General features: G+C 62.5%; 112 protein-coding genes, 1 tRNA gene, 1 other RNA gene, 2 pseudogenes and 1 riboswitch (2 of these 117 running past the window's edge). Of the genes and pseudogenes, 59 read left to right on the top strand and 57 right to left on the bottom strand.

Annotation, left to right across the window (positions count from 1 at the left end; translation table 11 throughout):
• The 3 genes from G0P99_RS16980 to G0P99_RS16970 all read right to left on the bottom strand — a co-directional run.
• Positions 1-300 carry the 5' portion of a microcin C ABC transporter permease YejB gene (locus G0P99_RS16980; protein WP_164131665.1) on the bottom strand. Its footprint begins 792 nt before the window's first position, so the window shows 300 of its 1,092 coding nt (coding positions 1-300); its start codon is at positions 298-300; its stop codon lies off the left edge, out of view.
• Between the two features lie 9 nt (positions 301-309).
• The gene (locus G0P99_RS16975; RefSeq protein WP_164131664.1) at positions 310-2,211 is read right to left on the bottom strand and encodes an extracellular solute-binding protein; all 1,902 of its coding nucleotides are present in this window, start codon (positions 2,209-2,211) and stop codon (positions 310-312) included.
• A gap of 181 nt (positions 2,212-2,392) precedes the next feature.
• Positions 2,393-2,899 carry a cytochrome c family protein gene (locus G0P99_RS16970; RefSeq protein WP_164131711.1) on the bottom strand — a complete coding sequence of 169 codons (507 nt, stop codon included), beginning with the start codon at positions 2,897-2,899 and terminating at the stop codon, positions 2,393-2,395.
• Positions 2,900-3,018: 119 nt separating this feature from the next.
• On the opposite strand from G0P99_RS16970, the gene G0P99_RS16965 reads away from it, so the two are divergent.
• Positions 3,019-3,852, top strand: a complete 834-nt coding sequence (locus tag G0P99_RS16965; protein ID WP_164131663.1) for a prephenate dehydratase — start codon at positions 3,019-3,021, stop codon at positions 3,850-3,852.
• A gap of 15 nt (positions 3,853-3,867) precedes the next feature.
• Here the strand turns inward: G0P99_RS16965 and G0P99_RS16960 are convergent, their stop codons facing one another.
• Both G0P99_RS16960 and nudC read right to left on the bottom strand, forming a co-directional pair.
• Entirely contained in the window at positions 3,868-4,329 is a 462-nt protein-coding gene (locus G0P99_RS16960; protein ID WP_164131662.1) for an SRPBCC family protein, read from the bottom strand.
• A gap of 39 nt (positions 4,330-4,368) precedes the next feature.
• On the bottom strand, positions 4,369-5,352 hold the full coding sequence (gene nudC, locus G0P99_RS16955; RefSeq protein WP_164131661.1) for an NAD(+) diphosphatase: 984 nt from the start codon (positions 5,350-5,352) through the stop codon (positions 4,369-4,371).
• Positions 5,353-5,562: 210 nt separating this feature from the next.
• On the opposite strand from nudC, the gene G0P99_RS16950 reads away from it, so the two are divergent.
• Positions 5,563-7,440 carry a 5'-nucleotidase C-terminal domain-containing protein gene (locus G0P99_RS16950; RefSeq protein WP_164131660.1) on the top strand — a complete coding sequence of 626 codons (1,878 nt, stop codon included), beginning with the start codon at positions 5,563-5,565 and terminating at the stop codon, positions 7,438-7,440.
• Positions 7,441-7,479: 39 nt separating this feature from the next.
• An RNA gene (gene ffs, locus G0P99_RS16945) (signal recognition particle sRNA small type) lies at positions 7,480-7,578 on the top strand.
• Positions 7,579-7,756: 178 nt separating this feature from the next.
• Here ffs and G0P99_RS16940 read toward each other — a convergent pair.
• Positions 7,757-8,662: a LysR family transcriptional regulator gene (locus G0P99_RS16940; RefSeq protein WP_164131659.1), complete on the bottom strand. Its 906-nt coding sequence runs from the start codon at positions 8,660-8,662 to the stop codon at positions 7,757-7,759.
• A 153-nt stretch (positions 8,663-8,815) separates the two neighbouring features.
• Entirely contained in the window at positions 8,816-9,724 is a 909-nt protein-coding gene (locus G0P99_RS16935; RefSeq protein WP_164131658.1) for an AEC family transporter, read from the bottom strand.
• 143 nt (positions 9,725-9,867) lie between these two features.
• On the opposite strand from G0P99_RS16935, the gene G0P99_RS16930 reads away from it, so the two are divergent.
• From G0P99_RS16930 to G0P99_RS16920, 3 genes are all read left to right on the top strand, one after another.
• Positions 9,868-10,308, top strand: coding sequence for a DUF4399 domain-containing protein (locus tag G0P99_RS16930; RefSeq protein ID WP_164131657.1), 441 nt, complete (start codon positions 9,868-9,870; stop codon positions 10,306-10,308).
• Positions 10,309-10,386: 78 nt separating this feature from the next.
• Positions 10,387-10,710, top strand: coding sequence for an NIPSNAP family protein (locus G0P99_RS16925; protein ID WP_164131656.1), 324 nt, complete (start codon positions 10,387-10,389; stop codon positions 10,708-10,710).
• Positions 10,707-11,051, top strand: a complete 345-nt coding sequence (locus tag G0P99_RS16920) for an antibiotic biosynthesis monooxygenase (protein ID WP_164131655.1) — start codon at positions 10,707-10,709, stop codon at positions 11,049-11,051. The genes G0P99_RS16925 and G0P99_RS16920 overlap by 4 nt, the downstream gene beginning before the upstream one ends.
• 59 nt (positions 11,052-11,110) lie before the next feature.
• Here the strand turns inward: G0P99_RS16920 and G0P99_RS16915 are convergent, their stop codons facing one another.
• Positions 11,111-11,740, bottom strand: a complete 630-nt coding sequence (locus tag G0P99_RS16915) for a hypothetical protein (protein WP_164131654.1) — start codon at positions 11,738-11,740, stop codon at positions 11,111-11,113.
• 144 nt (positions 11,741-11,884) lie between these two features.
• Entirely contained in the window at positions 11,885-13,912 is a 2,028-nt protein-coding gene (locus G0P99_RS16910) for an NADPH-dependent 2,4-dienoyl-CoA reductase (RefSeq protein ID WP_164131653.1), read from the bottom strand.
• Between the two features lie 135 nt (positions 13,913-14,047).
• On the opposite strand from G0P99_RS16910, the gene G0P99_RS16905 reads away from it, so the two are divergent.
• Entirely contained in the window at positions 14,048-14,533 is a 486-nt protein-coding gene (locus G0P99_RS16905; RefSeq protein WP_164131652.1) for an RNA pyrophosphohydrolase, read from the top strand.
• Here G0P99_RS16905 and G0P99_RS16900 read toward each other — a convergent pair.
• The gene (locus tag G0P99_RS16900) at positions 14,491-15,399 is read right to left on the bottom strand and encodes an EamA family transporter (protein WP_239059844.1); all 909 of its coding nucleotides are present in this window, start codon (positions 15,397-15,399) and stop codon (positions 14,491-14,493) included. The genes G0P99_RS16905 and G0P99_RS16900 overlap by 43 nt on opposite strands.
• Before the next feature lie 83 nt (positions 15,400-15,482).
• On the opposite strand from G0P99_RS16900, the gene G0P99_RS16895 reads away from it, so the two are divergent.
• A complete protein-coding gene (locus G0P99_RS16895) occupies positions 15,483-15,992 on the top strand; it encodes a MarR family winged helix-turn-helix transcriptional regulator (protein WP_164131650.1) in 510 nt (169 codons plus the stop codon).
• Between the two features lie 148 nt (positions 15,993-16,140).
• Here G0P99_RS16895 and G0P99_RS16890 read toward each other — a convergent pair whose 3' ends face one another.
• Genes G0P99_RS16890 through G0P99_RS16875 form a run of 4 tightly spaced genes read right to left on the bottom strand, consistent with a single transcriptional unit; the run spans position 16,141 to position 18,915 of the window.
• Entirely contained in the window at positions 16,141-17,127 is a 987-nt protein-coding gene (locus tag G0P99_RS16890; RefSeq protein ID WP_164131649.1) for an adenosine kinase, read from the bottom strand.
• Positions 17,124-17,768 (bottom strand): endonuclease III, encoded by a 645-nt coding sequence (gene nth / locus G0P99_RS16885; RefSeq protein ID WP_164131648.1) that lies wholly within the window; start codon positions 17,766-17,768, stop codon positions 17,124-17,126. The genes G0P99_RS16890 and nth overlap by 4 nt, the downstream gene beginning before the upstream one ends.
• A 51-nt stretch (positions 17,769-17,819) precedes the next feature.
• A complete protein-coding gene (locus tag G0P99_RS16880) occupies positions 17,820-18,464 on the bottom strand; it encodes a cysteine hydrolase (RefSeq protein WP_164131647.1) in 645 nt (214 codons plus the stop codon).
• 1 nt (position 18,465) lies between these two features.
• Entirely contained in the window at positions 18,466-18,915 is a 450-nt protein-coding gene (locus G0P99_RS16875; protein WP_164131646.1) for a MarR family winged helix-turn-helix transcriptional regulator, read from the bottom strand.
• A gap of 120 nt (positions 18,916-19,035) precedes the next feature.
• Here G0P99_RS16875 and G0P99_RS16870 point away from each other — a divergent pair, with 120 nt between their 5' ends.
• Complete coding sequence (locus tag G0P99_RS16870) at positions 19,036-19,887, top strand: bifunctional helix-turn-helix domain-containing protein/methylated-DNA--[protein]-cysteine S-methyltransferase (RefSeq protein ID WP_164131645.1); 852 nt, start codon at positions 19,036-19,038, stop codon at positions 19,885-19,887.
• Here the strand turns inward: G0P99_RS16870 and G0P99_RS16865 are convergent.
• Positions 19,884-20,048: a hypothetical protein gene (locus G0P99_RS16865; RefSeq protein ID WP_164131644.1), complete on the bottom strand. Its 165-nt coding sequence runs from the start codon at positions 20,046-20,048 to the stop codon at positions 19,884-19,886. The two genes, G0P99_RS16870 and G0P99_RS16865, sit on opposite strands and share 4 nt — an antisense overlap.
• Positions 20,049-20,156: 108 nt before the next feature.
• Here G0P99_RS16865 and G0P99_RS16860 point away from each other — a divergent pair, with 108 nt between their 5' ends.
• The 4 genes from G0P99_RS16860 (at position 20,157) to G0P99_RS16845 (ending at position 23,364) form a co-directional block, all read left to right on the top strand.
• Positions 20,157-20,849, top strand: coding sequence for a YafY family protein (locus G0P99_RS16860; RefSeq protein WP_164131643.1), 693 nt, complete (start codon positions 20,157-20,159; stop codon positions 20,847-20,849).
• 128 nt (positions 20,850-20,977) lie between these two features.
• Positions 20,978-21,646, top strand: a complete 669-nt coding sequence (locus G0P99_RS16855; protein WP_164131642.1) for an OmpA family protein — start codon at positions 20,978-20,980, stop codon at positions 21,644-21,646.
• A gap of 219 nt (positions 21,647-21,865) precedes the next feature.
• Positions 21,866-22,408, top strand: a complete 543-nt coding sequence (locus G0P99_RS16850; protein ID WP_164131641.1) for an NADPH-dependent FMN reductase — start codon at positions 21,866-21,868, stop codon at positions 22,406-22,408.
• 80 nt (positions 22,409-22,488) lie between these two features.
• Positions 22,489-23,364 (top strand): TauD/TfdA family dioxygenase, encoded by an 876-nt coding sequence (locus tag G0P99_RS16845; RefSeq protein ID WP_164131640.1) that lies wholly within the window; start codon positions 22,489-22,491, stop codon positions 23,362-23,364.
• On the opposite strand, the gene G0P99_RS16840 is transcribed toward G0P99_RS16845, so the two are convergent.
• The gene (locus tag G0P99_RS16840; RefSeq protein ID WP_164131639.1) at positions 23,338-24,561 is read right to left on the bottom strand and encodes a hypothetical protein; all 1,224 of its coding nucleotides are present in this window, start codon (positions 24,559-24,561) and stop codon (positions 23,338-23,340) included. The genes G0P99_RS16845 and G0P99_RS16840 overlap by 27 nt on opposite strands.
• A gap of 148 nt (positions 24,562-24,709) precedes the next feature.
• Between G0P99_RS16840 and G0P99_RS16835 the strand changes: the two genes are divergently transcribed.
• From G0P99_RS16835 to G0P99_RS16820, 4 genes are all read left to right on the top strand, one after another.
• Positions 24,710-25,054, top strand: a complete 345-nt coding sequence (locus G0P99_RS16835) for a YbaB/EbfC family nucleoid-associated protein (RefSeq protein WP_164131638.1) — start codon at positions 24,710-24,712, stop codon at positions 25,052-25,054.
• A 76-nt stretch (positions 25,055-25,130) separates the two neighbouring features.
• Positions 25,131-25,727 carry a recombination mediator RecR gene (gene recR / locus G0P99_RS16830; RefSeq protein WP_164131637.1) on the top strand — a complete coding sequence of 199 codons (597 nt, stop codon included), beginning with the start codon at positions 25,131-25,133 and terminating at the stop codon, positions 25,725-25,727.
• Positions 25,728-25,787: 60 nt separating this feature from the next.
• On the top strand, positions 25,788-26,483 hold the full coding sequence (locus G0P99_RS16825; protein WP_164131636.1) for a substrate-binding domain-containing protein: 696 nt from the start codon (positions 25,788-25,790) through the stop codon (positions 26,481-26,483).
• Positions 26,484-26,665: 182 nt separating this feature from the next.
• Positions 26,666-27,154: a hypothetical protein gene (locus G0P99_RS16820; RefSeq protein WP_164131635.1), complete on the top strand. Its 489-nt coding sequence runs from the start codon at positions 26,666-26,668 to the stop codon at positions 27,152-27,154.
• Between the two features lie 7 nt (positions 27,155-27,161).
• On the opposite strand, the gene G0P99_RS16815 is transcribed toward G0P99_RS16820, so the two are convergent.
• A complete protein-coding gene (locus G0P99_RS16815; protein ID WP_164131634.1) occupies positions 27,162-27,791 on the bottom strand; it encodes a ribonuclease T2 in 630 nt (209 codons plus the stop codon).
• Positions 27,792-27,919: 128 nt separating this feature from the next.
• On the opposite strand from G0P99_RS16815, the gene G0P99_RS16810 reads away from it, so the two are divergent.
• Both G0P99_RS16810 and G0P99_RS16805 read left to right on the top strand, forming a co-directional pair.
• Positions 27,920-28,696 carry a DUF1013 domain-containing protein gene (locus tag G0P99_RS16810; protein WP_164131633.1) on the top strand — a complete coding sequence of 259 codons (777 nt, stop codon included), beginning with the start codon at positions 27,920-27,922 and terminating at the stop codon, positions 28,694-28,696.
• 48 nt (positions 28,697-28,744) lie between these two features.
• Complete coding sequence (locus tag G0P99_RS16805; protein WP_164131632.1) at positions 28,745-29,137, top strand: hypothetical protein; 393 nt, start codon at positions 28,745-28,747, stop codon at positions 29,135-29,137.
• 6 nt (positions 29,138-29,143) lie between these two features.
• Here the strand turns inward: G0P99_RS16805 and G0P99_RS16800 are convergent, their stop codons facing one another.
• Positions 29,144-30,175: a permease gene (locus G0P99_RS16800; protein WP_164131631.1), complete on the bottom strand. Its 1,032-nt coding sequence runs from the start codon at positions 30,173-30,175 to the stop codon at positions 29,144-29,146.
• Positions 30,168-30,485 (bottom strand): helix-turn-helix transcriptional regulator, encoded by a 318-nt coding sequence (locus G0P99_RS16795; RefSeq protein ID WP_164131630.1) that lies wholly within the window; start codon positions 30,483-30,485, stop codon positions 30,168-30,170. Before G0P99_RS16795 ends, G0P99_RS16800 begins: the two co-directional genes overlap by 8 nt.
• Before the next feature lie 182 nt (positions 30,486-30,667).
• On the opposite strand from G0P99_RS16795, the gene G0P99_RS16790 reads away from it, so the two are divergent.
• From G0P99_RS16790 to G0P99_RS16765, 6 genes are all read left to right on the top strand, one after another.
• Positions 30,668-32,146 (top strand): PLP-dependent aminotransferase family protein, encoded by a 1,479-nt coding sequence (locus G0P99_RS16790; RefSeq protein ID WP_164131629.1) that lies wholly within the window; start codon positions 30,668-30,670, stop codon positions 32,144-32,146.
• Positions 32,147-32,260: 114 nt separating this feature from the next.
• On the top strand, positions 32,261-34,036 hold the full coding sequence (xsc, locus tag G0P99_RS16785) for a sulfoacetaldehyde acetyltransferase (RefSeq protein ID WP_164131628.1): 1,776 nt from the start codon (positions 32,261-32,263) through the stop codon (positions 34,034-34,036).
• A gap of 20 nt (positions 34,037-34,056) precedes the next feature.
• Positions 34,057-35,070: a phosphate acetyltransferase gene (gene pta / locus G0P99_RS16780; RefSeq protein WP_164131627.1), complete on the top strand. Its 1,014-nt coding sequence runs from the start codon at positions 34,057-34,059 to the stop codon at positions 35,068-35,070.
• Positions 35,071-35,198: 128 nt separating this feature from the next.
• Positions 35,199-38,024, top strand: coding sequence for a molybdopterin oxidoreductase family protein (locus G0P99_RS16775; RefSeq protein ID WP_164131626.1), 2,826 nt, complete (start codon positions 35,199-35,201; stop codon positions 38,022-38,024).
• On the top strand, positions 38,021-38,770 hold the full coding sequence (locus G0P99_RS16770; protein WP_164131625.1) for a 4Fe-4S dicluster domain-containing protein: 750 nt from the start codon (positions 38,021-38,023) through the stop codon (positions 38,768-38,770). Before G0P99_RS16775 ends, G0P99_RS16770 begins: the two co-directional genes overlap by 4 nt.
• Positions 38,770-39,657 (top strand): DmsC/YnfH family molybdoenzyme membrane anchor subunit, encoded by an 888-nt coding sequence (locus G0P99_RS16765; RefSeq protein ID WP_164131624.1) that lies wholly within the window; start codon positions 38,770-38,772, stop codon positions 39,655-39,657. Before G0P99_RS16770 ends, G0P99_RS16765 begins: the two co-directional genes overlap by 1 nt.
• Before the next feature lie 92 nt (positions 39,658-39,749).
• On the opposite strand, the gene dapA is transcribed toward G0P99_RS16765, so the two are convergent.
• Positions 39,750-40,622: a 4-hydroxy-tetrahydrodipicolinate synthase gene (dapA, locus tag G0P99_RS16760; protein ID WP_164131623.1), complete on the bottom strand. Its 873-nt coding sequence runs from the start codon at positions 40,620-40,622 to the stop codon at positions 39,750-39,752.
• A 138-nt stretch (positions 40,623-40,760) separates the two neighbouring features.
• Between dapA and G0P99_RS16755 the strand changes: the two genes are divergently transcribed.
• Complete coding sequence (locus tag G0P99_RS16755) at positions 40,761-42,734, top strand: lytic transglycosylase domain-containing protein (protein WP_164131622.1); 1,974 nt, start codon at positions 40,761-40,763, stop codon at positions 42,732-42,734.
• Here G0P99_RS16755 and G0P99_RS16750 read toward each other — a convergent pair.
• Positions 42,690-43,595 (bottom strand): DMT family transporter, encoded by a 906-nt coding sequence (locus G0P99_RS16750; RefSeq protein WP_164131621.1) that lies wholly within the window; start codon positions 43,593-43,595, stop codon positions 42,690-42,692. The two genes, G0P99_RS16755 and G0P99_RS16750, sit on opposite strands and share 45 nt — an antisense overlap.
• The gene (gene mnmD, locus G0P99_RS16745) at positions 43,592-44,257 is read right to left on the bottom strand and encodes a tRNA (5-methylaminomethyl-2-thiouridine)(34)-methyltransferase MnmD (RefSeq protein WP_164131620.1); all 666 of its coding nucleotides are present in this window, start codon (positions 44,255-44,257) and stop codon (positions 43,592-43,594) included. The genes G0P99_RS16750 and mnmD overlap by 4 nt, the downstream gene beginning before the upstream one ends.
• A gap of 49 nt (positions 44,258-44,306) precedes the next feature.
• Here mnmD and G0P99_RS16740 point away from each other — a divergent pair, with 49 nt between their 5' ends.
• A complete protein-coding gene (locus G0P99_RS16740) occupies positions 44,307-45,350 on the top strand; it encodes an FAD-binding oxidoreductase (protein WP_164131619.1) in 1,044 nt (347 codons plus the stop codon).
• A complete protein-coding gene (locus G0P99_RS16735; RefSeq protein ID WP_370462816.1) occupies positions 45,347-45,817 on the top strand; it encodes a GNAT family N-acetyltransferase in 471 nt (156 codons plus the stop codon). Before G0P99_RS16740 ends, G0P99_RS16735 begins: the two co-directional genes overlap by 4 nt.
• A 16-nt stretch (positions 45,818-45,833) precedes the next feature.
• On the opposite strand, the gene G0P99_RS16730 is transcribed toward G0P99_RS16735, so the two are convergent.
• A complete protein-coding gene (locus G0P99_RS16730; RefSeq protein ID WP_164131618.1) occupies positions 45,834-47,579 on the bottom strand; it encodes a DNA polymerase III subunit gamma/tau in 1,746 nt (581 codons plus the stop codon).
• A 204-nt stretch (positions 47,580-47,783) separates the two neighbouring features.
• Here G0P99_RS16730 and G0P99_RS16725 point away from each other — a divergent pair, with 204 nt between their 5' ends.
• Together G0P99_RS16725 and G0P99_RS16720 are read left to right on the top strand one after the other, a co-directional pair.
• Positions 47,784-48,770, top strand: coding sequence for a calcium-binding protein (locus tag G0P99_RS16725; RefSeq protein ID WP_164131617.1), 987 nt, complete (start codon positions 47,784-47,786; stop codon positions 48,768-48,770).
• Between the two features lie 131 nt (positions 48,771-48,901).
• Positions 48,902-49,396, top strand: a complete 495-nt coding sequence (locus tag G0P99_RS16720) for a protein-tyrosine phosphatase family protein (RefSeq protein WP_164131616.1) — start codon at positions 48,902-48,904, stop codon at positions 49,394-49,396.
• Here the strand turns inward: G0P99_RS16720 and G0P99_RS16715 are convergent.
• Positions 49,389-49,808, bottom strand: a complete 420-nt coding sequence (locus G0P99_RS16715; RefSeq protein WP_164131615.1) for a hypothetical protein — start codon at positions 49,806-49,808, stop codon at positions 49,389-49,391. The genes G0P99_RS16720 and G0P99_RS16715 overlap by 8 nt on opposite strands.
• 83 nt (positions 49,809-49,891) lie before the next feature.
• A riboswitch (cobalamin riboswitch) is annotated at positions 49,892-50,106 on the bottom strand.
• Positions 50,107-50,213: 107 nt separating this feature from the next.
• Between G0P99_RS16715 and G0P99_RS16710 the strand changes: the two genes are divergently transcribed.
• Positions 50,214-51,065 (top strand): neutral zinc metallopeptidase, encoded by an 852-nt coding sequence (locus tag G0P99_RS16710; protein WP_164131614.1) that lies wholly within the window; start codon positions 50,214-50,216, stop codon positions 51,063-51,065.
• Here G0P99_RS16710 and G0P99_RS16705 read toward each other — a convergent pair.
• On the bottom strand, positions 51,062-51,619 hold the full coding sequence (locus G0P99_RS16705; RefSeq protein ID WP_164131613.1) for a TetR/AcrR family transcriptional regulator: 558 nt from the start codon (positions 51,617-51,619) through the stop codon (positions 51,062-51,064). The two genes, G0P99_RS16710 and G0P99_RS16705, sit on opposite strands and share 4 nt — an antisense overlap.
• Positions 51,620-51,702: 83 nt before the next feature.
• Between G0P99_RS16705 and G0P99_RS16700 the strand changes: the two genes are divergently transcribed.
• On the top strand, positions 51,703-52,563 hold the full coding sequence (locus G0P99_RS16700) for a serine aminopeptidase domain-containing protein (protein ID WP_164131612.1): 861 nt from the start codon (positions 51,703-51,705) through the stop codon (positions 52,561-52,563).
• Position 52,564: 1 nt separating this feature from the next.
• On the opposite strand, the gene G0P99_RS16695 is transcribed toward G0P99_RS16700, so the two are convergent.
• From G0P99_RS16695 to G0P99_RS16675, 5 genes are all read right to left on the bottom strand, one after another.
• Positions 52,565-53,485: an OmpA family protein gene (locus G0P99_RS16695; protein ID WP_164131611.1), complete on the bottom strand. Its 921-nt coding sequence runs from the start codon at positions 53,483-53,485 to the stop codon at positions 52,565-52,567.
• Complete coding sequence (locus G0P99_RS16690; RefSeq protein ID WP_164131610.1) at positions 53,482-54,054, bottom strand: peroxidase-related enzyme; 573 nt, start codon at positions 54,052-54,054, stop codon at positions 53,482-53,484. Before G0P99_RS16690 ends, G0P99_RS16695 begins: the two co-directional genes overlap by 4 nt.
• Positions 54,051-54,776, bottom strand: coding sequence for a GNAT family N-acetyltransferase (locus tag G0P99_RS16685; protein WP_164131609.1), 726 nt, complete (start codon positions 54,774-54,776; stop codon positions 54,051-54,053). Before G0P99_RS16685 ends, G0P99_RS16690 begins: the two co-directional genes overlap by 4 nt.
• Positions 54,773-55,495 carry a molybdopterin-binding protein gene (locus tag G0P99_RS16680; RefSeq protein WP_164131608.1) on the bottom strand — a complete coding sequence of 241 codons (723 nt, stop codon included), beginning with the start codon at positions 55,493-55,495 and terminating at the stop codon, positions 54,773-54,775. Before G0P99_RS16680 ends, G0P99_RS16685 begins: the two co-directional genes overlap by 4 nt.
• 67 nt (positions 55,496-55,562) lie before the next feature.
• Positions 55,563-56,111, bottom strand: coding sequence for a TetR/AcrR family transcriptional regulator (locus tag G0P99_RS16675; protein ID WP_164131607.1), 549 nt, complete (start codon positions 56,109-56,111; stop codon positions 55,563-55,565).
• Between the two features lie 109 nt (positions 56,112-56,220).
• On the opposite strand from G0P99_RS16675, the gene G0P99_RS16670 reads away from it, so the two are divergent.
• The 5 genes from G0P99_RS16670 (at position 56,221) to G0P99_RS16650 (ending at position 60,703) form a co-directional block, all read left to right on the top strand.
• A complete protein-coding gene (locus G0P99_RS16670) occupies positions 56,221-56,976 on the top strand; it encodes an SDR family NAD(P)-dependent oxidoreductase (RefSeq protein ID WP_164131606.1) in 756 nt (251 codons plus the stop codon).
• 39 nt (positions 56,977-57,015) lie between these two features.
• Complete coding sequence (gene sfsA, locus G0P99_RS16665) at positions 57,016-57,708, top strand: DNA/RNA nuclease SfsA (protein WP_164131605.1); 693 nt, start codon at positions 57,016-57,018, stop codon at positions 57,706-57,708.
• 85 nt (positions 57,709-57,793) lie between these two features.
• Positions 57,794-58,606 (top strand): type I methionyl aminopeptidase, encoded by an 813-nt coding sequence (gene map, locus G0P99_RS16660; protein ID WP_164131604.1) that lies wholly within the window; start codon positions 57,794-57,796, stop codon positions 58,604-58,606.
• 146 nt (positions 58,607-58,752) lie between these two features.
• Positions 58,753-59,910, top strand: coding sequence for a Xaa-Pro peptidase family protein (locus tag G0P99_RS16655; protein ID WP_164131603.1), 1,158 nt, complete (start codon positions 58,753-58,755; stop codon positions 59,908-59,910).
• A 1-nt stretch (position 59,911) separates the two neighbouring features.
• Positions 59,912-60,703 (top strand): carbon-nitrogen hydrolase family protein, encoded by a 792-nt coding sequence (locus tag G0P99_RS16650; RefSeq protein ID WP_164131602.1) that lies wholly within the window; start codon positions 59,912-59,914, stop codon positions 60,701-60,703.
• A gap of 194 nt (positions 60,704-60,897) precedes the next feature.
• Here the strand turns inward: G0P99_RS16650 and G0P99_RS16645 are convergent, their stop codons facing one another.
• The 3 genes from G0P99_RS16645 to G0P99_RS16635 all read right to left on the bottom strand — a co-directional run bounded on the left by G0P99_RS16645 (position 60,898) and on the right by G0P99_RS16635 (position 63,402).
• On the bottom strand, positions 60,898-61,545 hold the full coding sequence (locus tag G0P99_RS16645) for an HAD family phosphatase (RefSeq protein ID WP_164131601.1): 648 nt from the start codon (positions 61,543-61,545) through the stop codon (positions 60,898-60,900).
• A gap of 88 nt (positions 61,546-61,633) precedes the next feature.
• Positions 61,634-62,194, bottom strand: coding sequence for a 16S rRNA (guanine(966)-N(2))-methyltransferase RsmD (gene rsmD / locus G0P99_RS16640; protein WP_164131600.1), 561 nt, complete (start codon positions 62,192-62,194; stop codon positions 61,634-61,636).
• Positions 62,191-63,402 carry an NAD(P)/FAD-dependent oxidoreductase gene (locus tag G0P99_RS16635; RefSeq protein WP_164131599.1) on the bottom strand — a complete coding sequence of 404 codons (1,212 nt, stop codon included), beginning with the start codon at positions 63,400-63,402 and terminating at the stop codon, positions 62,191-62,193. Before G0P99_RS16635 ends, rsmD begins: the two co-directional genes overlap by 4 nt.
• Before the next feature lie 98 nt (positions 63,403-63,500).
• On the opposite strand from G0P99_RS16635, the gene G0P99_RS16630 reads away from it, so the two are divergent.
• Positions 63,501-63,986, top strand: coding sequence for a peroxiredoxin (locus tag G0P99_RS16630; protein WP_164131598.1), 486 nt, complete (start codon positions 63,501-63,503; stop codon positions 63,984-63,986).
• A gap of 4 nt (positions 63,987-63,990) precedes the next feature.
• Here G0P99_RS16630 and G0P99_RS16625 read toward each other — a convergent pair whose 3' ends face one another.
• Complete coding sequence (locus tag G0P99_RS16625; RefSeq protein WP_164131597.1) at positions 63,991-65,211, bottom strand: MFS transporter; 1,221 nt, start codon at positions 65,209-65,211, stop codon at positions 63,991-63,993.
• A 67-nt stretch (positions 65,212-65,278) separates the two neighbouring features.
• Between G0P99_RS16625 and G0P99_RS16620 the strand changes: the two genes are divergently transcribed.
• Positions 65,279-65,701: a helix-turn-helix domain-containing protein gene (locus tag G0P99_RS16620; RefSeq protein WP_164131596.1), complete on the top strand. Its 423-nt coding sequence runs from the start codon at positions 65,279-65,281 to the stop codon at positions 65,699-65,701.
• On the opposite strand, the gene G0P99_RS16615 is transcribed toward G0P99_RS16620, so the two are convergent.
• The 6 genes from G0P99_RS16615 to G0P99_RS16590 all read right to left on the bottom strand — a co-directional run bounded on the left by G0P99_RS16615 (position 65,698) and on the right by G0P99_RS16590 (position 71,539).
• Positions 65,698-65,991 carry a 4a-hydroxytetrahydrobiopterin dehydratase gene (locus tag G0P99_RS16615; protein ID WP_164131595.1) on the bottom strand — a complete coding sequence of 98 codons (294 nt, stop codon included), beginning with the start codon at positions 65,989-65,991 and terminating at the stop codon, positions 65,698-65,700. The genes G0P99_RS16620 and G0P99_RS16615 overlap by 4 nt on opposite strands.
• Positions 65,988-67,175 (bottom strand): GNAT family N-acetyltransferase, encoded by a 1,188-nt coding sequence (locus G0P99_RS16610; RefSeq protein WP_164131594.1) that lies wholly within the window; start codon positions 67,173-67,175, stop codon positions 65,988-65,990. Before G0P99_RS16610 ends, G0P99_RS16615 begins: the two co-directional genes overlap by 4 nt.
• A 44-nt stretch (positions 67,176-67,219) precedes the next feature.
• The gene (locus tag G0P99_RS16605; protein WP_164131593.1) at positions 67,220-67,978 is read right to left on the bottom strand and encodes a glycerophosphodiester phosphodiesterase family protein; all 759 of its coding nucleotides are present in this window, start codon (positions 67,976-67,978) and stop codon (positions 67,220-67,222) included.
• Entirely contained in the window at positions 67,975-68,433 is a 459-nt protein-coding gene (locus tag G0P99_RS16600) for a RidA family protein (RefSeq protein ID WP_164131592.1), read from the bottom strand. The genes G0P99_RS16605 and G0P99_RS16600 overlap by 4 nt, the downstream gene beginning before the upstream one ends.
• A gap of 74 nt (positions 68,434-68,507) precedes the next feature.
• Positions 68,508-69,809 (bottom strand): HlyD family type I secretion periplasmic adaptor subunit, encoded by a 1,302-nt coding sequence (locus G0P99_RS16595; RefSeq protein WP_164131591.1) that lies wholly within the window; start codon positions 69,807-69,809, stop codon positions 68,508-68,510.
• Positions 69,806-71,539 (bottom strand): type I secretion system permease/ATPase, encoded by a 1,734-nt coding sequence (locus G0P99_RS16590; RefSeq protein WP_164131590.1) that lies wholly within the window; start codon positions 71,537-71,539, stop codon positions 69,806-69,808. Before G0P99_RS16590 ends, G0P99_RS16595 begins: the two co-directional genes overlap by 4 nt.
• Before the next feature lie 199 nt (positions 71,540-71,738).
• Here G0P99_RS16590 and G0P99_RS16585 point away from each other — a divergent pair, with 199 nt between their 5' ends.
• Both G0P99_RS16585 and G0P99_RS16580 read left to right on the top strand, forming a co-directional pair.
• Positions 71,739-72,554 (top strand): VacJ family lipoprotein, encoded by an 816-nt coding sequence (locus G0P99_RS16585; RefSeq protein WP_164131589.1) that lies wholly within the window; start codon positions 71,739-71,741, stop codon positions 72,552-72,554.
• On the top strand, positions 72,544-73,152 hold the full coding sequence (locus G0P99_RS16580) for a phospholipid-binding protein MlaC (RefSeq protein WP_164131588.1): 609 nt from the start codon (positions 72,544-72,546) through the stop codon (positions 73,150-73,152). Before G0P99_RS16585 ends, G0P99_RS16580 begins: the two co-directional genes overlap by 11 nt.
• A gap of 30 nt (positions 73,153-73,182) precedes the next feature.
• Here G0P99_RS16580 and G0P99_RS16575 read toward each other — a convergent pair whose 3' ends face one another.
• Complete coding sequence (locus G0P99_RS16575; RefSeq protein WP_164131587.1) at positions 73,183-75,327, bottom strand: transglycosylase domain-containing protein; 2,145 nt, start codon at positions 75,325-75,327, stop codon at positions 73,183-73,185.
• Between the two features lie 253 nt (positions 75,328-75,580).
• Here G0P99_RS16575 and G0P99_RS16570 point away from each other — a divergent pair, with 253 nt between their 5' ends.
• Positions 75,581-75,919 carry a P-II family nitrogen regulator gene (locus tag G0P99_RS16570; RefSeq protein WP_164131586.1) on the top strand — a complete coding sequence of 113 codons (339 nt, stop codon included), beginning with the start codon at positions 75,581-75,583 and terminating at the stop codon, positions 75,917-75,919.
• Between the two features lie 35 nt (positions 75,920-75,954).
• The gene (locus G0P99_RS16565; protein WP_164131585.1) at positions 75,955-77,277 is read left to right on the top strand and encodes an ammonium transporter; all 1,323 of its coding nucleotides are present in this window, start codon (positions 75,955-75,957) and stop codon (positions 77,275-77,277) included.
• Between the two features lie 69 nt (positions 77,278-77,346).
• On the opposite strand, the gene G0P99_RS16560 is transcribed toward G0P99_RS16565, so the two are convergent.
• From G0P99_RS16560 to G0P99_RS16515, 10 genes are all read right to left on the bottom strand, one after another.
• On the bottom strand, positions 77,347-78,477 hold the full coding sequence (locus G0P99_RS16560) for a M20/M25/M40 family metallo-hydrolase (RefSeq protein ID WP_164131584.1): 1,131 nt from the start codon (positions 78,475-78,477) through the stop codon (positions 77,347-77,349).
• 4 nt (positions 78,478-78,481) lie between these two features.
• Complete coding sequence (locus G0P99_RS16555) at positions 78,482-79,651, bottom strand: M20 aminoacylase family protein (RefSeq protein ID WP_164131583.1); 1,170 nt, start codon at positions 79,649-79,651, stop codon at positions 78,482-78,484.
• Positions 79,652-79,682: 31 nt separating this feature from the next.
• The gene (locus G0P99_RS16550; protein WP_164131582.1) at positions 79,683-81,305 is read right to left on the bottom strand and encodes an ABC transporter ATP-binding protein; all 1,623 of its coding nucleotides are present in this window, start codon (positions 81,303-81,305) and stop codon (positions 79,683-79,685) included.
• A gap of 14 nt (positions 81,306-81,319) precedes the next feature.
• A complete protein-coding gene (locus tag G0P99_RS16545) occupies positions 81,320-82,219 on the bottom strand; it encodes an ABC transporter permease (RefSeq protein WP_164131581.1) in 900 nt (299 codons plus the stop codon).
• Entirely contained in the window at positions 82,219-83,160 is a 942-nt protein-coding gene (locus tag G0P99_RS16540; protein ID WP_164131580.1) for an ABC transporter permease, read from the bottom strand. Before G0P99_RS16540 ends, G0P99_RS16545 begins: the two co-directional genes overlap by 1 nt.
• A 70-nt stretch (positions 83,161-83,230) precedes the next feature.
• Positions 83,231-84,826 carry an ABC transporter substrate-binding protein gene (locus G0P99_RS16535; RefSeq protein ID WP_164131579.1) on the bottom strand — a complete coding sequence of 532 codons (1,596 nt, stop codon included), beginning with the start codon at positions 84,824-84,826 and terminating at the stop codon, positions 83,231-83,233.
• A gap of 204 nt (positions 84,827-85,030) precedes the next feature.
• The gene (locus G0P99_RS16530) at positions 85,031-86,479 is read right to left on the bottom strand and encodes a M81 family metallopeptidase (RefSeq protein ID WP_164131578.1); all 1,449 of its coding nucleotides are present in this window, start codon (positions 86,477-86,479) and stop codon (positions 85,031-85,033) included.
• A gap of 328 nt (positions 86,480-86,807) precedes the next feature.
• Positions 86,808-88,139: a TRAP transporter large permease gene (locus tag G0P99_RS16525; protein ID WP_164131577.1), complete on the bottom strand. Its 1,332-nt coding sequence runs from the start codon at positions 88,137-88,139 to the stop codon at positions 86,808-86,810.
• Complete coding sequence (locus G0P99_RS16520) at positions 88,136-88,639, bottom strand: TRAP transporter small permease (protein ID WP_164131576.1); 504 nt, start codon at positions 88,637-88,639, stop codon at positions 88,136-88,138. Before G0P99_RS16520 ends, G0P99_RS16525 begins: the two co-directional genes overlap by 4 nt.
• 52 nt (positions 88,640-88,691) lie before the next feature.
• Positions 88,692-89,702: a TRAP transporter substrate-binding protein gene (locus G0P99_RS16515; protein ID WP_164131575.1), complete on the bottom strand. Its 1,011-nt coding sequence runs from the start codon at positions 89,700-89,702 to the stop codon at positions 88,692-88,694.
• Between G0P99_RS16515 and G0P99_RS16510 the strand changes: the two genes are divergently transcribed.
• From G0P99_RS16510 to G0P99_RS16465, 9 genes are all read left to right on the top strand, one after another.
• Positions 89,651-90,607, top strand: a complete 957-nt coding sequence (locus G0P99_RS16510; protein WP_370462815.1) for an IclR family transcriptional regulator — start codon at positions 89,651-89,653, stop codon at positions 90,605-90,607. The genes G0P99_RS16515 and G0P99_RS16510 overlap by 52 nt on opposite strands.
• The gene (locus G0P99_RS16505; protein WP_164131574.1) at positions 90,604-91,593 is read left to right on the top strand and encodes an NADPH:quinone oxidoreductase family protein; all 990 of its coding nucleotides are present in this window, start codon (positions 90,604-90,606) and stop codon (positions 91,591-91,593) included. Before G0P99_RS16510 ends, G0P99_RS16505 begins: the two co-directional genes overlap by 4 nt.
• Positions 91,590-92,783, top strand: coding sequence for a CaiB/BaiF CoA-transferase family protein (locus tag G0P99_RS16500; RefSeq protein ID WP_164131573.1), 1,194 nt, complete (start codon positions 91,590-91,592; stop codon positions 92,781-92,783). Before G0P99_RS16505 ends, G0P99_RS16500 begins: the two co-directional genes overlap by 4 nt.
• 14 nt (positions 92,784-92,797) lie before the next feature.
• Positions 92,798-94,462, top strand: a complete 1,665-nt coding sequence (gene hutU, locus G0P99_RS16495; protein ID WP_164131572.1) for a urocanate hydratase — start codon at positions 92,798-92,800, stop codon at positions 94,460-94,462.
• Between the two features lie 403 nt (positions 94,463-94,865).
• Positions 94,866-96,158 (top strand): integrase arm-type DNA-binding domain-containing protein, encoded by a 1,293-nt coding sequence (locus tag G0P99_RS16490; protein WP_164131571.1) that lies wholly within the window; start codon positions 94,866-94,868, stop codon positions 96,156-96,158.
• Positions 96,158-96,904, top strand: a complete 747-nt coding sequence (locus tag G0P99_RS16485) for a hypothetical protein (RefSeq protein WP_164131570.1) — start codon at positions 96,158-96,160, stop codon at positions 96,902-96,904. Before G0P99_RS16490 ends, G0P99_RS16485 begins: the two co-directional genes overlap by 1 nt.
• A 422-nt stretch (positions 96,905-97,326) precedes the next feature.
• Entirely contained in the window at positions 97,327-97,569 is a 243-nt protein-coding gene (locus G0P99_RS16475; RefSeq protein ID WP_164131568.1) for a hypothetical protein, read from the top strand.
• 91 nt (positions 97,570-97,660) lie between these two features.
• The gene (locus G0P99_RS16470; protein ID WP_164131567.1) at positions 97,661-100,132 is read left to right on the top strand and encodes a DUF3987 domain-containing protein; all 2,472 of its coding nucleotides are present in this window, start codon (positions 97,661-97,663) and stop codon (positions 100,130-100,132) included.
• Positions 100,133-100,360: 228 nt separating this feature from the next.
• Positions 100,361-100,900 (top strand): hypothetical protein, encoded by a 540-nt coding sequence (locus tag G0P99_RS16465; RefSeq protein ID WP_164131566.1) that lies wholly within the window; start codon positions 100,361-100,363, stop codon positions 100,898-100,900.
• Between the two features lie 279 nt (positions 100,901-101,179).
• Here G0P99_RS16465 and G0P99_RS16460 read toward each other — a convergent pair.
• Positions 101,180-101,464 (bottom strand): annotated as a pseudogene (locus G0P99_RS16460) (transposase); the annotation flags it as partial.
• 183 nt (positions 101,465-101,647) lie between these two features.
• On the opposite strand from G0P99_RS16460, the gene G0P99_RS16455 reads away from it, so the two are divergent.
• The 3 genes from G0P99_RS16455 (at position 101,648) to G0P99_RS16445 (ending at position 104,533) form a co-directional block, all read left to right on the top strand.
• On the top strand, positions 101,648-102,379 hold the full coding sequence (locus G0P99_RS16455; protein WP_164131565.1) for a hypothetical protein: 732 nt from the start codon (positions 101,648-101,650) through the stop codon (positions 102,377-102,379).
• 63 nt (positions 102,380-102,442) lie between these two features.
• Positions 102,443-103,492 carry a GSCFA domain-containing protein gene (locus G0P99_RS16450; protein WP_370462814.1) on the top strand — a complete coding sequence of 350 codons (1,050 nt, stop codon included), beginning with the start codon at positions 102,443-102,445 and terminating at the stop codon, positions 103,490-103,492.
• An 80-nt stretch (positions 103,493-103,572) separates the two neighbouring features.
• A protein-coding gene (locus G0P99_RS16445; RefSeq protein WP_164131563.1) for an IS630 family transposase occupies positions 103,573-104,533 on the top strand; the annotation gives its coding sequence in 2 pieces (ribosomal slippage) (positions 103,573-103,917 and positions 103,919-104,533; 960 coding nt in all).
• Between the two features lie 274 nt (positions 104,534-104,807).
• On the opposite strand, the pseudogene G0P99_RS16440 reads toward G0P99_RS16445, so the two are convergent.
• The 5 genes and pseudogenes from G0P99_RS16440 to G0P99_RS16420 all read right to left on the bottom strand — a co-directional run.
• A pseudogene (locus tag G0P99_RS16440) lies at positions 104,808-105,497 on the bottom strand (IS5 family transposase); the annotation flags it as partial.
• Between the two features lie 360 nt (positions 105,498-105,857).
• A tRNA-Arg gene (locus tag G0P99_RS16435) sits at positions 105,858-105,934 on the bottom strand.
• A gap of 63 nt (positions 105,935-105,997) precedes the next feature.
• Positions 105,998-107,383, bottom strand: a complete 1,386-nt coding sequence (locus G0P99_RS16430; protein ID WP_164131562.1) for a HAMP domain-containing sensor histidine kinase — start codon at positions 107,381-107,383, stop codon at positions 105,998-106,000.
• Positions 107,384-107,398: 15 nt separating this feature from the next.
• Positions 107,399-108,817 carry an FAD-dependent oxidoreductase gene (locus G0P99_RS16425; RefSeq protein ID WP_164131561.1) on the bottom strand — a complete coding sequence of 473 codons (1,419 nt, stop codon included), beginning with the start codon at positions 108,815-108,817 and terminating at the stop codon, positions 107,399-107,401.
• Between the two features lie 3 nt (positions 108,818-108,820).
• Positions 108,821-109,552, bottom strand: a complete 732-nt coding sequence (locus G0P99_RS16420) for a TVP38/TMEM64 family protein (RefSeq protein ID WP_164131560.1) — start codon at positions 109,550-109,552, stop codon at positions 108,821-108,823.
• Between the two features lie 309 nt (positions 109,553-109,861).
• Between G0P99_RS16420 and rpmH the strand changes: the two genes are divergently transcribed.
• The 4 genes from rpmH to G0P99_RS16400 all read left to right on the top strand — a co-directional run.
• Positions 109,862-109,996 (top strand): 50S ribosomal protein L34, encoded by a 135-nt coding sequence (gene rpmH / locus G0P99_RS16415; RefSeq protein WP_164131559.1) that lies wholly within the window; start codon positions 109,862-109,864, stop codon positions 109,994-109,996.
• A 25-nt stretch (positions 109,997-110,021) separates the two neighbouring features.
• Complete coding sequence (gene rnpA, locus G0P99_RS16410) at positions 110,022-110,447, top strand: ribonuclease P protein component (protein ID WP_164131558.1); 426 nt, start codon at positions 110,022-110,024, stop codon at positions 110,445-110,447.
• Between the two features lie 57 nt (positions 110,448-110,504).
• Positions 110,505-110,741: a membrane protein insertion efficiency factor YidD gene (gene yidD, locus G0P99_RS16405; RefSeq protein ID WP_164131557.1), complete on the top strand. Its 237-nt coding sequence runs from the start codon at positions 110,505-110,507 to the stop codon at positions 110,739-110,741.
• 70 nt (positions 110,742-110,811) lie between these two features.
• On the top strand, positions 110,812-111,551 hold the beginning of the coding sequence (locus G0P99_RS16400; RefSeq protein ID WP_164131556.1) for an acyl-CoA dehydrogenase family protein. 883 nt of this gene lie beyond the right edge of the window; the window shows 740 of its 1,623 coding nt (coding positions 1-740); the start codon lies at positions 110,812-110,814; the stop codon falls past the right edge of the window.

The following is a 111,551-nucleotide window of genomic DNA, read 5'->3' as shown; positions in this document are numbered from 1 at the left end:
GAACCGTTCATGCGCCGGCTTGTCGAGACCGTATAGCTCTTCCAATTCCTTGATGAACTCGGGCGGCAGGCCCCGCGCGCCGATATAGCGGTCGTTGACCGCGTTGGTCTGGGTGTTCAGCTGCGCATCGTTGCCCTGCCCGGCAAAGCTTTCGAACACGTCGCCGCCGCCCTGCAATTGCGCAATGGCCTGATCCACCGGACCACCCGGCACAAACTGCACCAGCACGAAATTCACCAGCATGATCCCAAGCAATGTCGGGATCACCAGCAGCAATCGTCTGAGGATATAGGCGCCCATAAAGCCTGCTTACCTCAACGCGCCCGAGGATTTCAGCGCTGCCGCACGGTCGGCGTCGACCCACCACAGGTCCTCGATGCCCAGCGCATAGGGCGGCAGGTTCTCGGGGTAGGAATACATGTCCCAATAGGCTACCCAGTATTTGCCCAGGTACCAGGTCGGCACCATGATCCGCTTGGCCCGCAGAACCCGGTCCAGCGCCCGCACGTTGGCCTGCAACTCTTCGGTGGTCTTGGCCGCGACAATCCCGTCGATCAGCGGCTCGATATCCGGCCCGTGCACGCCCGAGGGGTTGAACACGGAATAGGCCGCCGCCTCGGCGCCGAACTGCTGGTAAAGCCCGGTCGACGGTTGCAGCGACATCGGGTAGCCACCCATGATCATGTCGAAGTCCCTGTCGCGCCGGCGCAGCGTGAATTGCGCGTCATCCACCCGGTTATAGCGGGCGTCGATACCCATGACCTTGAGGTTGTCGACAAACGGCTGAATGATCCGGTCCAACGTCGGCTCGTCGGACAGGAACTCGATCTTCAGCGTTTCACCCGCCGCATTGCGCCGGATGCCATCACCGCCGACGGCCCACCCCGCCTCGTCCAGCAGCTTCATCGCACGGCGCAGGTTCTTGCGGTCGTTCTGGCGGTCGGGGCTGGAGCTGTGGGCGCTTACCGGCTCTTCGGTCAGCACCGCGGGATCCAGCGCATCGCCCAGCGCCTCCAGCACCTCGCGCTCGCGGCCCTCGGGCAGCCCGGTCGCCTCCAGCGGCGTGCCTTGCCAGAAGGAATGCCGCTGCTGGAACAGACCATATTGCAGGCTGTCGTTGGTCCATTCGAAGTTGAACGCCAGCTGCACCGCCGCGCGCACACGGATATCCTGGAACTGAGGCCGGTCCATGTTGATCACAAAGCCGCTGGCACTGGGAACGTCGCCATCAAACAGCTCTGCCTTGACCACATGGCCCTTTTCGATGGCCGGAAAGTCATAGGCGGTGGCCCAGCTTTTCGAGTTGTTTTCCTGCCGCAGGGTATAGTTGCCCGCCTTGAACCCCTCCATCGCGGCGATTGTGTCGGTGTAATACTCGACCCGGATACTGTCGTAATTGTTGCGCCCGACATTCACGTTCAGATGCGCGCCCCAGTAATCGGGATTGCGGCGATAGATGACGCGCCGGTTGATGTCGAAGCTCTCCAGCACATAGGGCGCCGAGCCGATCCCCTGCTCAAGCCGCGGCTCGTCCAGGCGGCGTTTCTCGGGATCGGCCATGAACCAGGCCTTGGAAAAGATCGGCGTTCCGCCGACCTGGGTGATCAGCGCCCGGCGCGGGATGTCGGGGGCGAAATAGAATTTCACCCGATACGTGTCCAACGCCTCGGCCTTGGGAATGCGTTTCCTGACTGCCTCGGCATAAGATTTCAGTCCCTGTTCCAGCAGGATCTCGTGGCTGAACACCACATCCTCGGCGGTGATCGGTGTGCCATCGGAGAACCGCGCCTCGGGCCGGATGTTGAAGATCACCCAATCCTGACTTTCGGGGTATTCCAGGCTTTCGGCCACCAGCCCATAATACGACGCCGGTTCATCATAAGACGGCGTCAGCAGGGATTCGTACTGATCCGCCGAGCGCGCCGCCGCGCGCCCCTTACGGGTGAAAGGGTTCAGGTTATCGAATGTCCCGATCGCGGCATAGCTCAGCTCGCCACCCTTGGGCGCATCGGGATTGACGTAATCGAAATGCGCAAATCCCTCGGGATACTTGAGATCGCCGAATTCTGAAAACCCATAGCTCTTGATGATCGTCTCTTCGGCGCGGACCAGACCGGCCAGCGCCAACAGAACGATCCCTGCAATCAGCATCATCACGCCTGGCCGGATATCCAATGCTCGGGCACGCGTCGCGGCGCGGGGGGATTTCATCGGGCTCTTCCTCCGGGTTGGGTTGGCACGGCTGCCAATCTTGTTTCCGATAGCTAATGGCCCCGCAAGGGGACTTGCAAGTTTAGATTAGGTGAACCGTTCGTGAAGTCAGCCCCGCCAAACGAAAAAGGCCGCTGCGCTCCGGCAGCGGCCCTTGATCTGTCAGGGTTATGCGTCCGGCTCAGCCGCCGGTGCTTTGCAGATAGGCGATCAGGTTGACCCGGTCGCCAATCTTGCCCAGGCCCGAGAAGCTCATCGAAGTGCCGGGAACGGCCGCCGACGGCTTGGTCAGGAATGCGTCCAGCGCTTCCGGGGTCCAGTCGCCGCCATGGCTCTGCATGGCGCCCGAGTAGCCGAAACCGGCAACCGAGGCGACCGCGCGGCCAACCACACCGTTCAGGTGCGGGCCAGTGGCATCCTCGCCGTTCACCTTGTGGCAGGCGGCACATTTCTTGAAGACCTTCTCGCCTTTTTCGGCATCAGCCGAGGCCAGCAGCTCTTCGAAGCTCACGGTTTCTGCCTCACCGGCCGACTCTTCGGCTTCGGCGGCTTCGATTGCATAGGCCGGCTCGTCGCCGTGGCCACCAACATGATAGACCGTTTCGGCCGCCCACTTGGCGAGAAGAAGCGCCAGGAAAGCGCCGAACAGGCCGGCAGCGGCCTTGGTAACTGTCATCGTGTCGAACATTGATCGCGAGTCCATTTCAGCTGTCTGGGCGGCTGTCTAAGGCTTCCCCTCGCAAGAGGCAAGGTATAGACACCGCGACCAAACGCCCAAAATGTAACTTGTTGCACGGAAACGACCCTATGACCCATCGCATCGCCTTCCAGGGAGAGCCCGGCGCCTACAGTCACGAGGCCTGCCGCAACGCCCGCCCCGAGATGGAGGCCCTGCCCTGCCGCACCTTCGAAGACGTGATCCAGGCGGTCCGTTCGGGCGAGGCCGAGCTTGCGATGCTGCCGGTCGAGAACACGACATACGGCCGGGTCGCAGATATCCACCGCCTGCTGCCGCACAGCGGCCTGCATATCATCGACGAGGCTTTTGTGCGGGTTCACATCAACCTCTTGGGGGTGCCGGGCGCGAAACTCCAAGATATCCGCGAGGCGCATTCGCATCTGGTGCTGCTGCCACAATGCGCGGGCTTTCTAAAAAAGCACGCAATCACCGGCCGGGTCAGCCCCGACAATGCCCGCGCCGCCCGCGAAGTGGCCGAACGCGGCGACAAGAGCCATGCCGCGCTGGCCAGCGAACTGGCCGGAGAAATCTATGGCCTGAACGTGCTTGCCCGCCATGTCGAGGATACCGACAACAACACCACCCGGTTCCTGGTTATGTCGCGCGAGGCCGACGAATCGCGGCGCGGCGATTTCGGCATGATCACCAGTTTCGTCTTCGAAGTGCGCAGCATCCCGGCCGCGCTCTACAAGGCACTCGGCGGATTCGCGACAAATGGCGTCAACATGACCAAACTGGAAAGCTACATGCTGGACGGTTCGTTCTCGGCCACCCAGTTCTATGCCGACATCGTGGGCCACCCCGAGGATCCCAACGTCGCGTTGGCGATGGACGAGCTCAACCACTTCACGACGAATGTGGAAATCCTGGGCGTCTATCCGGCGGCGCGCCCCCGGTCGTGACCTGCCCCGCGCCCGTCAGCGGGCGCAGCGGTCTTCGACATCCTTGGCGAATTCCGCAATCCGCAGCTTGAACCGGCGCGCCAGATTCTTGCGGGCCAGTTTCAGCGATTGCAGGAACAGGCGCGCCGACAGCGTCTTGGCGCCCAGTGCGATGTCAAAGCTCAACCGCGTCCGACGCGGCGAAAGCGCCAGCAATTCGATATTCACGATCGAGGTGATGCCCTTGCTATGCCCTTCGAACCGCATCAGCTGCGGCGGTTCGAACTGTTTCAGCACAACATGCATTTCGCGCGGCCTGCCCCGCAGGTTGAACCGTGCGTCCCAGGCCATGCCAGCACCAATCGCCGCCCCCGGATCAACGCGCTGAACCTCGATTCCCCGTCGAATGGCAGAACGCTCGAAACTCTCGAACTCCGACAGAATGGCGAACACGTTCGCGACCGGCGCTTCGATATCTTCTTTGCTGACGAATTGCATGACAACCCTGACTTGTTCTGCTCTTGCCCGAATGTCCCCTTAATCCAGCGTATCCGCAAGCCAGTTCTGCAACAGGAAATGCGCGATGGCGCCCTTGCGGGCGGGCAGGATGGTGGGATGATCGCCGGCAAACACCTGCATCATCTCGCTGCGCCCCACCCAGATCGCATCCTCCAGTTCGACAGGATCGACCTTGATGTCGCGCGCCAGCGCCTCGCCCTCGCAGCCGAACATCAGGGAGGCGGGAAACGGCCAGGGCTGACTTGCCAGATAGCCGACCCGCCCCACCGGTATGCCCGCCTCTTCCAGTACCTCGCGGCGCACTGCCGCCTCCAGCGTCTCTCCGGGTTCGACGAAACCGGCGAGAAGCGAGTACATCCCCTCGGGCCAGCCCGGCGACCGGCCCATCAGAACGTCGTTGCCATGGGTGATCAGCATGATCACCACCGGATCGGTGCGCGGGAAATGCTGTCCGCCGCAGGCCGGGCAACTGCGTTGCCAGCCGCTCTGGACCATGTCGCTGGCCGCGCCGCAGCGGGCACAGAACTTGTGCGTCGAATGCCACCCGATGACCGCCTTGGCGGTGGCGGCCAGCTCGGCGTCGCGCGGGCTCAGCCGCGTCATCACCCGGCGCAACTCGGCAAACACCTGACCTTCCGGCAGGTCTGGATGCTGTTGCTCGGACTTGTCGACAAAGGCGCCAACGGTGCTGGTATCCAACCCCTTGGCGGTCCAGCCCGAAATGTCATGCGCGAACAGCGCCGCGCCCGTATCATCCAGCCCCAGAAAGATCGGTATGTCAGACTCTCCGCCCGGCCCGTCCGTGACCAGCGGATGGTCAATGGGCACCCAGGCCAGACGGTCCAGACCATCCACATGCAACAACAGCTTGCCGCGCCAGACCAACAGACACCGGGCCGAAAGATGGGCCGTCGCCTGCGCCATTGCTGCCGCGTCGCCTCTAAGATGAGCGGCCCTGTTCAGCCCGCTGCCGCCAAAAGTCACCTGTTCCGCCCGTTTCACGTCACGCTCTCCCTTTGCCCTCACCGCCGACTGCTGCCATGGGCGGCGGACCATTTCAATCGCGAACTCTTCGCATGACGCGATTGCGATACAGGTCTGACACAAAACCGGCCCAACCAAACCCTTGTATTTCGTCAGTTTTTCTGTGCCCTAATTGGTTAACCCAACCCAAGAGAGAGCATCTTGCCTGGCGCAACCCCCGGAGACCCAATGACACTCAGCGCCCAGGACACGACGACAGGCTCACAAGGCCGGGAGAGGCCGTTCCGAAAACTCCGCATCCTCGCAACGTCGGACCTGCATATGCAACTAACCGGGTTCGATTATTACGCCGACCGGCCCGAACCGGCCGGAGGACTTACCCGGCTCGCCACCCTGATCGACGCGGCTCGCGCAGAACCCGGCCTGGATCTGACCCTTCTGGTCGACAACGGCGACAGCCTCCAAGGTACGCCCATGGCCGATCTGTGCGTCGAACACCCCTGTCGGCCGCACCCCCTGATGCAGGCTTTCGACTATCTCGGATATGACGCCATCGGGCTTGGAAACCACGATTTCAACTATGGGCTAGAGGTTCTCGATCATACGCTTTGTCAATCGCCCTGCCCGGTGGTATGCAGCAACGCGCACCGGCTGGATGGCCCCGCGTCCTGGGTCAACGACCTGGTGCTCCGGCGTGATCTGAAGGCTTCCGGCACAAACGTGCCGCTGGACATCGGGATCATCTCGGTCTTGCCGCCCCAATCGGTGCAATGGGACGCCCATCACCTGCTCGGCCGGGTCGAAATCGCGGATATCGTAGACACCGCCCACACCCGCGCCCGGCACCTCAAGGCAAGAGGGTGTCACGTGATCCTGGTCCTGGCCCATTCCGGGCTGGGAGAGGTCCATTCGGCGCCGGGACAAGAGAATGCCGTTATCCCGCTGGCCGAGATCGAGGCCATCGACGCCATCGTCGCCGGTCATACCCATCTGCACCTGCCCAGCCCGACACCGGACCCCAGGCCACAGGTGGATGCGGCGCGCGGCCTCGTCCATGGCAAACCCGTGGTGATGCCCGGACAATACGGCACCCATCTGGGCGTGCTGGACCTCGATCTGCATTTGGATTCGCATGGCCAATGGCACGTGCTTGGGTCACGCGCCACCCTCAGGGCGGCGGATGCCGATGTCTCGGTGTCCGACGGTCTTGCAAAACGGCTTTCGCCTGTACATGCACAAACCCGTGCAGCGGCAAACACACCGGCCGGGTTCTCGGCCCAGGCCCTGCACAGTTACTTTTCCTTCGTCGCCCCCGATCTGGCGCTGGCAAAGGTCGCCGCCGCCCAAGCGGCCGCCCTGCGTCCGTTCCTGCATGGCAGCCCCGAAAGCGCCCTTCCCCTGCTCTCGGCGGCATCGCCGCTGAAGGCAGGCGGGCGCGCAGGCCCACAGCACTATACCGACGTTCCCCCGGGTCCGCTGCTGATGCGGCACATTGCCGATCTGCACATGTTTCCAAACGAACTCCGGGCGATCGTGGCAAACGGCGAAATCCTGCGCGACTGGCTCGAAATGGCGGTGGGCCTCTTCTGCACGATCACTGCTTCGGGCCCCGCCGGACACCTGCTGGACCCCACCATCCCCGGCCACAATTTCGATGTACTCTACGGGCTCAGCTACGCCATCGACCTGTCGGTACCACCCCGGTTTGACACCCATGGCAAGGTGATCAATGCCAAAGCCCACAGAATCCGTGACCTCACCTGCAACGGCGTGCCAGTGGTGGCCGATCAGCGGTTCATCGTGGCGCTGAACAACTACAGGGCCAACGGCGGCGGCGGGTTTCACATGCTGGACGCCGCGCCCCGGATCAACCTCCCGACCCTCCCCATTCGTACCGTCCTGCGCGATTACCTGTCCGACAAGCTGCCCCGCGACCCGATCGAAGACACACCAGCGCCTTGGCGGTTCGCGCCCTTGCCCGGCGGAAAGGCCATTCTGCGCACTGGCCCGCAGGCCCGCGCGCACCTGGCCCAGCTGGCAGGCCGCGACATCACCGAACTGGGGCTGGACGACGCGGGATACCTCTGCCTGCTTTTGGGTCTGTAGCGTCTTGCCATTTTCAGGCCCCGCGCCTATATCGACCCCCGAGAGGTTGGCGCGGGCGAGCGCCTCGCCAACCTGGTCAGGTCCGGAAGGAAGCAGCCACAACGAGTCCCGCTTGGGTCGATGTCCAGCCTCTCACCCTCCCTCAGCCGATGGATTGCGCGCAACCTCCTTGCGGAGGATAGCACCTGATTGCGGCCGTTCGCGGTTTCCAACAGACCTGTATCCGACACGCGCTCACAAGCCTTTCCGCGCAACAGAAAAGCCCCGCGACGCGCGCGGGGCAGTTTGTCTTGCCAAGGGAAGCAAGCGGGAGACGTTACCAGTTCATCGGACCTTTGTCGTCAAAGGCGTGAACCAGGAAATCGATGAATGCGCGGACCTTGGGCTGGGTAAACCGGCCCGGCGGATAGACGGCATAGATGCCTTGCACCTCGTCGGGCAGCGACGGCATCGCATCCTCGACCAGCCCCTTTTCCATCGCCTCGGCGAACAGGTAACAGGGCAGATAAGCGATCCCCAAGCCCGAAATCGCAGCATTCAGCAGCGACTGACCGTCGTTCACGCTCAGCCATCCAGCGGTGCGCACCTGCCGCTTTTCGCCCGAGGGCGCGGTCAGTTTCCACACGTTGCCCGAGGACTGGCTGGAATAGTGCAAGAGCTTGTGCTCGTTCAGGTCGTCGATCTTCTGCGGGCGGCCATATTTCTCGAAATACTTCGGGCTGGCGATCATCCGCTTGGTGGTCTCGGTCAACTTGCGGGCGCGCAGCGTGCTGTCCTCCAGCTCACCGATCCGCACCGCCATGTCGAACCCTTCGGAAATCAGTTCCACATACCGGTTGTTCAGAACCATGTTCACGGTAATGTCCGGGAATTCCGCTAGGAAATCCGACAAGACCGGCGACAGGTGATTGACCCCGAAATCGGTTGCGACCGAGATTCTCAGCAGCCCCGAAGGTGCCGATTGCATCGACGTGACCAGCGCGTCAGCCTCTCCGGCATCGTTCAGCACCCGGCGGGCCCGATCATAATAGGCAAGCCCGATCTCTGTCGGCGACACCCGGCGCGTCGTGCGATTCAGCAGCCGGGCACCCAACCGGGCCTCCAGGCTGGACACATGCTTGGACACGGCCGACTTCGAGATTCCCATCTTCTTGGCCGCATCGGTGAAGCCGCCCTGGTCCACGACGTTGGCAAAAGCTTCCATTTCTGTCAGTCGGTCCATTCCTGGTTCCTCGGCTGATTGCTGTTCCTCAGGAACCGGTTATCGGCGGCAATCTGGGCGAGAACGGGGCAGAGCTGGGATAATATCAGGGTTTTGTCGCGGATCGTTTGCGACAGGGAAACACGGAAACAATCCGAAAATCCGCTTCCGCTTTCAGAAACTAAGGCCAATCACATAGATCCACAGGGGCAGGGTCGCGGCGCTCAGCAGGGTGGATTGGGCAATCAGCGTGGCGACCAGTTTGCGGTCAGCGCCAAAGCCCGACGCCAGCACATGCGCCGCCGATGCCGTGGGCAAGGCCGCGAACAGGATCACCACCGCAGCCAGACCGGGCTCGGCCCCCAGCAGCCGGCAAGTCAGCCAGACCAGCGCCGGGGTCAGCAGCAGCCGCACCGCACAGAGATAGCCGTTGAACAGGTCCAACCGGGTCAGGGCGCGCCAGTCCATGGTGGCGCCGATCGACAGCAGGGCGATCGGAATGGCCGCTTGCGCCAGCATCTGCGCCGGGGCCAGGATCGGGTCCGGGATCTTGTAGCCCGACAGACCCACACCCACCCCGGCGACCGAGGCCAGCAGAAAGGGGTTAAGCGCAACCTTTCGCACCGTGGCCCGCAAGGTCAGGTTGCCACCCCGCGACAGCGCCGAGACCGCCAGCAGATTGGCCACCGGAACCGCCATACCGATGGCCACCGCCATCTGGCCGACATCGGCCAGATAAAGCGTTGGTACCGCGACAAAGGCCATGGCGGTGTTGAATCTCCAGGTGGTCTGCCAGGCCCCGGCAAAATCGAGAAACCGCTCTGGCCCGAATCGGCGCGCCAGATATCCCAGCATCAGCGCCAGCCCCATCACCGCCCAGACGGCTGGCCCGATACGGATCACATCCTGCACCGCAATCGGCCGGTTGCTGGCGGCAAAAAACAGCAAGGCCGGAAACAGGACCTCGAAGTTCAGCTTGTCCAGCCCCTGCCAGGCCGCAGGCGTCAGCCGGTCCCGAACCGCGCCGCCCAGCCCGACCATAAGAAAGCTTGGCACCAGCCCCATCAGGATTGTCGTGATCATGCTTGCCCCGCTGCCCGGCCATTGCGCCCGACCTTGCGTCTCTGCTGGCCGTTACACAAGTCCGTGTGTTCGAAATGGCTGTTCGATTCCCGGCCCGGCATCGCATAGGATACCGCCAGTGTTCCAACAACGAGGATCTGGTTTTGAAAAGTTATCTTGCAGCACTTGGCATCGGCCTTCTGGCAACCGCCGCCCTGGCGGGCGGCGATACTCCCGCCAACCCCGAGGCGCGCGTCTACTTCGCCAATCTCGCCGATGGCGATAACGTGGCCTCTCCGGTCACGGTGATCTTCGGGCTCAGCGGCATGGGCGTCGCTCCCGCCGGGACCGAGACCGAGAATACCGGCCACCACCACCTGCTGGTCGACCGCCCCCCGATGGGTCAGGGCGAAGACGGGGCCGAAGAGCTGACATACGCCCTTCCCGCCGATGACAACCACCGCCATTTCGGCAAGGGCCAGACCGAGGTCACGCTCGACCTCGCGCCCGGCAAGCACACGCTGCAACTGGTGATGGGCGACTATACCCATGTGCCCCACAGCACCCCGATCGTGTCCGAGGTGATCACCATCGAGGTGAAGTAAGGGCCGAGACTTCGGCCGCGGGCGAACCCTCGCCCGCGATCCTTGCCCTAAGACGGGGGTCCAGACGAAAGGACCCCCATGCTGACCTGCATCATCCGCTATCACATCGACCCGACCAAACGGGCCCAGTTCGAACGCTACGCCCGCACCTGGGGACAGGCGATCCCGCGCTGCGGCGCCGACCTGATCGGCTACTACGCCCCGCACGAAGGCTCATCGACTCTCGCCTACGGCATCTACAACATCCCCAGCCTGGCCGAATACGAGGCCTATCGAACCCGCCTTGCCGCCGATCCTCTGGGGCGACAGAACTACGACTTGGCCCAGTCCGAAAAGTTCATTTTGCGCGAGGACCGCACATGGCTCAAACTGGTCTCCACCCCGCATGGAGAGCCGACATGATCGCCATCATATTCGAAGTCGAACCCGCCCCCGGGCAACAGGGCGCCTATCTCGATCTCGCAGGCCGGATGCGCGCCCTGCTTGACGATATGCCGGGCTTCATCTCGGTCGAACGGTTCCAGAGCCTCACCAATCCCGGCAAGCTCTTGTCGCTGTCGTTCTGGGAGGATGAAGAGGCCGTCGCCCGCTGGCGCCAGCTTGCCGCCCATCGCGGCGCCCAGACCCGCGGGCGAGAGGCGCTCTTCGCCGATTACCGCCTGCGCGTGGCGGGCGTGATCCGCGACTACGGCATGACCGACCGCGATCAGGCCCCCGAGGACAGCCGGGCAAGCCACGGCTAGACCAACCAGCGCAACAGGCGTTTCAACCTACAAGGGGCACGGCCCAATCCGTGTGGCGGTCAATCGCCCCCGGCACCGGCCCGCAGCTTGCCCAGAACAACGGGCGAATACTGCGCCGCACCGCCCGGCCCGAACACATGTTTCTGAATGCGCTCGAAGGCGTTCAGATAGGTCGTGTACGAGGTCAGATCGACTTCGCTGGGCGCGGGCAGCATGTCGCCCAGCGCCCCGGTATAGCCGCGCACGCTGATCTCCATCTCGGCCCGCGACAGGCCCAGCTGCGCCTCGGCGGCGATATTGGCCACCGAAACCTGAGCCTCCGATTTGAAACTGGTGGCCTCGATCTTCAACAGAACCGCAACGCCGATTTCCACCTGCTGGCCATCGACCGTCCCCACCATGAACGATTTCGCCTCTTGCAACACGCCCACCGACTTGCCGCTGGCTTGGGCGCTGAACAGGCTGTTAAACCAGCTGACCTTGCCGCTGGCCTCGCGGGTAAAGGCCACCGCGCGCACATAATGCTGATCGAGCGCAACTGGATCACCCGGTTGCAGCCCGTTTTCGCCGCCCAGGCCAAGACCCAGCCCTTCGGTCTGCGGACCGCCGGGATCGCCGGTGCGAAACCGATAGCCCGAAAACAGCGGGTCACCGGCAGAGAGGGGTTCATAAAGCGCTTTTTCCGACATGAGCATTCAATCCTTGCAACCAATGGCTGAACACTATCACAAAACCCACCCAAGGCCCAAACGCTTTGCCCCTTCATCTCGCCCCAAATACTCCCGCCGGAGGCAGAGATTTTTCGGCGAAAAATCTCCCCCCCCCCGCCCGGATCAGAACGACAGCGCCAGCCGGGTACCCTGATTGATCGCGCGCTTGGCGTCCAGTTCGGCGGCCACATCGGCCCCGCCGATCACATGGCAAGGCACACCCTTGGTCTCCAGCGCATCCGCCAGCGACCGGTCCGAGACCTGACCCGCGCACAGAACCACGGTGTCACAGGCGATGAGCGTCGGGTTCTCCCGCGCCTCGCCAAAGCTCACATGCAGGCCGTCGTCGTCGATCTTTTCGTAGTTCACGCCGCCCACGAAATTGACGCCCTTCATCTTCAATGTCGCGCGGTGGATCCAGCCCGTCGTCTTGCCCAGATCCTTGCCGTGCGCCTTGGCCTTGCGCTGCAACAGCGTCACCTCACGCTCGGGCTTGGCGGGCTGCGGTCCCTCGGGCGCCAGGCCCGAGCGGTGCTCGCCCGGATCGGTCACGCCCCATTCCTTCATCCACAGCGGCAGGTCGGTCGCCGGGCTGTGACCCTCTTCCAGCAAGAACTCGGAGACATCGAAACCGATGCCCCCGGCACCGATCACCGCAACCCGCTTGCCTACCGGCTTCTTGTGGCGCAACACGTCGATGTAGCTCAGCACATTGGCCCGGTCCTGTCCCGGGATTGCCGGGTCGCGCGGGCTGACGCCCGTGGCGATCACCACCTCGTCAAAATCCGCCAGATCGTCGGCGCCCACCGCACGGCCCAGCTCGACCTTGACACCCAGATCGGCCAGCATCACCCGGTACCAATCCACAAGGCCCCAGAACTCTTCCTTGCCCGGCACCTGCTTGGCCATGTTGAGCTGGCCACCGATCTCGTCCGACTTGTCGAACACGGTCACCGCATGGCCGCGCTGCGCGGCGGTGATCGCGGTCGACAGGCCCGCCGGACCGGCGCCCACGATGGCAACCTTCTTGGGCGCCGCCGCCTTCTCCATCACCAGTTCCGTCTCATGACAGGCGCGCGGGTTCACCAGGCACGAGGTCAGCTTGCCGCCAAACGTATGGTCCAGACAGGCCTGGTTGCAGGCGATGCAGGGCGCGATGCGGTCGCCCTGTCCCGCCGCCGCCTTGTTGACGAAATCCGCATCCGCCAGCATCGGGCGGGCCATCGACACCATGTCGGCGCAACCCGTGGCCAGCACCTCTTCGGCCACTTCGGGCGTGTTGATCCGGTTCGAGGTGATGACCGGGATCGACACCTGCCCCATCAGCTTCTTCGTGACCCAGGCAAAGGCCGCGCGCGGCACGCTGGTGGCAATCGTCGGAATCCGCGCCTCGTGCCAGCCGATGCCGGTATTGATGATGGTGGCCCCTGCCTTTTCGATCTCTTTCGCCAGTTGCACCACCTCGTCAAAGGTCGAGCCATTGGGCACAAGGTCGATCATCGACAGGCGGTAGATGATGATGAAATCGGTACCCACCGCCTCGCGGGTCCGGCGCACCACCTCGATCGGCAGGCGCATCCGGTTTTCATAGGATCCGCCCCAGCGGTCGGTGCGCTTGTTGGTATGGGTGACCAGGAACTGGTTCAGGAAATACCCCTCCGACCCCATGATCTCGACCCCGTCATAGCCCGCCTGCTGCGCCAGCACCGCGGCATTGACGATATCGCCGATCTGCTTCTCGATCCCCTCCTCGTCCAGCTCGGTCGGCGGGAACGGAGAGATCGGCGATTTCACCGGGCTGGGCGCCACGCATTTCGGCCCATAGGCATAACGCCCCGCATGCAGGATCTGCATCGCGATCTTGCCGCCCGCCTCGTGCACCCGCGCGGTGACGATGGAGTGGTTCGCGACATCCTTCTCGCTGGTCATCATCGCGGCGCCAGGCAGGACCGAGCCTTCCATGTTCGGCCCGATGCCACCCGTCACCATCAGCGCAACGCCACCCCGCGCGCGGTCGGCATAGAATTCGGCCACCCGGTTCCAGTCGCGGGTCTCTTCCAGCCCGGTATGCATCGAGCCCATCAGCACGCGGTTCTTCAGCGTGGTAAAGCCCAGATCAAGCGGGGCAAGCATATGTGGGTACGCAGTCATCGGAATTACTCTCCCTCGGATTTGACGGGCAAGATCACCCTAGCCCACGCCCCTGTCACGCGAAACCTGACGTCACCCCCTTTGCCGCCGTAACGTCGCTTGCTAGACAGGGCCAACCCAAAGGAAAGACAGCCGATGACACCCGAAGAGATTGCCGCGCTCCCCTATCGCCCCTGCGTGGGTGTGGTCCTGATGAATGGCGAGGGGTTCGTCTTTGTCGGCCAGCGCATGGACCAGAACACCGACGCCTGGCAGATGCCGCAGGGTGGCGTGGACGAGGACGAAGATCCCTTTGAGGCCGCCCTGCGCGAGCTCTGGGAAGAGACCGGCGTGACAGCGGATCTGGTCGAGATGGTGGCCGAGACCGAGGGCTGGCTGCCCTATGACCTGCCGCACGATCTTGTCCCGCGCATCTGGAAGGGGCGCTATCGCGGTCAGGAACAGAAATGGTACCTGTTCCGCTTTCTGGGCCGCGACGATCAGATTGACCTGGAAACCGACCACCCCGAATTCAGCCGCTGGAAATGGCAGGATCCCGCCCGGCTGGTGGCCGAGATCGTACCATTCAAGCGTGACGTCTACGAGCGCGTCGTTGCGGCCTTTGCCCCGCATCTGGGCTGAGCAAACCGCAGCCGCCGGGGCGCGCCCGGCGGGCGCTGCCCAATCCACACCGCGCCCAGCACGATGACCGCACCCAGCCCCTGAACCGGGTTCAGCGCCTCGCCCAGGGCTAGCCAGCCCAGGATCACCGCCGTCAGCGGGCTGAGGATACCCAAAAGCGACACCGCCGCCGGTTCGATCCGGGCCAGACCGCGAAACCACAGGATATAGGTCAGCGCGCCGCCGATCAGGCTGAGCCAGGCAAGTGCCGCCAGATTGGTCAGGCTCAGGCCGGGCCAGTCAGGCGCGGCCAGCCAGGCCACCGGGATCATCAAGAGACCACCGGCGGTCAGCTGCCAGGCGGTAAAGGTGACCAGCGGCACATCGGGTCGCCATTTGCGGGTCAGCACCACGCCAACCGCCATCGACAGCGCGCCGCCCAGCCCGGCCAGTACACCTACCGTATCCAGCCGCGCCTCGGGCCCCAGCAGCAACAGTGCCACGCCGACGATCCCCGCCAACGCCGACAGCACCGCGCCCAGCCGGATCTGTGTGCCCAGCGCCACCGCTGACAGGAACACGACGATCAGCGGCTGTACCGCACCCACCGTCGCCGCCACCCCGCCCGGCAGGCGATAGGCGGCAACAAAGAGCAACGACCAGAACACGGAAAAGTTAAGCGCCCCCAGGATCAGCAACCGCCCGATCCAGCCGCGCGGCGGCAGCTGACGCACCAACAGCATCAAAAGCAACCCGGCCGGCAGTGCCCGCAGCAGCGCCACCACAAAAGGCGAATGCGCGGGCAGGAACTGGGTCGTGACGATATAGGAACTGCCCCAGATGGCCGGGGCGATTGCCGTCAGGGCGATATCCGTTGTCCGTGACATAGGGGACCTCATCTAATTATCTCGACGTCGAGATAACATTGTTTATCTTGACGTCAAGATAAATCGCCGAAATAACCCGGATCATGGATCATGTAGACCTTATCACCCGGCAATGGGCGGCCGAGCGCCCCGATCTCGACACGCGGGCCATGGCGGTGATTGGTCGGGTGGCGCGGCTGTCCGTGGCCTGTACCCAGGGGATGCAGAGAACCTTTGCCCGATACGGGCTGAACCCGGCCAAGTTCGACGTGCTGGCCACGCTCCTGCGCTCGGGCCCGCCCTATGCGCTGTCACCCGGCGCGCTGCTCGATACGACCATGGTCGCCTCCGGCACCATGACCAACCGGATCGACCGGCTGGAACAGGACGGGTTGGTCGAACGCCGCAAGAACCCCGAGGACAGCCGCAGCGTGATCATCGCGCTCACGCCCAAGGGGCTGACCCTGATCAACGAGATGATGGCCGCCCATGTGGCGACGCAGGCGCAGCTCCTCGAGGGACTGACGACAGAGGAACAAGCGGCGCTGTCCACCCTGCTGGCCAAGGCGCTGCACAGCGCCGAGATCGCGAACGGCCACGCTGATCAAGCGTAGCCCAACAATCAGGCGCCGGACGGCCCAACCTGAACACGCACATCACAAGGAAGGGGCCGCACCCAACCCCTGCTTCTTTCTGGTCGCAAATACTCCGGGGTGAATTGCCCGCAGGGCAAGAGGGGCAGCGCCCCTCCCCACCCCGGGATCAGAGCAGCCCGTTTTCCTTCAGCAGCTCGACCATGTTCGTCTCGGGGCGCGGGCCGATATGGCTGATCACCTCGCGGGCGCAGATATTGCCGATCCGGGCGCAGGTCTCGTAATCGCGGCCCGTGGCCATGCCAAACAGAAAGCCCGCGGCAAACTGGTCGCCCGCGCCGGTGGCGTCCACCGGCACCACCTTTTCCACCGGCACGTCGATGCGGACCGTGCCGTCCATCACCGTCACCCCGTCGCCCGAGCGCGTGCAGACCACCAGCGGGCAGATGCCCGAGGTCAGCATCAGCGCATCGTCCAGATGGTCGGTCTCGAACAACGACTGGATCTCGGCCTCGTTGCCGATCACAAAATCCAGATCGTGCTGGATCAGTGACAGGAAATCGGCGCGGTGCCGGTCGACACAGAAGGGATCGGAAATCGCGATCCCCGCCTTGCCGCCCGCCGCGCGGGTCGCCCGCGCCGCCTCGCGGAACGCGGATTTGCCGGCGTCATGGTCGAACAGATAGCCTTCCAGAAACATCAGTTTCGCATTGCCTGTCACCGCTTGCGGCACGTCCGCCGAACTCAGCGTGGTCGAGATGCCCAGATAGGTGTTCATCGACCGCTCACCATCGGGCGAGACAAAGATCATCGAACGCGAGGTCGCCAGATCGCCCGCCACCGGCGGATTGACGAAGTCGATACCGCCCTCGTTCATCGCATCAGCATAGAAATGGCCCAGCGCATCGTCGCGCACCCGCCCGATAAACGCCGTATCCAGACCCAGCGCGCCCGCGCCCGCGATGGTGTTGGCAACCGAACCGCCCGGCGTCTGCACCCGCTCCTTCATCGAGGCATACAGCACCTCGCCGCGCTCCTGCTCGATCAGCTGCATGATGCCTTTCTCGATTCCCATCAGGTCGAGAAAGCTGTCATCGGCTTGCGAGATCACATCGACAACGGCATTGCCGATGCCAACGACATCGTAGGTCTTCATAGGGTCTTGTCCTCGAATTGGCACAGATCGCGGATGAGGCAGGTGCCGCACATCGGCTTTCTGGCTTTGCAATGGTAACGGCCGTGCAGGATCAGCCAGTGATGCGCATGTTGCTGGAAATCGGCCGGGATATTGTCCTCGATGGCACGCTCGACCGCGTCCACATCCTTGCCCGGACAGATACCGGTACGGTTGCCGACACGAAAGATATGGGTGTCCACCGCCTGCGCCGGGATGCGCCACCACATGTTCAGCACCACATTGGCGGTCTTGCGCCCGACACCGGGCAGCGATTGCAGCGCGGCGCGCGAATTCGGCACCTCGCCGCCATATTCCTCCACCAGGATGCGGCTCAGCTTGATCACGTTCTTGGCCTTCTGCCGGAACAGGCCAATGGTCTTGATATGCTCGGTCACGCCTTCTTCGCCCAGCGCCAGCATCTTTTCCGGCGTGTCGGCGATCTTGAACAATTCGCGGGTGGCCTTGTTCACGCCCGCATCGGTGGCCTGCGCGCTCAGCGCCACCGCCACCACCAGCGTGTAGGCGTTGACATGCTCCAGCTCGCCCTTGGGTTCGGGATCGGCGGCCTGGAACCGGGTAAAGATCTCGCGGATCGTGTGGTAATCGAGTTGCTTTGCCATCCGGGCCTTAATGCCCTGACAGACAAGCCCCCGCAATTGAAAAGGCAGCGACTAGGCCGCCGTCGCGCCCATTTCCGCCCCGGCTGCCGTCAGGTTCCGCTTCACCTTTGACCATCCAGCGTCATTGGCCGCCAGCACCGCCTTGGGGTCGATCCGCACCGCATATCTCCGGTTCAGCGCGCCAAACGCGGTGTTCTTGACGCAGTGACAACCATCCAAGCCCGTCAGGATCAGGGTGCCGATCCGGTTTTCCTCCAGGTATCGCTCCAACGCAGGTTCGGAAAACGCATCGCCCATGGATTTCTCGACCTCGATATCGGGCACCAGTCCCAGGCGCGGGTCCAGCCCGATACCTGCCGACCCAGCATTGCCACGCCCCTGATTGAACCAGCCGTTAAGCAGCCGGGCCAGCCCGGCCCGATACACCTGCCGGACCGCGATCACCGGCATCCCCGCCCGTCGTGCCGCGTCCGCCGACGTTCTGATTTTCTCCATCGCGGTTTCCAGTTGAGCGGTCTCCCAGACCGGCAGTGAGGTGAAATCGCTCTGCATGTCGATCACCACCAGCGCCGTTCCGGATCGGGCGGCGCGGTCGATAACCGGGCCCTTCGTCGGAGTGCCGATCCTGCGGATCTCCAGCAGGACATAGAGAACCGCAACCATCAGTCCAGCCGCAATAATCCAGAGAACGGACATGTCAGGCCTCCTTGGCCAAGTCTGCAAAGAACCGGGTCAGCGCAAGCTGCACCTTGTGATAGGCGGCAAGCTCGGCGGGTGAGAACCCCTCGGAGAAAAGCGCCAGCTTCTCCATTTCATCCGCCCGGATCGCGGTGATGATGGCCTCGCCCTTCGGGGTCAGCCAATAGCGGTGGGACCGCGCATGCTCGGGATTGGCCCTCCGCTCGATCAGCCCGGCGCGCTGCACCTCTTGCAGGATGCGCGAGATATATTGCCGCTTCATCTGCAACGCGGCGCCCAGTTTCGGCGCCGTTGCTCCCGGGTCTACCGACAGCCCTTCAAGGATCGCGCGCTGCCCCACGGTTACACCCTCGCGCAAACTCCCGCGCTCCACCGCCGCCGTGATATTGCGCAACAGGGGCCGCGTGGCCTGTACCGCCTGATAAAGCTGATCGGATTCATGTGTCATACCCGCAGTACTGGACCGAACGGCACGATTCGTCAACTCAGTTGACAAATATTTGCACAGGTTCCGGGTCGCGGCGACGGGCGCTGCGCGCTACGTTCAGATCAGACAAAGAGGTGCGACATGAACGTTCAGACCACGGAAGAGGGCTATCACTATGGCGTCATCCGCCGCGCGATCGAGCTGATCGACGCGGGCGGCGAGAGCATGTCGCTGGATGATCTGGCGACGCAGATGAATATGAGCCCCGCGCATTTCCAGCGCATCTTTTCGCGCTGGGTCGGAGTGTCGCCCAAGAAGTACCAGCAATACCTGACACTGGGCCATGCCAAGGCGCTGCTGGAGGACCGGTTCACCCTGCTTGAAGCAGCCCAGAATGTCGGTCTCTCGGGCACCGGGCGCCTTCACGACCTCTTCGTCCGGTGGGAGGCGATGAGCCCCGGCGACTATGCCCGCAAGGGCGCGGACCTGACCATCTACTGGGGCTGGTTCGAAAGCCCCTTTGGCCCGGCACTGGTAATGGGAACCGAGCGCGGCATCTGCGGCATCGGCTTTGCCGCCGAGGCGGGCGCCGAGGCCACGATGCAGGATCTGCTGTCGCGCTGGCCACAGGCCACCTTCGTCGAGGATCCGATGCGCCTGCGCCCCTGGGCACTCAGCGCCTTTGGCGCCGCCAGCGACCGGCTGGAGCCGGTGCCGCTCTACCTGATCGGCGCACCCTTGCAGATCAAGGTCTGGGAGGCGCTCTTGCGCATCCCCTCGGGCCAGGTCACCACCTATGGCGAGTTGGCCCAGTCCATCGGGCAGCCGCGCGCGGTACGCGCCGTGGGCACGGCGGTGGGGCGCAACCCGGTCAGCTGGCTGATACCCTGCCACCGGGCCCTGCGCAAATCGGGCGGCCTGGGCGGCTATCACTGGGGCCTGCCGGTGAAACGCGCCATGCTGGCCTGGGAAGCGGCCCGCAGCGAGGCCTAGCGCCAGCGCGCCGCCATCCAGCGCAGCAGATGCAGCCGCCTTGGCCGCGCCTCGCGGCGGGCGGCAAGCTCTCTCTCGATTTCCCAGTTGCGCAGGGTTTGGGGCACGCTCCAGCGCTCCAGCTTGCGGGCCATTAACACATGGTGGTCGCGGCTTGGCATGTTCGGTCTCCTTCGGCTGTCGATGCGACGGCCATCAGACCCCAAGCCTGCTGACACCCCGTTGTCAGGGGCATGTGATAGGGTGTCAGCAGTACGCCCGAGGATCCCATGCGCCGCTCCACCCGACTGTTCGAAATCATCCAGATCCTGCGCGCGGCCACCGCGCCCATCACCGCCGAGGATCTCGCCGCGCGGCTCGAGATCTCGGCCCGCACCGTCTATCGCGATATCGCCGCGCTTCAGGCCATGCGCACCCCGATCGAGGGCGCGGCGGGCCTGGGTTACGTCATGCGCGGCGGCTATGACCTGCCGCCGCTCAACTTCGATCAGGAAGAGGTCGAGGCGCTGCGCGTCGGCCTCTCGATGCTCGTGCGCACCGGCGACAGCGCCCTGCAACAGGCCGCAGAACGGGTCTGCGCCAAGATCGACGCGCTGCACGATCCGGCCGACTGGCTGCGAGTGGCGCCCTGGGGCGCGCCCGCCGACGATCCCGGGCAGGGCTGCACCCCCATCGCATTGTTGCGTCAGGCCGTGCGCGAGGCGCGCAAGCTCAGCGTCGAATATCGCAGCGTGAATGACGTCCAGACGATGCGCGTGTTGCGCCCGGTCGGGCTGATCTATCACCTCGACTGCACCATGCTGGCGGCCTGGTGCGAATTGCGGCAGGGCTTTCGCCATTTCCGCACCGACCGGATCTGGGCCTGCGACCTGCTGTCCGACAGCTTTGCCCCGCAGGCAGCGGCCCTGCGCCAGCTCTGGCAGGATCAAAGCCGCTGGGACGAGGCCGCCACCCCGAATTGATCGCCGGATGGGCAGGGAATCGCCTATTTCACCGCTTTGTCGCTTGTTCGCACCAGCTCGGGCTGTGATATACTGGAACAAAGCAACAAGTGCCGCGTTAAGTGAGCGCAGGAGCAGAAGGTGAATCCATGACTTCGAACAAACATTTCCTTGCGGCCGGGCTGGTGGCCGTTCTGACGCTGGGCGCCTGTACCGATCCGGCCTCGCTCAGCACCAATGCCGACCCGAACAAGAACACCAAGACCGGCGCCATCGCGGGCGCCATCCTGGGCGCCGGTGTCGGCGCGATCGCCAACGATTCGAACCCGGCGCTGGGCGCGCTGGCCGGTGCGGCCATTGGCGCCGCCGGCGGCGGGCTGATCGGCAAGCAGCTCGACCAACAAGCGGCCGAACTGCGCCAGGAACTGGCCAATGACGGTATCTCAATCATCAACACCGGCGATCGGCTGATTGTGACCGTCCCGAACGACATCACCTTCGACACCGACAGCTATACCGTGCGACCGGCGCTGCAATCCGACCTGCGCAAGGTCGCGGCCCATCTCGTGCGCTATCCCAAGTCGAACGTGCAGGTCATCGGCCATACCGACAGCGACGGCGATGCCGCCTACAACCAGGGCCTGTCCGAACGCCGCGCCAACGCGGTGGCCGACATCCTGCAATCGGGCGGGGTGACCTATGACCGGATCTCGACCATCGGCATGGGCGAAAACAATCCGATCGCGTCGAACCTGACGGCCGAAGGCAAGGCCCAGAACCGCCGGGTCGAGATCGTCATCGTCCCCAAGAACCGCTGAACCAGCGGCACCAGCGGTGCTTTCACCGTCGCTGCGCGACACCAAATCCTCGCAGAGGATTTGTCCACAGACTTTTTTCAAAAGTCTGAGTCGCGCTGCGTGGCATCGGCACGCCCCCTCCCATTGTCGCGCATTTTCACACAGGGATTGCGCGACGGCAGGGGTTTGGCGCCCGGGCATCGCGGGCTAGGTTGAACCCAACACGTTCAGGAGACCGACATGACCGATCTTACCTTGCTGGGTATCAGCGGCTCGCTGCGTCGCGAGGCCACCAACCGCAAACTGATGCACGAGGCCGCGCGGCTTTTCGCGCCCGCCCGATTCATCGTGGCTGACCTCAATCTGCCGCTCTATGACGGCGACAACGAACAGGCAGAGGGCATCCCCGCATCGGTCCAGGCGCTCGCCGACCAGATCGCCGCCGCGGATGCCGTGGTGATCTCGACGCCGGAATACAACAAGGGGCCATCCGGCGTGCTCAAGAATGCGCTCGACTGGGTCAGCCGCACCAAGGGCAGCCCCTGGGCTGACAAGCCGGTGGCGGTGATGTCGGCGGCGGGTGGCCGGGCCGGTGGCGAGCGCGCGCAGGCAACGCTGCGCGGCTTCCTTGTGCCATTCCAGCCCCGGCTGCTGTCCGGCCCGGGGGTGCATCTGGCCGACAGTTCCAACCAGTTCGACGACCAGGGTCGCCTGATCAGCGATCAATATGCCGCCACCCTGCAACAGCTGATGGACAAGCTGCGCATCGAAGCACAACGCTAAACCGAAAATGTGTCGCAAACCGGCAAGCGCGGCGGTCAAACCCGCGCCAGCCTGACCCTAGCAGGCAACAGGAGGCCGGAATGCAGACCAGCGCGCTTCACCCGAGTTTCGGGCGTATCGTCCATGACATCGACCTGCGCGAGGTGACCGCCGGTCACCTCTACCCCGAGATCCGGGCGCTGTTCGAAACCCATTCGGCGCTGCTGTTTCCGGCGCAGTCGATCACCGACACCGATCACACCCGGCTGGGCACGCTGTTCGGCCCGCTGGAAAACCGCGATGCCATGGCCGCCGGACGCGATGTCGCGTTCCAGGTCTCGGAGCTGAGCAACCAGACCAGGAACGGGCTGCGGGCGCAGGACGACCTGCATATGCTGAACCTGCAATCCAACATGCTCTGGCATACCGACAGCACCTTCCTGCCCACCCCGGCGCTGATCAACATCCTGACCGCGCTGGTGGTGCCGCCCTCGGGCGGCGAGACCGAGATCGCCTCGACCCGCGTAGCCTGGGCCGAGATGCCGGCGCATCTGCGCGACCGGCTCAAACATGCGGTGATCTGGCATCGGCTGTCGCACAGCCGTGCCAAGCTTTCGGCCGAGCTCGCCCGCCTGCCGACAATGACCCGCTGGCCCGACCGGCCCTGGCGCGCGATCTGGCCCAACCCGGTCACCGGCGAAGAGGCGCTGTTCATCGCCTCACATGCCTTTGCCATCGAGGGGCTGGGCCATGCCGAAAGCCAGGAGATCCTGGAAGAGGCGATCGCCTTCTGCACCCGCCCCGAATACGTCTACTCTCACCGCTGGCAGGTGGGCGACGTGCTGATCTGGGACGAACGCGCCACCCTGCACCGGGGCCGCCCCTGGGATTACGACCACGAACGCACCCTGCGTTCGATCTGCTGTTCGGTGACCGAGGCCGATGGGCTGTCAGCCGTCCGGGTGCTGCACGCCTGAAGCGGCCGAGGCCTGTGCCTTGATCCACCGATCAAACCGCCACATGCCCCAGGCGATCGGAATCAGAGCCAGACCGCCGATGACATAGGCCAGCGGCTCCTCGCCAAAGCTTTCGAACATCTGGGTATAGGCGTGGATCACCCCGAACACGAGCGAGGCGTTGAACAGCCCCCGGTTGCCGCGATGCGCCGACCAGAACAGCAACGCCACCAGCGCCGCCGCCCACAGCACCGAATAGACCCCCTCGGAAATGACCAAGGCGGTGTCGCGAAAGGCTTCGCGCGCCTTGGAATAGGCATCCCAGGCGCCTTCGGTCCAGACCTGCGGCTCTGCCGGACCCCAGATCGTCTCGCCCACCACATCTCCCCAGAGCGAGCCAACCAGCGCACAGAGGTTAGCCACGACAAAGCCCAGCATCGCCAGGATGCGCGCGTGCCGCGCCGTGCGCTCGCCATATCGCCCCACCACCCAGAGACAGGCCGCCAGCAGCACCGCCATTTGCAGGATCGAAAGCGTCGATTCCGGCGAATAGAAAACATAGGCCGCATGGAAGTAAAAGGTGCCGGTATCCAGCATCTGGGCAAAGGGCACGATGGCCAGCGCCGTGATCAGCCGCACGTCCAGCAGCCAGCCCCCCGCCACCAGCAAACCCGCCGTGTAGAAGTAAAACAGGCTCACCAGCAGGCCCGACACCCCGTTGTCGGCAATCAGATACCCCAGCCCGCCGACATGCATCGCCAACCCCATCAGGGCCACCGCCCCGGTGACAAACGGCGCTCGCGCCAGATCACGGACAAAGGCGAACATCGCCCCGGCCAGGATCAGCCCGCCCAGAACACTCAGCATCTGGCCCGCGATCTGCGGATGGTTCGACACCAGCTCGACCGTACCGCCGCCGCACAGCATACCGGCCCCGATCAGCGCCGCGGCATTGCCGAACATCCGCAATTCCCCGCTGCCACGCGACAGAATGGCAAACCCGCCCGCCAGCAGCATCAACCCCACCACCGCCACCGCCAGCGGATCCTGCAACCACAGGATCAGCCCGCCCGTCGCCGACAGGATGCCCAGGCACAGGACCGTGTTGATGCCCAGTGTCACCATCGCCTGCCGCGACCGCGCCTCGATCTCGCGCGCGGCCTCGGGGGCGATCACCCCGTCGTCAACCAGCTTGTCCGTATCTGCAACCGCGAACATGGTCGCCCTCCCCCGCGATCCGGTTTCCGGTCAGCCTAGCATCGAACGCGGCCAAAGACAGCCGATTGCGCGCCCGCACCCGGATAGGCTTGTGCCGCAGGACCGCCGCCCGTATCTAGACGCAAACCTCAATTGCGGGAGACACCCAATGTTCAAAGGACTCGGCGGCCTCGGCGACATGGCCAAGATGATGAAATCGGCGCAGGAATTGCAGACCAAGATGGCCCAGATGCAGGAAGATCTGAACACTGTCCTGGTCACCGGCGAATCCGGCGCCGGGCTGGTCAAGGCCACCGCCACCGCCAAGGGCGAGCTCAAGGGGCTGAACATCGACCCCTCGATCTTCAACGGCGACGACAAGGAAGTGGTCGAAGACCTGATCCTGGCCGCGATCAAGGACGCCCAGGCCAAGGCGGCCGAAAAGGCGCAAGAGGAAATGGCCCGCCTGACCGAAAGCATGGGCCTGCCCAAGGACATCAAGCTGCCGTTCTGACGACGGCAGCCGTTTCCTTTGCCGTGAAGCCGGTGCATCATCGCGGCAAAGCAGGCAGCGAGCAGGACCCAGGACCATGGCCGGATCGACCAAGGATATCGACGCGCTGATCGAGTTGATGGCGCGTCTGCCGGGGCTGGGGCCACGCTCGGCCCGGCGCGCGGTGCTGCACCTGATCCGCAAGCGCGCCCTGCTCCTGACCCCGCTAGCCGACCTGATGACACGGGTCGCCGCCACCGCCCGCGAATGCCTCAATTGCGGCAATATCGGCACCTCGGATGTCTGCGACATCTGCACCGACGAGCGCCGCGCCACCGGCGAGCTCTGCGTGGTCGAGGATGTGGCCGATCTCTGGGCGATGGAACGCTCGGGTGTGTTCAAGGGCCGCTATCACGTGCTAGGCGGCACCCTGTCGGCGCTCGATGGGGTCGGTCCCGAGGAATTGCGCATTCCGCGGCTGGCCGACCGGATCACGACCGAAGCGATCACCGAGGTGATCCTGGCCCTCAACGCGACCATCGACGGCCAGACCACGGCTCATTACATCGCCGACCAGCTGGGCGGCCGCGTGCGGCTGACCTCGCTGGCACAGGGTGTGCCCATTGGCGGCGAGCTCGACTATCTCGACGACGGCACCATCTCGGCCGCCATGCGCGCCCGCAAGGATCTCTAGCCCGGCTTCCAAAAGGCCAGTACTTTGACCCAGAGGGTAGGTCGCCAAGAGGGCCGGGACATGACAACAGCCACTCTGCACATCTTCGTGCCCACAGCGATCCGGGGCATAATGGCGCTCCTCGGCCCGCGCCTCGACGCGGCAGCGGGCCGACCGGTCACACAGATTGTCGATCTCAACCCCAAGATACCCGAACGCATCGCAGCCGGCGAAGCCTTCGACATCGGGCTGACCAATCCCGAATATGTCCCCGCCCTGATTGCCAGCGACCAGGTCGACCCGGCCACGCACCGGCCCTTTGGCCGGGTACCGCTTGCGGTCGGCTGCCGGGCGGGTCCCAGGGCAGAGCCCCTCCGGGACGCGTTCGCAATCGCCGATCTTTTCCGGCGGGCGGACAGCATCGCCTATACCGGCGCGGGCACCAGCGGCCGCATCTTCCTGGATGCGGTTGCGCGGCTGGGGCTGTCTGACACCCTGCGCCCGAAAAGCCGCCCGATGGGCGGCGGCGAACCGGTCGCTTCGGTCACGGCAGGGGACACCGAACTGGCCGTGGCACCACTGTCGACGATTCTGTCGACCCCCGGCATCGCCCCCGCTGCGGTCTTTCCCCGCGACTTCGGCACCGACATCGACATGTCGATCTTCCTCAGCGCCTCACCCGGCCGCGGTGCCACCGCCGTTCTCGACCTTCTGACCTCCGGCACGCTGAATGACGAACTCGCAGCGGCGGGCGCCATGCGCTTCGGCTTTGCCTGACCGCGCCAGACGACCCTTGGCCTGCCGGGTTACTCCCCGGCGCCGAACCGATGGCCATATCATGGGGCACGCCCCAAACCTGCCCCACGAAATCGGTATCGCCCGGCGGGGTTTTCCTTTTGTCCCACGCGCTTTGCGGCTAGGTAAGGATAAAGCACCGTTCACCGCCCGGAGATGTCCCGATGATCCGCATTCTCGCCCTTGCCCTCGCCGCCGCAACCGCCACCGCCGCCTGGTCGCAAGAGCTGATCGACAAGGGGTTCGTGCATGGCTGGAACCTGATGGTGGACCCTGCCCTTGGCAACGGCTGCCTGATCCAGACCGTCTATCAGGATCTCTCGATTGTCCGCCTCGGCTATGACGCCTCGGGCAATCGCGGCTATTTCACCGTCTACAACAAGGCCTGGGGCGAGATCGAAGACGGCAAGAGCTATCCCGTCACCTTCGACCTGGACGGAGAGAAGTTCGAAGCCACCGCCATTGGCGCGAAACAGGGCAAGGTGCGCGGCGCGACCGTGTTCTTCACCGACCGCGAATTCGTGCACGCCATCGCCCAGCGCAAGGTGATGACCGTCTATGGCGTGGACGGGCAGCAGGTCATGGCGATCGACCTCAAGGGAACCGCCAAGGCGCTGGAATATGCCCGCGAATGCCAAAAGGAACAGGGCTGATCCGGCTTCAGCGAATCGCGTGCAACAGCGCGTCCTCGGTCCGGCAGTCGCGCACCACGTCGCGGCCACAGGGAACCGGTTTCAGGCTGTTTGACAGGCAGATGCGCACCTCGGCGATATAGCGCCCGTTGCAGGTCACCGTCAGCATGTCGCGTTCCAGGTTCGGATTGGCCTTCAGAAACGCCTCTTCCACCACCCGCGCGGGCAGTTGGACCGTCCGGTCAAGCCGCCGGAACACCTCGGGCCGGACCACGCTGTCATAGGCCTCGCGCGACAGGTCGAAGTAGTTCTGCGCGCTCAGCCCGCTACAGGTGCCGTGTTTCTTCCACTGATGCCAGGCAAGGCCCGAACTGCCCTGAATATCGGCCATTTCCGCCGTCATCCGGCGCGAGGGCGGCGTCTCGGAGGTGCGGCAGTATGAGGGCCAGCCATACTGGTATTGCGGCCACAACCCGTGCAGGATCCAGCCATAATCGTGGCGCGGGTTACACTGGTCCTCGCCCCGCGCGTCGCCCGTGGTCTCGCACCAGTTCGGCGACCAGCTGAGCGACAGCACGTAATAGTCGAACTGGCCCGCTTTCTCGCCATCGGCCAACACCGAAACAGCGCTCAGAACCCACAGAATCAACCAGCGCATTCGCTCTTTCCTTATCTGCCCGGCCCGACTATATACAGCCGGAGTTCCCCGACAACGGAAACCGCCCCAAGACCCCGGGGCAGCCGAATTCCGGCGACGGGAGAGATGTATTCGCAAGGAGACAAGCCATGGCAAAACCTTTGATGGCCAAGGCGACCGCCGTCTGGCTGGTTGACAACACGACGATCAGCTTCAAGCAGATCGCCGATTTCGTCGGCATGCACGAGCTGGAGATCCAGGGCATCGCCGATGGCGACGTGGCTGTCGGCGTCAAGGGCTTTGACCCGATCGCCAACAACCAGCTGACCCAGGAAGAGATCGACAAGGCGCAGAACAACCCGCTGCACAAGCTCAAGCTCAAGTTCAACCCTGCCGCCTCGGGCGAAGAAAAGCGCCGCGGCCCGCGCTACACCCCGCTGTCCAAGCGTCAGGACCGCCCGAACGCGATCCTGTGGCTGGTCAAGTTCCACCCGGAGCTTTCCGACGGCCAGATCGCAAAGCTGGTCGGCACCACCAAGCCGACGATCCAGTCGATCCGCGAGCGGACCCACTGGAACATCTCCAACATGCAGCCCATCGACCCGGTTGCCCTGGGGCTTTGCCGCCAGTCCGAACTGGACTCGGTGGTACAAAAGGCCGCCGCCAAGAAGGCCGCCGAAGGCGGCGTGATGAGCGACGACGAGCGCCGCAAGCTGGTTTCGACCGAACAGTCGCTGGGCATGGAAACCTCGCCCCGCATCCCCACCGCCATCGAAGGGCTGGAGAACTTCTCGCTCTCCGAGCCGATCGACACCAGCGATGACGACGATGACGATCACGGCCCCATCGTGGATGCCGACAGCTTCTTCAACCTGCCCAAGGGCGGCGATCACGACGAAGAAGAAGACGACGATCCGCGCTACTGACCCGATATGCCCCGGCCCACTGGCCGGGGTTCTCGCTTGTAAGATCCCATGCTTGATATTCTGTCCAAACTGCTTGGCCCGCACCGCGCGGTATCGGTCTATGCCTTCTTCCAGACCCGCGGCGCCGTATTGGCGGCGGCGGCTCTGATCCTGGCAATCCTGCTCACGCTGTTCTTCTTCGGCAAGGGCGAGGAAGAGCACGAGCACGAGGCGTTCCTGACCCTCGACGTGCTGTCGGCGGTGGCTGTCAATGGTGACCTGAACAAGGGCGCCGTGGTCTCGGTCCGGCTGCCCGATGGGAATGCCATCTCGATCTCTACCACCGATGGGCCGATTGCCAACGCGATCACCACCACTGCCTGTGTCGAAAAACGGGTCTACGTCACCAGTCGCGAGGCGCGGTACCGGCTGAAACTGCCCCAGCATTGCGCAGGGCAGTAACCGGGCTCAGATCATCTGGAACAGGACACCGGCGATCACCGCACCGGTGATCCCCAGCCCCAGATACAGCGCAAAGACCCTTGGCTTGACCAGCGACCAGACAGCCGCCATCGCGGGGACCGAACTGACCGCGCCTGCCACAATGAATGCCATCGCCGCACCCGCCGTCATCCCCTGTTCGGTCAGCCCCGCCAGCAACGGCGGCGCGACATACGAGTTCAGATAGGCCGGCATGCCCACCAGCGCCGCGATGACGATCGGCAACAGCCCCTCGCCGCCCACCAGCCCGGCGATCACCTCGGCCGGAACGTACTGAACCAGCAGCGCCTCGATCACATAGGCCAGCGCCAGCCATTTCAGCAGGAACAGCGCGTTGCTCAGAAACTCCTCGCGAAACACGGCGATCCGCTCCGCCTCGGTCCAGAACCGCCACACCGGCGCAACCGGCTTGGGCGTGCCGCAGCCGCAGCAACCAGACCGCTTGTAAACCCGCAGCGGATCGGCCAGCGCACCGCCCCGCGACAGCGCCCGCACCACGAACCCGCCGAACAGGCCCAGCCCCACCGCCGCCACCGCCTTGCCAATGGCAAAGGGCCAGCCCAGCGCGCCCGCCGTGATCAACAGCGTCGGCGGGTCAATCAGCGGCGAGCTCAGCCAAAAGGCCATCACCGCCGACAAGGGCGCCCCCAACGCCAGCAACCCGGCAACAAACGGGATCACTTCGCAGGAACAGAACGGTGCCAGCCCCCCGAACAGGGCCGCCAGCAGGATCATCCGCGTCTCGCGCCCCTCAAAGGCGCGCGCCACCAGCACCTCGGCCCCCGTCGCCTTGAGATAGGCCAGGAGCAGCACCGCAAACAGGATGTATTGCGCGGTATGTCCCAGAGCCCGCACTGCAAACACCGAAACGGTACTCAGGTTCTGCGGATCCAGCACCGCAACCGCCACAAGCAGCGCCGCGCTCAACGCCCAAGGGGTTTTCAACGCCGCCCGGACGCGGCGCAGTGGCTGGGTCGTGGGATGGGCCATATCAGCCATTTTCGGTCTCCTTTTCCGACCCGGCCTGCTGGTCGACACAGCACTCGGCCAGGATGAAACGTGCCAGCGCATCCAGACGCTCGTACGAGGCGCGGTTTATGGTCGTCCGCCCGATACGCTCCTGTTCGATCACGCCGCCTGAGGTCAGCGCCTTCAGATGATGCGCCAGGGTCGAGGCTGGAATCCCCGTCCGTTCCTGAATTTCCCCCACCGAAAGCCCCGGTTGCCCGGCCCGGATCAGCACGCGCAGCACCTTCAACCGCGCCTCCGACCCCATGGCGTTAAATCCCTCGGCCGCCGTTTTCCACATCGTCGTCACCTCATTTAAACTACAAAACTAGTTATATAGAATAATTGAGTCGCGCAAGTCCTTTCTGCCTGACCGGCATAAGGCCAGTTCGATATCACTCCTGACGCCAACAGGGGAAAATGCTTGCTATGCCGCGATAAGTCCAAATTGTACCTGACATAAGTCCAAGCTAGGCTGACCCCATGGCCATTCCCGTCGAAACCTTCTTTCTCAAGCAGGGCGCCCAGGGCACCTTGCAGGCACAGATCCAGCAGATGATCGCCGAGGGCATCCTGTCGGGCCGCTTCCACATGGGAGAGAAACTGCCCTCGTCGCGGCGGCTGGCCACCCATCTTGGCGTCAGCCGGATCACGGTGACGCTGGCCTATACCGAGCTTCTGGCCAACGATTATCTCACCTCCCGCGGGCGCTCGGGTTATTTCGTGTCCGAAAACGCCCCGATCCCGCCCAGCTACGCGCCCCCCCTGCGCGACCAGGAAACCGTCGATTGGAACCGCGCCATCGCGCGCAAGTTCACCGGCGGCGACACGCTTCAGAAACCGGCGGACTGGCGCAGCTACCGTTATCCGTTCATCTATGGTCAGGCCGATCCGACCCTGTTCGATCACGCCAACTGGCGGCTTTGCGCCGTGCGCGCACTGGGGCAAAAGGATTTCGCCTCGCTCACCGCCGATTACGTGGACCAGGACGATCCGCTGCTGATCGAGTTCATCGCCCGCCACACCCTGCCCCGGCGCGGCATCTCGGCCCGGCCCGAAGAGATCCTGATCACACTCGGCGCCCAGAATGCGCTCTGGCTGGCGGCGCGGGTGCTGCTGAACCGGCGCCGCAAGGCCGCGATCGAGGATCCCTGTTATTATGCCCTGCGCGAATTGCTGATCCAGTCGCGCTGCAATCTGGTTCCAATCCGGGTCGATCTCGACGGTCTCCCGCCCGAGGAGATCCCCGACGATACCGACGTGATCTTTACCACGCCCAGCCATCAGAGCCCGACCACCGCCACCATGCCGGTTTCGCGGCGGCACCGGCTGCTGGAACGCGCCCGCGAAATCGACGCGATGATCGTCGAGGATGATTACGAGTTTGAACTGGCCTTTCTGGGGTCGCCCTCTCCCGCGCTGAAATCCTTCGATAGCGACGGGCGCGTGATCTATGTCGGCAGCTTCTCGAAATCGCTCTTTCCGGGGCTGCGGCTGGGCTACATGGTGGGATCTGAGCCGTTCATCCGCGAGGCGCGCGCGCTGCGCGCGCTGGTGCTGCGCCACCCGCCCGGACATATCCAGCGCACGGCCGCCTATTTCCTGTCGCTCGGCCATTACGACACCCAGATCCGGCGCATGTCCTCGGTGCTGCTGCAACGGCGGCGCGAGATCGAACGCGCCATCGCGGAAAACGGTCTGACCATTGCCGGGCGCGGTGTTTATGGTGGCTCGTCGCTGTGGATGCAGGCGCCCGTCGGGGTGGATTGCGGCGCGCTGGCCATGTCGCTGCGCGGCGAAAGCGTTCATATCGAACCGGGCACCACCTTCTTTTCCGGCTCGGACAGACCGACGAACTATTACCGGCTCGGCTATTCTTCGATCCAGACGGACCGCATCGCGCCGGGTATCGAGCGCATCGCCCGCGCCATAGAGCGTCACGCCGGACCCAACTGGCATTAAGTTGCCGGGCCGTCTGGCCCTAACGCCCACCTTACCCTTGCGCCTAAACCTGACTCCAATCCGCCGATGCCCGGAAGGACACTGGCCCCTGTCAATCGCATGGAGTGCGTTCTTATGAAAATGACGACCGAGGAAGCTTTCGTCAAAACCCTTCAGATGCATGGGATCGAGCATGCGTTCGGGATCATCGGTTCGGCCATGATGCCGATCTCGGACATTTTCCCGGCCGCAGGCATCACCTTCTGGGATTGCGCACACGAAGGCAGCGCCGGCATGATGGCCGACGGCTATACCCGCGCCACCGGCAAGATGTCGATGATGATCGCCCAGAACGGTCCGGGCATCACCAACTTCGTCACCGCTGTCAAAACCGCCTACTGGAACCACACGCCGCTCTTGCTGGTCACCCCGCAGGCGGCCAACAAGACCATCGGCCAGGGTGGCTTCCAGGAAGTCGAGCAGATGAAACTGTTCGAGGACATGGTCGCATACCAGGAAGAGGTCCGCGACCCCACCCGCGTGGCCGAGGTTCTGAACCGCGTGATCATGAACGCCAAGCGCGCCAGCGCCCCGGCCCAGATCAACATTCCGCGGGACATGTGGACCCAGGTCGTCGACATCCAGCTCCCCGCCATCATCGAATTCGAACGCCCCTCGGGCGGCGAACAGGCGGTGGCGCAAGCGGCCGAGCTGCTGTCGAACGCCAAGAACCCGGTGATCCTGAACGGTGCCGGCGTGGTGCTGTCCAAGGGCGGCATCGCCGCCTCCAAGGACCTGGCAGAGCGTCTCGATGCCCCGGTCTGCGTCGGTTACCAGCACAACGATGCCTTCCCCGGCTCGCACCCGCTCTTTGCCGGGCCGCTGGGCTACAACGGCTCCAAGGCGGCGATGGAACTGATCAAGTCCGCCGACGTGGTGCTCTGCCTCGGCACCCGTCTGAACCCGTTCTCGACCCTGCCGGGCTACGGCATGGAATACTGGCCCGCAGATGCCAAGATCATCCAGGTCGACATCAACCCCGACCGCATCGGCCTGACCAAAAAGGTCTCGGTCGGCATCATCGGGGACGCGGCCAAGGTGGCCCGGGGCATCCTGGCCCAGCTCAGCGACACCGCCGGTGACGAAGGCCGCGCCGCGCGCAAGGACCGTATCGCCCAGACCAAATCGGCATGGGCCCAGCAGCTCTCGTCGATGACCCACGAGGATGACGATCCGGGCACCACCTGGAACGAGCGCGCCCGCGCCGCCAAGCCAGAATGGATGAGCCCCCGCATGGCATGGCGCGCGATCCAGGCGGCGCTCCCGCGCGAGGCGATCATCTCCTCGGACATCGGCAACAACTGCGCCATCGGCAACGCCTATCCCGACTTTGACGAAGGTCGCAAATACCTGGCCCCCGGCCTCTTCGGCCCCTGCGGTTACGGTCTGCCCGCGGTTGTCGGCGCCAAGATCGGCTGCCCCGACGTTCCTGTTGTCGGCTTCTCTGGCGATGGTGCCTTTGGCATCGCGGTCAACGAACTGACCGCCATCGGTCGCGGCGAATGGCCCGCCGTCACCCAGGTCGTGTTCCGCAACTACCAGTGGGGCGCGGAAAAGCGCAACTCGACCCTGTGGTTCGACGACAACTTCGTCGGCACCGAACTGGACGAGCAGGTCAGCTATGCAGGCATCGCCAAGGCCTGCGGCCTGCAAGGCATCGTGGCCCACACCATGGACGAGCTGACCGCCGCCCTGGCCAAGGCCATCGAAGATCAGAAGGCAGGCAAGACCACCCTGATCGAGGCCATGATCAACCAGGAGCTCGGCGAACCCTTCCGCCGCGACGCCATGAAGAAACCGGTTCGCGTCGCAGGCATCGACAAGGCCGACATGCGGCCTCAGCAGGTCTGAGCGCAACAGGGCCCCGGGTGATGACACGAACGCCAATTGATCTTCTGCTGTCTGAACCCCCGGCCCGGCGCGCCACCGTCGCGCTGAGCGAAGGCAGCGATCCCCGCGTTGTCGCGGGGGCGCTGGCGGCCCGTGCGGCGGGGATCGCGGATGTGATCCTCGTCGGGCAGACCGCCGCGATCCAGACCGAGCTTCAAGCGCAGGGCGCGGCCGAAGGTGATGGCCTGTCCATCCACGATCCCGACACCTCGCCGCTGACCGACGGGTTCGCCGCCGCCTATCACGACCTCAGGCGGCACAAGGGCGTCAGCGAGGCCGACGCGCTTGCCGCCGTCCGCACCCCGCTTGTCTATGCCTCCATGCTGGTGCGCGCCGGTCACGCGGCGGGCACGGTCGGAGGCGCGGTTGCCACCACCTCGGACGTGGTGCGCACCGCGATCCAGGTGATCGGCGCGGCGCCCGGTGCCGCGATGGTCTCCAGCTTCTTCCTGATGTACCCGCCCGAAGGCGCCACCGCCCACGCCCGCGCGATGCTCTATTCAGACAGCGGGCTAGTGATCGACCCGTCGTCCGCGGAACTGGCGGCCATTGCCGCCGCCTCCTCCGCCTCGTGCCGGGCGCTGCTGCGACAGGAACCGAAGATCGCCATGCTGTCCTTCTCCACCATGGGCAGCGCGCGACACCCCAACGTCACCAAGGTCACCGATGCGCTGACCCGGTTGCGCACGGATCATCCCGAACTGGAGGCCGATGGCGAATTGCAATTCGACGCCGCCTTTGTGCCCTCGGTCGGCGCGTCCAAGGCGCCGGGCTCGCATGTGGCCGGGCAGGCCAACGTGATGATCTTCCCCAATCTCGACGCGGGCAATATCGGCTACAAGATCACCCAGCGCCTTGGCGGATACACGGCTATCGGTCCGGTTCTGCAAGGATTGGCAAAACCGGCCAACGACCTGTCGCGCGGCTGCGTTGCCGGTGATGTCACCCAGATGATCGCCGTCACGGTTCTGCAAGCCCTGGCGCAGGCGCAATGAAAGAACAACACCACCCAGAATTGCAGTTTTGCGGAAAAGGGTTTCGTGAAGTTTGAATTTGCAAGAAAATTGTCGCCGGAAGGGGTGATCTGCCCTAGCGTGTGGAACGACAGAACAGGGAAACCCGAATGATCCACCAGCAGCCAAAGCTCGACACCTCGCCCAAGGTTTCCGACGAGGTGCGAAAAACCACGTGCTACATGTGCGCCTGCCGCTGCGGCATCAACGTGCACATGAAAAATGGCAAGGTCGCCTATATCGAGGGCAACCGCGACCACCCGGTGAACAAGGGCGTGCTCTGTGCCAAGGGCTCTGCCGGGATCATGCAGGTCAACGCCCCCTCGCGCCTGCGCGCGCCACTCAAACGGGTCGGTCCGCGCGGCTCGGGCGAGTTCCAGGAGATCAGCTGGGACGAGGCGCTGGAAATCGCCACCGGCTGGCTGAAACCGATCCGCGAAACCGACCCTTCGAAACTGGCCTTCTTCACCGGACGCGACCAGTCGCAAAGCTTCACCAGCTTCTGGGCACAGAATTTCGGTACCCCAAACTATGCCGCGCATGGCGGCTTCTGCTCGGTCAACATGGCGGCGGCGGGCATCTACACGATGGGCGGCGCGTTCTGGGAATTCGGCCAGCCCGACTGGGATCATACCAAGCTGTTCATTCTCTTCGGCGTGGCCGAGGACCATGACAGCAACCCGATCAAGATGGGCATCGGCAAGATCAAGGCGCGCGGCGCGCGGGTGGTCGGCGTCAACCCGATCCGCTCGGGCTATAACGCGGTGGCCGACGACTGGTATGGGATCACGCCCGGCACCGACGGGCTGCTGATCCTGTCGTTGATCCATGTGCTGATGAAGGCGGGCAAGATCGACCTCGACTATCTCGCGCGCTACACTAACGCGCCCTGTCTGATGATCGAGAACCCAGGCGCCGACGACCACGGCCTGCTGTTGCGCGACGCGGACGGCAAGGTGCTGGTGATCGACCGCGCGACCGGCGAACTGGCCCCCTTCGACCGTCCCGGCGTGCGCCCGGACCTGACCGGAACCCATGTACAAAACGGCCAAACCTGCCACACGGTGATGTACAAAACGGTCAATCGCTACCTGTCCGAGGAGTACACACCCGAGGCGGTGGCCGACCGCTGCGGCATCCCCGCCGCGCGCATCCGCGCGCTGGCCGCCGAGATCGCCCGCGTCGCCTTTGACGAAGCGTTCGAGATCGAACAGGAATGGACAGATTTCCGGGGCGAGACCCACAAGTTGATGAAGGGCCGCCCGGTCTCCTTCCACTCCATGCGCGGCATCTCGGCCCATGCCAACGGCTTCCAGACCTGCCGCGCGTTGCACCTGTTGCAGATTCTTTTGGGCACGGTCGAAGTGCCCGGCGGCTTCCGCTTCAAACCGCCCTATCCCAAGCCGGTCGAGGCGCACCCCAAACCCCACTGCAAGGCCACGCCGGGCGCCCCGCTCGACGGCCCGCACCTGGGCTTCGTGCGCGGACCCGAGGATCTGGCGCTCAAACCCGACGGCAGCCCGGCCCGCATCGACAAGGCGTTCACCTGGGAAAACCCCATGTCTTCTCATGGGCTTATGCATATGGTGATCTCAAACGCACATGCCGGCGATCCCTACAAGATCGACACGCTGTTCATGTATATGGCGAACATGTCGTGGAACTCGACCATGAACACGCGCGGCGTGATCGACATGCTGACGGACAAGGATGAGAGCGGCGACTACGTCATCCCGCGGATCATCTATTCCGATGCCTATTCCTCCGAGATGGTTGCCTATGCCGACCTGATCCTGCCCGACACGACCTATCTGGAACGGCACGACTGTATCTCGCTGCTCGACCGTCCGATCTGCGAGGCGGACGGCGCGGCGGACGCGATCCGCTGGCCGGTGATCGAACCCGACCGCGATGTGCGCGGCTTCCAGACGGTGCTGGTGCAACTGGCCAACAAGCTGAAACTGCCCGGATTCACCAACGAGGACGGCGCGGCGAAATACACCGATTACGCCGATTACATCGTCAATCACCAACGCAAACCCGGCATCGGCCCGCTGGCCGGTTTCCGGGGCGCGGCGGGCGACAAGGCCGGGCGCGGCGAGGTCAATCCCGATCAGCTCGACCGCTATATCGAGAACGGCGGTTTCTTTGTCGAACACGTGCCGGACGCGGCGCGATACTACAAACCCTGGAACGCGGCCTATCAGGACTGGGCCGTGGGCATGGGTCTCTACGACAGCCCGCAACCCTACCTGTTCCAGCTCTATTCCGAACCCATGCGCCAGTTCCAACTGGCGGCCGAAGGCCATGGCGAGCGCCAGCCACCGGATCACCTGCGCGCCCGGATCAGCCAGCGGCTGGACCCGCTGCCGATCTGGTACGAGACCGATCAGCACGGTAACGAGGGCTACACCGTCAACGCCCTGACCCAGCGTCCCATGGCCATGTACCATTCCTGGGGCACCCAGAACGCCTGGCTGCGGCAGCTGCACGGGCGTAACCCGCTTTATGTCCCGACAAAAATCATGCGCGAGCAGGGGCTTGAGGATGGCGATTGGGCGCGGGTCACCTCACCCCATGGTCAGATCGTGGTGCCGGTGATGGAGATGGCCGCGCTCAATGACAACACCGTCTGGACCTGGAACGCGATCGGCAAGCGCAAAGGCGCCTGGGCGCTGGAACCGGACGCGCCCGAGGCCACCAAGGGCTTCCTGCTCAACCACCTGATCCACGAGTTGCTGCCGCCCAAGGGCGACGGGCTGCGCTGGGCCAACTCCGACCCGGTGACCGGTCAGGCGGCCTGGTTCGACCTCAAGGTGAAAATCGAAAAGGTGGCGGGCCCCGAGGAAATGACCGAGAGCCAACCGGCCTTCGACCCGATCAAGTCGCCGGTCGGAACCGGCCCAAAAACCCTGGCTTGGAAGGTAGGTGAATGACCCAACTCCCCCAATCCACCGACCGCAAGATGGGTCTGGTCATCGACCTCGATACCTGTGTCGGCTGCCATGCCTGCGTGATCTCCTGCAAAGGCTGGAACACCGAGAACTACGGCGCGCCGCTCAGCGATCAGAACCCCTATGGGGCCGATCCCTCGGGCACATTCCTGAACCGGGTGCATTCCTACGAGGTGCAGCCGCCCGAGGGGCACGCCCAGCTGATCCATTTCCCAAAATCCTGCCTGCATTGCGAGGACGCGCCCTGTGTCACCGTCTGCCCGACCGGCGCCAGCTATAAACGCTCCGAGGACGGGATCGTGCTGGTCAACGAAAGCGACTGTATCGGTTGCGGCCTCTGCGCCTGGGCCTGCCCCTATGGCGCGCGCGAACTGGATCTTGCCGAAGGGGTGATGAAGAAATGCACCCTCTGCGTCGACCGCATCTATAACGACAACCTGCCCGAGGTGGACCGGGTGCCGTCCTGTGTGCGCACCTGCCCGGCAGGTGCGCGCCATTTCGGCGATCTGGGCGACCCGGACAGCGAGGTGTCGCAACTGGTGGCCGAACGCGGTGGCATGGACCTGATGCCGGAAATGGGCACCAAGCCCGTCAACAAGTACCTGCCGCCCCGGCCCAAGGACAGGATCGAGGATCAGACCGACATCCTGGCGCCGCTGCTGGCGCCGGTGGCCGAAGAACCCAAAGGGTTCATCGCCTGGCTCGACAAGGCCCTGGAGAAACTCTGATGCATCCCGCTCCTTCCGTCATCCTCTTTACCACCCTGTCCGGACTGGGCTTTGGCCTGCTGGCCTTTCTCGGCCTTGGCCTGCCCGACGTATCCGGTTGGGTGGCCTTTGTCTTCTTCGCCATTGCCTTCGGTCTGGCCGTCGGCGGGCTTCTGGCCTCGACATTCCACCTCGGCCACCCCGAGCGCGCCTGGAAGGCGTTCAGCCAGTGGCGGACAAGCTGGCTCAGCCGCGAAGGCTGCTCTGCGGTCGCGGCGCTGATCCTCATGGGGATCTATGCCATCGGCGTGATCTTTATGGACCAGCGCTGGGGTCTGCTTGGCTGGCTGGGCGCGGCGCTGTCGCTTTTCACGGTGTTCACCACGTCGATGATCTATGCCCAGCTCAAGACCATTCCGCGCTGGAACATGAACCTGACACCGGCGATGTTCCTGTCCTTCAGCCTTGCCGGCGGCGCGCTGCTGGCCGGCCAGAACACTACCGCGATCGTACTGCTGCTGATCGCGGGTGCGGTGCAACTGGCCTATTGGAAACAGGGCGACACCGCGCTGGCCAACTCCGGCACGAATATCGGAACCGCGACCGGGTTGGGATCGCGCGGCAAGGTGCGCGCCTTTGAGCCGCCGCATACCGGATCCAACTATCTGCTGCGCGAATTCGTGCATGTCGTCGGCCGCAAACACGCGGCAAAGCTGCGGATGCTGGCCTTGGGCTTTGGCTTTGTCCTGCCGCTGGCGCTGTTGCTGGTGCCGATGCATGACGTGGTGATCAAACATCTGCTCGCCCTGCTCGCCGTGATCGCGCATTTGATCGGCATCGCCACGTCGCGCTGGCTGTTCTTTGCGCAGGCGGAACATGTGGTCGGGCTCTACTACGGCAAACGTTAGCCTGCACGGCAACGCCTCGATTTGAGTATTTTTGACCAGAAAGAAGCAGTAGTCCGGCGCCCAGGGATAGGGCGCCGGTTTTTTTCCGGCTTTTAAAGCAGCCCGGCGTGCTTCATCGCCGCGTCGATGGCGGCCTTGGTGTTGTCTTCGAGACCGGTCAGGGGCGAGCGGACCTCTTCGCTGCACAGGCCCAGTTTCGACAGGGCATATTTGGCGCCGACCAGACCCGGCTCGATAAAGATCGCCTCGTGCAGGGGCATCAGCCGATCCTGATAGTCGAGCGCCTTGGCATAGTCACCGGCAAGGGTGGCCTGCTGGAACTCGGCACAGAGCCGCGGCGCCACGTTGGCGGTGACCGAAATACAGCCCACCCCGCCATGCGCGTTGAAGCCGAGCGCGGTGGCATCCTCGCCCGAGAGCTGGATGAAGTCCGGGCCGCAGGCGGCACGCTGCTGGCTGACCCGGGCCAGATCGCCGGTGGCATCCTTGACGCCCACAATGCGCGGCAGCCTGGACAGCGCGCCCATGGTCGCAGGTTTCATGTCGATGACCGAGCGGCCGGGGATATTGTAGATGATGATCGGGATATTGGCGCAATCGTGCAGCGCGGTGAAATGCGCGATCAGCCCGCGTGCGGTCGGCTTGTTGTAATAGGGTGTCACCACCAGGGCCGCGTCGGCGCCGACCTTTTCCGCGAACTGGACAAAGCGGATCGCCTCGACCGTGTTGTTCGACCCCGCACCCGCGATCACCGGCACACGACCGGCGGCGGCCTTGACCACTTCGGCCACGACGGTTTCGTGTTCCTCATGTGTCAGCGTCGGGCTTTCTCCGGTGGTGCCAACGGGAACCAGACCGGTCGATCCTTCGCCGATCTGCCACTCGACCAGACGTTTGAGCGTGTCCAGGTCCAGCTCGCCGTTGCGGAACGGGGTGACGAGTGCAGGCATCGAGCCTTTGAACATGGAAAATGCTCCCTAGATTGCATGGCAAACGGGCAATTGCCCGCCGGTTGTCCGCGCGGGCGGGAATGTGATTTGATCCCGTCCGCGCAAGGTTTAACGTGAAAGGCTCTAGCCTTGGTTCGACAGGAAATGCAAGGGATGACCCGTCTTCCGACCGCCTTGGCGGCCATGATTTTCTGGTGTTTCGCCTTTACGGCCCCGGTTTGGGCGGATGCGGCGGCGAATCTGCGCGCAGCACTGCGCGAGATGCGCGACGAAAACTGGACCGAGGCGCTGGAGATCGCGGGCGCGCGTGGCTCGGTGTCGCGGGATCTGATCGTCTGGCATTGGTTGCGCCGCAGCTATGGCACCGATGGCGATGCGCTGGTTTTTGCCGAAAGGCGCGCGGACTGGCCCGGCATGGATTATCTGCGCAAGCAGTCCGAGCCGCAGTTCACCAACGCAGATCCCGACCGCGTGCTGAAATTCTACGCAGGTCTGCCGCCGCAAAGTCCCGAAGGCGTTCTGAACTACGCGGTTGCCCTGATCGCCAAGGGACAGCGCGGCGATGCCGAGGCCGAACTTGTCAAGGCCTGGCGCACCCTGCCGATGGGGGCCGGATTGCAGAAGGATTTTGTCGAGAACTTCGGCAAGCTTTTGCGACCGCATCACGAGGCGCGTCTGGACCGCATGCTGTGGGAGGGCTACACGATCAGCGCCCGTCAGATGCGGTCCCTGGTGGACGAGGATCACCGCAAACTGGCGGCGGCCCGCATCGCGCTCAAGGATATGGAGCCCGGGGTGGATACGTTGATTGCGGCCGTCCCGGCAAGTCTGGCCGATGCGCCGGGGCTGGCCCATGACCGGTTTGTCTGGCGCGACCGAAAGGAACTGGACGACAGCGCCATCGAGCTGATGTTGGAACGGTCCACCAGTGCAGCCGCGCTGGGCGAACCCGGCAAATGGGGCAACGCCCGCGCCCGGCTTGCCCGGCTGCTGATGCGTCAGGATCGCAACGAGCAGGCTTACAAGGTGGCGGCGCTGCATTTCATGACCCCCGAGATGGGATACACCTATGCCGAACTGGAATGGATCGCGGGCTATATCGCGCTGGCCAAGCTGAACGATCCCACCACGGCCGTCGCGCATTTCCAGCGCTTCGATGCGGCGGTGACATCGCCGATTTCCAAGGGGCGGTCGGGCTATTGGCTGGGCCGTGCCTATGCGGCGCTGGGCGAGGCGGACAAGGCGCATGCCGCTTATGCGATCGGGGCCGAAAACCAGACCTCGTTCTATGGCCTGTTGGCAGCCGAACGGATCGGGCGGCCTTTTGACCCGACGCTCAGGACACCGCCAAAGAACCCGCCCTGGCGCGATGCGCCGTTCATGACGTCCAGCGTGCTGGAGGCTGGTTTGCTGTTGCTTCGGGCGGGGGAACTGGACCTTGCCGAACGCTTCCTGACCCACCTGGCCGAGAGCCTGGACCAGCAACAGGCCTCGCAACTGGCCGAGATGGCGATGGACATGGGCGAGCCGCATCTGGCGCTGATGATCGCCAAGCGCAAGGCGCAAGAAGGGGTGGTGCTGGCCGGGGCCTATTACCCGCTGCATCCGGTGGCTGACCTGAAACTGCCCATGGCGCCGGAAATGGTCCTGTCCATCGCCCGCCGGGAAAGCGAGTTCGATCCGGTGGTGATCAGCGGCGCAGGCGCACGTGGGCTGATGCAGGTGATGCCTGCGACCGCGCGGCTGGTGGCCGATGGCCTGGGCATTCTGGGCGGGCACTCGACCGACAGCCTGACCCGGGACTGGCAATACAATGCCAAGCTGGGGGCCAACTACCTGGCCGGGCTGGCGGGCGATTTCGACGGCAACGTGGTGATGATGGCCGCAGGTTACAACGCCGGTCCCAATCGTCCCATCAGCTGGATGGAGCGGTTCGGCGACCCGCGCAGCGGTACCCCCGACATTGTCGACTGGATCGAGCACATCCCCTTCGAAGAAACCCGCAATTACATCATGCGGGTCACCGAAAGCCTGCCGGTCTACCGCGCCCGGCTGGGGCAGGAGCCGCTGCCGATCCCCTTCTCAGCCGAGCTTGCCGGCGCGACGCTGCGCGCGTTCGCGCCATAGGGTGAACAGGCCCGCGGCGACGATCAGCGTGGCGCCGATGATCACGGCGCTGCGCAGGGTCTCGCCAAAGATCGTGATCCCCAGGATCGAGGTCCACATCAGGTGGAAATAGGCAAAGGGCTGCACCGCGCTGGCCTCGGCCATCTCGTAGCACTTGATCAGCAACCAGTGGCCCAGGGCACCGGTAACGCAAAGAACCGCCATCCAACGCCAATCGGCGGCACTCATCGGCTCCCAGAACCACAGGCCGACAGCCGTCATGGCGACCGCGCCCACGGTGCCGGTCCAAAAGAAACTGGTCGCGGTACTGTCCTGCCGCGCGACATAGCGGGTCAGCAGGCCGTAAAGTGCGAACATGAAGGCCGAGATCAGCGGCACGATGGCCCAGGGGTTGAACACCCCCATGCCCGGCTGAAGGATGATCAGCACGCCGACCAGCCCGACACCGATGGCGCTCCACCGCCGCCAGCCGACCTTTTCGCCCAGAACCGGCCCGGACAGGGCCGCCACCAACAGCGGATAGCAGATAAAGACCGCCATGCTCTCGATCAGGCCCAGCACGGTAAAGCCGAAAACCGCGACACAGATTTCACCGGCCAGCAGCAGGCCGCGAAAAATCTGCATTCCAGGTTGGCCGGTCCGCACCGCCGCGCGCAGACCGCCGCGCGACCGCGCCGCCAGGGCGATGACAAAGGCGGCAAAGAACCAGTAGCGGATCATCACCACCATGTAGGTGTTGTAGCTCGACGCCAGATGGCGCGAGATCCCGTCTTGCAGCGCGAACACCACCGTCGCCGCCAGCATCAGCGCGATGCCTGCGGGAATGTTGTTCTGTTGTACCCGCATCGTTGCCGCTGTCATGCCTTCAGACCTTGTGTCATGTGACGTTTCCGCCCGTATCCTGGGCTGCGGGTCACGGTGAACCCCGCCGCCTCCAATCCGCGCCGAACGAATCCTGCCGCCGTATATGTCGCAACAGTACCCCCCGGCGCTGTGTGGTTTGCGACATGGGTCAGCAATTCCTTTCCCCAGAGCTCCGGATTCTTGGCCGGGGAAAACCCGTCCAGAAACCAGGCGTCGGCAACGCCGTCCCAACCGGGCAGCGTCCGGCGCGCATCGCCTTCAACAACCGTCAGGTGCAGGGTACCCAGATCGCAAGTGCCGCCTTTCCACGCTTCCAGAAACCGCGTCGCCCAGGGCGCGAGTTCGGGAAACACCGCCAGCGCCCGGGCCTGATCAGCGACCGCCATCGGGAAGGCTTCGAAACTGGTAAAGCGCAACGGGTCGGCTCGCCCCGCACGCTCCCATTCCGACCAGACGGTCAGCATGTTGAGGCCGGTCCCGAACCCCAGCTCTGCAATATGAAAGCCCGGCGCGAACCGTGCTGGCAGGTCATTACCCGCCAGAAACACATGCCGCGTTTCCTCCAACCCGTTCTGAAGCGAGAAATAGGGGTCGTCGAACTGCTCCGACACCGGCACCCGGTCCTCGGTCCAGCTCAGTTTCGCCTGCTGGTCAACCATGCGAATATCCCCTACGAAATCGGCGCGACACTGGCGAAAGGGACGGGCGATGGCAATGGCCGATGTGACGATACGCGGGGCGGGGATATTCGGCCTCTCCATCGCATGGGCCTGCGTGTCGCGCGGGGCGCGGGTGCATGTGGTCGATCCGTTCGGACCGGGGGCCGGGTCCTCGGGCGGCTTGGTTGGCGCGCTGGCCCCGCATGTGCCGGAAAACTGGAACGCCAAGAAGGCGTTCCAGTTCGACAGCCTGATCATGGCGGAAGGGTTCTGGACCGGGGTCGAGGGCGCAGGCGGCGTGTCCCCCGGCTATGGCCGCACCGGGCGCATCCAGCCGCTGGCCGATGACCGCGCCGTGGCTCTGGCGCATGAGCGGGCAGAGAAGGCCCGCAGCCTGTGGCAGGGGCGAGCCGAATGGCGGGTCTGTCCGGTTGGCGAGATGGGCGGCTGGTGCCCGCCCTCGCCCACCGGGCTGGTGGTGCAGGATACGCTCAGCGCCCGGATGCACCCGCGCCGCGCCTGCGCCGCGCTGGTCGCCGCGCTGGCGGTGCGCGGAGTCAAGGTGCTGGCCGAGGCGCCCGACCGGGGACAGGTGATCCACGCCACCGGCATCGCCGGGCTGCAAGAGCTGAACCGCGCGCACGGGCGCACCGTGGGCACCGGGGTAAAGGGCCAGGCCGCGCTCTTGCGGTTCGATGCCGGGCGGCAGGCGCCGCAGCTCTTTGCCGATACGGTGCATATCGTGCCCCATGCGGATGGCACGCTGGCAATCGGCTCCACCTCTGAACGCGACTATGACGACCCGACCAGCACGGATGCGGCACTGGACGCGGTTCTGGACCGCGCGGTGCAGGCGGTGCCGCTGTTGCACGGGGCCGAGGTGATCGAGCGCTGGGCTGACGTGCGCCCGCGCTCGCGCTCGCGTGCGCCGATGCTGGGGGCGCATCCGCTCTATCCCGGCCAGTTCATCGCCAATGGCGGGTTCAAGATCGGCTTTGGCATGGCGCCCAAGGTGGCCCAGGTGATGGCCGAACTGGTGCTGGAGGGGCGCGACCATATCCCCGAGGATTTCCGCCCGGAGGCTTCGCTGTGACCCTCGCCCCCTATCAAATCACTCCGGACAGCCCGCAGATCGGGGCGGTCCTGTCCCTGATCCGGGGCAGCTTCGCCTTCATGGATGGTCGGATCGACCCGCCCTCGTCAATGCACCGGCTGACCGAAAAGACGGTCGCGGATCATGCGGCACGGCACGAAATCTGGGCGCTGGGCACACCGCCGCTCGCGGTGGTTTTCCTGACGGCCAAACCGGGGCGGCTCTATCTCGGCAAGCTGGCAGTTGATGCGTCTATGCGCGGCCAGGGTCTGGCGCGCCGGCTGGTGACCCAGGCCGAGGTCCGCGCCCGCGCGCTGGGCCTGCCGGTTGTCGAGCTGGAAACCCGGGTCGAACTGGTGGAAAACCATGCCGCCTTTGCCCGGCTGGGATTCGTAAAGACCGGAGAGTCCGCACATCCCGGTTACGACCGGCCCACCTCGATCACCATGCAAAAGGCCCTCGCCTGAGGCGCGTCTCCGGCGCTTAGCCGTCCTCGAACGGATCCCATTCATCCTCGACCTCGGGCAGCGCCTCGGTAACCACCTTGGCGGCGCGCTGTTCCGGGGTCTCGATATGGGTGATCCGCGCCTTGGGAAACTGCGCCAGCACGGCCTGCACCAGCGGATGTTCCCGCGCCTTTTCCTCCAGCGCGTATTTCTCGGCGTTGCGGACCTCGTCAATGGTCTTGCCGCCACCCTGCGCCACCACGCTCACCGCCCAGCGATTGCCGGTCCAGCGTTGCAGCGCACTGCCCAACCGCTGCGCCAGATCGGCGGGCGCGCGCTCGGTCGGCTCGAACTCGATCCGACCGGGCTGATAGCTGACCAGCCGCAGATCCATCTCGATATCCGCCAACAGCTTGCCGTCGCGATTGGCCCGGATCAGCTCGACCACATGTTCAAACGTGGGAAACCGCGCCAGCGCGGTTTGCGCATCCTGCGCCAGCGCCGCAACAGGCCCACCGCCGCCGCCGCGCGGGGCCGGTGCATAGCTGGCGCTCACCCCGTTGGAGATCGGGGCGGCCTGACCGCCGCGCGCCCCTCCGCCGGGGTTCGGCGTCGGCGGCGCGTCCTGCAACCGCTTGATCAGTTCTTCGGGGCTGGGCAGGTCGGCCACATGGGTCAGCCGGATCACCGCCATTTCCGCGGCCATCATCGCGTTGGGGGCGGCGGCCACCTCTTCCAGTGCCTTCAGCAGCATCTGCCACATCCGGGTCAGCACCCGCATCGGCAGCGCATCCGCCATCTGCTGACCGCGCGCGCGTTCGTCGGGCGATACGGTCGGGTCCTCGGCAGCATCCGGCGTGATCTTGACCACCGATACCCAATGGGTGATCTCGGCCAGGTCGCGCAGCACCGCCATCGGGTCCGCACCTTCGGCATACTGTGCGCCCAGCTCGGTCAGGGCCGCGCCCGCATCGCCGCGCAGGATCATGTCCATCAGGTCCAGCACCCGGCCACGGTCGGCCAGCCCCAGCATCGCGCGCACCTGTTCGGCGCTGGTCTCGCCCGCGCCATGGCTGATCGCCTGGTCCAGAAGCGAGGTCGCATCCCGCGCCGACCCTTCCGCCGCGCGCACGATCAGCGCCAGCGCATCCTCGGCGATCTGCGCGCCTTCGGCATCGGCGATCCGGCGCATCAGCGCGATCATGTCCTCGGGTTCGATCCGGCGCAGGTCAAACCGCTGACAACGGCTCAGCACCGTCACCGGCACCTTGCGGATCTCGGTGGTGGCAAAGATGAACTTCACATGCGCCGGCGGTTCCTCCAGCGTCTTCAAGAGCGCGTTGAACGCGCTCGTCGACAGCATGTGAACCTCGTCGATGATATAGATCTTGTAGCGCGCGCTGGCGGCACGATAGCGGACACTGTCGATGATCTCGCGAATGTCGTTCACACCGGTACGGCTGGCGGCGTCCATCTCCATCACGTCGACATGGCGGCCTTCCATGATGGCGACGCAATGCTCACATTTGCCGCAAGGCTCGGTGGTGGGGCCGCCATTCCCATCTGGGCCGATACAGTTCATTCCCTTGGCGATGATCCGCGCGGTGGTCGTCTTGCCGGTGCCCCGGATGCCGGTCATGATAAACGCCTGCGCGATCCGGTCGGCCGCAAACGCGTTTTTCAGCGTCCGCACCATCGCATCCTGCCCCACCAGATCGGCAAAGGTTTCGGGCCGGTACTTGCGGGCCAGCACCTGATAGGCGGTCGGAGAGGCGTCGGACATTGGCAGCTTTCATCGGGACTGGATTCTACGTGCGCAGACGGTACCGGGCAGCGCGGCGAAGGTCCACCGCTTGCGTGATTGTTTCCCTTGCGTGCATTGATAGGGCCCATCGGGGCATCAATGCCCCTCTTGTTCCCATTGACCGACTCTGTGGGCAGTTCTACGCCTCGCGGTAACAGGGTTATCTTGTAGAGGTATCTGATTATGCTGGGAATCCTTGCGCTGGTTGGGCTCGGCGTCGGCCTGACCGCGCTGTTGCTGAACGATGGCGATGACGATGATGCAGCCGTCGCGGCCGGTCCCCGCATCACCTCCGACGACGACGACCTGGTCTTTGACCAGGGTTTCCGCCCCGGCATCTCCGAAGGCCTCACCGATCTGGTAGCAGAAGGCGAGATAACCCAGGCCGAGGCCGATGCGATCCTTGGAGATATCGACTTCGTCTCTGGCGCACAGAACCTGGACACCCGCGCGGGCGACGATGTGGTGGTGCTGCTTCAGGGCGACAACAAGATCGAGACCGGCGATGGCGACGACATGGTTCTGTCCGGGACCGGCGCGGATAACGTCAATCTGGGATCGGGCGACGATGTCTATGGCACCGACACGCGCGTGATCCACCGGGACGATGATGAACAGAGCTTTCCCGATCCCGAGGATGCCATTTCCGTCGGCGACGCGCCGGTGCGCGGCGACGATCTGGAACAGGGCAATGACACAGTTGCGGGCGGCGCAGGTGACGACGCGATCTCGGACAATTTCGGCGCCAACCTGATCAATGGCCAGCAGGGCGACGACTTTATCGTCTCGGTGGACGATGCCCGCGATTTGGGGACAGCGGACACCGTCAAGGGCGGCTCTGGCCAGGACACGCTGATCGTGGACGAGGGCGACCTTGTCACCACCGGCGCTGGCGCCGACCAGGTGGTGATCGAGACCTATAGCGGCGTCGTGGATGGTTACGATCTGATCACCATCACGGATTTCATCGCCGGACAGGATGCGCTGAGCGTGCAAGGCGACGCCGAACTGCTGCGACCCGGATCCAACGGCACCTCTCCGGTCAGCCTGCAAGAGCTTGACGACGAATCCGGCACCCTGGTTCTGATCAACGGCATTCCGGTCGCGCATCTGCTGGGGGTTCAGGGGCTGAGCCCAAGCCAGATCGAGGTGCGCATCGACAACCGGTGACACAGGTCCAGTGCTGTTTTCCCGCGCGCGGGTATCTTGGCTTGCGATACGGCCGCGTCAGGGGGCATTCTACCGACAGGGCGGAATGGGTGCGCCCTGTGGCGCGGTGTATTCGGGAGGGGAGACCGCAGATGGCGCAGCTGGTGCTTTATGCGCTGCAAGTCGGCGGCGGTACGTTGGCGATCTGCCAGCTGCCTGGCCGCTCTGGCGACTATGTCGGCGATCTGGATCTTATCGGGTCCTGGGCACCGGGGCTGGTCATTTCGATGACCACCGAGGTCGAGATGATGCAGCACGGCGCGCACAACTTCGGCGCCGATATCCAGAGCCGCGCCAGCCGATGGGTTCACTTGCCGGTCGAAGATTTTGGAACCCCCAGCCGAGAGATCGAGGCGAAATGGGCCGCGGCCAGCGCCTCGGCCCGCCACGCTCTGCGCGGCGGCGGGCGCGTCTTGATCCACTGCCTGGGAGGCTGCGGACGCTCGGGCATGGCGGCCCTGCGGCTGATGATCGAAACCGGCGAAAAACCGGACGCCGCGCTGAAGCATCTGCGCGCCGTCCGCCCCTGCGCCGTCGAAACCGACGAGCAGCTGTCCTGGGCCAAGGCCGGTCAAACCGTCAGTTAAAGGCCCGGCGCTCTTCCCTCGTGGCGGTGCCGTTTCCAACCGGGATTTGCGCGATGCGCCGCGCCTCTGCCATGGCACAAGGCAGCGGCCTGCTGTCGTTGACGAAGACTTGCTCGCCCGGCTCCATCAGCGCATCCGCCAACCGGTCGAACCAGCCGAAATCGGCCGTCTCACCAACGCCGCAGAAAATGCGGATACGGCTGTGCGACGCGGAATAGAGCGACTGGCACCCTTCGCCACAGGCGGCCAGCGCGCATTCGCCTTCGATTTCGAAATCCTGCCCGGTGACCGGCTCTGCCTTCTGCATCGCTCGGGCCAGATTCTGGGCCAGGGCCGACAGGGCCGGACAGGGTTTGCCCGTGCGCCGGCACAGGGTAACAGAAAATTGGTGGGTCTCGGTCGTCCAGATCATCAGCGCCCTCCGCGCAAGAGCAAGGGTGATGGAGAGACGGCCGAGAAAGGCGCTTCTGTCCCTCCCGGACACCCCGCCCGGGTTCGAGTAACAATGCCGATGGCAGGTCTCCTGACTCGCGGGTCGCTGCGTTGCCGACCTTCCCGGCCTTGCGGCCAGTGGTGTTTCGGCTTCGCTCTCCGCCTACAGTTGCGGGGGCAGTCCCGGTATTGGCCCTCTGTTGCCAGCTGACCGCACCGTGTTCCCTTTTCATCCCGAGTCGATTTCCGGCTCGGGAACCATCACGCCAGCGGTAGCGTTTGTTCTGGGCCGGTGTCAAGCTGGGGTATCCATGCCAGAATTTTTCTCCCTGCGACAAGTTGCTGGTATCGGTATCGGATAGTCAGATTTCAAAAGGTGATCATCATGCGGTTGAGAGGGGTGCGCGGCAGCAGGAATGTCGAGGATCGCCGCGCGCAACGCGGCCGCGGCGGCATGGCCATCGGCGGGCGCGGGCTGGGTATCGGCGGGGTTCTGCTGCTTTTGGTGATCGGCGCCTTTACCGGCATCGACGTCACCCCGTTTCTGACCGAACAGCCTGGCCCGAGCCAGAGCGCGCCCAAGGAACTGACCGCCGAAGAGCGGCAAGCGGGCGAATTTGTCTCGCGTGTTCTCGCCACGACCGAGGATGTCTGGGGCACCGTGTTCCGCGATCAGTTGGGCCGCGACTACATCCCGCCGACGCTGGTGCTGTTCTCTCAGGTCACCTCCAGCTCCTGTGGCGGCGCCTCGGGCGCCACCGGGCCGTTCTACTGTCCCGCCGATCAAAAGGCCTATCTCGACACCGATTTCTTTGTCACACTTTCCCGGCGGCTCCAGGCGGGCGGCGATTTTGCCGCCGCCTATGTGATCGCGCACGAGGTGGCCCATCACGTGCAGAACCAGCTGGGTATTCTGGGCCAGGTGGATCAGGCCCGGCGGCAATCCTCGCAGGTCGAGGCCAACGCACTGACCGTGCGGCTGGAATTGCAGGCCGATTGCCTGTCGGGGGTCTGGGCCCGCTCGGTCCGGGGCCTGATGGAACGCGGCGATCTGGAAGAAGCGCTGAACGCCGCCCGGATGATCGGCGACGACCGGCTGCAACGGCAGGCGGGCCGGGTGCCGCAACCGCATACCTTTACCCACGGCACGTCGGGGCAGCGGGCATCCTGGTTCGAACGCGGCTTTGATAGCGGCCGGGTCGCAAGCTGCGACACGTTCAGCACCAACAGGCTCTAATCCACGCGCGGCAGCATCTCGGGCAAACGGCGCAGCACGTCCGAGGATTGCCGGGCGCGGGCCAGCATCCAGCCACCTTGCAGCAGGATGAACATGGTCTCGGCGGTCTTTTGTGGATCACCCAGCCCAAAGCGCCTTGCGTGATGCGCCCCCTCGGCGATCCAACCTTCGAACAGGTGGCGGGCATGGGCGCGAAACGCGGCATTGTCCGGGCCTTCGAACAGGGTCGACGAGATCGGGCAGCCATCCCACTGACCCGATTTGTCGAACAGTTTTGCAACCTTGCCACACAATACCTGCATCCCGGCATGAAAGCTCTCGGCCGGTTCGAACGAGGCCGCGATCAGCCGCAGCATCTCGTCCGAGGCCCAGGTCGCCGACGCCAGCGCCAGGTCGGACTTGCCGTTCGGAAAGTGGTGATAGAGCGAGCCCTTGGGCGCCTCGGCCTCGGTCAGCAGCTCGGACAATCCAACACCGTGATACCCCCGGCGCTGGAACAGCTGGGCGGCGGTGCGGATCAGGCGATCTTTGGTCGGAAGCGGACGTTGGGTCATTTGACGGGGATATTGACAGCTCTAGACCGATTGGTCCAGACATGAGGAATAGACCAATCGGTCTAGGAAATCTGGAGGTCTAAATGCTGGATATGCAGACATCTGTCGGGGTCGAAGATTTTCATTTTCCATCCGGATCGGCGCAACTTTCGGCGCGGCTCTATCTCCCGGCGGGTACGCCCCGTGTTGCAGTTGTGATCAACAGCGCCACCGGGGTGCCGCGCGAGTATTACCAGCATTTCGCCACCTGGCTTGCGGCCGAACGCGGTATGGCCTGCCTGACCTATGATTATCGCGATTTCGGCCATTCGCTGACCGGGCCGCTTGGGGCCTCGACTGCCACCATGTCCGACTGGGCGCTCATTGACATGCCCGCCGCCTATGCCGAGATGCAACGCCGGTTTCCCGATCTGCCGCTCTGGGTGATCGGCCATTCCGTCGGCGCCATGCTGGGGCCGCTGCAACCGGGGATCGAGCCCATCGCGCGCATGATCTGCGTCTGTTCCGGGCTGGTGCATCATTCGGATCACCCCTGGCCCTATCAGGCGCTGGCGCGGCTGTTCTGGTTCGGCCACGCACCGCTGCTGGTCAAGACATTGGGCTATCTGCCGGGCCGCGCGATCGGTTTTGGGACCGACCTGCCGCCCGGCGTCTATTGGGAATGGCGGCGCTGGTGCACCACGCCCGGCGCCTATCTGCCTGAAACCGGCCACCGCCTGCCAAAACCCGATTGGGGCCGCGCGGGCGCGCGGGTCGACCTCTTTGCCTGCGCGGATGACGATACGATCCCGCCTGCCTGTGTCTGGCGTCTGGCTGACCTTTATGGCGACACCGCGCGGCGGCACCTGTTGCGGCCAAAGGAACACGGGCTGCGCGACATCGGCCATCTGGGTGCCTTTGCCCGCCGCAATGCCGCGCTCTGGCCCCGGCTGATCGCCCAGTAACCTAGTGTGCCAGCAGTACCGCCTCGACCCGGCGGTTGGCGTCGCGACCCTCAGCGGTAAGGTTGCTTGCAATCGGCGCGAGATACCCCGCCCCCTGCGCCTCAAGCCGGTCGGGCGCGATGCCATACTGCTCGACCAGACGGTCGCGCACCGCCTCGGCCCGGCGACGGCTGAGGTCGATGTTGGAATCGAGGCTACCTACATTGTCCGTGTGCCCCACCAGCGCCAGATGCAGGGCCGGATCAGCCGCAAGTATCTGCGCCAGCTCGCCCAGCACGTCAAACGGACCTTCGCCCAATGCACCGGCCCCGGTGCCGAAATCGAGACCCGACAGGATGACCCGGCCACGGGACTGGAGTCGCCCCAGCATGTCTATCGGCGCCGGACCTTGTGCCTGTGTCGGCGCGACGATGGTTTCATCCTCGGCCTCCGGCGCGGCGGTCGGGAACACCCGGATCAGCTGCACATAGGCATCGGGCGGATTGCGGCTGACCAGCAGGCTCAGCGCCTCGTCCCCCCGCACGGCCGAAAGAAACCGGAAATCGCGCACGGCGACATACATGTCGGGGCTTGGGATCACCTCGGTTGCAAAGCGGAAGTCGAACCCGCCGCAGGTCTGCGCGGCACAGTCGAGCAGCACGTCAAAATCCGCCTCCAGGATCTGGTCGCGCAACGGCGCCAGAATCTGGAGCGTGGTCTTCGACCCGACGCTGATCCGCCAGCTTCGTTTCTCGACCCGGCCCTCCAGGGCCTGAACCGGCAGAACACCGTTCGCCCAAACACCCGTCGGCAGGTCATAGCTGTCGAGCACGCGAATGCGCTCGGTCAACTGGCGGCTGCCCTGCGGCAGGCTCAGGTCAAACTCCTGCGCCAATGCCGGAGACGCGGCAAGCGCCGCGCAGAGGGCGAGCCAGCGGATCATCGGAATTGCGAATGATACTCGTCGTTGGGCACCATGGCCGTGGCGCTGGCCACCCGGTTCGACATGTTGAAGAACCCGGCCACATTGGCGATGTCCCAGATGTCGCGGTCGCTGAAACCCACATCGCGCAGGGCCTGACGATGCTCTTCCTCGATTTCCGCGCTGGCGGTGGTCATCTTGGCGGCGAAATCCAGCATCGCCCGCTGACGCGCATCCAGCGGCGCCACGCGATAGTTCATCACCAGCATCTCTCCCAGCTTGGGATCGCCCGACAACTGCCGCACCGCCGCACCATGCGCCACCAGACAATAGAAACACTTGTTGATCGCCGAGACCACCACCGCGATCATCTCACGCTCCAGCTTGCTCAGGCCGCTGGGTGCCAGCATCAGGTCGTTATACATGGCGGTAAAGGCGTTCAGCTTGGCGATATCGAACGCGTTGGCCCTCAGCACATTGGGCACCATGCCCAGCTTCTCGACGCAGATGTCGAAATACTTCTGCGTCTCAGGTGGCAGCGGGTCCACCATCGGCAGGTCCAGCGCGGTGGGGCGGGTCTGGTCGGTCATGTGGTCTCTTTCTCCTCCAAAAGGCGATAGTGATACTCTCCGACAATCTCCATGCCCAGAGAGCGATAGAGCGCGTTGGCGCCCTCGTTCGCCTTGGTGCAGACCACGCTAAGCGTGTTCGCGCCGTTGTCCATCGCCCAAAAGGCCGCGCCGCGCATCGCCCATTGGCCCAGGCCCTGGCGGCGTTGGTGTGGCGGAATTTCCAGCGCATGCAGCATGGCGATACCATCATGGATCGCGACAAACGCCACCCCGCCCGGCTTGTCCTGATGCCGCATCAGCAGGCCGGTCTTGGGCCCGGTGACCCGGTCCATCACCGCCAGCCGTCCGGGTCCGATCCCGCCCTGCGCCCACAGCTCGCGCATGATGGCCAGCGGTTCCCACAGGGTAAAGACGGTCACGCGCGGGATCGGGATATCGGTCAGCCGCTCGGCTGCGATGGAATAGATATTGACCGGGTCGATGACGTCATAGCCACGCCTGGCCAGTTCCGCGTCCAGCGCCTCATCCCCGGGCCGCAACTGAAACAGCGGCTGCTCGCCCCTCGCGCGCATCGCCGCCTCGGCCGCGTCGATCTCATTCCCGCTGACCGGGCCCAGCGCCGAGGCGGCCGAGACCCGCTTGCCCCCACCGCGCCCCTCGCGCAGCAACAGGTTCCCGCGCGTCTCGCGACCCGCAGCGGGCCAGGTGGCATCCACCACCGCGAACCAGTCAGGCGTCATTGCGCGGTCTCCCGCGCCAGCCGGGTCACCGCGGCATCGACCCGGGCGCCATCGGTGCCGCGCACCACCACGTTGGCGCCAAACGCCCCGTTGATCTGGAACGGATAGCACCCGATGGACAGGTCCGGAAAATCCGCCGCCAATTGGCTCAGCGTCTCGGCGATGTCGCCTTCACCCCGGTCGATGCGCAGGGTCTGCGACAACAGCGGCTGACCTCCGGTCAGTGTCGGCAGGACGCTCGCCACCATCGCCTGGAACACGCTGGGCACACCCGCCATCACATGTACGTTGCGGATGGTGAACCCCGGCGCGGTGCTGACCGGGTTGTCGATCAACGTGGCGCTATCCGGAATGCGGGCCATGCGCAGGCGCGCGGCGTTCAGCTCCAGCCCGGTGCGCTGGTAATGCGCCTCAAGCAGGGCGCGCGCATCGGCCCGGATATCGATATGGTCGCCAAAGGCACGGGCGATGCAGTCGGCGGTGATGTCGTCATGGGTGGGTCCGATGCCACCGCTGGTGAACACATGATCGAACCCGTCGGACAGGGCCCTGACCGCCGCCTCGATGGTGGGGGCGTCGTCGCTGACGACGCGCACCTCTTTCAGGTCGATCCCGTGCTTGGTCAGTTCCCCGGCCAGATGGTACATATTGGCGTCGCGGGTGCGGCCCGACAGGATCTCGTCCCCGATGACCAGCATGGCGGCAGTTGGGTTTGGCATGATGGGCCCTTTCCCTGAATTGTGAACCGAAAATATCGGTCCTGTGCCCGCCTGCAAGAGAGCAGCGTCACTCCACCTGCATTTCCGCGCTCAGCGCGCGGACACTTTTGTCAAACAGCGCCATGTCGCCCATGGCGCGCGCCAGGATCATCCCACCTTCGAGCGTGGCGATGGTCCGCGCGGCGGAACTGTCCGGCGCAGCCCTGTTCGCGCGGGCAAAAACGCGTTCCAGCCATGCCAGATTGCGCTCAAAGAACCCGCGCGTCTGCCGCGCCACGGGGTCCGGCAGCGAGCCGATCTCGGCCCCGAACATGCCGCACAGGCACATCAGTTCGTCCGTGACCAGCGCCGCGCGATAGGCGTCGATATAACGCAGCAGCAATTGCGATGGGTCTCCTTCCTCGGGGTCGCCCAGCGCCTTGAGGAACCTGTCGGCATAGCGTTCCGCCAGAGCGGCCCCCAGATCCTCCTTGGTGGCAAAGTGATAGTGGATGCTGGCCGGTTTCACGCCGATTTCGGCGGCGATCTGGCGAAAGCTGAAGGCGTTATAGCCGCCCTGCCGCGCCAGTCGCTCGGCACTGTCCAGAATGCGGGTCACCGTGTCGGGTTGGCTCATCTGCTCGCGCTCTCGTGATCGGAATATTTCTACCTACCTATAGATAGGGATTGCAATTGCCCGTGCCAATGTCAATTTATCTACCTATCAGTAGATAGGGAATCATCTCATGAACGAAAAAACCACCCTGATCATCGGCGGCACCAGCGGCATGGGCCTTGAAACCGCCCGTCGCATCGTGGCCGCGGGCGGCCATGTCACGCTGGCCGGATCGTCTGCGGCCAAGCTCGCGGCGGCCAAGGCCGAGCTTGGCGCGGCGGCAGACATCATCCGCACCGACCTGAACGATACCGCCGCTGTCGAGGCATTGATCACCCGCATCGGTGCAGAACCCCGCCATATCCACGGTCTGGTCAACGCCGCCGGTATCTTTGCGCCGAAACCGTTTCTGGAACATGAGGCCGCCGACTATGACCGCTACATGAACCTGAACCGGGCCACCTTTCTGCTGACCCAGGCGGTTGCCCGCAACATGGTGGCCCATGGCGGCGGCGCGATCGTGACTATCGGCTCTATGTGGGCCAAGCAGGCCGTGCGCGCCACCCCGTCCTCGGCCTATTCCATGGCAAAGGCCGGTCTGCACGCGCTGACCCAGCATCTGGCGATGGAACTGGCGCCGTATGGCATCCGGGCAAACGCGGTCTCTCCGGCGGTGGTGGTCACGCCGATCTATGGCGCCTTCATCGACCCCGAACAGATCGAGGCGACACTGACCGGTGGCTTTGACAGCTTTCACCCGATCGGGCGTGTCGGCCGACCGGCAGATGTGGCAGCCACCATTCAGCATCTGCTGTCGGACAATACCGCCTGGGTCACCGGCGCGATCTGGGATGTGGATGGCGGGGTGATGGCGGGCGTGGCCTGACCCTTTGCAAGCGGGCGGGGCTGCGATATGCGAGAGACCATGCAGTTTGCGACCCCGCTTGTCCCCGCCCGCCTGATCCGCCGCTACAAACGCTTTCTCGCCGATTGCCGACTGGAGGACGGCCGCGAGGTGACCGCCCATTGCGCCAATCCAGGGTCCATGATGGGGCTGGCCGAACCGGGAATGAAGATCTGGCTGGAGCCGAATGACGACCCAAAGAAAAAGCTGAAATTCGGCTGGCGCCTGGTCGATCACGAGGACGGGAATTTCACCGGTGTCGACACTTCGGTGCCCAATCGCGCCCTGCGCGAGGTGTTACAAAACGGAACATTACCCGCTTTGGCCATGTACAAAACGGTCAATTCCGAGGTGAAATACGGTACAAACAGCCGCATCGACTTTCTGCTGTCCAGCCCGGACCTGCCCGATGCCTATGTCGAAGTCAAAAGCGTAACCCTGTCTCGCCAACCCGGCATGGCGGAATTTCCCGACAGCGTCACGGCACGCGGGGCCAAACATTTGGAAGAATTGGCAAAAATGGCACAGCAAGGGCACCGGGCAATCATGCTCTATCTTGTACAGCGCACCGACTGCCACCGCTTCGCCCTGGCCGCCGATATCGACCCGACCTACGCACGCGCCTTCGAAATGGCCCAAGCGCAAGGAGTGGAAAAGCTGATCATAACCACCCATATCTCTCCTCAAGGGGTCGAAATCGCCGATATGCTTTGACATATTGCGACCCCGCGCCCTCTGGCACTTTCTGCGCAAGCAGCGTAAACAAGATTCCGCGCGCAACAGATGGAGCCTCGCACCGATGAAAGAGCATCGTGGCCGCCTGACCAAGGATGGCATCCGCATCTATGAACCCGCTGACTTTGCCGGCATGCATGCCGCAGGGGCGGTTGCGGCGCGCATTCTGGACGACATAGCCGCGCATGTGTTTCCGGGCCAGACCACGGGCGAGATCGACCGCATCATCACCGAGATGGTCGAAGCGGCCGGTGCAAAATCGGCGACCATCGGCTACAAGGGCTATCAGCACGCCAGTTGTATCTCGGTCAACCATGTGGTTTGCCACGGAATTCCCGGCGACAAGCGGCTGAACGATGGCGATATCCTGAACATCGACGTGACCGTGATCGTCGATGGCTGGTTCGGCGACACCAGCCGGATGTACGTGGCGGGCAAACTGCCGCGCAAGGCCGAACGGCTGATCCAGGTCACCCATGACGCCCTGTTCAAGGGCATCGAGATGGTCAAGCCCGGCAACACCTTTGGCGATATCGGCCATGCGATTCAGGCCTATGTCGAGGCGCACCGCATGTCCGTGGTGCGCGATTTCTGCGGGCATGGCCTGGGACAGGTGTTCCACGCACCGCCCAACGTGCTGCACTATGGCCGCCCCGGAACGGGTCCGGTGCTGGAAGAAGGTATGTTCTTTACCATCGAACCGATGGTGAACCTCGGCCGCCCCGAAACCAAGACGCTGGCCGATGACTGGACAGCCGTCACCCGGGACAAGTCGCTGTCGGCCCAGTTCGAACATTCAGTCGGGGTCACGGCGGATGGGGTCGACATCTTTACCCTGTCGCCTGGCGGCAAGTTTCACCCGACCTACGACACTTGAGCACCATTCGCTGACCTTTCCCCTGACAGGGCCGCGAAGGGGCCGAACCCGACATTATTGGTCGGTTCCGGCGCTGTTGCTGCACCTTTGTCCGGTTAGACAGATCCAAGAAGGGTCTGAAACCAACCGGAGGAGGGACGGTCGGGATGTTGGACGAAGCAAGGCTCAGGACCGCACGCCTACAAGACCGTATGCGCGAGCTGGGCATCTCACACGCGGTCTTCACCGAGGAAAGTTCGATCGCCTATCTGGCAGGGTTCTGGGGCTATCTTGGCATCGAGTTCGGGCGGCCCACCATGCTGGTGGTGGCGGCAGAGAGTGACCCGGTCATCATCACCCCGCTGATGGAAAGCGAGATGGTGAGCGAGATGACATGGGTCGCGGATGTCCGGACCTGGGAAGACGCTGGCCAAAGAACCTGGGCGCGCGCCTTGTCAGGCGCGCTGCCCGAGAAACCATCCGGGATTTGGGTGGAGCGGCAGCACGTCCCGGCGCTGGTGCGCAATTACCTGGACGAACGTTATCCAAATGTCCCTCTAAAGGACATCGGCCCGGTGCTGGGCGCCTTTCGGATGATCAAATCGCCGCTGGAAATCGAGGTGATGCGACAGGCTGGCGAGATTGCCGGCGCAATGATGGCTGCGGCCCATTGCTCCTTGCGGATCGGTCGGCAGGAATATGAAAGCGCGCTCGAGATCATTGAGACCGGAACCCGCAAGGCCGCCGGGTTCCTGACCGATCGGGGATGGGAGCGCTTCGTATCGCCGATGATCCACAATCTTCAGATTGTACAAAGCGGCTCTGACACGTCGATGGTACACCGGCGCGCATCGGTAAAGACCTATGACCGCGCCGACCCGGTCTATTTCTGTTTCTGCAACATGGCCCAGTTCAAGCAGTACAAACTGGGCTTTGACCGCATGTTCCACGTGGCCGAAATCACTGATGTCGCGGCCCGTGTGCAACAGGCGGCGATTGACGCCCAGCAGGCGGCCATTGCCGCGATCCGCCCCGGCGTTCTGGCTCAGGATGTGGCCGCTGCGGCCAATGCGGTCTACGCGGAACGCGGCTATGCCACGGGTTACCGGACCGGTCGCTCAATCGGTGTTGCCTGCCTTGAGGCACCGGAACTGAAAGAAGGCGATACGACCGTGTTGCAGGCGGGCATGACCTTTGCGGTGGATGGCGGGATCTCGGTCGACGGGGTCACGGCGGGCCGGATCGGCGACAGTATCGTGGTGACCGAAACCGGTTGTGAATACCTGACCAATTACCCACGCGAGATCATGGTGACGGAGGGGTAAGATGCGATTGGCCGTGGCACAGCCGCCCGCAGAGCTGGACGGGGTTCGGGCGCGTATGGGATGGCTGTCGGATGCCCTGCCCGGGATCGTGGCCAAAGGCGCGGATCTGGTGCTGCTGCCAGAGCTGTTCGCCTGCGGTTATAACATCGGCGCGCATGTCAGCGACCAGGCCGAACCGCGCGACGGCCCGACCCTTGCAACATTGTCACGGCTGGCGAGCGCGCATGGGCTTGCGATCCATTGCGGTTATGCCGAACGTGAGAACGGGCAGGTCTACAACGCGGCTCTCTGCGTCGGGCCAGGTGGTCAGATCCTGGGCCAGCATCGCAAACTGGCAATCCCGCCCGGGTTTGAGCGTGCGCAATTCTCAGCGGGTGCGGGCTGCCAACTGTTCGAATGGGCGGGTTTCCGGATCGCGACGTTGATCTGCTATGACGCAGAGTTTCCCGAAACCGTCCGGCATGTCGCCGGTCTGGGCGCCGAATTGGTGCTGGTTCCGACCGCTCTGGGCGCTGAATGGGGCTGGGTTGCCGAGCGCATGATCCCGACCCGGGCCTATGAAAACGGCGTCTACCTCGCCTATGCCAACAGCGCCGGGGTCGAAAACGGTCTGCGTTACCTTGGCCACAGCGTGATCGCGGCCCCAAACGGGACCGAAGCGGCGCGGGCCGGTGACGGACCCGAGATTCTGTTTGCGGATCTGGACAAGGCACGGATCACGGCGGCGCAGGCCCGGTTGCCCTATCTGTGCGACCGTGGCCAGATCCGGCTGGACTGCCCGTCTCGGGATTGATCCGGGGTTTCCGGGTTCGGCTTTTCCTGCGTCTCGGCCCGCAACAGTGCCAGCAACAGTGTATCGCATCCCCGATGAACAGAGGCACGCTGTTACGACCGTCCCGGGACTAATCTTGACCTCGGCAGGTGTGACAGCTGACCAAGGTCGCTGTGACATGGTTGCGTCCATGGATCCAGCCCAGCACGATCCGATCAGATCTCCAAAAGCGCCGGAACCTCGGCCATGTGGCGAAATACCTCGGCCCCCAACGCGCGCAGCCGCGCACCATCGTCATGGGCGGCATAGCCAAGGCAGCGCATTCCGGCCCGAATGGCGGCGGTCACACCGCTGGTGCTGTCCTCGATCACTACACAATCCCTTGCCAGCACTTGGAACTGGCTGGCGGCAGCCAGAAACAGTCCCGGATCCGGCTTGGAAACACCCAGTTTGTACGCTGAAAACATGGCGTTGGGATGAAATCTCTCCCATAGTCCGTTCTGGCCCAGGGTGATGCGCATTTTGTCTTCGCTACCGTTGGAGGCCACGCAACACCTGATACCTCCGGCGTCCAACCTAGCCAACAGTTCCCGGATACCAGCCACCAGCGGCACACCCTTTCGAAGACAGGCATATTCCTCGGAATAGACCTGCTCCACCCAGTTGTCCGGCAGATCTGCACCCAGGCTGATTGCCTTTTCCTTTACACCGGCCATGGAACAGCCAACGAACAGTTCCATCGACTGTTCCGCGGTCAGAGGCAGCCCATGCCGCGTCAGGTTATCCGCCATTATCCGGTTCGACGCTGGTTCGCTGTCCACCAGAACCCCGTCACAATCGAATATCACCAGTTCATGTCGCATGGGGGTACTCCAGATTGCCCTACCGGGGCCTATCGCAGCCGGTGTGTAGGGACAAACCAGCGGCAAGCGGCACCATGCCGATCCTGTTTCACCCTGAAACATCCCGCCACATCAGGGAGATGTGGGTATCACCATATTTGCGCGCATCATGAAGGGTGAACCCCTCGGGCGCGGGCATGGGGGCGCTTTCCTCCCACACGATCAGGGCGTCATCAGCCACCCAGCCGCCTGCCTGCGCGGCGGACAGGGCGCGCGCACCCATCCCCTTGCCGTAAGGCGGGTCGAGAAAGATCAGCCCGCAGGGCGCGCCGGGATTGGGGCCGAGGCGGGTGGCATCGCGACGGATCAGCGTGGTCCGGTCGCGGCTGCCGGTCAGGTTGATATTCTTGGTGATCAACCCCTGCGCCACCCGGCCGTCATCGACGAATGTGACATGGGATGCACCGCGCGACAGCGCCTCAAGCCCCAGTGCGCCGGTACCGGCAAAAAGGTCGAGCACCTGCGCGCCCTCGATCACATCGAGGTGGATGAGCACGCTGAACAGGCTTTCGCGGACGCGGTCGGTGGTAGGGCGCAGATGCGCCCCCGCATCGCCCTTGCCGACCGAGGCCAGCGCCCGGCCCCGGAATGCGCCCGCGATGATCCTCACGCCTTGAGCAGCGGTTTCAGATCCGCTGACGGGTCGGCAACGATGGCCGGATCGGCAGTCTTGCCGTTGTCGATCAGCCGCTTGCCCACCATATAGGCGCGCGGGTCGTTCATGGCGTCGACCGCCACCAGCTGATCACCGGTATAGTACCAGAAAGACACGGTCTGCCCCTCGCCCGGGCGGGTCACCACGCGGTCATAACCGGTGTTCAGCCCGGCGATCTGCAACTTGACGTCATATTGGTCAGACCAGAACCACGGCTGCGCCACATAATCCTTGCCCGCGCCCAGCATGTTCTGCGCCACGGTTTCGGCCTGGTCGATGGCGTTGGGCACGCTTTCCAGCCGGATGCGCCCGCCCTTGTAGGGGAACGAGGCGCAATCGCCCGCCGCCCAGATCGACGGGTCCGATGTGCGGCCCTGCGCATCGGTGCGGATGCCGTTTTCCAGCGCCAGGCCCGCGGCCTCGGCCAGGGCGGTGGCGGGCGCGATGCCGACGCCAACCACGACAAAATCGACCGGCAATTCGCTTCCGTCCGTCAGCACCGCGCCGCTCACGCGGCCTTGCGTTCCGGTCAGGCGGGTCAGGCCCACACCCTCGCGGATATCGACCCCGTGGCCAGTGTGCAACGCGCGGAAGTAGGCGCTGGTCTCAGGTGCCGCGACCCGTTGCAGGATGCGGTCGGCCATTTCGACCAGCGTCACCTGGACCCCCCGCTTGGCGCAGACGGCAGCGGCTTCGAGCCCGATATAGCCGCCGCCCACGATCAGGGCGCGGGCGCCTTCGGTCACCGCAGGCGCCATCGCGTCGATATCGGCCAGATCGCGCACCACATGCACGCCAGCCAGATCGCCACCGATGGCGTCAGGCAGGCGGCGCGGTTCGGACCCGGTGGTCAGTGCCAGCTGGTCGTAAGAGATGACCTCACCCCCCAGCGAAACGGTCTTGGCCGCCGGGTCGATGGCGCTCACCCGCGCGTTCAGACGCAGGGTGATGGTCTGCTCGGCATAGAAACTCTCGGGCCGCAGGAACAGGCGCTCTTTTTCCATCTCGCCCAGCAGATAGGCCTTGCTGAGCGGTGGGCGCTGATAGGGCGGCACCGGCTCGGCGCCGATCAGGGTGATCTCGCCCGCGAACCCGTCCTTGCGCAACCGCGCCACCAGAGACGCCCCGGCCTGTCCGGCACCGATCACAACGATATGGCTCATCTCTCTACCTGCCCCGCTTTTTCCCATGGCCTTGTCATATCTGACAGCTATATGCCGGAGGGACGAGTTCCGCAAATCCAACAACGAGGTTCAAAAGGATGATTTCAGTCGGAGACAGGCTGCCGGACGCAACGTTCATGATCTTCAGCGAGAAGGGCCCCGAGACGGTCGATCTCGGAGCCAAGCTGAAGGGCCGCAAGGTGGTGATGTTCGGCCTGCCGGGCGCCTTTACGCGTGGCTGTTCGATGACGCATCTGCCCAGTTTCATCCGTACGCGTCAGGCCTTGGCCGACAAAGGCGTGGACGAGGTGATCTGCGTTTCCGTGAATGACCCCTTCGTGATGACAGCCTGGGGTCAGCAGAGCGGCGCCGCCGAGGCCGGGATCACCATGCTGGCCGACCCTATGGCAGAGTTCACCAAGGCCATCGGGCTGGCGTTCAGCGCACCGGTGGTGGGCCTGTACGACCGCTGCCAGCGCTTTGCCCTGATGGCAGAGGACGGGGTGGTCAAAGTTCTGAACCTCGAAGAAGAAGCCGGCGCCTGCAAGTTGACCGTAGGCGAAGAGCTGCTGGAGCAGATCTGACACCTCAGGCCGCGTGGGCGCGAATGCGAATACGCTGCAAGATTCCCGCGATCAGCGCCAGCGCGCTGATCGTTGCCAGCAGGGCACCGGCCCCCAGGTAGAGCCCGTCAAAGCCTATGGCGGCGATGATGGGCAGGCTCAGGAATGGTGACAGGACCTGGCCCAGAAAGATGGCGGTGGTCAGCAGACCCCCGGCGCCCCCCCGGCGCCGTGCCGGTGCAATCGCCAGCATTGCGGTAACAAAGACAGGCAATACCCAGGCGAAACCGATGCCGATAGCAACAGCACCGGCCAGCATCACAGGCAGCCCTGCCTTTGTCCCGATAGCGGCCATGCCCATTGCCATGGCGCCATATCCCAGCGCCCAGACCCCCGTGACTTGCAGACGGACGGCAAGGCGGCCATAGACCAGCGCCGCAAGCCCTCCAGCCAGTGTCAGCAGGCCCAGCACCGTGCCGGTCATTACCGCGCTGTCATGGCCCAGTGTGTCCAGGTAGAAGGGGATCTGCGTCGGCATGATGAAGAAGGTCATGTTTGTGACCATCTGAAACAGCAGTAGGCCAGTCAGGATCAACCGCCAGTTTCGGTGCCCATTTGCCGCCGAGGTCTCACCGCCCTGCGCGGCAACCCGGCGGACCGGACGCGGCAAGGCGCGCAAGACAAAGGGTAGGATCAGCACCGGGATAGCATAGATGGCAAAGGGCAAACGCGGTGAGAGCGACGCCAACAGCCCTGCGGTCGAAATGAAGACAAAGCCGCCGAAGTTGCGCGCCGAGGTCTGCAATCCGGTCAGCGCCGCCCGTGCCGCACCGCTGAAGTAGTCACCGATCAGCGCGGTTTGCGTGGTCATGATCGCGGCCACCGCGACGCCCAGAATCAGGCGGCTGATCAGGATGCTTTCCAACCCCGGCAGCAACAGCCCGGCACTGCCCGCCAGAACAAAGAGGGCGATGCCCCAGACCAGCAGACCACGCCGCCCGATGCGGTCGGACAGGACCCCGACCAGCGGCGCGACCAGCACCACGGCAAGCGAGGGCGCAGGCACCAGAAGGCGGGTCAACAAATCGACTTGTGGATGAGCGGCAAACTCTCGCGCCAGACCGGGCAAGGCCGGGCTGATCGTGGCGTTCGCCATGATGGTCGCCGTTGCCGCCAACAGCAGCGCCTGCGCGCGCCGGTTGCGCCAGACCGCATGGGCAGGGGGGATTTCGACGTGAGACTTCATGATCGACCTCTTGATCCATTCGCATCTTCCGGGCACTCTGCGAATTCAAGCCAACTTGAGGTCAAGTGTGAAAGTTCTCGATATCGGCAAGGTTGCCGCGCAGTCGGGCGTGCCGCCCTCGACGCTGCGCTATTACGAGGAACAGGGGCTGATCGCACCTATCGGGCGCAAGGGGTTGCGGCGGCAATACGGGCCGCAGACCCTGTTGCGGCTGACCCTTATCTCGATGGGCAAGACGGCCGGGTTCAGCCTGCCCGAGATCGCACAGATGCTTGGTGCCGACGGACGCCCCGATCTGCCCCGGGACGAGCTGCACGCGCGTGCCGACGATCTGGGCCGCCAGATCCGGCGCCTGCAATTGCTTCAGGATACCTTGCGGCATGTTGCCGATTGCCCGGCGCCATCACATCTGGATTGCCCCAGTTTTCAAAAGCTGATGCGTCAGGCCGAGCGGACATCCGCACGGGGCGGGAAGCGCGCGTCGCGCTAACAGAGGCTGTCCATCTTGCGGGCCAGTTTCGCGTCAAGCGAACTGAGGCCGCCCACGTCATGGGTGGTCAGCACGACAACGACCTTGCCATAGACATTCGACCACTCGGGATGGTGGTTCCATTTCTCGGCCCAGATCGCAACCCGCATCATCCAGCCGATCGCCTCGACAAACGTGTCAAAGGAATAGGTCTTGGTGATCGCGTCCCGGCCCTGGACCATGGTCCAGCCATTGGCCAGCAGCGGGTCCAGCAGCGGCCCGCGGGTTTCCTCGGACAATCGTTCGCTCATTGCTGTTCCTCCACTTGCGTCTTTCTGAACGGGCCATAGTCCGTCAGGATTTCAATTTCTTCATCGACCGCAGCACCCTCGGCCTCGAGATAACGGGCGACCGCATTCGCGAAACCCGGGTCGCTGACCCAGTGCAAGCTGTGGGTTCGGGTCGGAAGGTACCCGCGCGCCAGCTTGTGTTCGCCTTGCGCCCCGGCCTCGACTCGGATCAGGCCATGGGTGATGGCCCAGTCGATGGCCTGATAGTAGCACAGTTCGAAATGCAGGCAGGGGTGATGTTCGGTACACCCCCAGTATCGGCCGAAAAGCGTTTCGCGCCCGATGAAGTTCAGCGCCCCCGCGATGGCATGCCCATCCCGCTCGGCCAGGACCAGAACAACGTCATCGGCCATCGTGTCGTGCACAAGGTCGAAGAAGGAGCGCGTCAGATAGGGAGACCCCCATTTGCGCGAACCAGTGTCCTGGTAAAAGCGCCAGAATGCATCCCAGTGTTCGGGTTGCAGGTCGTTGCCGGTCAGGGCGTGGATATGGCCACCAAACGCCTGGGCCTGCGCGCGTTCCTTTCGGATCGTCTTGCGCTTGCGCGACGACAGGGCGGCAAGAAACCCGTTGAAATCGACATAGCCATCATTCAGCCAATGGAACTGCTGGGTCACACGGTGCATCAGGCCCATCTGGCGGCCGGCCTCTGCCTCGGCCCCCGTACAGAAGGTGATGTGCAGGCTGGAGACGTTGTTGTTTGCCGCCAGTTGAACCGCACCCTGAACCAGAGCCGACTGGCCGATCTCCTCATAGCCCGGCCGGACCAGAAGCCTGCGCCCCGAGGCGGGGGTAAAAGGCACGGCGACCTGAAGCTTGGGGTAGTAGTGGCCGCCGGCCCGCTCATAGGCGTGGGCCCAGCTGTGGTCGAAGATGTATTCACCCTGGCTGTGGGATTTGATGTACATCGGTGCCGCGCCGATCATCATGCCATCAAGATAAGCGGTCAGATATTGCGGCTGCCAACCGGTGCCTCGCCCGACCGAACCGCTCTCCTCCAGCGCCCGGAGAAACCGATAGGTAGTAAAAGGGTCGAGCGGGCGACCGCCATCCTGCGTTTCGGGACAGGCGCAGGAATCCCACTCGGTTGCCGGAATATCCTCCAGCGATTGCATTACCCGAACTTCGATCTGCGCCTGATCCATTCGCCGCCCCTTTCCACCTCAATCTGTGATCAGAGGGGGCAAGATCAAGCCGCGTACCCTTCGAAGGTGATATTGTCGGCGATGCTCCGCGCCTCGGAGGCCTGTATCGCCGAGCGAACGGTCCAGCACAGCACCGGTACCCCTCGCGCCTTGAGTTCGGCGACACGCGGACGAGTGAGATCTTCGACCTCATGGCTGATGAATGCGCTGGCGCTACTCTCGAAGTCGGGGATGTCGCGCAAACGCTCGCAAGTCGCGACGGGTAGCGGCCATTCGTGCGGGAGATAGGCGCTGGTCACCAATCCGCGCGGCAGTTCGGGTGCAAGCCGCGCCATGGCGGCCACGCTATATGGGTTGAAGGACATCACAGCGACCGGCCCCCGATACCCGGCCAGGGCTTGGGTGGCAGCTTCCTCCAACAGACCGATCTCGGGACCCATCCCGCCATCCTGATCCTTCAACTCGATCAGCAGCGGCGCGCGGCCAGCCACAAGATCGAGAATTTCGGTCAGGGTTGGGATACCCTCGCCATCCCCATGCAGCAAAGCGATGCTGTTGGCATCAGCACTCGAGATCTGGCGAATGGCACCGGGTCGCCCCGTAAGCCTGCGCATGTCGTAATCGTGAAACACCATCGCCTGACCGTCAGCGGTCAGTTGCAGGTCGATCTCAATGGCGTAACCGGCATCGATGGCCGCGCGGATGGCCGCGCGGCTGTTTTCGGGCCGGCCCTGAAGAGCGTCATGAAAGCCGCGATGTGCAATCGGCGCGCCAAGCAGGGCGGCAGGCAGAGCTGGCGTCATTTTACCTCGAAGATACCTTCGATCTCGACCGCGACACCCAGGGGAAGAGCTGCGGCGCTGACCGCCGAACGCGAGTGCCTCCCGGCATCGCCCAGCGCCTCGACCAGAAAATCAGAGGCGCCGTTGATCACCTGCGGCTGGTTGGTGAAATCAGCAGTGGAGTTCACAAAGCCGGTCAGCTTGATGACACGGACGAGTTGATCCAGATCGCCACCGCAAGCGGCCTTGACCTGTGCCAACAGATTGATCGCGCAACGCCGCGCGGCTGCGGCACCGGCGGCCACATCCATATTCTCGCCCAGTTTGCCAACGATCAGGCCATTCTCGTCGTTCGAGATCTGACCAGAGATATAGACGATGTTGCCCATTTTGACGAAGGGCACATAGTTTGCCGCCGGAGCGGGGGCGTTTGGCAGGGTCACACCCAGACTGGCCAGTTTGTCCTCGATACCCATGGTCGGAATCCTCCTGTTGGCTTTCGGTCGCGCGGACGCTAACCGGGAACGTTCGCGCGGAAAAGGTCTAAAGATCAGGTTTCGCGGAACGCTTTGGTGAAATAATCGGCCAGCGGTTTGACCAGATAATAGATCGGGGACTGGTCCGCGGTGCGGATAAACGCCTCGACCGGCATCCCTGGAATGAGAACCGCCCCTTCGGGCAGTTTGTCGATTTCGCCTTCGTTCAACTCGATTTCGGCGCGGTAATAGGAAACCTGACTCGCCTCGTCCACAAAAGCGTCGGCCGATATCTGTTTCACCGTGCCGACCAGTTCCGGCGTCTGCCGCTGGTCGAGTGCAGAGAACCGCAGCATCACCGGCTGACCGACATGGATCTGGTCAATGTGAATGGTTTCGACCCGGGCGGCGATGACAAGCGGGCGGTCTTGCGGCACCAGGAACAGGACCGGTTCCGCCGGCCGGATGACCGAACGTGGAGTATGAACCTGCAATCCGTAGACAATACCCGACACCGGCGCCTTGATATCCAGCCGCGAGAGTTGCTCTTGCAACGAACGGCGCTGTTCGGCGAGTTCCAGCTCCCGGTACTGAAGGTCGCGCAACCTGGTGATCGCTTCTTCCCGTTGGCGGGTACCGAGTTTCAGAATCTCGATGTCGATCTCTGTGATCCGGCCTTCTTGCTGCGCCTGAGCCGCGATCAACTCACCAAGCGACCCTTCAAGATCCGCCTTGGTCCGTTCAAGGCTGAGAACCCGTGCGGCCTGGGCAAGTCCTTTGTCCAGCAACGAACGCTGGCTCACCAATTCCTCTTCGATCAGCTTCAACTGCGACCGACGCGACTTTTGCTGCGCAACGATACCTTCGATCTGGTTGCCGATCTGGCCGCGACGCTTTTCCAGTTGCTCGGTTTCCTTGTCGACCGATTCCTGACGGGCGCGGAAAAGCCGTTCTTGTCCGTCGATGAGTTCCGCCACTTCGGGTCGGCCAGTCGCGACTTCGAGCAGTTCATCTTCGAAAGTGATGGTGTCATTGCCGTCGCGCTCAGCCTCGAGGCGACCGCGGCGGGCCATCAACTCGAACAGCTGGCCTTCGGTGATCAGCAATTGCGAATTCAGCAGGTTGCTGTCGAGCCGGATCAGAACCTGTCCTTCGGTCACGGTATCGCCCTCGTCGACCTGGATTTCGGCCACGACCCCACCATCGAGGTGCTGCACGATCTGCCGATTCCGGTCGACCTCGATCCGGCCGCCTGCGACGACCGCACCGGCAATCTGGCTCATCACCGCCCATGTCCCGAAACCACCAACAAGGATAATCAGGCCGATGATGCCAAAAACAATGGGCCCACGTGCGGAAAACCTGTTCTCGCTCATCGCACGCCTCCCAGCGCCTTGGCCTGCTGGATGGTTTTGTGATTTGTGACCCGTTCTTTCAGGACCTGATCCTTTGGACCAAAGGCCACGGCCTGACCATGGTCGAGCACCAGAAGCAGATCACATTCCGCAATCGCGGCCGGACGGTGCGCCATGATAAGCACCGATTTTCCCGCCTCCTTGAGAAGCTTGATCGCCTGGTTCAACGCCTGTGACCCCTCATTGTCGAGGTTGGAGTTCGGCTCGTCGAGGATGACGATCACCGGATCGTCGTAGAGCGCGCGCGCCAGTGCAACCCGCTGCATCTGGCCACCGGACAGGCGACCGCCGCCCGAGGAGATGCGGGTGTCGTAACCATTGGGCAACTGCACGATCATGTCGTGAACTGCGGCCTTCTTTGCGGCTTCGACCACTTTTTTGGCGTCAGGGTTTCCGGAAAGGCGTGCAATGTTCTCGGCGATCGTACCCTCGAACAGCTGTACCCGCTGCGGCAGGTAACCGATATGCTGACCCAAGACATCCGGATCGTATTGGTCCAGCGAAGCGCCGTCCAGCCGAACGGTTCCACCCGCCGGGCGCCATAACCCGGTCAGTGCCTTGGCCAGCGTCGATTTTCCGGACCCCGAAGGACCGATGACACCAACGGCCTGCCCGGGCTGCACCGAAAAGTTGACGGTCTTGAGCTGCGCCCGGGTATCCCCGGGCGGTACCACGGTCAGCGACTGAACGTCGAGCTTGGCCTTTGGCTTGGGCAACGGCATGCGCGGCTGCTCTGGTGGCACCTTCTCCAATAGCTCGGCCAGGTTCGACCAGCCTTTCATGGCGCGCTGCGCGACCTGCCATTGGTTCACGATCATCTCGACCGGCGCCAGGGCGCGACCCAACAGGATGGAGGCCGCAATCATCGCACCGGGTGTGACTTCGCCGAGCAACACCAGATAGGCTCCCAGTCCCAGCATCGCCGATTGCAGGAATAGCCGCAGAGTCTTGGTGGTGGTCGAGAAACTTCCGACAACGTCGCTGGCAACCAATCCATCGACAAGCGAGGTTTCGCGCGCGCCGTTCCAACGGGCGAACGCCGCCCCGCGCATTCCCATCGACTGGATCGTTTCCGCCTCGTTGCGGATTTCGTCACCGATCAGCGAGGCCCGGTTTGCCGCAATGGCCGCATGAAAAGTCGGCTTGCGAGAGAAGAGCTGGTTCAGAAGGGTAATGATAATCAGCAAAAACCCACCCGCCAGCGCCATTATGCCAAGCCAGGGATGGAAAATGGCGATACCGGCAAGGAACACCGGCGTCCACGGTAGGTCGAACAGCGACATCGTCACTGGAGAGGAGATGAAGCGTTGCACCGATTCGAGATCGGCAAGACCGGTTTGCGCAACCGGATCCTGGGCCACAGCCGACCGTCTCACCATCGCGTTGAAAACCCGGTGATCCAGGTGCGTCTGGAACCGCGCACCGGCGCGGGCCATCACCCGACCTCGGGTAAAGTCGAGAATACCCATGACGCCATAAAGGAACACGACAAGCAGCGACAAGGCGACCAGGGTCTGCTCCGACCGGCTTCCAAGCACCCGGTCATAGACCTGAAGCATGTAGAGCGGGCCGGTCAGCATCAACATATTCGCAAAAAAACTGAACAGGGCAACAAACCAGTACAGCGCCCGGCTTTGCCTACGCGCCATTCGAAGTTCCTCTGCGCCGTGCAGATGTGATTTAGAAGTCATGTGAACAAGATCTCAAATTCGCGTCGCTGTGCGCATAGCTTTCTTTACGCGAGCCGCCCTACGAGTTAAATGCGTCGCTGTTTCATATTCGGAAAAGATAGCCTATGTGTTTTCAATGTATCTGCGCAAACCTTAAGTTCACTCCTTTGGATTACAGACCTCGACTCTGACAGGCGGCTTTGGCATCTCCGAGACCATCATGACCAAGTTCTCCCGAATAATGCTCAAGCTTCTTGCAGTTCCATTGTTGGTGACGCTGACCGCCTGTGCGGATTCGAACCCCGCACCGGATGCCGGAGGTCGCATCCACGACCCGTATGAAAACACCAACCGCGCAATTCACAACTTCAATCGTGGTGTCGACAGAGCATTCTTTCGCCCGGCCGCCAAGGGGTATGTCACCATCATTCCACGACCGATGGTGAACTCCTTCAACATGTTCGCCGAGAACCTGTCTCTGCCGGGGCAAATGGTCGACTACTTGTTGCAGGGCAAGCCGAAAGAGGCGGGAACCACGCTGTTCCGATTTGTCGTGAACTCGACCGTGGGCTTTGCTGGCCTCGCCGATCCGGCGAGCGATTTTGAGATTCCACGTGCCGATACCGATTTCGGCGAAACCTTGCACGTCTGGGGCTTTGCCGAGGGACCCTATCTGGAATTGCCCTTGTACGGCCCGTCCACCACCCGGGACGCGGTTGGCGTCTTTGTGAACCTGTTCACCAATCCGATCGACTTTGCACCGACCAGACCGATCAACAATCTCGGGGTTTATGCGGAAATCGTCCGTCGGCTCGGGGATCGCGGCCTGTATTCCGATACGGTCGATTCGATTCTCTACGATAGTTCGGACAGTTACGCCCAGCTGCGCCTGATCTACCTGCAAAACCGCCGGTTCGAACTGGCAACTGACGACGAAGATGCTTATCTGGGCCTGTACAGTGACCCTTATTCCGATACCGGAACACCGGTCGCGCCCGATCTGGCTGACCCGTATGAGGACCCCTATGCCGAGTAAGCTTTTCTCCCGCCGTAGTTTTGCGACCACCTTGGCGGCTGGCCTGACCGCGCTGTCCCTGCCTGTCCCGGCCTTCGCCTTGACCGAGGCGAGCGCCTCGTCGCTGGTGAATGAGGTTGTGACCGAGATCAACAAGGTGATCGCATCGGGCAAATCCGAAAGTGCGATGATCAAGGATTTCGAGCGGATCTTTATTCGCTATGGCGACGTTCCGATCATGGCACGCTATGCGCTTGGCCCCGATGCGCGTTCGGCTACGCCGGCGCAGTTGAAGAACTTCACCAACGCGTTCCAGGGCTACATCGCACGCAAGTACGGCAAACGGTTCCGGGAGTTCATCGGCGGCTCTGTCACGGTGCAGGCCGCACGCAAGATCAAGGCGGGCTATGAAGTCCGCACAAAGGTCAAGTTGCAGGGACAAGCGCCGTTTGACGTAACATTCCTGGTGTCGGACAAATCTGGCAAGAGCAAGTTTTTCAACATGTTCATCGAAGGGGTGAACCTGCTCTTGACCGAACGCACTGAAATCGGTTCGATGCTGGATCGACGCAAGGGCAATATCGACGCGGTTATCAGCGACCTGGCGTCGGCCGGATAATACTGCGCAAGACCGCCCTTTTCAGGGCGGTCAGTTGCCAAACAGATCCTTCAACAGCTTGTCGACCGCCTGACCCAGACCGCCTTGCGGTTTTTTGGGTTTCGGCTTTGCGACAACCACCGGCTGGCGCGGCGCCTGCATCGGCAACGGTTTTGGCGTCATGCCTTCGTGTACCCGGATCATGGTTTCGTGCCAGATCTCGGCTGGCAGGCCGCCACCGGTCACGCCACTGAGCGGCGTGTTGTCGTCGTATCCCATCCAGACCCCGGCGACGTAATCGGCGGTAAACCCGATAAACCAGGCATCGCGTGCCGCCTGGGTCGTGCCGGTCTTGCCGGCCGCTTGCCAGCCGGGCAGCGCCGCACGCCGACCGGACCCTTCTGAGATCACTTTCTCCATCATCCAGATCAGTTGTCCCGCCGCCTCGGCGTTGATCACACGTTCGCCGATACCGGTTCCCGTGCCCATCAAAACCTCGTTTTCGCCTTGAAGGCGCAACTCGGTCAAGCCGTAAGGCTCTACCGAGGAACCGCCGTTCAGAATACCCGCATAGGCCCCTGTCATTTCCAGCAGAGAGCTTTCCGAGGCGCCCAGCGCCAATGCCGGTCCGGCGGCGAGATCGCTTTCGATGCCAAAGTCGCTGGCCACACGGCGGACATTGTTGAGACCCATCGCCTCGGCCACCTTGACGGCGGGGACGTTCAGAGAATCCTTCAGCGCCTGCGCCAGCGTGACCCGGCCGTAATACTTGTTGGTATAGTTCTTTGGGCACCACTGCCCCGATCCGGGGATGTTGATGCAATAGGGTTCATCCACCACCGTATCGAGCGGCGAATGCCCCATCTCCAGCGCGGTGGCATAGACAAAAGGCTTGAAGGACGATCCGGTCTGCCGGGCCGCCTGGGTCGCCCGGTTGAACGCGCCTGTCACACGGGTATCGCGGCCGCCCACCATCGCACGCACGGCTCCGTCGGCAGACATGACGACAATGGCGGCCTGCGCCTTGGACCCGTCGCGCACCTTTTCCTGGAAGATGAAGCGCATCGCCTCTTCGGCCGAGGTCTGGATTCGCTGGTCGAGCGTGGTCTTGATGATCACGTCCTCGGTGGTATTGCCGCCAAAATAGTCCGGCAGCTCGCTCATCACCCAGTCGGCAAAATACCCGCCCGCCTGCGCCGCCGCCGCTTCGGACAAAAGCGCAGGATTGGCCCGGGCCGCCTGCGCCTGGTCAGCGGTCAGATAGCCCTGCTCTTCCATCAACCCCAGCACGACCTGAGCCCGCTCCTGCGAGCGTTTAAGGCTATTGGTCGGCGCATAGCGCGTCGGCGCCACCAGTAGGCCAGCCAGCATTGCGGCCTCGGACGGGTTTACCTGCGCAGCGGATTTGCCGAAATAGCGCTGGCTGGCCGCTTCGAACCCGCGCGCGCCCGCTCCAAGAAAGGCCCGGTTCAGATAGATGTTGAGGATTTCGTCCTTGCTGTATTTGGCCTCCATCGCCATGGCAAAGACGGCTTCCTTGATCTTGCGCCACAACGATCCCTGCCTACAGTCGGATTCGTATTCTGCTTCGGATTTCCAGACAGCTGGATCATAGGGCACACCCAGACACAAAAGCTTGGCCGTCTGCTGGGTGATGGTCGAACCGCCATGACCCGACAACGGCCCCCGCCCCTCGCGCAGGTTGATGCGCACGGCGCTTGCCACGCCGCGCGGGCTGACGCCGAAATGATAGTAGAAGCGCTTGTCCTCGGTCGCGAGAACCGCGTTCTTGAGGTGCGGCGAAACGGTATCGGTCGTGATGACCCCTCCGAACTGATCACCGCGCCAGGCAAACACCTTGCCGTCCCGGTCCATCAGTGTGACCGACCCGCGGGCACGCCCATCGAGCAGAGCGCTGACATCCGGTAAGGTGGAATAGATCAGGGCGACGGCCAATCCGACCAGCAGCACCACGATCATACCGGTACGCCAGATCAGCCCCCAGACCAGACCGAAGATCCAGCCAAAGAAACGGGTGATGACGTTGCCACCCGAACGCCTGGGCGGTTTCGACTTTCGTTTCGGCGCCGGTTTCCCGCCAGCGCCGCGCGGTTTTGCCGGGGCCGGGGACTTGCTCTTTGCGCCATACCGTTTGTCGGCGATTAAACCCGATTTGCGCCGCTTGGAATCCGTCATGCCAGATCTGCCCGATTTTTCTTGGATCGCACAATAGCGCCTCGCGCGGTCCATGTAGAGGTGCGAATTTCCCGATATTCCCCTTTTTGGCATTGCTTAATTTTTTATCGTTTTTGTTTTTTTGTGCAAAATTTGTGCGCTCATCCCTGAATTTCCAGCCAAAACTTGCGCAAAACCCTTCGTTACAGGGCCTGAACCGGTCTTTCTGCATGTGCAAAGTGCCGGAGCCACCGGCTGAACGAAGGGGAAAGACGTGAAACTGATCATAGCAACGATCAAGCCGTTCAAGCTGGAGGAAGTCAGGCAGGCCCTGACCGATGCCGGGGTGCGCGGCATGATGGTGACCGAGATCAAGGGGTTTGGCGCCCAGTCCGGTCACACCGAAATCTATCGCGGCGCGGAATACACCGTGAATTTCGTACCCAAGATCAAGCTGGAACTGGTCGTCTCGGATCAGGTTGTCGACCAGATCGTCGAAACGATCGCGAACACGGCCCGCACCGGCAAGATTGGTGACGGCAAGATTTTCGTCGTCGACGTGGCACAGGCCCTGCGCGTGCGCACCGGTGAAACCGACGAGGACGCGCTGTGATCGGCGCCTCAGACATGTTCAAGGAAACCAAGGCTATGACGCTAAGCAAGACACTTCTTCCGGCCGCCGCGTTGATCGCGTTGCCGACGCTGGGACTGGCCCAAGAGGCCGATGTTACGCCGCCGAACGAGGAAATCGGCTATATCTTTACCACTTTCATGTTCCTGGTCACCGGGTTCCTGGTGATGTGGATGGCAGCCGGTTTCACCATGCTCGAGGCCGGGCTGGTACGGCAAAAGAACGTGACCATGCAGCTGACCAAGAACATCGCGCTCTTCTCGATCGCGGCGCTGATGTATTACGCCGTCGGCTACAACCTGATGTATCCCGGCGACGGCTGGAGCATCGACGGTGTGCTGGGCGCCTTCTCGATGGCGGCGATGGAGCCGGTCGGGCTGGCCGATACCGAAACCGACCTGACCTATGCCAGCGTTGGTTCTGACTTCTTCTTTCAGCTGATGTTCTGCGCCACGACCGCCTCGATCGTGTCGGGCACCTTGGCGGAACGGATCAAGCTCTGGCCCTTCCTGATCTTTGTCGTCGTGCTGACCGGCCTGATCTACCCGATCCAGGCGTCGTGGAAATGGGGCGGCGGTTTCCTGGATGCAGCCGGGTTCCTCGATTTCGCCGGTTCGACCGTGGTTCACTCGGTCGGTGGTTGGGCGGCACTTGCTGGCGCGCTGATCCTTGGCCCCCGCATCGGCAAGTACAAGGACGGTCGTGTGATCCCGATCATGGGTTCGAACCTGCCGCTCGCCACGCTGGGTACGTTCATTCTGTGGATGGGCTGGTTCGGTTTCAACGGCGGTTCGCAGCTCTATATGGACACAGCAGGCAACGTCGCTGACATCAGCCGGATTTTCGCAAACACCAACACCGCAGCAGCGGGTGGCGCCATCGCGGCCCTGATCCTGACCCAGCTGATGTACAAAAAGGTCGACCTGACCATGGTGCTGAACGGCGCGCTGGCTGGCCTGGTGTCGATCACTGCCGAGCCGCTGACCCCCGGCCTGGGTGCTGCTACCCTGATCGGCGCCGTAGGTGGGGTGATCGTGGTCTTCGCTGTGCCTTTCCTCGACCGCGTCAAGATCGACGACGTTGTCGGCGCGATCCCGGTTCACCTGATGGCGGGCATCTGGGGCACAATCGCCGTGGTTCTTACCAATGGCGATGCGAGCCTGGGCACCCAGCTCTACTCCATCGTCGTCGTCGGCGCCTTCACCTTCGTTGTCTCGGGCGTGCTCTGGTTCGTGCTCAAGACCGTGATGGGAATTCGTGTCTCCTCCGAGGACGAGATCAACGGGCTCGACATGGCCGAACTGGGCATGGAAGCCTATCCCGAGTTCTCGAAATCCTAAGCTTCCTTCCTCACCTGGCGTGAGACCTTGCCCGGGCCCTTTGGCCCGGGTTTTTTCGTCGCGGTTGGTTCAGGACAGACGCATGAGAAGCCCGGCGATCAGCCGGGCACGCTCGGGCAGGCTGTCGACCTCGATATGTTCGTTCAGCGTATGCAGCCCCTTGCCGCGCACGCCGATGGAATCGAGCGTGGGAATACCCATCGCACCGGTGAAATTCCCGTCCGATCCGCCGCCTGCGCTGGCCGCTGTCAGATCAAATCCCAGCTCTTGCGCAATCTCGCGCGCGATTTCGAACATCGCCATCGTGCCGGGCTGATCGGGTTCCCAGACAGGGCGGGTGACACCACGGGTGACGCGGAACTCAACCCCATTCTCCTCGCCAGAGAGGGCCAGCATCCGTGCGACGCCGTTGTCCAGATCCTCTTGCCGTTTGGCCATGCTGAGCGCTTCGGCCTGACAGGCCGAGGATACGCAGTTGACCCATTGCCCGGCATGGATCACGCCGACGCTGAACGTGCAATCGGGGCCGGTCATCGCCTCGACCTCAAGGATCTTGCGCGCCATCGCGGCAATTGCAGACCGGCCTTCGGCCAGTCTTGCACCGGCATGGCTGGGACGGCCCACTGTTTCCAGATTGAAGCGCGCGATGGCGTAACGGCCGACGACTGCGCCGCCATCGTCGCGAGCGGGTTCAGGAACCAGGACATACCGATTGCGTGCGGCTTCCGCCTCGATCAACTCGCGGGTCGACGGGGTGCCGACCTCTTCGTCCGGGGTAAAAAGAACCGTCACGGGCAGCGGCGTCTGCATGCCCGCACCGGCCAGTTGGCGCAGTGCCTCGACCGCGCAGAAATTGCCGCCCTTCATGTCCTGAATACCTGGGCCATAGCACAGGTTTCCCTCGCGCCGGAACGGCAGTTTGTTCAACGTCCCGACCGGGTGGACCGTATCCATGTGACCCGAGATCAGGATGCCCGGCTTGCCCGCATCCGGATGCGGCAGGCGTACCCGTAGACTGCCGCCGAACCCCAACCGGCCTGGAATGCGCTCGACCGTGCCGAGACCGGCCAGGTCATAGGCGGCCAGATCCATCATGCGGTTTACTGCGCTGGCATCAAACGTGGGGCTTTCGCATTCGATCCAGGGGCGCAGGCCCGCCACCATCGTGTCGGTGTCAAAAGGCAGATCCAGAAAGGACATATGTTTATCCAGCCAACGGCAGGCGGCGTTCCAGCACGCGCGCCATGATAGACGCCCCAACCGGCAGGATGCCGGTGTCGATCACGAATTTCGGGTTATGAACAGCAACCGTACCTGCATGACCCAGCGTGCAATAGGCTCCGGGCACCACACGCAGCATGTCGGCGAAATCCTCGGACCCTGTCACCGGCTCGTCGCGCTCAACGACGTTCTCGGCGCCAACGATATCCCCTGCGGCTTCCATATAGGCATCGGACAGGTCAGAATCGTTTTGCAGCACGTTGAAGACGTTGCGCAGGTGCAGGTCGATTTCGACCCCATAGGCCAGCGCAAAACCATCGCAGAGCTCTTTCATCCGGCGCTCCGCCAATTCGCAGACCTCGTCCTTGAAATACCGGATGGTACCGGCCAGCGTTGCCGTGTCAGGCACCACGTTATAGGCCGATCCGGCATGGATCTGCGTGACCGAGACGACGCAGGCGTCGAGCGCGCGCACATTGCGCGACACGATGGTCTGGATGTCGCCCACCAGCGACGACGCGATAATGAGCGGATCCCGCGATTCATGCGGCATGGCGCCGTGACTGCCCTTGCCCTTGATCTTGATGTCGAAAAAGCTCGATCCGGCCATCGCGGCACCCTTGACGATACCGAATTTGCGTGGCTGGCCACTGGGCCAGTTATGCAGGCCGTAAACCTCGTCGCAGGGAAACTTCTCGAACAACCCATCGGCCAGCATGCCGCGCGCGCCGCCCAGCCCCTCTTCGGCAGGCTGAAAGATCAGGACAGCGGTGCCGTCGAAATCGCGGGTCTCGGCAAGGTGCTTGGCCGCGCCCAACAACATCGTGGTATGAGCGTCATGACCGCAGGCATGCATGACGCCGGGGTTCTGCGACGAATAATCGAGCCCGGATTCCTCGTGGATCGGCAGCGCATCCATGTCCGCCCGCAGGCCGACGCGGCGGTTACCGCCGCCCTTGCCCTTGATGAGTGCGACAACACCCGTCTTGCCGATGCCCTCGTGCACCTCGTCCACCCCATATGCACGGAGCTTTTCGGCCACCACACCAGCGGTGCGGGTTTCGGTGAATCCAATCTCAGGGTGGGCATGCAGATCCTTGAAGATCGCCTCCAACTCGGCCTTGCTTTGTTCGATGACAGGAAGAATGCCCATGTGGTTTTCCTTTTCGTAACCCTGCCTGGTCTCAGGCAGCGGTATCAGAACCAAAGGTGACGTCGCGCCCTGGCGCTGCGTCGAGCAACAGCCGGGTATAGTCGTGTTGCGGGTTGGAATAGACCTCTTTCGTCGGGCCCTGTTCCACAACAACGCCCTTTTTCATCACGATCAGGCGGTCGCAGATCTGAGCAGCGACGCGCAAATCGTGAGTGATGAAGAGCATGGCAAGGTCATAACGCTCGCGGATGTCATCGAGCAATTCAAGCACCTGTGCCTGAACCGAGACATCGAGAGCTGAAACCGCCTCGTCCGCGATCAGCACGTCGGGTTCCACGGCCAGCGCCCGGGCGATGCAGATACGCTGTCGCTGACCACCCGAGAACTGGTGCGGGTAACGTTCCAGCGCGTCCCCCGACAGCCCGACCAGCTCCATCAGGTCGCGCGCCGTTTTCAGCGCCTGATCAATCGGCACGCCGAAATTCACCGGCGCTTCGACCAGCGACTGCCCGATGGTGCGGCGCGGATTGAGCGACCGGTAAGGATCCTGGAATACGATCTGCACCTTGCGGCGATGCGGGCGCAATTTGGCCTGAGGCAGGGTGCCAATATCGGTGCCATGCAAGCTGATGGTGCCCGATGTCGGGTCGATCAATCGGGCGATGCAGCGCGCGACGGTGGATTTGCCCGACCCGGATTCACCCACGATGCCCAGGGTCTCGCCCCTGCGGACATGCAGGTCGACATTTGAGGCCGCATGCACAATCCGGTCCTTGGACAGCCAGCCGGTACGGCCATAGATCTTGTTGAGGTTGCTTACCTCGATCGCGTTTTTCCCGGTCCGCGGCATCCGATCCGGCGGCGTCATGGACGGCACCGAGGCCATCAGCATCTGAGTGTAGGGTTCCTTGGGTCGGCGCAGAACATCATCGCGGTCGCCATATTCGACCACCCGGCCGTTTTGCATGACGACAATGCGGTCGGCGATTTCCGCCACCACGCCAAAGTCATGGGTGATGAACAGAACGCCGGTTCCGCGCCGCTCCTGCATCTCTTTGATCAGTTTGAGGATCTGCGCCTGAGTCGTCACATCCAGCGCCGTCGTGGGTTCATCCGCAATCAACAGCGCAGGGTCAAGCACCAGCGCCATCGCGATCATGATCCGTTGACGCTGCCCGCCCGAAAGTTGATGCGGGAAGCTGTCGACCATCTTTTCAGGGTCAGGCAGGTGTACCGCCTCCATGATCTCGATGGCACGCTTGCGCCGATCAGCGGCGGAAAGATCAGTGTGGATCTCAAGCACTTCGGATATCTGTTCGCCCACCCGGGTCACGGGGTTGAGCGCGGTCATCGGCTCTTGAAAGATCATCGCCATGCGAGTGCCGCGCAGGTCGCGAAGCCGGTTCGCGTTGGCCTGAAGTGTATCCTCGCCTTGCAGGAGCGTCTCGCCCGTTGACGGCTTCAGGGCCGCTGGCAGCAACCCCATGACAGCCGAGGCGGTAACCGATTTGCCCGATCCGCTTTCGCCCACGACACAGACGATCTCGCCCGGGGCGACTGTAAAGCTGATGTTTTCAACCGCATTGGGTCGGTCTGCGTTTTTCGGCAGGCTGACGCTCAGGTTGCGAACCTCAAGGACGTTTTGCTGTTCCATTTCCTGCGCCCTTCTCACAACCGTTTTGCAAAGCGCGGGTCGAGCGTGTCGCGCAGACCGTCGCCCAGCATGTTGACCGCAAGAACGGTCAGAGCCAGCACCAGACCGGGATAGAAGATATTGTGCGGGAAAAGCTGAAACACCGCTCGGCCCTCGGCCATGATGTTGCCCCAGGTCGGAATCTCGGGCGGGATGCCGATGCCGAGGAAAGACAGGATCGCCTCGACGATAATCGCAGATGCCACGATAAACGTGCCCTGCACGATCAGCGGCGCGATGGTGTTGGGCAAGATATGGCGCACCAGCAGAACCGGGGTGCGGGTGCCCGCGGTGATCGCGGCCTCGACATAGGGTTCTTCGCGGATGGACAGCACAATGGAGCGGACAAGGCGCACCACGCGCGGAACCTCTGGCACGACGATGGCGATGATCACGCTGGTCAGACCAGCACTGAACAGGGAAACGACCGCAATGGCAAGAAGGATCGCGGGGATGGCCATCAACCCGTCCATGACCCGCATGATGATCCCGTCAAGCCATCGGACATAACCGGCCAGCACACCGATCGCCATGCCGATCACGATCGAGATCGTGGCGACCGAGACACCCACGACCAGTGAAATCCGCGCCCCGTAGATGATACGGCTGTAAACGTCGCGACCCAGCGTGTCAGAACCCAGCCGATAGACAACCGGCACCTTCTTGCCCGAATGGTCGCGCACCGTGGTCTCGTACCCCGGCGGCTGGTTTCGGTCCTTGGGAGAAATATCGGCCGGGTCGCGGGTGCCCAGTACGGGTGCCAGCAGCCCCAACAAAACAACGGCAAGGACCAGCACGCCGCCGATGATCACCGAAGGGTTGGCCAGCATTCGGCGCAGGGTCTGGCGACCGGGGGAAATCGCGGCAGTCGACATCAGTAACGGATCCTCGGGTCTAGAACGGTATAGCTGACGTCAATCAGAAGATTGATCAGCACATAGATGAAGGAGAACAGGAGGATAACGGCCTGGATGGTCGGAAAGTCCCGGGCAAGCACAGCTTCGACCGTCAACAGACCAAGACCGGGCAGGTTAAAGACGGATTCGGTGACGACCACGCCGCCAATCAAGATCGCAAAGGAAAGACCGATCACGGTGACGATAGGCACCGCTGCATTTCGCACCGCGTGGCGCATGAGCACCCTGGTTTCTGTCTGCCCTTTGGCCCGCGCCGTGCGAATATAATCCTCACCGAGAACTTCGAGCACACTGGTCCGCGTCATCCGGGCGATGAACGCCACGAAAATTACCGACAGCGCGATCGAAGGCAGGATCAGTCGAAGCAACCATCCGCCAACCCCGTCGGAGATGCGTTGATACCCCTGTACCGGCAGCCAGCCAAGCTTGATCGAAAACAGGTAGATCAGCATGTAGCCGATAACAAAGACCGGCAGCGAAAAGCCCAAAACCGAAAATCCCATGATGCCTCGGTCAAGCCAGCTGCCTTGGCGATAGGCCGCCAACGTGCCCAACGGGACAGCGATACAGACGGTCAGAATGATGGTCAGTAGGGACAAGGACAGGGTTGGCTCCAGCCGCGCCGCGATCAGTTCTCCAACTTGTTTCTTGTAAAAGAAGCTTTCGCCAAAATCGCCTTGGAACATATTCCCAAGCCAGACCATGAATTGAACGGGCAGCGGCTTGTCCAGTCCCAACTTGGTCCGAATCTCGGCGATTTGAGCATCATTTGCATAGTCGCCTGCAATGATCGCAGCAGGATCGCCAGGCGTCAGACGCAACAGCATGAAAACGAAAACTGCGACAAGCAACATGACCGGAATGGTCGCGATCAATCGGCGAAGAAGATAGCTGAGCATGGGACTCCGACTCTTTTACGCGGCGAAATGGTCTGCGCGGCAGCCGGGCTGCCGCGCAGTTCCGCTTTTGTCAGTTCTTCGAGATGTTCCAGAACACCGCCGCGCCAGTGGGCAGAACACCATCGACGTTCGACCGTGTCGCTGTGGCCTGGTTCCACTGACCCAGGTGAATATGGGTCGGATACTCGAGCCAAGCACCCTGGACATCCTCGACGATCTTCAGCTGCTCTTCCTTGGTGGTCGCACGCGCAAAGGCATCGCGCAGCCCCTCGATCTTCTCGTCGCAGGGCCAGCCAAAGAGGGCCTTGTCACACGACGAGTTGAGGAAGGCCATAGCCACCGGGTTGAACAGGTCACCCGCAGTCCACGAGGTGATGAAGGCGTTCCAGCCGCCATCGGCAGGCAGATCCTTCTTGGAGCGGCGCGCCACCAGCGTCTGCCAGTCCATCGACTGCATGTCGACATTCAGGCCGACGGCTTCCATCAGATCCTTGGCCACCGGCGCAAGGTTGGTGAGAACCGCAAGGTCGGTCGAGTGCATCAGCAGGATCGGTTCGCCATTATAGCCCGATTCCGCGATCAGTTCGCGCGCCTTGTCAAAGTTCGATTCCAATAGGCCATCCATATGGGCCATCGTCTCGAACGGCATGCCGCACCCGAACATTGCCTTGCACGCCTTGTAGTAGTCGGCATTGCCGATCTGGGCTTGCAGGAAATCCTCCTGGTTCAGCGCATAGAGCAGAGCCTGCCGCATCTTCGGATTGTCGAACGGAGGGTGCAAAACATTGAACCGGAAGGTGAACTGGTTGCCAGCCGGGTTGAAGTCGACAAGCTTGATGTTCTCGTCACCCTCGACCAGAGGCAGCAGATCGTGTGGCAGCCCTTCGATATAGTCGAGTTCGCCTGCCTTCAGCGCGTTGACCGCCTGTTGCTGGTCACGGATCGGCAGCCACTCGACCCGGTCAACCTTGGCGATCTTGCCGCCCGCTAGACCCGAGGCCGGTTCCGAGCGTGGAACATAGGCCGCGAACTTGTCATAGACGATCTTGGTGCCGGGCTCCCAGGCTTCCTGATTGAACACAAAGGGGCCTGACCCGATGAACTCCGAGATCTGCTCGGACGACGGCGTATTGGCGACACGCTCGGGCATCATGAACGGGACGTTCGAACTGGGCTTGGCCAACGCCAGCGTCACAAGACCGGTCTGCGAGTTGAGCTTGAAGGTAATGGTCTTGTCATCCGTCGCCTCAAGCGAGTCGACGAAACTCATCATCTTCTGACCCATGGCGTCCTTGGAGCCCCAGCGCTTGATCGAGGCGACGCAGTCCGCCGCCGTCACCGGAGCGCCATCGTGCCACGAAAGACCATCGCGCAGGGTCATGGTGATGGTAAGCCCATCGTCGGATGTTGTGACCGTATCCACCATTTGCGGTTGGATATTACCGGATTCGTCCAGCGCAAACAGCGTGTCATAGATCATGTAGCCGTGGTTGCGCGAGATATAGGCAGTGGTCCAGATCGGGTCGAGAATCTTCAGGTCCGAATGCGGAACGACCTTCAGGGTAGTCTCAGCCTGGGCGAATGTTCCTGAGGCACTCAACCCCAGGCTCATCACCATCGCGGCAACGGCACCCTTGATCAGGCCGCGTCGTGCGGTTTTGAACATTGTTTGCTCCCTGTAGTTTTAACACGCAATTTTGATGCGCTGACTCGATCATTGAGGCGCCGCTTGTACGAGTCAAAGGATTTCGGAAAAAAGGCCACCGTCGGTTCAAATAGCAAACCGATACGCAAGAAAAGTCCACCTTTTCAAAGGCAAACCTCCTGAGAACCCAATAATCCGATTGGGCCAGAGCCGGTTGGAAAGGAATCAGCGAAAGGGGTCTTCGACCTTGGGCCAGTATCCCCCGTGACGTTTGGTATAGGGGATGTTTGCATAGTCCGGAGTAATCGCGCCGGGACCGGAAATATAGATCACTTCCGATGCGATCGGCGCAAAACCAGCGTGGAAATGCTGCGACGATTTCACCACAACAATCTTCATCTTTGACAGGTCAAGCCCGAGGTCGGTGAAACCGATCGGATGAAAGGCCTGAGTCCGCTTGTCGCTCAGCACCATGTGAACGCCATTCGATTCAAGCCACACACCGTTACCCATCGGCATTCTGGTCTGACCCATCATCTGGTGCATGTTCTCCTTGATGCCCCGCACGGTCACCGTCAGGTCGACAGGATCACCGGACATCGGCCCAATCTTGCCGCCCAACCTGACCTGCATCGTCGCGCCGACACCGGAATCCATGCACATCCGAACGACGACCGGATCCCAGAAAATGCCGATCACCACATCCGTCAGCCCGCGCGCCAGGACCTCTTGCAGGACAAAGGTGGAATCCGCAGGAGCGCCTCCGCCGGCATTGTCGGCAAAGTCCGCCACCACAACCGGAGTTTCCGCTGCCGCCTGCGCCTTGTCCAGCGCGCCGCCAATCGACGGCCAGTTCACCCGTACACCTTCACGCAAGGACCAGAGTTTTTCGCCGAAAGCACGCGCAATTGCTTGGGCCTTGCCCGCGTCGCCATCGGTTATCGCCAGCATACGTGCGCCCACTCTTTCACAATCGCCCCAAGGGAACCCGTGCGACAGCGACAGAGACAAGACACCATCCTTGCCTTCGTTCGCCTGCATCTCGTCGACAAAGCCGCGCATCGGTGCGCGCGTGGTGTGAAACATCGTGATCATCCGGCAATCGTAGTCCCGCATCACGGGTTTGATCTTGCCTTCGACCGTATCGGCTGCCAGCGCGAACAACTCGCGCGCCCGGTCGGGGCTGTCCGTATGCGGATATTCCTTGTAGCAGATGATCAGGTCGGCCGCGTCCAGCATATCCTGTGTCAGATGGTTGTGCGGGTCGATTTCCAGCCCGATCACCGCCTTGTCACCCAGGATCGCGCGGGCATGGGTCAACAGATCGCCCTCGCAATCGTCATAACCTTCGGCGATCATCGCACCATGCATCGAAAACAGCGCGATGTCTGGCGCCGCCTCGCGGAGGTCATCAAGGATTTCGTCCCGAAAATATTCATATGTCCCGCGTATGGTCGGCCCGGCAGGCTGGGCAAAGGCGGCAAGGCTTTCGATCACCTCCCACCCCCGCGCCTCTGCCATCTGGCGCCACTCATGCAACGGCGCCGAAAACAGATTGGCCGGTTCCGCCGTCGCCTTGCGGCTGACGAAACTGTCCTGAAAGGCAAGGGTTCCCGTTGGGATCGGAGAGAAGCTGTTGGTCTCCGTCGCAAGGCCCGCAATAAACACCTTCATCCTAATACCCTTTCCATTATCCTGGCTCGATCCGCCGATCCTGCGGCGCAGGATATCCGTATTCAGAACAAGGTTTTCCCTGTCCCGCAAGTCTTTCGCGTGCGCCAGTTCGCGCTGAAACCAATTTCAAAGTTGCAGCGAATACGGGGTCGAGCGCCCATCAAAATGCCCTTGCCCGCTGGTTACGTCTCCGCCTTCGACCCCTAGCAGCCAGCGTGATCCTTCGGGAAAGCACCCTCAACCGGTTCATTCGATCGACCATTGGATCAAACCTTGAAATCCACCGCAAAACCTCGCTCGGTATCCGGCTCTGTCGCACGGCATCCGGCTAGCGCATGGTGCCCGGCAAATAGAGAGCCAGAGACGGAAAGGCCGTGACGACGATCAGGCAGGCGAGCATGGTGACCCAGAATGGCATGATGCCGCGGTAAATCTCGCTCATCGATGCGTCCGAAACGCTCTTAACGACAAAGACGTTCATGCCCACCGGGGGGCTGATCAGCGCCATCTCAAGCACGATCACCATGATCACGCCGAACCAGATGATCAGGTCGGATTGCGAGGCAATGCCCAGCAGCTCGGCGATGCCGGATTGCTGGATGATCGGTAGAACGATGGGCAGCACAAGAACCATCATTGCGAACCCATCCAGAAACGTGCCAAGCATGATGAAAACCGCAAGTATCAGCGCCAGCAGAACCAGCGGGTGCAAGGCCAGTTCCACAAGCCCGTCGGCCAGTGCATCAGGGATCCGGGTCAAGGCAAGGAACGGCGAAAAGACGCTGGCGCCGATGATGATGAAATAGATCATGGCGCTGGTGGCGACCGTACTCAGGATTGCATCGACCAGGGCCTTGAGGGTGAACTGCTTGCGCGGAAGCGAAAAAACCAGCGCCAGCGTCGCGCCGACCGCCGCCGCCTCGACCGGGGTGAATATCCCGCCATAGATGCCCCCAATGGACAGAACAATGATCAACAGGATCGCGGTGCCGCGCAACAGGTACCTGAACCGTTCGGCCAGCCCGAACCGCTCGCCTGCGGGCCCGATGGACGGGCGAATCAGCGTCAGCACCCAGATCGTCAGCATGAAACCGCCCGACAGGATCAGGCCCGGGATCACACCCGCAAGAAACAAGCGTCCGATGCTTTCCTCAGTCAGGATCGCGTAGATGATGAACCCCGTGGACGGCGGGATCAGGATGCCAAGCGTTCCGCCAGCCGCAACTGCGCCCGCGCCGAACTTGGCGTCGTAACCGAACCGCTTCATTTCGGGCAGGGCCACGCGGCCCAGCGTCAGAGCCGAAGCGACCGAGGAACCGGACAGGGCAGCAAACCCGGTACATCCCAGGATCGTCGCATGTGCCAGCCCCCCCCGGAAATGACCGATCCATGCGTAGGCCATGTTATAGAGATCACGGCTCATGCCCGACGCGCTGGCGATGTTCCCCATCAGAACGAAGAGCGGAATGACCGTCAGCTCGACATAGGTGAGCGTTCCCCAGGTTTCCGTGAACAGGGTGGCTGTGGCGGCGGACCAAGAATTCAGCATCGTGATGCCCGCCAGCCCGGACACGATCATGGCGAAAGCCACGGGCACCCGCAGCGCCATCAGGACCAGCAGCAATGCCAGGCCGGCAAATCCTGTTGCGATCGGGGTCATGATTCGTACCCGCCTGCCTGTCCGCCTGTCGTGGCCTCCTTCACGTCGTCCCAGGTCTCCGCGATCAGGATCACCAGATGCAAAACGGTAATCGCGGTGATCAGCCGGATGAAGGGAAGGTGGGGAATCCCGATCATGTTCGTCGCCTCGTTGAACAACGCGGCATCTTCTGCCGCTTCGAGCGACCGCCAGGCAATCAGCCCAGAGACCGCAGCGACCGACAGCTTGACCAGCAGCCGCCGCAGCACTTCCAGGGGTCTGAAGGGAATGCCGTCATAGAGATCGACACTGATGTGACTTGCGGTGCGCCATGCATAGGGCGCGGCAAGCATCAAGGTCACAACCATTCCGATTTCGACGATGTCCTGCCGCCCCCGCAGAGGCGCCGAAAAGAAGTATCGCAGGATCACGTCCGAGAATGTCAGGAAGACGAGGCCGAACAGGACCACGCCGCCGAGAATTCCCATGACCATCGCGACCCGGTCAATGAGCCTGTTCATGTCCACCTGCCAAACTTGCGCGCCCCCGGCAAGGCGGGGGCGCTGTGCCAGTTCACATTTTCATATCGCCGACTACTTCGGTCGCAGGGATGCCCAAGGCGTCGAATTCGGCCAGCAGTTTCTCGACAGCCGCGGCGGCCTTGGCATCGAATTTCTCACGCTCTTCCTGCGAAAGGACGATGGTCTCGCTACCCTCTTTGGCGGCGAATTTGCCCATGGCGATCTCGCCGAACTTTGCCAGCCCATCCGCCGAACGCAGCGAAATGTCGAGACCGGTCAGATCGTCCAGCGCCTTGCGATCCTCTGCGCTCAGCTCATTCAGGGCCTCTTCATTGGCAACCAGGAAAATGGTCGTCGGCATCTGCGGGATATTCGTGGTCACGAAATTGGTCGTCTCGATCAGCTTGAAGATCAAAAGTGAATCCGTGCCCATCAGCGCGCCGTCGACGACACCCGTGCTCATCGCGGTATAGACCTTGTTGGCAGGCATCGGCACCGGGGTGGCGCCGTAGGATTCGATCACGGCGGCGGCCGATGAGGACGAAACCCGGATCTTCAACCCTTCAAGGTCCGACAGTGAATGGATCGGCTTGTCGCGCATCATGAGCACCGCAGGCGGCGTCACGAACAGTGCAAGCGGCACGGTCTTCTTGAACTCGTCGCGCAGGTGCTTGTCCATCACCTTCCACAACTTGCGCGTCGCGTCCTCGTGTCCGTCGGTCACGCCCGGCAGTTCGATCAGAAGCGTCTTGGGAAAGATCGAAGACGTATACCCCGGCAGACCATAGGCGATCTCGGCGATGCGGGAAACGGCACGCTTGTATTGCTCCACCGGGCCCTGCCCCAGTTCGCCCGAAGGGTAGATTTCGATACGGGTCGACCCACCGGTCGCCGCCTCCAGATCGGTAGCGAGCTTTTCGAAGATGGGCTCGTGCAGGACATAGACCGGTGGAACAAAGGTCGCCAGCTTGAGAACGTTCTCAGCCGAAGCACCAGTCACCGCGCCCACAAATGAAAGAGTTGCGGCAATGCCCGCAACGAACAGTCTCTTCATCGGGTTCATCACTATCCTCCCAGTGGATTTCCCTGATCTTGGCATTTAGGGTATTCCATATTTTGAGACTATTCAATATATATTGGGACATGAACGCAGTTACAAAAGATACACCAGCCCCGCCCGGCGTAGGCCTGGTCCAAAAAACCCTTCAGATTCTGGACCTTTTCCAGATGGATGCGCCAACTTGGTCCCAAGGCGAAATCGCCGAGGCGACAGGGATGCCAAAATCAACGGTCAGCCGTCTTGTAAAGTTTTTGGCCGACAGGGGCTTTCTCACCCTGCTGGCCGAACGGAACCGCTATTCGCTCGGACCGGCCGCGATTGATCTGGGGCGGCGTGCCTCGGCGCTTTTCGACATTCGTGGGCTTTGCCGCCCAGTTCTTGAGCAGCTGTCCTTTGAAACCCGCGAAACCGTGATCCTGACATCCGTGGTCGGCGCTGGTGGCGCTGTGCGCTGCGTCGACCAGATTGAAAGCACCCGCGAAGGGCTGCGCGTTTTCGAACAGATCGGCAGTATCTTCCCGCTCCATGCCGGTGCAGCACCCCGGGCGGTTCTGGTCCTTTTGGACGAGGCCGAGCGCGACCGCTACCTGTCGCGGCAACTCGCCCCGATCACCGATCGCACGCTGGTCGATCCAGTGGCGCTGCGCCAGAATATCGCTTTGGCGGAAAAGACCGGATACGTGGTGTCCTATGGCGAAACCTACGAAGGGGTGACCGGGATTGGTGCCGCCTTCTCCTGGAGCAACGGTTGCCCCGCAGGCAGCCTGGCAATCGCCATCCCGACCCCGCGCGCCACGCCTGACGTGGTGAAACGGTCCGGTGAGCTGCTCAAGGCAGCGTGCCTGCGCGTGAACGCGCTTTTGTCTGCGGATAGCGCCGCCAGCCAACCAAAGGATGGATCGCAATGAAAGCCTGGGTATCGGGCCCGTCTCCGGGATTGGAGCATCTGGACGTCAAAGAGATTGCTCTCCCAAAGCGGGATGCAGACCATCTTCTGGTGCGCGTCTCCCATGCGGCCCTCAACTACTCAGACCTCCTGATGGTCGCGGACACATACCAGGTCCGCCCTCCGCGCCCCTTTGTTGTCGGACAGGAGCTTGCCGGGATCGTCGAAGACGCCCCCGAAGGCAGCGCGTTCAAGCCCGGTGACGCGGTCGCCAGCAAGGTCCTGTGGGGCGGGTTTGCCGAATACGCGCTGGTGCGCCAGGACATGGCCATCCGGGTTCCGGAGGGGTTTAGCCTGTCCCAGGCTGCGGCTCTTCCTGTCTCTTATACAACAGCGCTGGTCGCGTTGGACACCTGCGCCCGACTGACACCGGCCGACACCGTGATGATCCACGCCGCAGCCGGAGGTGTCGGGCTTGCCGCGGTCGAGATTGCGGCGGCCAACGGCGCAACCATTATCGCAACCGCCGGGTCGCAGGAGAAACTTGAGACCGCAAAGGCGCATGGGGCACACCACCTTGTGTGCTACCGCGACAGCGACTGGGTGGATCAGGTCAAGTCCATCACCGGCGGCAGGGGCGCCAATGTGATCCTCGATCCGGTCGGGGGAGAGATCGGAGAAAACAGCCTGCGCTGCATCGCCCATGACGGGCGTTACTTGATCGTCGGCTTTTCTTCTGGTGCGATGCAGAAACTAGCGCCGCACCGTCTCTTGTTGAAACGCGCCTCCGCCATCGGGGTCTACTGGAATCACGACACCGACGCAGCCCTGCTTGCTGGACTTCAGACGAAACTCGAAGGGCTGATTGCCGAAGGGCATATCAATCCGCTGGTCGATGAACGCCACTCTATCGGCAATCTGCCCGAGGCGCTGGATGATCTGGCCAACAGGCGCATTCAGGGCAAGGCGGTTCTGAACGCCGACGCAAGCAAAGGCGCATGGGCATGAGCAACCAGGGCATCCTCAGCGGCATTCGCGTACTGGACCTGTCACGGGTCATGTCGGGGCCATTCTGCACCTCGATGCTGGCTGATCTGGGCGCCGAGGTGATCAAGATCGAGATGCCGGGCATGGGCGACGATGCCCGGCATTTCGGCCCCTACAAAGATGGCGAAAGCACTTATTTCATCCTGCTGAACCGGAACAAGAAAAGCGTCACCGTCAACATGAAGTCGCCCGAAGGACAGGCACTGATCCGCAATCTGATCCCGAAATGCGACGTGATCGTCGAAAACTTTCGCCCCGGCGTCATGGCCCGGCTGGGTCTAGACGAACCCTCGATACGCGCGCTCAACCCCTCGATCGTCTATACCAGCCTGTCGGGCTTTGGGCAGGACGGCCCGTTCAAGGATCTCCCCGCCTTTGATCTGGTCATTCAGGCCATGAGCGGCCTCATGAGCCTGACCGGACCGAAGGGCGGCCCGGCCACAGCCGTGGGCGAATCCCTGGCCGACGTCTGTTCCGGCATGTTCGCCGCCTTCGGGACGTTGGCCGCGCTGTTCGACCGGGAACGCAACGGCAAGGGCCATCATGTCGACGTTGCAATGTTGGACAGTGTGATGTCGATGCAACTCACAGGTTTGGCCCGCCAGCTTTACATGGACGACACACCTGCCCCAGTGGGCAACCGTCACCCCGTCACCTATCCGGTCGACAGTTTTGCCGCCCGCGACGGCGACATCGTTCTGGTCTGCTATAGCAACAAACTGTTCGCCGGACTGGCAGAGTTGATCGGGCAGCCGGAATTGGCCGAGGACCCCCGTTTCCGCACCAACGCCGATCGAAATCGCAACGAGGGTGAACTGCGGGAACTGATCGCGCAGTGGGCGCGCAGGCAATCCCAATCCGACGCGGTCGACCTACTTCTGTCCAAGGGCATTCCTGTGGCGCCGGTCTGGAATCTGAAACAGCTGACCACCTCGACCCATGTCTCCGAGCGCGAACTGATCGCCAAGGGCACACATGACAAACTGGGCGAGATCCCGCTGGTCCCCCAACCGGTGCGGTTCTCGGGCATGGTCCAGACGCAGGACTATTCGAGCCCGACACTGGGCCAACACACCGACGAAATCCTGAAATCCCAGGCCGGGCTGAGCGACGCGGAAATCGCCGCGCTCAGACAGGCCGGAACCATCTGAGAGGTCCCTGTCCCATGACCTTCACCCGCAAGAATTCCCGGATCGTCCGATCCCCGACCGGAACTGATCTGACCGCCAAAAGCTGGGCCACCGAGGCACCGTTGCGGCTGTTGATGAACAACCTCGATCCCGACGTGGCAGAACGACCCGAGGAGCTTGTGGTGTATGGCGGTATCGGCCGCGCCGCGCGCAACTGGGAGTGCTTCGATGCCATGGTCGAGGCGCTCAGGGCTCTGGAGGCGGACGAAACCCTGCTTGTTCAATCCGGCAAGCCGGTCGGTATCTTCAAAACCCACCGCATGGCACCACGGGTGCTGATCGCAAACGGGAATCTCGTTCCGAACTGGGCCAACTGGGAGCATTTCAACGAACTGGATCGCCTGGGCCTGACCATGTATGGCCAGATGACCGCCGGGTCTTGGATATACATCGGCAGCCAGGGCATCGTGCAGGGCACCTACGAGACTTTTTCGGCCATCGGCCAGCGCCATTTCGACGGCAAGGTCAGCGGCAAGCTGGTGGTGACAAGCGGGCTTGGCGGCATGGGCGGGGCACAGCCCCTGGCGGCCACAATGGCTGGCTTTCATGCGTTGGTCGTCGAATGCCAGCGCGACAAGATCGAGTTCCGCATCCGCACCGGCTATCTGGACCAGGCCGCCGAAACGCTGGATCAGGCGCTGGACATAATCAGGAATGCTACGCGACCGGTTTCGGTCGGGCTGCTGGGCAATGCCGTCGACGTGCTGGAAGAACTGGAAAGGCGGGGTGTCCGCCCCGATGTGCTGACCGACCAGACCTCGGCGCATGACCCGGTCAACGGCTATCTGCCGCAAGGCTGGACGGTCGGCCAGTGGAACGACATGCGCGAGAAGGATCCCGAGGCGGTGTCGAAGGCGGCGAAGCAGACCATGGCACGCCATGTCGACCTGATGAACGCCGCCAGGGAAAAGGGCAGTGTGGTTCTGGAATACGGCAACAACCTGCGCGCGATGGCCATGGAGGCGGGCGCCGAGAACGCCTTTGGCTTTCCGGGCTTCGTTGAAGCCTATGTGCGGCCCCTCTTCTGCGAGGGCAAGGGACCGTTCCGCTGGGTTGCGCTATCGGGCGATCCTGAGGATATCTACAAGACCGACGCGAAGGTCCGGGAGTTGATGCCGGACGACAAATTCCTGCACAACTGGCTGGACAAGGCGCGCGAACACGTCCGGTTTCAGGGGTTACCCGCGCGTATCTGTTGGGTCGGGCTTGGGGATCGGCATCGGCTGGGTCTGGCCTTCAACGAAATGGTGCGCAACGGCGAACTGAGCGCGCCCGTTGTCATAGGCCGCGACCATATGGACTCGGGCTCGGTCGCCAGCCCGAACAGAGAGACCGAAGGAATGCTCGACGGCTCGGATGCAATATCGGACTGGCCGATCCTGAATGCACTTCTGAACGTGGCCAACGGCGCGACCTGGGTGTCCTTTCACCATGGCGGCGGAATGGGCATGGGGTTCTCGCAGCATGCCGGCATCGCCATTCTTGCCGATGGCAGTCGCGAAGCCGATGAAATCATCGGGCGCACCCTGTGGAACGACCCTGCCAGCGGTGTGATGCGTCATGCAGACGCCGGTTATGATATTGCAATGGCTTGTGCCGACCGGAATGGACTGAACCTGCCGATGGCGAGCAAGAAGTAACATCGCCCGGTGTCACGCCGCACTCTTGGCCGTCATGATGAAGTCCGGCACCCTTGCTGAACGTAGGTGCGGAACCCAGGCGCATGGGCCGACTAAGGCCGATACATCACCCAAATGAGCGACCCTGGATGGCTTCTGTAGAACAAGGCGATCCACACCCGATATTGCCCATAGTATGGATGTTAAAATCGATATCGGCTAGCTACTGCTTCGCCTAAGCGTTTGATTTTTAGGGGATTACCATGGCGGACCGAGGAACCCCCATTTTCCTGTCGCAACATGTAGCGATCACCCTCATAAGCTACTGTATTAAATATATATTTTAACATTTCCCGTTGTCACCTGTTGCAGTTTGTCGCGATCATTCGCATATTTTTAGGCGGGTATGATGCGGGGTGAACAGATGCCGAGAATTGCCAAGGAACTTTCCGCGCTGGATGTTAAGCGCTTGCAGCATCCCGGCACGGGCGGAAATGCGACATTCGCGGTGGGCGGTGTCTCTGGGCTGTTGTTGCAGATCACGCCGAACGGGGGCCGCACTTGGCTCTTGCGCGTGACCGTCGGGAACAAACGCCGGGAAATCGGTCTCGGTGGCTTCCCCGATGTGACGCTGGCAATGGCACGGGAACGGGCGCGTGAGGCAAAAGACCTGATCCGGCACGGTATCGACCCGGTGGAGCAACGCAAGGCTGCACGGGCCGCGTTGGTAGCAGATCAGCGGCGGGGGCTGACCTTTGCGGAGGCAACCGAAAAGTGTCTTGCATCGAAACTGGACGCTTTCAGGAATGCGAAACACCGGCAACAATGGGAAAATACGCTGCAGAGCTATGCCATGCCGGAACTTGGCAAGATGCTGGTGCAGGACATTGAAGTGCAGGACGTGCTTCGCGTTCTGGAACCGATCTGGCACAGCAAGACGGAAACGGCATCGCGCCTGCGGGGCCGGATCGAGGCCGTTTTGTCATGGGCGACCGTGGCGGGGCATCGGACGGGCGACAATCCGGCGCGTTGGGCTGGCAATCTCAAGGAACTCCTGCCCCCTGCCGCGAAAGTGGCGAAACAGGACAACCAGCCTGCATTGCAGATTGACGATGCGCCGCGCTGGTTCAAAGCTATTGGAGAACGCGAAGGCATGGGCGCACGCGCGCTGGAATTTGCCGCCCTGACCGCCACGCGTTCGAAAGAGGTACGCGGGGCCACATGGGATGAAATAGACATGGACACCGGGCTTTGGACCATTCCGGCAGCACGAATGAAGATGGACCGCGAACTTCGCGTTCCCTTGACTGCCGAGGCACTGGCTTTGCTGAAAGCCGTGCCGCGCCATGCTGACAATCCGCTGGTCTTTCCCGGCACACGCGGCGGGCAAATGTCCGACATGACCTTGAGTGCCGCCATGAAACGGTTGCACGCTGACGATGTGAAAGCAGGCGGTCAGGGGTTTGTTGACCGTGTCAGCAAGCGCCCTGCGGTTCCGCATGGGCTGCGCAGCACGTTTCGCGATTGGGTGGCCGAACGCACGCACTTCCCCGGCGACATGGCCGAAGTGGCCTTGGCCCACAAGGTCGCAAACGCGGTGGAGGCCTCTTACCGGCGCGGCGACATGGTGGAGAAGCGCCGCAACATGATGGCCGCATGGGCGGACTTCCTGACCGGCAGAGACGGTGCCGGGGCGAGCGTTGTGAGGATTGGGTGATGTGGTGTCCCGAAAGCTATGTGACGTTGTCGGAGATCGTTCATCTGTTTAACCTGGACTTGGACTACTTGTTTCTTCCAGCCGACGACCACCCACACTACGAATTGGAGGAAAGTTTTCACCCGACATCGCTTGACCCGATAGAGAGAAAAGCAGCGCGGAATTGGTTGATCTCAGGGTTCTTCGAAGTTTTTGGCAGCGACATCCGTGCATGTCTGCCCTCTGGCGCCATAGTGAAAGTTGATGGTAGTTTTCTTCGCTACTCTGACCCTGATTGGATGGTTGACTACGAAAACCCAACGGATAAGAACAAACCGGGCTTTGATAAGCTGGATCTCTTTAGTGACAGTACCTTTCCGAGAAAATATTTCTACCGGCAATACCTTGCGGAAAGAAAGTTTGACCATCTGGTAGAGGCCAAAATGCTACTCGGGTCATCTAACCCGATAGCTGGTGCAGCACTGTGCATCAAGGAAAGCAATACGCGAGTGGCCAACCTTGACCAATTGGCGGATTGGTTGATCGCTAAGATTGAAGCCCAGCCTGGAGAGAGGCGAGACCGTTTCGATGCTGCCGAAGAAGTTGTGCAATTGATTGTAGAGGCTTTCCAGTCCGGAAAGGTACGTACAAAAGCTGAAGCAAAGAAGATGTTTGCTCATGACATGAAGCACGAAGCCTGGCTTGCTCTGTGGCGTGAGGCTTGCGAAATTATGCCCGAGCTTTCGCGACCAGGCCCGCGCTCATAATTCGAAAATCTATTCGGAATACTTCTCGGTTCGTGTCATGAATTGAGCCTGTCACGATTGCTACCAATCGCAACTGATTGGAGTGTATTGCATGACGCACACCTACTTTCGGGATACAATTGCACCTCGCAAAACGCACACGTACCTCCCGGACACCAAAGTAGCCGAACGCTACGACGTACATCGCACGACCCCTTGGCGTTGGGCGAAAACTGACCCGAGCTTTCCGAAACCGGTGGTGCTGTCCCCGGGATGCACCCGCTGGAGACTGGCTGACCTTGAAGCCTGGGAACAGTCCCGCGAAGTCGCCGAATAAAAACCGCCACCCCGAGCATGGGGCGGCGGCGCGATCTGTTTCGGCTTGGGGATAGCCAAAAGATAGCGCGAACCGCCCTTGTTAACAAGACAAGAGGCTTTCGAGCATGACAACATCGATACGAAAAGCACGACGCGCCTGGGCCGCAGAAGTTCGCAAGGTTATTAGGCAAGGCAAAGTTTTCATTCAGGAAATCCAGCACGACGACTGGTGCGGGATCTACACGCATGAGCGCACCTGCAACTGCTCCCCCGACCGGGTGCTGAAAGACGACAAGGGGCATGTTCTGGCCCGCGTCAGAGGTGCTGGGTTCTACGACCCGATGGAACATCTGGAGGTGCTGAAATGACCCGCCTTCAGATCCTCTACCTGCGCCGCCTGCATGGGCTGACCGAAGCACAGGCGCAGGCCATCGCCGCGTTGATCTGGGGGGCAAGCTGATGAACCAGATGCCCCAAAACAACGTGACCTCAAACCATGACCTTGCCCGTCGCCTGGCAATTGGCGGCATTCCCGTCTTTCCCTGCCGTGAAGCCGATTGCGACGGCAAGAAAGCGAAAGCGCCCTACACTTCGAGCGGCTTCAAGGATGCAACCACCGATGTTGAGCAAGTGGATCTTTGGTGGAGCCAGCATCCCGGTGCAGTGCCTGGTATTCCCACCGGCACGGCGAGCGGGCTGGCGGTGATAGACGGTGACGTGAGCAAGGAAACGGGCGAGGCAGTCGGCAAGACGGAAATCATTGACCTTGGTCTCACCGATCCGCTGGCCGTTATGGTGAACACCCCGAGCGGCGGCGTGCATTACATCTTTCGCCACGTTGAGGGTGCAGGCTGTACGACAAAGCAGGTGGCATCCCATGTCGATACACGCGGGGATGGCGGTTACATCATCGCTCCCGGCGCAATCATGGCAAACGGAGCGTCTTACACCTACGCGGACCGCCCGCTGGCTGAAGCCCTGCGGCAGGGCGATCTGCCTGAGTATCCCCTAACCGCCTCGCAGGCCGCGATTGAGGCGCGCAAGCGAGATAGGCACCCAACTCCTTCCAAAGCCGTATTCGGGGTAGATACGGGCGGTTTCGGAGATACGCAGGCAACGGACGACGAAACTCTGGAGGTCCTGGACCGCCTGCTGGCAACCGCACCCAACAGCCTGTCGCGCGAAGATTGGGTAAAGCTGGCGCTGTCACTGAAGGCCGGGTTTGGTGAGACCCTGCGTTCCGGCTTCATTGCCTTTTCTCTGCGCTATTCGGGCGGCACGCCCTGCGATGCTGCCGAAGCTTCGCACGTCTGGCAATCTGCCGACACTCCGCGAACGATCACCGGCATTGCCCCGGCACTGGCCTTGCTTAAGGAAGCTGTCGGAGAAATGGACTGGAAAGAGGCCTGGCGCGAAACCCTGTCCAAACGTGATGCTCTCGCCCTGCCAACGCCAAGGAGCGCCCCTCCCGAGGAACCGCAACCGCTGGTGCGGGAAATCGCTCCTGGGGCACCTTATCCCGTGGAGGCTCTGGGAGGACTCAGGAAGGCCGTTGAGGCCGTTCAGGGCATGACACAGGCTCCTGTGGCCATTCCTGCCGCATCGGCCCTGTGCGTCGCCTCTCTGGCCGTTCAGGGGTTTGCCAATGTCGAAACGCTGGGTGGGTTGCGCCCTGTATCTGTCTACGCCCTGACCATCGCGCAATCCGGCGAGCGCAAATCAAGCTGCGATGCGCCCTTGATGGCGGCATTGCGGGACCATGAACGGGAACAGGCCATCGCCCAGCGTGACGATCACGCAAGCTGGGTCAATGCGCAGGCGCTCTGGAAGGGCGAACGCGACCGCATTCTTGCCGAGGCGAAGAAGGGCAAGGGAGAGAAGCGAACGGCAGCGCAAGCCGATCTGGCGGCAATGGGCAAGGAACCTGCCGCGCCGCCAAGCGCGGACCGCACGGTGACGGAACCGACCTTCGAGGGTCTGACCCGTCTCTTTGCAACCGGACAACCGTCGCTGGGCATCTTCTCGGACGAAGGCGGGCAGTTTCTGGGTGGCCATGCGATGAACAGCGATAACCGGCAAAAGACGTTGGCGGCGCTGAACGACCTCTGGCAAGGCAACCCGATCCGGCGCACACGGGCCGGGGATGGACATGCCACGCTCTACGGTCGTCGGCTGGCGGTGCATCTGATGGTACAGCCCCGTGTTGCCCGAGCCTTTATGGCTGACCGCATGGCGACAGAAACCGGCTTCCTGCCCCGGTTCCTGATCTGCGAGCCACCCAGCGCAATCGGCAGGCGAGAACACGCAAAGGCGCGGCGTGACGATACAGCGCTAGCAGAGTTTGCGGGCAGGCTTCAGGGCATTCTCGCCCGCCCAATGCCGATGGACCCCGAAACCCGCGAACTGCAACCCCGCGAATTGCCCTTGGCACCGGAAGCCCGTGCCTTGATGATCGGTTTTTTCGATGCAATCGAGCTGGAGCAGGCCCCAGGCGGCACCCTCGCTCATGTCACCGGGTATGCCTCCAAGGCAGCGGAACAGGCCGCGCGTATCGCTGGCGTTCTGACGCTGTGGCGTGACTTGGACGCCTCCGCCGTCACGGCTCAGGACATGGCTAACGGCATCGCGCTGGCGCAATACTACCTGTCCGAAGCCGTGAGACTGACCGACGCTGCAAACACAAGCGAGGAAATCGACCGGGCGGAAATGCTGCGGAAATGGCTGCTGGAATGCTGGCCACATCCTGAAATCCTGAAAAGTGAAGTGGTGCAATTCGGCCCGAACCAGCTACGGGAATCCCCTAAGGCCCTGGCCGCACTGCGAGTGCTCGAACAGCACGGATGGTTGGTGCCGCTGGACCCCGGAGCGATTGTCCGAGGCAAGCCACGCAAGGCGGCTTGGCATATCGTGAGGCGCGGCGATGTGGTTTGACGTGAAGGCCGCGCTGGCGAAAATCGAAGCTGACCCCCCTGCTAATCTTGCTAATCCCGCTAATCGGGTTGGTGGATTAGCAGAAATAGCGGGATTAGCAGCACCCCCGAACATGAAAAGCGTACCTCACGCCCCCTGCCCAGTCTGGCAGGACAAGCACGCACAGCGCATTGCCGAGGTGTTCAACGCCTATGGATGCATGGGGCCATATAACCCGGAGGCATGGAAATGAGCAAAATTGAAAAAGCAAAACCGAACGAGGTGGGGGTAGAGTTCAGCGGATCGGCTGAGACAGGCCATGAAGTCAAACTCAAGACTAAGGACGCCCTTCAAAAGATATTCGGTACATCGGACGAGTTCCTGGCGGAAGCACTCTTTAACCAATGCCTGAAACCGCTCAGGGCGTGCGAAGCGAGTGACAAGTACCCGGCCAATGATGAAAGGGCGTTCATGATGACGATTGTCAACGATCTAGCCCCCCGCGACGCCGTGGAGCGGATGCTTGCGGTACAGATGGCGGCAACGCATGTTGCGACGATCCGTTCGGCCCGATGGCTGGCCAATGCCGACACCATTCCCCAGGTCCAGGCTCATTACACCGGGTACAACAAGCTGGCGCGAACCTTCGCGGCGCAGGCCGAAGCCCTGAGAAAACATCGAACCGGGGGCGAGCAAAAGGTCACGGTGCAGCACGTCAACGTGTCGAACGGAGGACAGGCCATCGTAGGAAACGTGCAGGCAGGGGGGAGGGGTAAAAATGAAACATGACGCCAACCCCATGCACGCGGCGAATGCAGCGCCCCGTTGTGCCGCGAAATCGAAGCGCACTGGTCTCCCCTGCAAAAATCCCGCTGTCCGTGGCTGGAAGGTCTGCCGAATGCACGGGGCACGGGGTGGGCATCCACCCGGCAAGGATCACCCGTCCTGGCAGCATGGTATGCGATCACAGGAATGGGTCGAGGCCAGGGCAGAGATCAACGAACTGCTGCGAGAGACTCGGGAAATTGAGCGCCTGCTCAAGCTGGATTGATATTTCATGCAAGGCCAGATGGTGGTCTCGTCCGGGATGCGGTCGTCGCCAAGTTTGATGCCCGCGAAGTGCTGCCTGGCGTCGCTGTCATAGAGCATCTCCTCGGCCATCGGATCGCTGAGCGCGTACCATTTCTGAAGTAAGTACACCCGCAGCATCGTCTCCAACGGCATCGGCAGACGCCCGCCCTTCGGCCCCGCCTTCTGATAGTGCAGCTCGATCAGCGCGAGAAGCCGGGTCCACGGCACCACCGCGTCCATCTCGGCGAGGGACTTCTCCCGCCGCGTCTGCTTCTTCTTCATCGCGTTACGGAGGCCGGGAAAGGCGGGCTACTTCGGCATCATCGGGGAGCGTCCTTCGTGCTCCCGCACAGTCCACCCCAGGCCGATCGGAGGGCGAGGTTTTTCAGACGTTCCTTAGGTTGACAACAAGCTTCGGGGCGATAAGCTTGTTAAAGGTTTGAACAATAACAGAATCATGTCTCGATGGCACCAACACTTAGAAAATTTTTGATTGTCGGCACTAGCCACGTTGGAGCCATACGCAGAGCTGCATCGACGCTTGAAAAGCAAGGCAAAGAACTTGCGAAGATAGCTTGCCTACATTTGCGCGAGAAGCGCTACGAAGACTGCTTTGGCGACGATAACGATGAATTCACCGGAGCTCTGGCTGAAGACATCGCTCGACACGTCGAAGATGGATTCGAACTTGTTTCATGTATTGGCGGCAATGCATACAATATTCTTGGTTTAGTAGAAAGCGAACAACCATTCGATTTCATTTATGAAACGAATAGCTCTTCGCCTCAACGTGAACTTATCCCTCTTTCGATTGTACGGACGGCAATTTTGCGTCGTGACCGTCGCTACCTGCAATGGATTGCAGCCCTGGCAAAGTTTGGACCCGTTCACCATATTTTCTCGCCACCGCCAGTGCGTTCTTCTGAGTACATTCTGGAACATGCTGAAGACGTGTTTCAGAGATTCGGAGTTTATGAGCTCGGCGTCACTCCGGCAAACATCCGTCTGAAACTTTGGAGACTACAATGTGAGATCCAAACGGAGTTTTTGTCTGGCTCGGGCGTAACATGCATCACCCCTCCTGACAGGGTGCGAGATGGTGACGGATTTCTCCTAGAAGACTTTGCCGCCCGAGATGCAAGTCATGGTAATACCAAATATGGCAAACACGTAATATCATATTGCGCAAGTATCTAGAGTTTAAAAGCGACCATGAATCCGTACAGATCACTTCCGAGCCATGCATTCTGGCGAAAATCCGTGGCAGAAGTTCATCCGAGCGAAGTCACTCCAGTGGTTGAAGCGCCTTTTACCATATTGGAATCTGATAAAATAGCCACCGCTGGTAGCTGTTTTGCTCAGCACATTGCCAATCACCTGTCTAGGAGTGGATATAATTACCTCGTAACAGAGAATGCAAACCCGCGCTTTGAATTTGAGAGTAGAAACTTCAATTACGGTGTTTTTACAGCTCGTTACGGCAATATCTATACATCTCGGCAACTCGTGCAGTTGTTTGATCGAGCTTACGGAAATTTTGAACCAGAAGACGTAACATGGAAGAATGCGAAGGATCAATGGGTCGACCCGTTCCGACCCCAGATCCAACCAAACGGCTTCGAAAGCGAAGATGAACTTCTGGCAGACCGACAACAACACTTTGCGAGAGTCCGCGAAGCGTTCGAGAGCTTGGATTACTTTGTATTTACACTTGGACTTACTGAGTGTTGGCGATCAAAATCAGATGGAGCTGTTTTTCCGGTTTGTCCCGGTGTGTCCGGCGGCGAGTTTTCGCCTGAAAAGTATGAGTTTCACAATTTGTCATGTTCCGAAGTCGTCGCAGATATGACCACCTTCATTGGGAAACTTCGCTATATCAATCCCCATGCAAAAGTAATCCTTACGGTATCCCCTGTTCCACTGATTGCGTCGGCATCCAGCCAGCACGTACTTCCCGCCACGGTGCTGAGCAAATCAATTTTGAGGGTTGCAGCAGACCAATTGCAATCGGAATTGAACGACGTGTTTTACTTCCCATCATACGAAATCATCACCGGAAGTTTCAACAGAGGGCAGTATTTTGGGAGCGATCTGCGCTCGGTTACCCCTGAAGGGGTTGCTCATGTTATGTCCGTGTTCATGCGAACTTGTACTGATTCGAAAGCTGAAGTCACACAGCAGTTAAAATTGGCAGCAACCAAAGAAGCGCTACCCACCGGAACCAGTGTTGAAAGAATTGAACACGCGCTGCAGGTAGTCTGCGACGAAGAAGCGTTAGATGCGGGCTTCAATGTTGCGTTGGAAGACTAAAGCGGTTTGCGTTTGATCTGAATCGAAATGGGATTCACAGGAGGCTGTTTGTTTGATTCACTTCTTTTGGGAGGTGGATCATGGGCAAGCCTTACTCTTTAGACCTTCGGGAACGGATTTGCGCATACGTTGCCAAGGGAAACTCGGCCCGGTCTGCAGGGCGGCTTTTCGGGGTGAGCGCGGCGACGGCGGTTCGGTTTGCAGCAGAGCATCGAGACCATGGCACTGCGCTTCCCAAGCTGCAGGGCCGCCCCGCTGGTCAGTTTGGCAAACTCGCACCGCATCGGGAGTTTCTGCTGGAGATCGTGCAGGCCGAACCGGACATTACGCTCAAGGAACTGGCCGCCGCACTCGCCGAGACACATGGTGCAGATGTTCAGCTCTCCTCGCTGCACCGTGCTCTCGAACGGGCTGGACTGTCATATAAAAAAAGGACTGATCGCAGCCGAGCGTGACCGGCCCGCGCTCCGCCATGCCCGTCACGATTGGATCATGCGCCGTCAGCCTCGCATGCGCCAGCAACCGCACAGGCTGGTCTTCATCGACGAGACGGCAGTCAAGACGAACCTCACGCGTCTCCGCGGACGTGCCCCTGTCGGGGAGCGGCTGTACGGCACAGCCCCATTCGGCAAATGGGGCACGCAGACCTTCATCGCTGGACTGACGCAGGACGCCCTGATCGAGCCTTGGGTGATCAAAGGGGCTATGAACGGTCCCGCCTTCGACACCTACATCGAGACGCAACTGGCCCCGGCGCTTGATCCCGGAACCGTCGTGATCCTCGACAACCTGTCCACACACAAGAGCCAGCGCGCCGCCGAAGCACAGCGCAAGAGTGGCTGCTGGTTCCTGTTTTTGCCTGCCTACAGCCCCGATCTCAATCCGATCGAAATGGCCTTCTCCAAACTCAAAGCTCACCTGAGGCGGATCGGTGCCAGGACCTTTGATGCCTTGTTCGAAGCTCTTGGCGACATCTGTGACATGTTCAATCCAGACGAATGCTGGAACTTCCTCAAAGCTGCCGGATATGCCTCAGATTAAACGCAAAATGCTTTAGTGTTCCCCACCTGACAGAGGATTCCCATCGACGATCTTGTGTGCCAGTGTTGGGCGATGAGATGTGATGACCTTTGCCTGTATCTGAGCCCCGATGGCCGTGCCGAGCTTCAAGCTCTGGTCGCCGACCGCAACACCCTCCGTAAGCTGGTCTGGCGGGCCGAGATCGTGCTCGCGACGGCGGATGGCCACGGCACCTTCGAGAGGCGTTGTTGCATAAATCAGCCAAGGGGCGGACTTCCCCTTTCCCCGGACGGATTTACTCTACGGGCACGGTGACGGGTATGCCAAGCGCGGTGTAGCCGTTCAGAAGCGCGATGCGGACCTGCAATTCCGCGACCTGGCGATCGAAGTCTCGAGCCATCAATGACTGACCAAGCAGCTTGATGCAATTCATTTTGGACTCGACACGGCTCCTGCGGTGATAACCGCTCCATCGTCGCCAGATAGCGCGACCCAGGTACTTTGAGGCTCGCAGAGCTTCGTTGCGTGCGACGGCGCCCGGGCTCGTCGGTTTCCATGGCTTGGCGTTTTATCGGGGCGGTATGACAGCGGCGGCGTTTAGAGCGGCAATTGATTCGTGGCACTTTCGGGTGTCTTAGGCACCGTCGGCGGTGCCGCTACTGATCTTCTGATCCGGCGGGATCTGCTCCAGCAGTTCCGGTAGGACAGGTGCATCTGCGATGTTGCTTCCGGTGATCTCGACGGCCCGGACTTCCAGCGTTTCTTCATCGATGCCGATGTGTATCTTGCGCCAGATACGTGTTTTTTCGCCACCATGCTTGCGGGCGTTCCATTCACCTTCGCCTTCGGCCTTGATGCCAGTGCTGTCGATGAGCAGGTTCAGTGGTCCCTTACCGCCACGATATGGGATGCTAACGTTCAGCGTTCGTTGACGGCGGCACAGGGTACTGAAGTCCGGTACCACCCAGTCCAAACCGACAAGCTTAAACTGTCCACTTAACCTTCTTTCCGTGCTATTTTCGGGAAGGAGGAACACCCCATGGGACGATCATCGACAGCGAATAAGGCTGCGCCGCGTCGCTGAATGTTGGACGGCACCGACCTCGGGGAAACTCAGGTTTTTGAAGGTCACGCGAGGGACTGCCCGAGATTCTCCAAGGGAAGGTATGCAGGTGCTGAACGCGACGCCGTGGCGCGTGGAAATGACCTTAGCGCAAAATACAAGCTACCCCGCCAATGCAACTAGGTGTCGCACCTGATAGCACCCAAGCGCAAAACAGTTGGCGGGTTTTTTGGCGGGTATGATCAGATTTCCGCTAAATTTGCCAATTATTTCAAGGGCAAATGGCGGACCGAGGAGGATTCGAACCCCCGACCCCTTGATTCGTAGTCAAGTACTCTATCCAACTGAGCTATCGGTCCGCGTGGTGAGGCGCTATCTAGACGTTACACCAAGGCCACGCAACCCGATTCTGCTCAATTCCTTCAAAAAGTTTTTTCGCCTTTTGGCAGCCTTATTTCAAAGGTGGTTCCCTCTGGACCGCTGTCTTTCAATACCAATTCTCCACCGTGGCCACGCACCAATTCGGCCGAAATTGCCAGGCCAAGACCCGAGCCGCCCTTGCGCACTCCGCCCTGGAATGGCGTAAACAGGTTTTCACGCGCCTTGAGAGGTAGTCCTGGGCCGGTATCGGAAACCTCGATAATCCAGTGCTGCTCTGTCTCATGTCCGCTGATGGTGACCTGCCCGGGCCGGTCCAGAACCTCCAGGGCCTGGCGCGCATTCCGCACAAGGTTCATCACCACCCTGAAAAGCTGTTCAGGGTCCGCGCGCGCTGACATGCCATCTGGTACATCGTTTGCGATCTCGATCTTGCCCTCGACCAGAGCCAGGCGCTCACTGGCGGAAACGTCCTCGGTAATCGCACGAACCCGGACCATGGTCAGCATCGGCGCCGGCTCTTCGGCCCGTCCAAAGGCCAGAGTGCTTTCGCAGAGCGATACGGCGCGGGTGATCGAGTTCACCAGTTTGGGCGCCATTCGACGCACCAAGGGATCTTCGCTCGCTTCGATCCGGTCGGTGAACAACTGGGCAGAGGTCAGGATATTGCGGAGGTCATGGCTGACCTTGGCGACGGCGCCGCCGAGTTGTGCCAGGCGCTCGCGTTGTTTGAGGGCCTGTGTCAGTTGCAACTGCAACATCTTCAGGGCTTCCTCGGCCTCGCGCAGTTCTGTCACGCCCGCGCTCGGCGTGATGATCCCGCGAACGTCTTCGGGGGCACGCGCGTACCGCTGCATGTAATCGACAACTCCTGTGATCGGCCGGACCAGCGTTGCCCGCACAGCCAGAAACAGGAAGAAGGCGGTGATGACCGAGATCACCAATGACAGGATCAGTATGCGTATGCCATAGTCGATCATCGCCATGCGCAACGGGGCACTGTCCATGGTCACTTCGATCAGTGACCCGGCCCCCTTGACCGGTTCGCCAATGACCCGGATCACCTCGTTTCCGGGAGAAAAGAACCGTTTGAGCGCATCCCGCATCAACGGAAATGGTGCTGCTTGCCGCAAGTCGTAGGTATGCCCGATCTGCGTGGGGATCGGAGAGCTGAGCATCAGTTGCCGAACCTCGTCCCGACGCAGCACGACGTTATAAACCCCGGCATTGGCCAGCAGTTCGGCCTCGAGTTCGGTTGCCAGCATATCGTCCGCCAGCAGAGCGAGGGACGCGATCTGCGCGCGTTCCAGCCTGTTTTGTAGAAAGTCCTGGCGAAAACGGGCAATGGACGGCACGAAGATCAGCACTTCGGCCAGCATCACAAAGACCACGGTCAGGATCAGGAACCGACCTGAAAGCGAGTTCAGCATGATCTCCTTTTCCGGTCAGGGGAGCCAGCGCTGGACCAACCTAACCACTCGTTTAACCGTCTGGTTTTCGAACAACCGTGGAGAGAAATAAGCTCCGGCGGCACGTTTGTTAACCTCCCCATATGTGGGGTATGGTGAAACCATCGCAGCAATCTGGCTCATCTTGAGGTTATTGGCCAAGGCAAGCGACCACAAGCCGACGTGCTCGCCCGCCTGGTGTCCGACGATAGTGGCACCGATGGGGCGCCCCCTGATTACCATGACCTTGATAAAACCTTCGGTCCTTCGCTCGGCAATGGCACGATCGTTGTGGTGGTAATCAAAGCGCACGATCTCGACACGGTCACCGTGCCGGTCACGGGCCTCGGCCTCGGTCACGCCGACCTGCGCCAGTTCCGGATCGGTATAGATGGATCGCGGAATGTGAACCGAGGTGGATTTCGACGGAAAACCGAACAGCGCTGACCGTATGACGATACCGGCGTGATAACCCGCCACATGGGTAAATTGCATCCCGCCAGCGACATCGCCAATGGCATAGACTCGTCTGTTGGTGGTGCGCAGCCCTGCATCGGTCCGGATACCGGAACCGGTGGTTTCGATGCCCGCGGCCTCGAGGTTCAGGCGATCAGTGTTGGCCTTGCGCCCGGCGGCAACCAGCAGATGGGTGCCGGCGAAAATCCGGCCCTCGGCACTGACGACCTCGATGGCCCCGCCATTGTCGCGAACCTGCGCCGCCATGGTTTGTTCGACAATCTCGACGCCTTCGCCCCGCAGTTGGTCCAGAATCAGCGCTACCGCTTCGGGGTCTTCACGGGCCAGCGCCCGGTCGGCCTCGATCACGGTCACCGGGCACCCCAGCCGCACATGCGCCTGGGCCATTTCCAAGCCGATCGGCCCTGCGCCGATGATTAACAGGTGACCGGGCTTTTCACGCAAGTCGAACAGGGTTTCGTTGGTCAGGTACGGGACCTTGTCCAACCCGGGGATCGGCGGCACCAGCGGGGAGGATCCAGTGGCAAGCACGATGCGGCGCGCGGTGATCACATGGTCCCCGGCCTGAACCTCGGTTTTCGAGATGAATCGGCCATACTCGCGGATCACCCTTACGCCCAGACCCTCGAACCGCTCCTGACTGTCCACCGGTGCGATCCGGTCGATAACTTCGCGCACATGCCTCATGGCCGCGCCATAGTCCACCTGAGGTGACTGGTTTGCTACACCAAACACCGCCGCATGCGCCTGACCATGCGCAGCCTTGGCACTGGCGATCAGCGCCTTGGAGGGCACGCAGCCAAAGTTCAGGCAATCGCCGCCCATTTCGTGGCCTTCCAGCAGAACCACGTCGGCGCCCATCTGGCTGGCCCCCGCTGCAACCGACAATCCGCCGGAACCGGCGCCGATTACCAGGAGGTCGGTTTTGATCCGCTGCACGGCTCAGGCTCCCTTGCGGCTGCGCAATGCCTTGAGGACGATCGGCAATGCAGCGAGCAGACAAAGACCCAGGATCGGGCCAATCACGAAGGGTTCGCGCAGGAGCGACAGATCGGGTGTTTCACCCCGGTCGAACACTTCACCCAGCCCGACCCCGATCCAGGTGAAAACGATAGCGCCGGGAATAATGCCCAAAGCCGTGGTCAGCACGTAGTTCCGCAACTTGACCCCAACCAGGGCGGGAATCAGGTTGGCAGCAAAGAAGGGCACCGCCGGCACCAGTCGCAACAGGAAAAGAACGGGTATCTCGTTCTCACGCAGCCCGTCTTTGAGCCGCTTGACCGTCCCTTCGGAAGCGTCGAGACGGGCGGACAGCGCCGCTCCAAGGCCTGCGCGCGCGGCCAGAAAGATCAGCACTGCTCCGATAGTGGCCGAGACAACGTTCAGGGCAGTGCCAGCCACCAGGCCGAACAAGAACCCGCCTGTCATCGAGGTCAACGCAGCACCAGGGAGAGAGAAAGCCACAATCGTCACGTAGACGCAGACGAAGATCGCCGCCATAGCGGCAAAATGGGCATCCCGATAGGCAACCAATGCCTCGCGATTCGCGGCCAGAGTGTCAAAGGTCAGATAGTCACGCAGAAGGAACCCGCCGACCAGCGCGACAAACAGAATGATAATCAACGGCATGTGCCGCAAGCGCCCGATGGCAGATGCGTTTGCTGTATCACTCATTGCAGGGCGATCCGGATCCGAGTCGTTTTTCAGTGGCATTGTCCATCTAACATGCAGTTGCAGAGGGCCCGCAAACAGCCCCATCACGCCCGGTTGATCCAACAACGTTCAAAACGTGAGATTTTTGCCCGTTCAGGCGGATTCTGAAACCTTTGGGCTGGCGTCGTCCGGGAAATTGTTGCAAAAGCCCGCAAAACCCGACGTAGAGGGTTTGACTTGCCCGGGAACTCGCTTTAGAGGACGGGCTTCGAAATAGACCCGGGAGGCGAATCCGCGCCGCACCCGACCGCAAGATTGGAGTACGGAGCGATGAAACGCACCTATCAGCCTTCGAACCTGGTTCGCAAACGCCGCCACGGTTTCCGCGCCCGCATGGCAACCAAGGGCGGCCGCAAGATCCTGAACGCACGCCGCGCCCGTGGCCGCAAGGAGCTGAGCGCGTAAGCGCATACAGCCCGTTCTGACGGACATGACACCGCCGGAGGCCCCCATGGATGGCTCTGCCAAACCGGGGAAATTGCCTCCGGCGGTGTCCGTTTGTGCACCTGCCCGAATGACAGTCCTGAGCAAGCGCAGCGATTTCCTAAAAGCCGCCCGCGCCAAAAGGCAACCGGCACCGTCGATGCTGGTGCAGGCCCGGCGCCGCGTACCCGGCGAAGCGGACGGCATCCGCGTCGGGTTCACCTGCTCGAAGAAAGTCGGAAATGCCGTCGCCCGCAATCGCGCCAAGCGGCGTTTGCGGGAAGTCGCGCGCAAAGTGCTGCCCGAGATTGGACACGATGGCTGGGACTATGTCCTGATCGGCAAGCCCGGCGACACCGCTGCGCGACCCTTTGACATGCTGGAAAACGATCTGCGCAAGGCGCTGGTCAAACTGCATTCTCCCAAAAGCTGACACCATGCGTCGCAATGCCTGTTGGCGCCCCGGCACGCGCGCCATAAGTTGCAGATCATGACGCCTCTCGCCCATATCCTTGCGCTGCCGGTCCGCGCCTATCGGCTGGTTTTCAGCCCCTGGGTCGGCTTCAACTGCCGGTATCAACCGACCTGTTCGGCCTATGCGCTGGAAGCGCTGGAAAAACACGGTGCGCTGCGCGGCACGTGGCTGGCCATGCGCAGAATCGGGCGCTGCCACCCGTTGGGCGGCGATGGGTACGACCCGGTTCCGGACGAACCAAAGGACAAGTGACGGCCCGTCAGGCTTGACCGACTGCATACCCAGGCAGAGCATCGCGGCAACTCATCTCCCTGAGGTCGCCATGCGCTCTGCCCCCTTGTCCCATCTTGCCACCCACGAAGTCTCCAACCAGCCTGAGGTACGCGGCGACATCGACCTGTGGATCAGCGATCCGGTATTGCGAGAAACCGCCGCCCTTGCCGGGGCGCAACCCCAGAAGCTTGCCGACTATGGCTGCACCATGGGCAGGTCCGAGATGCGCGAGGCCGGGCGCGAGGCCAACGCCAATCCACCTCGGCTGGAGCTGTTTGACCGGGGCGGCCGCCGGTTGGACGAGGTCCGCTTCCATCCCGCCTATCACCGGTTGATGGAGGCAAGCCAGTCCGCCGGCTATGCCGCCATCGCATGGGAGGGCCAGCCGGGCGGTCACGCCACGCATGCTGCAATGGTCTACCTCGCCAGCCAGGTAGAGCCCGGTCATTGCTGCCCGATGACGATGACTTATGCCGCGATCCCGGCTCTGTCCGCCGACAGTGCCATCGCGGCCGATTGGCGACCCAAGCTGATGGCACGCTGTTATGATCCGACAGTGACCCCGATCGGCGAAAAGCGCGCCGCGACGCTGGGCATGGCGATGACCGAGAAACAAGGTGGCTCGGACGTGCGGGCAAATTCCACCATTGCCCGGCGCGACGGCGACCATTGGCGGCTCAAGGGGCACAAGTGGTTCTGCTCGGCGCCGATGTCGGACGGGTTTCTGACGCTGGCGCAGGCGCCGGGCGGGCTGACCTGTTTCCTGCTGCCCCGCTGGCTGGAGGGCGA

It is taken from the genome of Ruegeria sp. PrR005 (assembly GCF_010500245.1).
GTDB lineage: Bacteria > Pseudomonadota > Alphaproteobacteria > Rhodobacterales > Rhodobacteraceae > Ruegeria_B > Ruegeria_B marisflavi.
The sequence above is the reverse complement of the archived record's forward strand: the minus strand, read 5'-3'. Positions and strand labels throughout refer to the sequence as shown.

Bases quoted from the DNA above. Each gene is read 5' to 3' on its own strand.
- G0P99_RS16975 (WP_164131664.1), bottom strand. From the start codon at position 2,211: ATGAAATCCCCCCGCGCCGCGACGCGTGCCCGAGCATTGGATATCCGG.
- G0P99_RS16970 (WP_164131711.1), bottom strand. From the start codon at position 2,899: ATGTTCGACACGATGACAGTTACCAAGGCCGCTGCCGGCCTGTTCGGC.
- G0P99_RS16965 (WP_164131663.1), top strand. From the start codon at position 3,019: ATGACCCATCGCATCGCCTTCCAGGGAGAGCCCGGCGCCTACAGTCAC.
- G0P99_RS16960 (WP_164131662.1), bottom strand. From the start codon at position 4,329: ATGCAATTCGTCAGCAAAGAAGATATCGAAGCGCCGGTCGCGAACGTG.
- G0P99_RS16950 (WP_164131660.1), top strand. From the start codon at position 5,563: ATGACACTCAGCGCCCAGGACACGACGACAGGCTCACAAGGCCGGGAG.
- G0P99_RS16940 (WP_164131659.1), bottom strand. From the start codon at position 8,662: ATGGACCGACTGACAGAAATGGAAGCTTTTGCCAACGTCGTGGACCAG.
- G0P99_RS16935 (WP_164131658.1), bottom strand. From the start codon at position 9,724: ATGATCACGACAATCCTGATGGGGCTGGTGCCAAGCTTTCTTATGGTC.
- G0P99_RS16925 (WP_164131656.1), top strand. From the start codon at position 10,387: ATGCTGACCTGCATCATCCGCTATCACATCGACCCGACCAAACGGGCC.
- G0P99_RS16920 (WP_164131655.1), top strand. From the start codon at position 10,707: ATGATCGCCATCATATTCGAAGTCGAACCCGCCCCCGGGCAACAGGGC.
- G0P99_RS16915 (WP_164131654.1), bottom strand. From the start codon at position 11,740: ATGTCGGAAAAAGCGCTTTATGAACCCCTCTCTGCCGGTGACCCGCTG.
- G0P99_RS16910 (WP_164131653.1), bottom strand. From the start codon at position 13,912: ATGACTGCGTACCCACATATGCTTGCCCCGCTTGATCTGGGCTTTACC.
- G0P99_RS16905 (WP_164131652.1), top strand. From the start codon at position 14,048: ATGACACCCGAAGAGATTGCCGCGCTCCCCTATCGCCCCTGCGTGGGT.
- G0P99_RS16900 (WP_239059844.1), bottom strand. From the start codon at position 15,399: ATGTCACGGACAACGGATATCGCCCTGACGGCAATCGCCCCGGCCATC.
- G0P99_RS16895 (WP_164131650.1), top strand. From the start codon at position 15,483: ATGGATCATGTAGACCTTATCACCCGGCAATGGGCGGCCGAGCGCCCC.
- G0P99_RS16890 (WP_164131649.1), bottom strand. From the start codon at position 17,127: ATGAAGACCTACGATGTCGTTGGCATCGGCAATGCCGTTGTCGATGTG.
- nth (WP_164131648.1), bottom strand. From the start codon at position 17,768: ATGGCAAAGCAACTCGATTACCACACGATCCGCGAGATCTTTACCCGG.
- G0P99_RS16880 (WP_164131647.1), bottom strand. From the start codon at position 18,464: ATGTCCGTTCTCTGGATTATTGCGGCTGGACTGATGGTTGCGGTTCTC.
- G0P99_RS16875 (WP_164131646.1), bottom strand. From the start codon at position 18,915: ATGACACATGAATCCGATCAGCTTTATCAGGCGGTACAGGCCACGCGG.
- G0P99_RS16870 (WP_164131645.1), top strand. From the start codon at position 19,036: ATGAACGTTCAGACCACGGAAGAGGGCTATCACTATGGCGTCATCCGC.
- G0P99_RS16865 (WP_164131644.1), bottom strand. From the start codon at position 20,048: ATGCCAAGCCGCGACCACCATGTGTTAATGGCCCGCAAGCTGGAGCGC.
- G0P99_RS16860 (WP_164131643.1), top strand. From the start codon at position 20,157: ATGCGCCGCTCCACCCGACTGTTCGAAATCATCCAGATCCTGCGCGCG.
- G0P99_RS16855 (WP_164131642.1), top strand. From the start codon at position 20,978: ATGACTTCGAACAAACATTTCCTTGCGGCCGGGCTGGTGGCCGTTCTG.
- G0P99_RS16850 (WP_164131641.1), top strand. From the start codon at position 21,866: ATGACCGATCTTACCTTGCTGGGTATCAGCGGCTCGCTGCGTCGCGAG.
- G0P99_RS16845 (WP_164131640.1), top strand. From the start codon at position 22,489: ATGCAGACCAGCGCGCTTCACCCGAGTTTCGGGCGTATCGTCCATGAC.
- G0P99_RS16840 (WP_164131639.1), bottom strand. From the start codon at position 24,561: ATGTTCGCGGTTGCAGATACGGACAAGCTGGTTGACGACGGGGTGATC.
- G0P99_RS16835 (WP_164131638.1), top strand. From the start codon at position 24,710: ATGTTCAAAGGACTCGGCGGCCTCGGCGACATGGCCAAGATGATGAAA.
- recR (WP_164131637.1), top strand. From the start codon at position 25,131: ATGGCCGGATCGACCAAGGATATCGACGCGCTGATCGAGTTGATGGCG.
- G0P99_RS16825 (WP_164131636.1), top strand. From the start codon at position 25,788: ATGACAACAGCCACTCTGCACATCTTCGTGCCCACAGCGATCCGGGGC.
- G0P99_RS16820 (WP_164131635.1), top strand. From the start codon at position 26,666: ATGATCCGCATTCTCGCCCTTGCCCTCGCCGCCGCAACCGCCACCGCC.
- G0P99_RS16815 (WP_164131634.1), bottom strand. From the start codon at position 27,791: ATGCGCTGGTTGATTCTGTGGGTTCTGAGCGCTGTTTCGGTGTTGGCC.
- G0P99_RS16810 (WP_164131633.1), top strand. From the start codon at position 27,920: ATGGCAAAACCTTTGATGGCCAAGGCGACCGCCGTCTGGCTGGTTGAC.
- G0P99_RS16805 (WP_164131632.1), top strand. From the start codon at position 28,745: ATGCTTGATATTCTGTCCAAACTGCTTGGCCCGCACCGCGCGGTATCG.
- G0P99_RS16800 (WP_164131631.1), bottom strand. From the start codon at position 30,175: ATGGCTGATATGGCCCATCCCACGACCCAGCCACTGCGCCGCGTCCGG.
- G0P99_RS16795 (WP_164131630.1), bottom strand. From the start codon at position 30,485: ATGTGGAAAACGGCGGCCGAGGGATTTAACGCCATGGGGTCGGAGGCG.
- G0P99_RS16790 (WP_164131629.1), top strand. From the start codon at position 30,668: ATGGCCATTCCCGTCGAAACCTTCTTTCTCAAGCAGGGCGCCCAGGGC.
- xsc (WP_164131628.1), top strand. From the start codon at position 32,261: ATGAAAATGACGACCGAGGAAGCTTTCGTCAAAACCCTTCAGATGCAT.
- pta (WP_164131627.1), top strand. From the start codon at position 34,057: ATGACACGAACGCCAATTGATCTTCTGCTGTCTGAACCCCCGGCCCGG.
- G0P99_RS16775 (WP_164131626.1), top strand. From the start codon at position 35,199: ATGATCCACCAGCAGCCAAAGCTCGACACCTCGCCCAAGGTTTCCGAC.
- G0P99_RS16770 (WP_164131625.1), top strand. From the start codon at position 38,021: ATGACCCAACTCCCCCAATCCACCGACCGCAAGATGGGTCTGGTCATC.
- G0P99_RS16765 (WP_164131624.1), top strand. From the start codon at position 38,770: ATGCATCCCGCTCCTTCCGTCATCCTCTTTACCACCCTGTCCGGACTG.
- dapA (WP_164131623.1), bottom strand. From the start codon at position 40,622: ATGTTCAAAGGCTCGATGCCTGCACTCGTCACCCCGTTCCGCAACGGC.
- G0P99_RS16755 (WP_164131622.1), top strand. From the start codon at position 40,761: ATGACCCGTCTTCCGACCGCCTTGGCGGCCATGATTTTCTGGTGTTTC.
- G0P99_RS16750 (WP_164131621.1), bottom strand. From the start codon at position 43,595: ATGACAGCGGCAACGATGCGGGTACAACAGAACAACATTCCCGCAGGC.
- mnmD (WP_164131620.1), bottom strand. From the start codon at position 44,257: ATGGTTGACCAGCAGGCGAAACTGAGCTGGACCGAGGACCGGGTGCCG.
- G0P99_RS16740 (WP_164131619.1), top strand. From the start codon at position 44,307: ATGGCAATGGCCGATGTGACGATACGCGGGGCGGGGATATTCGGCCTC.
- G0P99_RS16730 (WP_164131618.1), bottom strand. From the start codon at position 47,579: ATGTCCGACGCCTCTCCGACCGCCTATCAGGTGCTGGCCCGCAAGTAC.
- G0P99_RS16725 (WP_164131617.1), top strand. From the start codon at position 47,784: ATGCTGGGAATCCTTGCGCTGGTTGGGCTCGGCGTCGGCCTGACCGCG.
- G0P99_RS16720 (WP_164131616.1), top strand. From the start codon at position 48,902: ATGGCGCAGCTGGTGCTTTATGCGCTGCAAGTCGGCGGCGGTACGTTG.
- G0P99_RS16715 (WP_164131615.1), bottom strand. From the start codon at position 49,808: ATGATCTGGACGACCGAGACCCACCAATTTTCTGTTACCCTGTGCCGG.
- G0P99_RS16710 (WP_164131614.1), top strand. From the start codon at position 50,214: ATGCGGTTGAGAGGGGTGCGCGGCAGCAGGAATGTCGAGGATCGCCGC.
- G0P99_RS16705 (WP_164131613.1), bottom strand. From the start codon at position 51,619: ATGACCCAACGTCCGCTTCCGACCAAAGATCGCCTGATCCGCACCGCC.
- G0P99_RS16700 (WP_164131612.1), top strand. From the start codon at position 51,703: ATGCTGGATATGCAGACATCTGTCGGGGTCGAAGATTTTCATTTTCCA.
- G0P99_RS16695 (WP_164131611.1), bottom strand. From the start codon at position 53,485: ATGATCCGCTGGCTCGCCCTCTGCGCGGCGCTTGCCGCGTCTCCGGCA.
- G0P99_RS16690 (WP_164131610.1), bottom strand. From the start codon at position 54,054: ATGACCGACCAGACCCGCCCCACCGCGCTGGACCTGCCGATGGTGGAC.
- G0P99_RS16685 (WP_164131609.1), bottom strand. From the start codon at position 54,776: ATGACGCCTGACTGGTTCGCGGTGGTGGATGCCACCTGGCCCGCTGCG.
- G0P99_RS16680 (WP_164131608.1), bottom strand. From the start codon at position 55,495: ATGCCAAACCCAACTGCCGCCATGCTGGTCATCGGGGACGAGATCCTG.
- G0P99_RS16675 (WP_164131607.1), bottom strand. From the start codon at position 56,111: ATGAGCCAACCCGACACGGTGACCCGCATTCTGGACAGTGCCGAGCGA.
- G0P99_RS16670 (WP_164131606.1), top strand. From the start codon at position 56,221: ATGAACGAAAAAACCACCCTGATCATCGGCGGCACCAGCGGCATGGGC.
- sfsA (WP_164131605.1), top strand. From the start codon at position 57,016: ATGCAGTTTGCGACCCCGCTTGTCCCCGCCCGCCTGATCCGCCGCTAC.
- map (WP_164131604.1), top strand. From the start codon at position 57,794: ATGAAAGAGCATCGTGGCCGCCTGACCAAGGATGGCATCCGCATCTAT.
- G0P99_RS16655 (WP_164131603.1), top strand. From the start codon at position 58,753: ATGTTGGACGAAGCAAGGCTCAGGACCGCACGCCTACAAGACCGTATG.
- G0P99_RS16650 (WP_164131602.1), top strand. From the start codon at position 59,912: ATGCGATTGGCCGTGGCACAGCCGCCCGCAGAGCTGGACGGGGTTCGG.
- G0P99_RS16645 (WP_164131601.1), bottom strand. From the start codon at position 61,545: ATGCGACATGAACTGGTGATATTCGATTGTGACGGGGTTCTGGTGGAC.
- G0P99_RS16635 (WP_164131599.1), bottom strand. From the start codon at position 63,402: ATGAGCCATATCGTTGTGATCGGTGCCGGACAGGCCGGGGCGTCTCTG.
- G0P99_RS16630 (WP_164131598.1), top strand. From the start codon at position 63,501: ATGATTTCAGTCGGAGACAGGCTGCCGGACGCAACGTTCATGATCTTC.
- G0P99_RS16625 (WP_164131597.1), bottom strand. From the start codon at position 65,211: ATGAAGTCTCACGTCGAAATCCCCCCTGCCCATGCGGTCTGGCGCAAC.
- G0P99_RS16615 (WP_164131595.1), bottom strand. From the start codon at position 65,991: ATGAGCGAACGATTGTCCGAGGAAACCCGCGGGCCGCTGCTGGACCCG.
- G0P99_RS16610 (WP_164131594.1), bottom strand. From the start codon at position 67,175: ATGGATCAGGCGCAGATCGAAGTTCGGGTAATGCAATCGCTGGAGGAT.
- G0P99_RS16605 (WP_164131593.1), bottom strand. From the start codon at position 67,978: ATGACGCCAGCTCTGCCTGCCGCCCTGCTTGGCGCGCCGATTGCACAT.
- G0P99_RS16600 (WP_164131592.1), bottom strand. From the start codon at position 68,433: ATGGGTATCGAGGACAAACTGGCCAGTCTGGGTGTGACCCTGCCAAAC.
- G0P99_RS16595 (WP_164131591.1), bottom strand. From the start codon at position 69,809: ATGAGCGAGAACAGGTTTTCCGCACGTGGGCCCATTGTTTTTGGCATC.
- G0P99_RS16590 (WP_164131590.1), bottom strand. From the start codon at position 71,539: ATGACTTCTAAATCACATCTGCACGGCGCAGAGGAACTTCGAATGGCG.
- G0P99_RS16585 (WP_164131589.1), top strand. From the start codon at position 71,739: ATGACCAAGTTCTCCCGAATAATGCTCAAGCTTCTTGCAGTTCCATTG.
- G0P99_RS16580 (WP_164131588.1), top strand. From the start codon at position 72,544: ATGCCGAGTAAGCTTTTCTCCCGCCGTAGTTTTGCGACCACCTTGGCG.
- G0P99_RS16575 (WP_164131587.1), bottom strand. From the start codon at position 75,327: ATGACGGATTCCAAGCGGCGCAAATCGGGTTTAATCGCCGACAAACGG.
- G0P99_RS16565 (WP_164131585.1), top strand. From the start codon at position 75,955: ATGACGCTAAGCAAGACACTTCTTCCGGCCGCCGCGTTGATCGCGTTG.
- G0P99_RS16560 (WP_164131584.1), bottom strand. From the start codon at position 78,477: ATGTCCTTTCTGGATCTGCCTTTTGACACCGACACGATGGTGGCGGGC.
- G0P99_RS16555 (WP_164131583.1), bottom strand. From the start codon at position 79,651: ATGGGCATTCTTCCTGTCATCGAACAAAGCAAGGCCGAGTTGGAGGCG.
- G0P99_RS16550 (WP_164131582.1), bottom strand. From the start codon at position 81,305: ATGGAACAGCAAAACGTCCTTGAGGTTCGCAACCTGAGCGTCAGCCTG.
- G0P99_RS16545 (WP_164131581.1), bottom strand. From the start codon at position 82,219: ATGTCGACTGCCGCGATTTCCCCCGGTCGCCAGACCCTGCGCCGAATG.
- G0P99_RS16540 (WP_164131580.1), bottom strand. From the start codon at position 83,160: ATGCTCAGCTATCTTCTTCGCCGATTGATCGCGACCATTCCGGTCATG.
- G0P99_RS16535 (WP_164131579.1), bottom strand. From the start codon at position 84,826: ATGTTCAAAACCGCACGACGCGGCCTGATCAAGGGTGCCGTTGCCGCG.
- G0P99_RS16530 (WP_164131578.1), bottom strand. From the start codon at position 86,479: ATGAAGGTGTTTATTGCGGGCCTTGCGACGGAGACCAACAGCTTCTCT.
- G0P99_RS16525 (WP_164131577.1), bottom strand. From the start codon at position 88,139: ATGACCCCGATCGCAACAGGATTTGCCGGCCTGGCATTGCTGCTGGTC.
- G0P99_RS16520 (WP_164131576.1), bottom strand. From the start codon at position 88,639: ATGAACAGGCTCATTGACCGGGTCGCGATGGTCATGGGAATTCTCGGC.
- G0P99_RS16510 (WP_370462815.1), top strand. From the start codon at position 89,651: ATGAAAGAGTTGCGGCAATGCCCGCAACGAACAGTCTCTTCATCGGGT.
- G0P99_RS16515 (WP_164131575.1), bottom strand. From the start codon at position 89,702: ATGAACCCGATGAAGAGACTGTTCGTTGCGGGCATTGCCGCAACTCTT.
- G0P99_RS16505 (WP_164131574.1), top strand. From the start codon at position 90,604: ATGAAAGCCTGGGTATCGGGCCCGTCTCCGGGATTGGAGCATCTGGAC.
- G0P99_RS16500 (WP_164131573.1), top strand. From the start codon at position 91,590: ATGAGCAACCAGGGCATCCTCAGCGGCATTCGCGTACTGGACCTGTCA.
- hutU (WP_164131572.1), top strand. From the start codon at position 92,798: ATGACCTTCACCCGCAAGAATTCCCGGATCGTCCGATCCCCGACCGGA.
- G0P99_RS16490 (WP_164131571.1), top strand. From the start codon at position 94,866: ATGCCGAGAATTGCCAAGGAACTTTCCGCGCTGGATGTTAAGCGCTTG.
- G0P99_RS16485 (WP_164131570.1), top strand. From the start codon at position 96,158: ATGTGGTGTCCCGAAAGCTATGTGACGTTGTCGGAGATCGTTCATCTG.
- G0P99_RS16475 (WP_164131568.1), top strand. From the start codon at position 97,327: ATGACAACATCGATACGAAAAGCACGACGCGCCTGGGCCGCAGAAGTT.
- G0P99_RS16470 (WP_164131567.1), top strand. From the start codon at position 97,661: ATGAACCAGATGCCCCAAAACAACGTGACCTCAAACCATGACCTTGCC.
- G0P99_RS16465 (WP_164131566.1), top strand. From the start codon at position 100,361: ATGAGCAAAATTGAAAAAGCAAAACCGAACGAGGTGGGGGTAGAGTTC.
- G0P99_RS16455 (WP_164131565.1), top strand. From the start codon at position 101,648: ATGGCACCAACACTTAGAAAATTTTTGATTGTCGGCACTAGCCACGTT.
- G0P99_RS16430 (WP_164131562.1), bottom strand. From the start codon at position 107,383: ATGCTGAACTCGCTTTCAGGTCGGTTCCTGATCCTGACCGTGGTCTTT.
- G0P99_RS16420 (WP_164131560.1), bottom strand. From the start codon at position 109,552: ATGAGTGATACAGCAAACGCATCTGCCATCGGGCGCTTGCGGCACATG.
- rpmH (WP_164131559.1), top strand. From the start codon at position 109,862: ATGAAACGCACCTATCAGCCTTCGAACCTGGTTCGCAAACGCCGCCAC.
- rnpA (WP_164131558.1), top strand. From the start codon at position 110,022: ATGACACCGCCGGAGGCCCCCATGGATGGCTCTGCCAAACCGGGGAAA.
- yidD (WP_164131557.1), top strand. From the start codon at position 110,505: ATGACGCCTCTCGCCCATATCCTTGCGCTGCCGGTCCGCGCCTATCGG.